The following is a 114,646-nucleotide window of genomic DNA, read 5'->3' as shown; positions in this document are numbered from 1 at the left end:
CGCCCGCGCCGGGGCTGTTGCAAGCGGTGCTGCGCACCGTGTAGCGGGCTTGGCCCGTGGCGCTGTCGACCGTACGCAGGCACACCACCGTCACCGTCATGCGCGCCAGGCCGCCGTCGCCCGGCAGCGCGAAGGTGCTGATGCTGGGCACGCCCGAGGCCGCCGTGGTGCAGGCGCCCTTGGCGCGCGTGACCTGGAACACACCCCACTCGGTGCCGGCGCGCGCGGCCAGGTAGGCGCGCGTGCCCTGCACATCGAGCATGGAACTGGTGTTGGCGGTGGTCGACAGGGTCACCATCGCCACGGCCAGGCCGGACAGTACCACCAGCAGGAAGATGGCGGTGATCAGGCTCACGCCTTGCACGTGGCGCAGGGGCGGCCTGGCGATCATGGATTATTGTCCACGTGAACTTGCTGGGTCATGCGGATCGCCCCGTCGCGCCCATCCGGGCGGCGCAGGGTCAGGGTCAGCCGCACCAGCGCCGCGCGCGTGTTGCCGATCAGGGTGTAGTTGAATTCGCAGGACTCGACATTGGTCGCCAGGATTGCCGGCGCGGCGCTCGGAACGCTGTTCTGGGCCGCATTGAAACCGTAGTTGGCATGGCGCGAGAGCACGCCGTTGGCGCAGCTGTAGGTGACCGGCTGGCCGGTCACCTGGAAGCGATGCATCGGATGGGCCATTGGCGGGTTTTGCTGGGCAAACGGATTGGCCTTGAGCGTGATCACCTTGGCGGCGGCATCGACCGCCGCCACTTCGGCGCGGTTGGTGGGCACGGCGGCGTACACGTTCAGGGCGTCGCCGCTGACCATCAGGTTGTTGACCACCACCATGTCGCCGGCGGCGATGCGCTGCGGACCGTCCTGCAGCGGCCCGAGCACGCGGAACGTGAGATCGGCCGGGTCGACGAAGTTCAGGTGGTCGCCCGCCGGATTGTTGGGCGGGGCGAGCGTATCTTCGGCCGCCAGGTAACGCCCGCCGGTCTTGGTGGGCACGAATTCGATCGCATTGCCCTGCACCCGCACCGTGTTCGGCAGGGCCAGGCGGATTTCGCGCACCATGCGCCGCACGGCGGTATCGGCGGCGTCGGCCAGCTCGGCGCGGCCGGCGCTGTCGACATAATTTTGCACCGGCAGGCGCAGGAAGGTGGCCACGATGGCGCCCAGGATGCCGGTAATGACGATCACCACGATCGCTTCGACCAGGGTAAAGCCGTGCTGGCGCGGCTGGCGGAGAGGACACGTCATCATGGCGGCGAATTCGGTGCGTAGCGCACGCGGTAGCCTTCCAGCACCACGCTTTCCACGTTGTTGAAGAAGACGGACACACGGATCGCCAGCGCTTCGGTCTGCGGCACTTGCCGCCCCGCCGGGCCGAGACCGCCGGTCGGGCTGATGCTCAGCATGACCGTGTAGCCCGGCAAGGCAATCTCCTGGCCGGCCGCGTCGCTCAGCTTGCCCGCGTTCAGGAAGGCCTGGGTCGGGGTGCTGTAGGCGGCCACGTAATCGTTGACGTTGTCGAAAGGCCGCGTGCCGCCCGCCTCGTTGCCGGCGTTTTCGACCAGGCTGGCACAATTGTCGCCGCCGAGCGCCGCCGCCTTGGCTTCCTCGACCCTGGAATCGGTGGCATCGCAAAAGGTGAAGCGGGCCAGCTGGACTTCTTCCATCAGGCCTTCGGCCAGCATCAGCGCCTGCTTGCGCACCAGCGGATCGGCGCTGGTGCGGGTGGTGAGGTTCATGGCGTTGAGGATGCCGGCCAGGCCAACCCCGATGATCACCATGAAGATGATCAGCTCGATAAAGCTGATGCCGCGCTGGCGCGCCAGCGGGGGGCGGCGCAGGCGCGCGCAGTCAGTGGACATAGCCGGTCTCGGCTTCGACGACCACGCTGGCGCTGTTGGCGCCAGCCTTGACGCTCAGGGTCAGTTTTGCAAACCCGGACCCGCTCACGCCGGGACGGCCCAGGGCGTCGAAAAAAAACATGCCGGTGGCGGGACTGGTGACGTAGCTCACGCCGTTGGGCGCGCCTTCGCAAGCCCAGCTGCCGGACTGGTCGCAACGGTTGAGGGTGGTTTTTTCGCCGCTGTTGCTGCCGGACGCCGCCAGCACGCGCTGGTCGGCCGGGCACGCGGTGTCGTTGCTGAAGCACAGCGCCACGCTGGCGCCGTCGAGGCGCACGAACACGGGGCGGTTCTGGGCCACGGCCATTTTCTGGCCATAACGGATCAGGGCGCTCGCCTGGTCGCCGAAGGAGGCGGCGTCGTACACGGCGCGGTCGAACCAGCGGGCGGCGGCGGCGGCGCCGAGGATGCCGACGATCACCATCACGGTAATCAGCTCGACCAGCGTAAAACCGTGCTGGCCGCTGCGCTGGAGCCGGACTGTGCTGTTCATGGGGGTATTGCAGGCCGGACTGGCGCGATGGGTGGCGGCCGTGGCCGCGTTACCCATGCTGCGCTGCGCCAGTCGGTCAGTCACGCTCGGTGGCTGCTTAGCAGGAAGTGACCACGGCGGTGATCTTCGGTGGGGTCGGCTCGGCGCCGGCGACGCCGGCGACAGCCGCCTTGTACAGCGCGTAGCAGTTCAGGCCCTTCACGGTGCCTTTGATGCTCGATGGAACAACCGCCACGTCGCCGGCCGACAGGGTCGGCGAGTTGGTGCCGCCGCCGGTGGCGGTGATGAGCTCATAATCGGTCGCGTTCAGGCCGGCCGCTTCCAGCAGCTTGGCGTCGCCCACAGGATAGCCGTTGGCCACGTTGACGACCACGCCTTCGAGCGAGACGGTGGTGGTCGGGTTGATCAGGAACTTGCCGTGCACCATGGCCGACACCGCCTCCATCGAGCCCTTGGCCGCCTTCATGGTAGCTCCGCGGGCGTCGCCGCCCAGGTCGGCAAATTTCGGCAAGGCGGTCGCCGCCAGGATGCCGAGGATGACGATGACGACGATCAGCTCGATCAGGGTGAAACCGGCTTGGGTGGCGTGACGGAACTTACCGAAGGATTGCATTTTCATGTGGATCTCCAAATTCGTTTTAAGCAGTGAACAATGAGGTGCGTAACAGAAACACGTGTACCGTATTCTTTAACGGCGGTTTATCTATTAACTTGAGTAAGGGCAACGGTCCGTGCATCTGGCGTACCACTCTGCTTGGCGGGGATTGTGGGCAAGCGAGATAATTCTACCTTGAAACTTATGCGCTTCGTGGTGCCTTGTGGAAATTTCTTTTCCTTGCTTATCAAGTACACCAGAGTTTTTGTCCGGAGGTCGAAATACCAGTTGCCCGGTTCCACCTGCCCGGGCGCCGGCGTGAAGTATTCACCGGCATAATTGCGCGGTTTTTCAGCCAGCAGGTCGATCGGATTGCGCCCTGCGAGCAAGGCGATTTCCGACTCCTTGCCACGGGCCTGCAACTGGCCGACCTTCAATACCAGCGCGGTGCGCAGCACGCCGGCGAGCTGTTCCACAGCGGCCAGTTCGGCCCGTTGGCGGTAGTCCAGCAAGCGTTGTAAAAGCACACCACTGAGTACCGCCACCACCACCGTACAAACTGCCAGTTCGAGCAGCGAAAAGCCTCGCGAATTCGACAACATTGACGGGGTGGCAATCTGTCTCATTTATGCAATGCGGCTTTGCCCAGGTCCCAGATCGGCAGGAAGATGCCCAGCGCCAGCACCAGCACCATCGCCCCCAGGAACACGATCATGATCGGCTCGATCTGGGCCGACAGGGTTTTCAGTTCGTAGTCGACCTCGCGCTCGTACATCTGGCCGATTTCATCCATCAGGTCGTCGAGCGAGCCGGTTTCTTCGCCCACGGCGATCATTTGCAGCACGATCGGCGTAAATACCCCGGCGGCCACGCCGGTGCGCAGGATGCTCTCGCCGCGCTCGACGCCATCGCGCATGCCTTCCACGCGCGAGGCCAGGTAGGCGTTATCGACCGTTTGCGAGACCACCGTGAGCGCCTGCACCATCGGCACCCCGCTCTTCATCGACAGCGCGAAACTGCGCGCAAAACGCGCCATGGTGCCTTTCAGGATGATTTTGCCGGCAATCGGCAGGCGCAGGCGCACCCGGTCCCACCACATGCGCCCGTCCACCGAATTGATGTACGCGCGCCAGCCGAAAAACGCCATCAGCGAGCCCACCAGCAGCGCCGGCCAGAAACGCACCATGAAATTCGAGCTGCCGATCAGGATGCGGGTCATCAAAGGCAGTTGCGAATTGAAGCTTTCGAACACCTTGACGAACTGGGGAATGACGAAAATGTTCACCACGATCATCGCCAGCAGCATCGCGATCATCACGAACATCGGGTAGCGCGTGGCGGTTTTCACGCGTTCGCGCATGTCGCGGTCGAATTCGAGGTGGTCGAACAGGCGCAGGAACACGTCTTCCAGGCGCCCGGTCATCTCGCCCACGCGCACCATGGACAGGTAAAAGTTGGAAAACACGGTCGGATGGCGGCGCATGGCGGCCGACAGTTCGCGCCCGGAGTCGAGCGACTCGCGCAAGTCCTTGATGACCTTGCCGAACGACTTGCTGATGGCCGATTCCTGCAGCCCGGCCAGCCCGCGCATGATCGGCACGCCTGATTTCAGCAGGGTGTACAGTTGACGGCTGAACAACTGGACGTCCATCGACGTGACTTTTTTCTCGAACAGGCGTTCGAAAAAGCCCTCCTCGCTGCCGCTGGTGACCGCGCGGCTGGTCTGGGTGATGTCGAGCGGCGTGACGCCGTTGCCGAACAACTGGTCGGCCACCGCCCCGCTGTCGGCGCCCTCCAGCACGCCTTGCATCAGCTCGCCCTTGGCATTGCGTCCCTTGTAGGCGAAAAACGGCACGGTTTAATCCTCGACCTGGTTACTGATGCGCATCGCTTCGGACACCGTGGTGCGGCCCTGCACGGCCAGCTGCACGGCGTGGCGGCGCAGGGTCTCGCCCTGCATCTCGGCGTGCGCGGCTTTTAAGAAGTGGGCCGGGTCCGGGTGGTTGGCGGCGTCGACCACGGCGCTGGTCATCTCCAGCAGCTCATACACGCCGGTACGGCCGCGGTAGCCCATGCCGTTGCAATGCGAGCATCCTTTGCCGTGGAAGAACTGGGTGGTCTCGGCCAGCTCGCGCAGCTCGGCGCGCAGCCATTCGCGTTCCGTCGGCGTGGTCTGGTAGCTGGTGCTGCAGCTTTCGCAGATCACCCGCACCAGGCGCTGGGCCAGCACCGCTTGCAGCGAGCTGCCCACCATGTAGCGCGGCACGCCCATGTCCATCAGGCGCAGCGGGGTGCTGGCGGCGTCGTTGGTGTGCAGGGTCGAGAGCACCAGGTGACCGGTCATGGCGGCGCGCAGGCCGATCTGGGCGGTTTCCTGGTCGCGCATCTCGCCCACCAGGACGATGTCGGGATCCTGGCGCAGGGCGGAACGCAGCACGCGCGCGAACGACAGTTCGATCTTGTCGTTGACCTGCACCTGGTTAATCCCGGGCAGGCGGTACTCGACCGGATCTTCCACCGTGATCAGTTTTTTCTCGACCGAGTTCAGTTCCGACAAAGCACTGTACAAGGTGGTGGTCTTGCCGCTCCCCGTGGGGCCGGTGACCAGCACCAGGCCGTTGGGGCGCTGCACGATGGCGCGGAATTTTTCCACCAGGCGCGCCGGCATGCCGATCGCGTCCAGCCGCAAGGTGGTGCCGCCCTGGTTCAACAGTCGCATGACCACCGATTCGCCGTACTGGGTCGGCATGGTCGAAATCCGCACGTCGATGCGTTGCTGCTTGACCTTGACGGCGAAGCGGCCGTCCTGCGGCAGGCGCTTTTCGGAAATGTCGAGATCGGACATGAGTTTCAGGCGCAGCGCCAGCGGCGTGGCGATCTTGATATCGGCCTCGGTTTGCAGGTGCAGCACGCCGTCGATGCGGAAACGGATCTGCAGCCGCGTTTCCTGCGGTTCGATGTGGATGTCCGAGGCGCGCACCTGGGTGGCGTCGTCGAACACCGATTGCAGCAGCTTGACGATGGGCGCCTCTTCCAGGCCCGGATTGGCGGCCAGGGTGCCGAAGTCGACGAAGGTGTCGCCCAGGTCTTGCTCGAGTTCGCGCGCGAAGTCGGTGATCTCGTCGGTGCGGCGATAGATGCGGTCGATCGCGGCCAGCACTTCGGTCTCGTTGACCACGGCCAGTTCGATATTGCGTTTGACCAGGCGCGCGATCTCGTCGTAGGCGAACAGGTCGGTCGGGTCCGACATGCCGATCAGCAGCGCGCCGCGGCGGTCTTCCAGCGCGATGGCGCGGAAACGGCGTGCCTGCGTTTCCGGCAACTGGCGCACGATGTCCGGATTGGTGTTGTAGAACTTGAGGTGAATGTATGGAATGTCGAGCTGCTTGGCGAGCGCGCCCGAGATCTGTTCCTCGGTGACGAAACCGTTTTCGATGAAGACGCGCCCGAGCTTGCGGCCGGTGCGCTTTTGGTCTTGCAACGCCGCACCCAGTTGATCTTCGGTTAACAGCTTTTGCTGGACGAGGATTTCGCCGAGGCGGACTTTTTCTGGCCGTGCCATGAAGACCCTTGTTGAATGCTTGTCGAGAGAATAAGACGGGTGCTGCGCACGTAAGACCGTCGAACTATTCTATTCCAGAAACACTAGTTTTTTACAATCGGAATGATTTTGTGTCGCAGGAACGTGCAACCATTGTGTAAGCGATACTGAATAGGCTACAGTCGCTGATGCCGCATTGACCAACATGCCGCAAAATCAATTGTTGCGGAACAAAGACCCGCAACTTCCGATCCGTCGCCCCCGCGCAGGCGGGGGTCCATAGCACCGATGCTCAGAGGTGCCATGGACCCCCGCCTGCGCGGGGGCGACGGTGGTAACCCAACACTGCCAACATGAGCATACCCGCGCTGCGCTTTCGCCAGTTAGTCAAACGCTACGCCGGCACGCCGGTGCTGGAAGGCATCGACCTCGACATCGCACCCGGCGAATGCGTGGGCCTGGTCGGCGTCAACGGCGCCGGCAAAACCAGCCTGCTCAAATGCCTGTTCGACTTTGTGCGCGTCGACGGCGGCAGCATCGAGATCTTCGGCCGCGCCCACCGCGAAGCGGCCGCACGCAGCCCGCTGGCCTTTTTGCCGGAACGCTTCATGCCGCCCTACTACCTGAGCGGCGCCGAATTCCTTGCCTACATGGCCAAACTGCACGGCAGGCGCCACGACCCCGACGCGGCCCGCGCCATGCTCGATGCGCTCGACCTCGACCACGCGGCCCTGTCCATGCCGGCGCGCAAGCAATCCAAAGGCATGACCCAAAAGCTCGGCCTCGCCGCCTGCTTCCTGTCAAACAAACAAGCCTACATACTGGACGAACCCATGAGCGGCCTCGACCCCAAGGCGCGCGCCCGCCTCAAGGAGCGCCTGCGACACGTGCGCGCACAAGGCGCCACCGTGTTTTTCAGCTCGCACGCGCTGGCCGATATCGAGGAACTGTGCGACCGCATGGCCATCCTGCACGACGGCCAGCTGCGCTTCACCGGCACCCCTGCCGCCTGCCGCGAGGCCTACGGCGCGGCCACGCTGGAACAGGCCTTTCTCACCTGCGTGAATTGAACAACATGTATCACAAGCATTTCGGCCTGCACCAGTCTCCCTTCGGCATCACGCCCAACCCGGCTTTCTTCTACGCGGGCAATACGCGCGGCGAGATCCTGGACGCCCTGCTCTATGCCGTCGAGCACGGCGAAGGCATCATCAAGGTGACCGGTGAAGTGGGCAGCGGCAAAACCATGCTGTGCCGCATGCTGGAAAATCAGCTACCCAAGCACATCGACGTCATCTACCTGGCCAACCCGACCCTGAAAAACACCGAAGTGGCCTACGCCATCGCCGGCGAACTCGAACTCGACGTGAGCGGCAAGCGCATCGATGAAGTCACGCGCATGCTGCAAGCGGACCTGATCGCCCGCCACAGCGCCGGCAAGCAGGTGGTGCTGCTGGTCGAGGAAGCCCAGGCCATGCCTCTGGAAACGCTGGAAGAAGTGCGCCTGTTCTCGAACCTGGAAACGGCGCGCCACAAGCTGCTGCAGATCGTGCTGTTCGGACAACCCGAGCTCGACGCGCACCTGAACCTGGCCAGCATGCGCCAGTTCAAGGAACGCATCACCCACAACTTCGTGGTGCCGGCCATGCCGCCCGACGTGATTCCCGACTTCCTGGCATTCCGCCTGCATGCGGCCGGCTACAACGGCCCGGCTGTGTTCAGCGCCGCCGCCACCAGGCAGATTGCGCGCGTGTCGCAAGGCATCGTCCGCCGCATCAACATTTTGGCGGACAAAGCCCTGATGGCGGCCTACATCGACGAGTCCGACCGGGTCGAAGCGCGCCACGCCAGGGCGGCAATTGCCGACTGCGCCTTTGCCAGCACAAATGGGCCCACCGTCAAGACACTGCTACTGGCAGTTGTCGGCATGACCACGCTATCGTTGCTTGCCTGGCTTGTTTCGCGCAGCATCTTCTTCCATTAGGCGTGTGGCAATTGCCCCACGCTTACTTTTCGGCCATTATTGTGTCTTGGCACTCAAGAGCGCACCAATGACCCTGAAAAAACCTGTTTCCTCGCTGAGCACCGCCGGCACCGCCATTGTCTGCGCCGTCTTGAGCGCGTGTGCCACGCCCACCATGACCGGTTCGCCCTCGCATGTGACGGAAACGCCGCGCGCCGCCGGCAGGATTCCCGATCCGGTGCTGCACAGCGCGCCGCTGCCGCCGCCCAAGGCCACGCCCAGGGTCGAGACCTACAGCGTGACCGTGCACAAGGTGCCGGTGCAGTCGCTGCTGTTTGCGCTGGCGCGCGATGCCCGCCTGAACGTGGACATTCATCCCGGCATCGAAGGCACGGTCACCCTGAACGCACTCGACCAGACCCTGCCGCAGTTGCTGACCCGCATCTCGCGCCAGGTCGACATGCGCTACGACATCGACGGCAGCACCCTGACCGTGCTGCCGGACACGCCGGTGTGGCGTAATTACAAGGTCGATTACGTGAACATGGCGCGCAGCACCAACAGCAGCGTCAACATCGCCACCCAGATTTCGACCGCCGGCGGCGGCTCGAGTTCGCCGACCCTGACCAACGCCAACGGCAGCACCAGCGGCGGCGCGGCCGGTGGCAATACCGGCTCGGGCAACAACAATTCCACCACCTCGGTCACCAACCGCTCGGAAAACAACTTCTGGGGCAGCCTGGAAAAGAATATCCGCGACATGCTGCGCGAGACCACCCTGAACGATGCGCCAACCACCATCTCGGCGGCGCCGCCAGCGGTGCAGGCGGCGCCGGGCGCGGCCCCGGTCGCGCCGGGTCAGGCTGCGCAGGCAAGCCAGAACGCGCCCGTGCCCGATAATGTGCTGGCCGCCTTCAACGCCTCCTCCGGCGACCGGCAGCGCAATGCGCCGTCGGTGATCGTCAACGCCGAAGCGGGTTTACTGGCGGTGCGCGCCACCGGGCGCCAGCACGAAAAAATCCAGCAATTCCTCGACATCGTGCTCGGCAGCGCCAAGCGCCAGGTATTGATCGAAGCGACCATCATCGAAGTGCGCCTGTCCGACCAGTATCAACAAGGCATCAACTGGAGCCGCATGCGCGATGGCGTCTCCGGCGGGCTGTCGCTGGCCCAGCGCCAGGTCGGCACCGCGCCGCTGTCGTCGAACGTGGTGGTGGGCGCGACGCCGGGCATCTTTGCCCTCAACTACGTCAATCCGACCTCGGCGCTGGGCAACATCACCGCCGCGATCCAGCTGCTCGAATCGTTCGGCAAGGTCAAAGTGCTGTCCAGCCCCAAGATCAGCGTGCTGAACAACCAGACCGCGATGCTCAAAGTGGTCGACAACAACGTCTTCTTCACCATCAAGGTCACGCCCGCCGTGATCGGCGTGAATGGCAACGTCACCACGCCCGCCACCTACGAATCGCGGCTCGAGACGGTGCCGGTCGGCTTTGTCATGAGCGTCACCCCGCAGATTGCCGACAACGACGAAGTCACGCTCAATGTGCGCCCCACCATCACCCGCATTGTCGATTACGTGCAGGATCCGAATCCGGCGCTGGCCGCCGAAAAGGTGACCAGCCGGGTGCCGGTGATCCAGGCGCGCGAGATCGAATCGATCCTGAAGGTCTACAGCGGCGATATTTCCGTGCTGGGCGGGCTGATGCAGGACTCGGTCGACAACGCCAAGGACGCCGTGCCGGGCGCGGGCCAGGTGCCGATCTTCGGCAACCTGTTCTCGTACCGTAACGAAAAAGTCAGCAAGACCGAACTGGTGATCTTCATCCGTCCGGTGGTGGTCAAGAACGCCAGCGTGAATGGCGACTACAAGGATTACCGCTACCTGCTGCCGGACACCAGCGGCGCAGTGTCGGTGCCATACGCCGAGCCGTATTCGGAACCCGTGCGCGTGAAGGTGAACTGATGAGGGTGACCTGAGATGAGCCTCCTGATGCAGGCGCTCAAAAAAGCCGAGCGCGCCAAGCAAAACCATGTGCCGGACGAGGAACTGGCCAAGCCGTCCGAAGCCTACGATGAGGTGCTGGAACTGTCGCCGCACGAGAATGCCAGGGCCGCCGAGCCGCTGAGCCTGTCGCCGCTGGAGGCCGCTCCGGCTGGCGCGCCGGCTTCCGCCCGCACTGAGCCCGTGATCGACTTCGCCCCCGAAGCGCCGCGCATGGCCACGCCCGATCCGCAGGCCGAAGCGCCGCGCCGTTCGCGCAACGCCCCGCCGCCACCGCTGCCACGGGTCAAGGCCCGGAAACGCGCCATGGCGGCGCGCATGGACGCGCGCACGATCCGCATCGCCGTGCTGGGCAGCATCGCCCTGCTGATTGCCGCCGTGTTCGGCTATATCTACTGGCACGCCGTGTACGGCCCCGGCTCCAGCCGAGGTTTACCGATGGTGCCGATGCCGGGCCAGAACCAGCCGCTGGCGAGCGCTCCCGGCGCCGTCGTGCCCGACATGCCGGGTGTGCCCGTGGTGGCATCCCAGCCCGGCGTGGACGTCGCGCCACCGGCAGCCCAGCCGGTCCAGGCCTACGCGCCGCCGCCCTCCTCGCGCGACCAGATGCCGCCGGATGAAGCGATGCGCCTGGCGCAGCTGCAACAGCAAGCGCCCCCGCAAGCGGCGCCGCCCGCACCGGTCGCCGCCACAGCGCGCGCCACGGTTGCGGCCGACGCCAGCACCATCCGCGTGGCGCGCGTCGCCAGGCCCGAGCAGGTCAACCCCTCGCTCCAGAGCGGCTTTACGGCCTACAACAACGGCGACCTGACGGCTGCGCGCCAGAGCTACCAGAGCGTGCTGCGGCAAGACCCGAACAACCGCGACGCCCTGCTCGGCATGGCGGCGCTGGCCGCCCGCGACAACCAGGCCGACCAGGCCGTCGCCATGTATGCGCGCCTGCTCGAGCTCGATCCGAACGACAACGACGCGCTGGCCGGCCTGTCCAGCGTGCGCCAGGGCGACCCAGGCCAGTCCGAAGGCCGCCTGCGCCGCATGGTCGAGCGCAATCCCGAGTCCGGCACGCTGCTGTTTGCCCTGGGCAACCTGTACGCGCGCCAGGGCCGCTGGCCGGAAGCCCAGCAGCACTACTTCCGCGCCTATTCGGCCAATCCCAACAACGCCGACTACGCCTTCAACCTCGCGATTGGCCTGGACCGCCTGAACCAGGGCAAGCTGGCGCTAACGTACTACCAGCGCGCGCTGGAACTGGCGCCGCGCGGCGCCGTCAATTTCGACCGCGACGCTGCCGCCACGCGCGCACGCGAACTGGGTGGTCCAGTGGGCAACCCATAAGCGCATGACGGAACACGCAAAATTCCCCCTCGGTAAACTGCTGATCCAGAAAGGGGTCATCAGCGAAGACCAGCTGCGCATCGCCCTGATCGAGCAAAAACGCTCGAGCGAGCCGCTCGGTAAACTGCTCATCACGCTCGGTTTCGTGACCGAAGCGACGGTGCGCGAAGCGCTGTCCGAAAACCTGAACCAGCAAAGCGCCGACCTCACCAGCCTGGTGGTCGACGCCATCGCCCTGAAACTGATCCCGAAAGACGTGGCCAAGCGCTACCGCGTGTTCCCGATCGTGTACGAGCGCGATACCGACAACCTGATCCTGGCCATGGCCGACACCAGCAACATCGTCGCGCTCGACCAGATCAGCGCCATGCTGGTCAAGGGCATCACCATCGAAGCGATGCTGGTCAACGAATCGGACATCGCGCGCGCCATCGACCAGTACTACGGCTTCGAACTGTCGATCGACGGCATCCTGCTGGAGATTGAAACCGGCGAAGTCAATTACGCCGCCATGGCCGCCACCACCGACGAATACAGCCAGCCGATGGTGCGCCTGATGGACGCGCTGCTGGCCGACGCGGTGCAGAACGGCGCCTCCGACATCCACTTCGAGCCGGAGCAGAGTTTCCTGCGCATCCGCTACCGCATCGACGGCATCCTGCGCCAGATCCGCAGCCTGCACAAATCGTACTGGCCGGCGATGGCGGTGCGCCTGAAGGTGATGAGCAATATGAACATCGCCGAATCGCGCGCGCCGCAGGACGGGCGCATCTCGATCAAGTTCTCGGGCCGCCAGATCGACTTTCGGGCCTCCGCCCAGCCGACCACGCACGGCGAAAATTTCGTGCTGCGCGTGCTCGATCGCCAGAAGGGCCTGGTGCCGCTGGACGGCCTGGGACTGGGCGACGACGAACTGCATCTGTTAAAACTGATGATCGCGCGCCCGCACGGCGTGATTTTGGTGACCGGGCCGACCGGCAGCGGCAAGACCACCACCCTGTACTCGATCCTGAACCACATCAACACCGAGAGCGTCAACATCATGACCCTGGAAGACCCGGTCGAGTACCCGATGAACATGATCCGCCAGACCTCGATCAACGAATCGGCCAAGATGGGCTTTGCCGACGGCATCCGCTCGATGATGCGCCAGGACCCGGACATCATCCTGGTCGGCGAAGTGCGCGACAGGGAAACCGCCGAGATGGCGTTTTCGGCCGCCATGACCGGGCACCAGGTGTACACCACCCTGCACACGAATTCGGCCATCGGTTCGGTCTCGCGCCTGCTCGACATCGGCATCCTGCCCGACATCATGGCCGGGAACATCATCGGCATCATCGCCCAGCGCCTGGTGCGGCGCCTGTGCCAGTCGTGCAAGACGCAGTCGATCGCGGACGCCACCGAACGGCGCCTGCTCGGTCTGAGCGAGGAAGATCCGCCGGCCACCATCTGCCACGCCACCGGCTGCGAAGCCTGCGGCCACCAGGGCTACAAGGGCCGCATGGCGATCATGGAACTGCTCAAGGTGAACGCCGACATCGACGAAGCCATCGCCCGCCGCGCCTCGCTGCGCGAACTGAAAGACAGCGCGCGCGCCGCCGGTTTCCGCTCGCTGGTGGACGACGGCATGCGCCGCGTGCTGGAGGGGACCACTTCGCTCGACGAAGTGGCGCGCGTGGTCGACCTGACCGACAGGCTGGCCTGATGCCGCTGTACGCCTACCGCGCGATGGACCTGGCCGGCCAGCTGGTGCCCGGCGCCATGGACGCGACCAACAGCGCCGACCTGGAACTGCGCCTGCGCCGCATGGAGCTCGACCTGATCGACTTCCGCGTGGCGGGCCAGAAGGCGGTCGCCTTTGGCAAGCGCGTGGTGCGGCGCACCGACCTGATCAACTTCTGCTTCCACATGGAGCAGCTGACCGCCGCCGGCGTGCCGATTTTAGAGGGCCTGGGCGACCTGCGCGACTCGCTCGACCACCCGCGCTTTCGCGAGATTGTCACCGACCTGATCGAGTCGATCGAAGGCGGCCTGACCTTGTCGCAAGCGCTGCGCCACCACGACGAAGTGTTCGACAACACCTTCACCAGCCTGATTACCGCGGGCGAATCGAGCGGCAAGCTGGCCGAAGTATTCCGCAACCTGTCGGAAAGCCTGAAATGGCAGGACGAACTGGCCGCGCAGACAAAGAAAATCATCACCTACCCGATCGTGGTCGCGGTGGTGGTGCTGGCCGTGACCTTCTTCCTGATGATCGTGCTGGTGCCGCAGCTGACCTCCTTCATTAAAAACATGGGCGGCGAACTGCCGTTCCACACCAGGGCGCTGATCGCGGTGTCGAATGTCTTCATCCATTACTGGTACGTGCTGCTGGCGCTGCCGCTGCTGGCCTGGTTCGGCGCCCGCGCCTGGCTGCGCCGCAGCGACGGCGCGCGCATGCTGGCCGACGGCCTCAAACTGCGCCTGCCGCTGATCGGCCCCGTGCTGCACAAGATCATCCTGGCGCGCTTCGCCACCTTTTTCGGGCTGATGTACGGCTCCGGCATCACCATCCTCGAATGCATCCGCCTGTCCGAAGGCATTGTCGCCAACCGCGTGGTGGCGGCCGGCCTGCAGCGCGCCGCGCAGTTGATATCGGACGGCCAGAGCGTCACGCTGGCGTTCCAGAACAGCGGCATCTTCCCGCCGCTGGTGCTGCGCATGCTGCGCGTGGGCGAGTCCACCGGCTCGCTCGACAACGCCCTGCGCAACGTCAGCTACTTCTATAATCGCGAAGTGAAGGAAATGATCGAGCGCGTGCAGTCGCTGATCGAACCGGCCATGACGGTCACGCTTGGCCTGCTGCTCGGATGGATCATGCTGTCCGTGCTGGGACCGATCTACGACACCATGAGCCAGTTGAAAACCTGAGGACGGGTGTGCTGCCTAAACAATTATTCTATGTGACGAACGACCGGCTGTGCGCCTTCGACTGGCGCGCCGGCGTGCTCACGCCCGGGCCCTGCTTTTGCGCCGACCGTGACGGCATGGACGCCTTTGCGCGCTTTGTCGATGGCGCGACCGGCGCGCGCGCCTATCTGGTGGCCGACCTGGTCGAAGAAGACTTCGCACGCTGCCTGCTGCCGCACGTGCGCGGACGCGCGGGCCGCAACCTGGTCGAGCGGCGCCTCTCGCACGCCTACCGCGACACCCCGCTGCGCCACGCCGACATCCAGGACCGCGACAGCGAAGGCCGGCACGACGACCACGTCCTGTTCTCGGCCCTGACCAACGCCGCCATGGTGCAGCCGTGGGTGGCACTGATGGAGCAGAACCAGGTTCCGCTGGCGGGGCTGTATTCGGCGGCGCACCTGTCGGCGCAACTGGTGCGGCGCATGGGCATCGCCCAGGACCACCTGCTGCTGATCGCGGAAGAAGGCGGCGGCCTGCGCCAGAGCTACTTCCAGGGCCCCTACCTCAAGTTTTCGCGCCTGACCGTGCTGGCCGCGCACGACGACGTGGTCGAAGCCACCGCGTCCGAGACGGCCAAGATGCAGCAGTTCCTCACCAGCACCCGCCTGCTGGGGCGCGGCGAGATGCTGCACGTGGTGGTGCTGTCCCCCGTGGAGCGCGTGCCGGCGCTGGAACAGCGCTGCGAGGACGACCCGGAACTGGCCTTTCATTTCATCGACATCGACAGCGCCTGCGCGCGCCTGAAACTGGCGGGCGACGTCGACACGGCCGAACAGCTGTTACTGGGCCTCCTGGGGCGCGACGCGCCGGACAGCCAGTACCCGCCTGGTGCGGCCGGCCGCTTTTACCAACTCTGGCGCGCGCGCCTGGCGCTCAACTGCGCCAGCGGCGCGATTGCCTTTGCCGGCGCACTGTGGCTGCTCGGCAGCGCCTGGGGCGGCGTGCGCGATGGCCAGGAGGCGACGCGCCTGTCCGCCGAGGCGGCGCAGCTCGATGCGCGCTACCGCGCCATCATGGCCAGCCTGCCGCCGACGCCTGCGCGCAGCGCCAACATGAAGGCCGCGGTGCAGCTCGACGCCCTGCTCGCCGCCACCGCGCCCGCTCCGGCGCCGCTGGTGGCGCTGGTGAGCCGCTCGCTCGAACGCGCGCCGGCGATCCGCCTGCTGGCGCTGGACTGGCAGGTGCAGCAGCCGTTGGTAGCGCAACCGGGGCAAGACGGCGGCCTGTTCAAACAAAGCGACGGCGCCATCGAGCCGATTCCCGCCAGCGTGGTCGGGCTGCCAGGCGCGCCGGTGCAGGTGCTGCGCATCGACGGCGAAGTCGCGTTCGGGCCGTCGGATTACCGCGCCATCCTCGACAGCGTGAACCAGTTCGCACTGGACATGGCCCGCAACCCCGGCGTGGCGGTGCACATCGTCGAAGCGCCGGTGGACGTGCGCCAGAACGTCAAGTTAAGCGGCAAGACCGACAGCGGCGACGCCGCATCGGCCAGGCCCCGCTTCGTCATCAACGTGACCTGGAAACCATGATGGCCAAACCGAACGCCCTGCGCGGCAAAGCGGCCGAGGCCATCGCCCCGACCTGGCGCGATGAACTGAACCTGATCGCCGCGCCGGCCAGGCTGTGCGCCGGCGTGCTGCTTGGCGCCGCACTGCTGGTGGGCGCCGCATCGTGGTACAGGGCGCAGCAGGCGGGCGAGCTGGCGCAGGCGGCCCAGGTGCGCGCTACGGCGGCGGGCCGCTTCCAGAACGTGGAATCGGAAAAACAGGATATCGCCATCTACCAGCCGCGTTTTATGGAACTGCAGGCCGACGGCTTGATCGGCGACGAAAACCGGCTGGCCTGGATCGAAACCATCAAGGCGATCCAGGGCAAGCGCAAGCTGGTCTCGGCCAGCTACGAAATCGAACCGCAGCAGGCGCTGGTATTTGCCGCCCCCATGGCGCTGGGCGACTACCGGCTGCGCGGCAGCCGCATGCGGGTCGAACTGGGACTGGTGCACGAACTGGACCTGTTCCACTTCATCGACGACCTGCGCGCGGCCGGGCGCTTTACGGTCCAGGACTGCAAGATGAAACGCACCGAGGCACCGGCCGAATCGGTCGGGGTGGCGCGCCTGACGGCCAACTGCACCCTGGTGTTCCTGACGCTGGCGAAAGGAACGCCATGAAACTGATTGTCTCCGCCTGCATTCTGCTCAGCGCAGCCATGAGTGCCCAAACCCAGGCCCAGGCCCAGATCGGGCGCCTGTTCACCACGCCGGCCGAACGCCAGCAGCTCGATATCGCCCGCGGCCTGGTCGCGCCGCCGCCAGCGCCGCCGGTGGTGCAAGCGCCGCCCGCGCCGCAGCCGATGACCGTCAACGGCTTCGTGCGGCGCAGCAGCGGCAAGTCCACAGTCTGGGTCAACAACGAGGCGCAGGACGGCGCGCGCAACCGCTTCAGCGGACCGGCGCAAGCCCCGCGCGTGAGCGTGACGCTGCCGTCGGGCCAGCACGTCAGCGTCAAGCCCGGACAGAGCGTCGACGCCAACGCCGGCACGGTCACCGAGCACAAGCCATGAAACGCGTCCAGGGAGGATTCAGCCTGGTCGAAATGGCCGTGGTGCTGGTCATCGCCGGCCTGATGATCGGCGGCTTGCTCACGCCGCTGGCGGTGCAGATGGAGCAGCGCAAGATCAGCGACACCCAGAAAACCATGGACGAAGCGCGCGAAGCGCTGATGGGATTCGCGCTGCGCAACGGCTACCTGCCCTGCCCCGCCGTCTCGCCGGTCAACGGCCTGGAAGACCGCAGCGGCGCCACCTGCCGCGACGGCAAGCGCCAGGGCGTGCTGCCGTGGGCCACGCTCGGCCTGCCCAAACTCGATAGCTGGGGGCGCGCCTTCCACTACAGCGTGGCGCCGGCGTACAGCAACAGCGGCACCATGTTCACCCTGCAAAGCCCGCGCGACATCACCGTCGGCACGCGCGACGCGCGTGGCAACCTGGTGGCGGCGACGGCGATTAACGATATTCCGGCGGTGATCGTCTCGCACGGGAAAAATGGCGCCGGCGGCTTTGGCGACAGCGGCATCCGCATGGCCGACACCAGCAGCACCAACCTCGACGAGCGCACTAACGCCGGCAGTACCGGCATCGCCTTCGTGACGCGCACCCCGAGCGACAGCCCCACCGCGCCCGGCGGCGAGTACGACGACCTGGTGATCTGGCTCTCGCCGAATGTGCTGTTCAACCGCATGGTCGCCGCCGGAACGCTGCCGCGCTAGGTCATGCTGGGATTCATTCGTACCATCGCCACCTACACCCTGCTCGAAGCGCTGCGTAATCGCTTGGCCTGGGTGCTGGGCGCTCTGGCCATCGGCGCGGTGGCGCTGGGCGGCTTTCTGGGCCAGCTGGCGCTGACCGAAAGCGCCGCGCTGCAAGCGGCCCTGCTGGCGGCGCTGCTGCGCGTGTGCTGCGTGCTGCTGGTGGCCGGTTTTGTGGCCACCAGCGTGGTACGCGAAGCGGGCGACAAGGGCCAGGAACTGCTGCTTGCGCTGGCGCTGCCGCGCGCGGCGTACGTGCTGGGCAAACTGGCCGGCTTCGGGCTGGTGGCACTGCTGCCCGCGCTGCTGTTCGGCGTGCTGGCGTTGACCCTGGCGCCGGCCGCATGGTGCGCAGCGTGGGCGCTGTCGCTGTGGTGCGAACTGTGGATTGTCGCCGCATTTGCCCTGCTGTGCGTCCTCACCTTCGGGCAGGTACTGGCGGCGCTGGCGGCCACGCTGGCCTTCTATGTGCTGGCGCGCGCCATCGCCAGCCTGCAAGCGATGGCGCAGGATGCGGCGGCGCTTGTGCGTACTGCCATCGACGCGCTGTCGGCTATGCTGCCGCATCTGGACCAGTTCACGCGCAGCGAATGGCTGGTGTACGGCGGTGCGCAGGTGGCGCCGCTGCTGGCGCAGACGGCGATCTACGTGGCGTTGCTGGGCGCCGCCGCGCTGTTCGACTTTTACCGCAAGGACCTGTGATGGCCGCGCGCGTGCCACTGCCCGTGACGCTGCTGCTTGGCGCCGCGCTGGCGCTTCAGGTGGGCTACCAGGCCGTGCGCGCACCGCCGCATCGGGTGGCGAGCAAGCTGGAAGATGCACCGCCGCTGGCCGTGCTGCGCCTGGCCAGCCTGGGCGAACCGGTGGCGCTGGCCAAGGCCATGACGCTGCACGCGCAAGGCCAGGACGCGGCCGACACGCCGCTCAACAGCATCGATTACGTGGCCTTGCGCAGCTGGTTCGAGCGCATCGTCGACCTCGATCCGCGCGGGCAGGCCCCGCTGCTGGCCGCGAGCCAGGTGTACGCCGCCAGTTCCGACCCGGCGCGCACCCGCATCATGCTCGATTTTGTGTACTGCCGATTTGGCGAAGACCCCGACCGGCGCTGGCCGTGGCTGGCGCATGCGGCGCTGGTGGCGCGCCACCGGCTGCACGATGCGGCGCTGGCGCGGCAATATGCCCGGGCCATCCGCACCCGTGTGACAAACGGCGTGCTGCCCGCGTGGGCGCGCCAGATGGAACTGTTCATCCTCGACGACATGGGCGAGGACGACAGTGCGAAGGCGCTGATCGGCGCCATGCTGGCCAGCGGCCAGGTCAGCGATCCGCGCGAACTGGCGTGGCTGGAACGGCGCCTGCACGACATTTCGGCGCGCCAGCGCCAGGCCCATCCTTGATAGGCTAGAATAATCGCAGGAACAGAACAGACCGGCCGTCACCAGAGAGAGAACCACATGCAACGACAACAAGGCTTTACCCTCGTCGAAATCGCCATCGTGCTGGTGATCATCGGCCTGCTGCTGGGTGGCGTGCTCAAGGGCCAGGGGCTGATCGACAGCGCCAAGGTCAAGAACATCATCCAGCAGTCGAACTCGCTGTCGGCGGCGGTGAACGCCTACCAGGACAAATTTCGCGCGCTGCCGGGCGACGACGTGCAGGCCACCACCCACGTGGCGGGCGCCACAGCCAACGGCAACGGCGACGGCCAGATCACCGAATATCTGGCGGCGCCGCAGCACCTGGCCTTGTCCGGCTTTATAACCGGGGCCTACAACGGCACCACCGACTTCATGACCAGCGCCCAGGGCGGCGCGGTGTACATCTACAACGACGCTGTGGGCGGGCGCAGCGGCAACGGTTTGCGCTTCGACAACCTGCCCGACTCCTTCGCCCAGCAGCTCGACAGCAAGCTCGACGACGGCAACGCCACCAGCGGCGCCGTGCGCGCGACCGCGCCGTACACCAACACCGGCAGCATCGTCACCCGCACCGCATTGTTTTTCTGAACCAACTGCAAGGACCCATGCTTCCTACCTCCCAGCGCCGGCGCGTGTTTTTGATGCGCCATGGCAGCGTTACCTACTTCGACGCCTCCGGCAAACCCTTCCTTCCCGAAACCGTCCCCCTCAACGAGCAAGGCTGCGCCCAGGCCAGCGCCGCCGGGCACGCCTTTGCCACCGAAGGCATTTATTTCGACCGCGTGATCGTCTCCGGCCTGCCGCGCACGGTCGAAACCGCCAAGCGCGTGCTGGCCGCGACCGGACAAGGGATAGACATCGAAATCTGGCCGGAGTTCGAAGAAATTCGCGGTGGGCGCCTGTCGACCATTGCCGATGCCGACCTGAAGGATGCCTTCACGGGTGCGTTCGAAGGCATGGTCGGTGAAGAAAAGCGCTTTTTGGGAGGCGAATCGGTGGGCGAGTTGATGGACCGGATCCACCCGGCGGTAACGCGCCTGCGCGGGCAGGACGACTGGGACACGCTGCTGCTGGTGCTCCATGGCGGCGTGAACTGCGCGATTCTGTCGCTGGCGCTCACCGGCCAGCGCATGTTCCTGGGCGGCCTGTCGCAAACGGCCGGCTGCATCAACGCGCTCGACGTGGGCGAGGCCGAGACCGATTGGGTGGTGCGCTTCGTCAACTACTCCCCACCGTCGCCGCTGCAAACCAGCACCCGCAGCACCACGATGGAACAGTTGTACGAGCAATACCGGCTCTCGCGCTAACCTTCCCTCCCACAACATTTCCTAACCGGGGTCAGAGCTCTGACTCGAAACATTTCTAATTAAAGCTCTGACCCTGGTTGTAGGAGTTGTAGAAGAAATCGTGGGAAATAGGCGAAGGAGTGCAGTAAGAATTCTCTTCAATCGACACGTGCGCGCATCGCCTGCCCTCTCAAACGAAGTCGATCGTTGACTAAAGAAACATCCTCACAGCAACACCGGGGTCAGAGCTTTAACGCGCAACATTTTAACGATTAATCTCGTTTTATCATGTCATGTGGAAATATTGCTGATTAAAGCTCTGACCCCGGTTGTAGGAAAAACAGAAATTAGTACGACCGTTCTATTCATGAGCTAGAATAGACTCAAACAACCAGCGGGAGACAAGATGTTCGAGGAAATGATGGGGACCAAGCCGGTCTCGGAGCGCCAGAAATTCGATGTCGATGCCCTCGACGCCTATTTGCGCGCGCATGTGGAGGGCTACCCCGGCGGCCCGCTGGACGTGGTGCAGTTCAAGGGCGGGCAGTCCAATCCCACCTTCAAGATCAGCGCCGGCGGCCAGCATTATGTGTTACGCACCAAGCCCGGGCCGGCTGCCAAGCTGTTGCCGTCCGCGCATGCCATCGAGCGCGAATTTCGCGTCATGGACGCTCTGCAAAAAGCCGGCTTCCCGGCCGCCCGCCAGTACGCGCTGTGCACCGACGAGGCGGTCATCGGGCGCGCCTTCTACGTCATGCAATTCGTCGACGGCCGCGTGCTGTGGGACCAGTCCCTGCCCGGCATGACGCCTGCCGAACGGGGCGCCATCTACGACGAACTGAACCGCGTCATCGCCAGCCTGCACACGGTCGACTACGCCGCCATCGGCCTGGCCGATTACGGCAAGCCCGGCAACTATTTCGCGCGCCAGATCGAACGCTGGACGCGCCAGTACCAGGCGTCGGTCACCGAACCCATCGAGGCCATGGACCAGCTCATCGCCTGGCTGCCGCACAACATTCCGCCGGGCGACGATACCGCCATCGTGCATGGCGACTTCCGCCTCGATAACATGATTTTCCACCCGACCGAGCCGCGCATCCTGGCCGTGCTCGACTGGGAACTGTCGACCCTGGGCCATCCGGCGGCGGATTTTTCCTACCATTGCATGAGTTGGCACATTCCTCCCGGCCAGTTCCGCGGCATTGCCGGGCTCGATCTGGACGCGCTCGGCATTCCCACCCAGGAAGCGTATATCGCGGCCTACGCCGCACGCACCGGCAAGACCATCCGCATCGAGGATTTCAATTTTTACCTGGCCTACAATATGTTCCGCCTGGCCGGCATCATGCAGGGCATCATGAAACGCTACGTCGACGGCACCGCCTCCAGCGCCCAGGCCCTCGAGAACGGCAAGGCCGCGCGGCCCATGGCCGAACTCGGTTGGCAGTACGCACAGCGCGCCATTTCTCTTTCCAAGGACAACTAATGAACTTCGATTACTCCGACCGCTGCAAAGAGTTGCAGGCGCGCCTGCTCGCCTTCATGGATCAGCACGTTTATCCGAACGAGAATGCCTTCAAGCAGGAAGTCGACAATAACGGCACGCAAAAGGGCAACCGCTGGATTCCGACCGAACTGATCGAACGGCTCAAGCCGCTGGCGCGCGAGCAGGGTCTGTGGAATCTGTTCCTGCCGAAATCGGTGCGCGCGCCGGAAGGCTTGTCCAACCTCGACTACGCGCCGCTGTGCGAAATCATGGGCCGGGTCGGCTGGGCGCCGGAAGTGTTCAACTGCGCCGCGCCGGACACCGGCAACATGGAAACCATCGAGCGCTACGGCAGCGAAGAGCACAAGCACACCTGGCTCGAACCCTTGCTGCGCGGCGAGATCCGCTCGGCCTTCGCCATGACCGAGCCGGCCGTGGCTTCGTCCGATGCGACCAATATCGAAACCCGCATCGAGCGTGACGGCGGCGACTATGTGATCAACGGGCGCAAGTGGTGGATTTCGGGCGCGGGCGATCCGCGCTGCAAGATTTTCATCGTCATGGGCAAGACCGACCCACAAGCGGCGCGCCATGCTCAGCAATCGATGATCCTGGTACCGGCCGACACGCCCGGCATCACCATCGTCCGTCCGCTGCCGGTGTTCGGCTACGACGACGCTCCGCACGGCCACTGCGAAATCCTGTTCGAGAACGTGCGCGTGCCGGCCTCCAGCCTGCTGCTGGGCGAGGGACGCGGCTTCGAGATCGCCCAGGGCCGCCTGGGACCGGGCCGCATCCACCATTGCATGCGCGCCATCGGCGTGGCCGAACGCGCGCTGGAACTGATGTGCCTGCGCCTGAACAGCCGCGTAGCTTTCGGCAAGAAAATTTCGGACCAGGGCGTGTGGCGCGAGCGCATCGCCGAATCGCGCATCCAGATCGACACGGCGCGCCTGCTGACGCTCAAGACCGCGGCGTTGATGGATACCGTGGGCAACAAGCACGCCCAGGCCGAGATCGCCATGATCAAGGTATTGGCGCCGAACGTGGCCCAGCAGGTGCTGGACTGGGCAATCCAGGCGCACGGGGCGGCGGGCGTGTCGGACGAGTTCCCGCTGGCCTACCAGTGGGCCGGCAACCGCACCCTGCGCCTGGCCGACGGCCCGGACGAAGTGCACCGCAACGCCATCGCCAAGATCGAACTGGCCAAGCACATCAAGCTGGACGAAGACCTGGCGCTGCCGATCACCCGCTCCTGATCCGCACCAATCCAGCCGGCAATGTTTTTAAACCGGGGTCTGTCCCCGGTTTAAAAACATGTTGATGCGGCAACAAGCGCACGGCTGGCGTAAAGTGCTTTCAAGAAGAGGCCCGCTCGGCTACCATCGTCCTCACAGCGGTGCGTGGCGCCGCGTTTGATGCGGCGAAAGGTTCGGGCAGTGTCGTTTTCATCACGTTCCACCCTCCCCTCGATCCGCTCGAAGACCGCCAAGCTGGTCCTGGCCTGCGCCGTGCCGACCCTGATCGGCTTTGCCGCCCTGTCTTACGATTCCTTCCAGCGCGAACACGCCAACCTGCTGCGCGATGCCGAGCGGCTGGCGCAACATGTGCTCATGGCGGTCGAACGCGATCTCGATGCCGGCGAAACGGCCGCGCGCGCCCTGGCCAGTTCGCCCAGCCTGACCAGCGCCGACCTGGCCGATTTTCATTACCAGGCGCGCTCGATCCTCGGCCCGGAATTCCCCGGCTTTGCCTTCGTGCTGAGCGACCTCGATGGCCAGCCCCTGCTCAACACGCGCGTCGCCCACGGCCTGCCGCTGCCGCCCAACGGCAACGCCGAGAACATTCGCCAGGTGGCGCGCAGCGGCCTGGCCGCCACCTCGGACCTGTACCGCGCCGGCCCCGCTGCTGCCTATACCGTCTCGGTCGAGGTGCCGGTACGGCGCCATGGCGAAGTGGTGTACGTGCTGTCGGCCCAGCTGCGTCCCGAGCGCTTCAACCAGCTGCTGGCCGAACAGCGCCTGCCGCCGCGCTGGAACGCGCAGGTGCTCGACCGCCGCGACGTTATTGTGGCGCGCTCAATCGCGCCCGACAAATTCATCGGCGCGCTGGCACGTCCCGAGATGGCCAGCCTGGCGCGGCGCGCCAACGCCGGCACCGCCGAACTGATCTCGCGCGAGGGCGTGCGCGTCATCTCCAGCCTGCAGCGCTCCCCCAAGCGTGGCTGGTACGCCACGGTGGCCCTGCCGCGCGACGCCGCCTACGACGCCCTGCGCGAGGCCCTCGCCAGCGTGTTCCTGAGCGTGGCGGCGCTGCTGGTGGTCGGTTTTGCGGCCGCCTGGACCATCGGCGGCGTGATCGGACGCTCGGTGCGTTCGCTGTGCGCGCCGGCGGCGGCGCTCGGGCGCGGCGAGCCGCTCGACCTGCCGCCCATGCAGATCCGCGAAGTGGCCGAGGTGGCCGGCGCCCTGCAGCACATGGAGGGCGAACTGCAACGCTACCGCAACAACCTCGAAACCCTGGTGGCCGAACGCACCGGCGAACTGCAACGCGCCAACGCCCTGCTCGAAACCGTGTACGCCACCGCGCCGGTCGGCCTGGCCCTGCTCGACGCCGACCTGCGCATCGTCATGGTCAACGACTACCTGGCCGCCGTCAACGCGATTCCCGTGGCCGAGCACCTGGGGCGCACCCTGCCCGAACTGCTCGGCCCCCTCGGCGTGGAGTACGAGCAGGCCTATCGCCAGGTGCGCGATACCGGCCTGCCGATCATGTCGGCCCACGAATCGCGCCCGGTCCCGGGCTCGCCCGATGTGGAAAGCCACTGGGTAGTCAGCTACCACCCGGTGTTCGGGGCCGACCATGCGCTGGTCGGCATCAGCGCCGTGGTACTCGACGTGAGCGAACGCAAGCTGCTGTCGGAGCGCCTGCGCGACGTCAACGAGCAGTTCCGCGCGCTGTACGAAATGTCGGGCGACGCCCACATGCTGATCGCCCAGGGGGCCGGCTTCATCGGCGGCAACCAGGCGGCGGTGCGTATCTACGGCTGCGCCGGCATCGACGAATTCCTGACCCTGTCGCCGGCCACCACCTCGCCCGAATTCCAGCCCGACGGCCGCCGTTCGGCCGAGAAGGCCGAACAGTTCATCCGCTACGCGATCGACAATGGCAGCCACCATTTCGAGTGGCTGCACATGCGCCGCGACGGCACCCTGTTCCACGCCGACGTGCTGCTCACCAGCGTCAATATCGGCGGCAAGGGCATCTTGCAGTCGACCGTGCGCGATATCAGCGAGCGCGTGGCCGCCGAAAAGGCCCTGCGCGCCACCAGCGAACGGCTCGAGCAGAGCGAACGCTTCATCCGCACCGTGACCGACAACGTGCCCGGCATGGTGGCCTACTGGGACGCCGAACTGCGCTGCCAGTTCGCCAACCGCCTGTACCTGGAGCTGTGCGGGCGCAGCGCCGTCGAGATGACCGGCGCACGCATGGACGACGTGCTCGGCCCCGACACCATGGCCGACATCGCCCCGCACCTGCGCGAGGTCCTGGCCGGCAAGTCCGCCCACTTCGCGCGCGAGCTCAATTTAGCGTCCGGCGAAGTGCGCCACACCTGGGCCAACTACATTCCCGACTTCGACGAAGACGGCGCGGTGCGCGGTTTTTATGTGCTGATCTCGGACGTGTCGGAACTCAAGCGCACCGAGTTGCGCCTGCAGTCGCTCAACGAGCAGTTGATCGGCGCGCTGGAACGGGCCGAATCGGCCAGCAGCGCGAAAAGCGCGTTCCTGGCCAATATGAGCCACGAAATCCGCACGCCCATGAACGCCATCATGGGCCTGGCGCGCCTGCTGGAAGAAGGTGCGCTGGAGCGGCGCGAGCGCAGTTATGTCGCCAAGATCAAGATGTCGACCCGCTCGCTGATGGGCATCCTCTCCGACGTGCTCGATTTTTCCAAGATCGAGGCGGGCCAGCTGGTGCTCGAAGCGTCGCCCTTCAGGCTGTGCCAGGTCCTCGACAGCATGTCGGTGCTGTTGTCGGCCAACGCCTGGGGCAAGGGGGTGGAGCTGGTGTACGCGGTGGCGCCGGACGTGCCGCTGTTCGTGGTGGGCGACGCGCTGCGGCTCGAACAGGTGCTCCTGAACCTGATCGGCAATGCGATCAAGTTCACCGAACAGGGCGAGGTGGTGTTGTCGGTCACCCGCCGCAGCGAGATCGGCGGCGTGCTGGTGCTCGATTTTTCGGTGCGCGACAGCGGCATCGGCATCGCCATGGAACAGCAGGAGCACATGTTCGACGCCTTTTCGCAGGGCGACAGCTCGACCAGCCGCAAATACGGCGGGACCGGCCTGGGACTGGCGATCTGCCGCCGCCTGGTGGGCCTGATGGGCGGTACCCTGGGCGTGCGCAGCGAACTCGGTGCGGGCGCGGAATTCTTTTTCGATGCGGCCTTCGGCTTGGCCGCGGGGGACGACCCGGCCAATCTGCCCGCGCTGCCCGATGGCGCGCCGCGCTCGGTGCTGGTGGTCGATGACAACGCCAGCGCGCGCAAGGCCATTGCGCACATGTGCGCCGGCGTCGGCTGGCGCGTCGAGACCGCCGCCAGTGGCGCCGAGGCGCTCGAACGCCTGCGCACTTCCACCCGCGCCGGCGCTCCCTACGACCTGATGTTCCTCGATACCGCGATGGCGGAACTGGACGGCATCGCGGTATTGACGTTCGCCCGCGCCGATCCGGCCATCGCCATGCCGCGCTGCGCGCTGATGGTGGCCGAGAGCGCGCGCGAGCAGTTGATCGGCCTGCAGGATGACCTGAAACTCGACGCCATCCTGAGCAAACCGGTGACGCGGCTGGCGCTGATGGCGGCGGCGCTTGAACTCCATACCGGGAAGGCGGCCCCCGAGGTCTCGGCCGGCATGCCGCTGGCCGGCCGCCTCAAGGGCATGTACGTCCTGCTGGTGGAGGACAATCCGATCAACCAGGAGGTGGCCAGGTACATCCTGCTGCACGCCGGCGCCGCGGTCGACATCGCGGCCAACGGGCGCATTGCGGTCAGCATGCTGGCCGACGCCCCGAGCCGCTACGATGCGGTGCTGATGGATATCCAGATGCCGGTGATGAACGGTTACGAGGCGGCCGAGGCGATCCGGCGCATGGGCGTCGATACACTGCCGATCATCGCCATGACCGCCAACGCGATGGAGGAAGACCGGCGCTGCGCGATCGCGGCCGGCATGAACGCGCATGTGGCCAAGCCGATCGATGTGGACGACATGGTCAATACCCTGATCCGGGTGTGCGCGCGCGAAGATATGCGCAACGGGGTGCGCCAGCCGGGGGCATCGGCCAGCACCGCCATCATCGCACCGGCGCTGCCCGATAACACGCCGCGCGTGGACATTCCCGGCATCGACCTGGCCTCGACCTTGCCGCGTTTCGGCGGCCACTTGGATAACTTCGTGACCTTGTTCAAGCGTTTCGAGAGTTCGCAGGGCCAGACCCTGGACGAGGTGCGCGCGCTGCTGCGCGGCGAGCAGCGCCAGGAAGCGATCCAGCTGGTGCACCGCTTGCGCGGGGTGGCCGCCAACCTGGGGGCGAGCGAGCTGGCGGCGCTGGCCTTCGATTTTGAACAAGCCTTGCGCAGCGCCGGCAGCGCCGAGCTGACGGTGCGCCTGGGCGCCCTCGACAAGGCGCTGCAGGCGGTGTTCGAGACCGCGCGCGCCCTGCCTGCCCCGGCCGCCGCCGGCGTGCGCCCGGGGACACAAGACCCCGCACAACTCGACGCGGCGCTGGCGGAACTGCTTGCTTTGCTTCAGAATAACAACCTGAAGGCGATGTCGGCTTTCGATGCCCTGCGTCCGGCCCTGGACGCGGCCCTGGCCCCGGCCGTGGCGGGCGCGCTGGGCGACGCCGTCGCCACGCTCGGTTTTGCCAACGCCGCGCTGCAGGTGCAAGCGATTTTGAAACGAAGGGACCGTGCATGAGTTGGACCGATATGGCAAGGAACGGACGAATCCTGATCGTCGACGACGCGATGGAGAACATCCAGATCCTGCACCAGGCCTTGCAGGACGAGCACGAGGTGGTGTTCGCGATGAACGGCGCCAAGGCGCTGCATATCGCCCAGACCCAGCGTCCCGACCTGATCCTGCTTGATGCGATGATGCCCGACATGGACGGCTACGCTGTGTGCCGCGCCTTGCGCGAGTCGGGGGCCACGCGCGACATCCCGATCATTTTCGTCACGGCCCTCAAGACGCCGGAAGATGAAACGCGCGCGCTTGAAGCCGGCGCGGCCGATTTCATCACCAAGCCGGTCAACGCGGCGGTGGTGCGGGCGCGCGTGCGCACGCAGCTGACCGTCAAGCGCCAGAGCGACGCGCTGCGCGAACTGACCCTGACTGACGGCCTGACCGGGGTGGCCAACCGGCGCGGCTTCGACGAGGCCATGGACACCGAATGGCGCCGCTGCGCGCGCGCCAAAACACCGCTGGCGCTGATCATCGCCGACATCGACCATTTCAAGGCCTATAACGACGCCTACGGACACCAGGCCGGCGACGATTCCCTGGTGCGGGTGGGCGCGGCCATGCGGCGCGCGGCGGCGCGCCCGCAGGACCTGGTGGCGCGCTACGGTGGCGAGGAATTCGTGATCTTGCTGCCGCAGGAAGACAAGCGCGGTGCCGAGGTGGTGGCCAGAAAGCTGCTCGACGAGATTGCGCAGTTGGCCATCCCGCACGAAAAATCCGGCGCCTCGCCGTGGCTGACCCTGAGCATGGGCGTGGCCAGCCTGATGCCGGGCGACGGCCTCACCACCGGTGGCCTGATCAAGACCGCCGACGCGCTGCTATACGAGGCCAAGGCCGGTGGGCGCAACCGGTATTGTTTACAGGTCGATTAAGACGGTTTAATCCGATTCCGGCACTCCTTACGTCGTTCAGCGCACTCGCCCCTTCTTGTTTGCCGCCACCAACCCGTTGCCTTCCACCTCGCGGGCCGGCAGCCCGACGGCGCCGAACGAGGCGACGTACGCCGCGCGTTCCACCTTGATCTGCGCCAGCAGGTCGCGGCCTTCGGCGCCGCCGGCCAGTTTGTCGAGCAGCGCGATGGCGCCGCTGATGTCCTTCTTGTTCGCCTCGATCTTCCCGCGCACCCTGGCGCTGTAGGCGGCGTCGGGCGCGATGAACAGTTCGAGCGTAGTGCGCGCGTTGGCGCGGGTGGTGACGTTGATGACGTTGGCCGCATCGGCCTGCACCAGGTCGCGCTCGATCAAGGTGGTGCTCATGGCGCTGATGTTGGCCAGCAGCGTGAGCGCGGTGGCGATCAGGGCTGCCATGATCAAGAGGATGATGCCGAACGCGCCACCCAGGCGCGTCCCGATCCTTAAGTTTGCAATGTTCATGCTGCTAACCGGCTGCCAGTCTCTGATATTTCCATCCAGCAATGGTAGGATGCCCGGGCGGGCCTCGTCAACCAACGCAGATCAAGGAAAACCAGCTTCGCGCCGGCAGCCGTCTCAGAACTGTTCCCAGTCATCCGGGCCGGCAGCGGCCACTTCGCGCTGGCGTCGAACGGCGCGGGCGACCGGCCGCTCGATGTGCGCCGGCGCGCTCCGTATCCCCGGCGTCGCCGGCGCCGGCCGCGCACCGCTGTGCGCGGCCGGCAGCTTGAACACGCTGACCACGCCCGCCAGGGTTCCGGCCTGGTCCTGCAGCGCGCCGGCCGCCGCCGCCGCCTGCTCGACCAGCGCGGCGTTTTGCTGCGTCACCTCGTCCATCTGGGTGATGGCCTGGTTGATCTGCTCGATGCCGGCGGTCTGCTCCACGCTGGCCGCCGTGATCTCGCCCATCATGTCGGCCACGCTCTTGATGCTGGTGACGATCGCCTGCATGGTGGTGCCGGCGCGGTTGACCAGTTCACTGCCCTTGGCCACCTTGTCCACCGAATCGTCGATCAGCATCTTGATTTCCTTGGCCGCCGCCGCCGAGCGCTGCGCCAGGTTGCGCACTTCGCTGGCCACCACCGCAAAGCCGCGCCCCTGCTCGCCGGCGCGCGCCGCCTCCACTGCGGCGTTCAATGCCAGGATATTGGTCTGGAATGCGATCCCTTCGATCACGCTGATGATCTCGACGATCTTGCGCGACGATTCGTTGATCGATCCCATGGTGTCGACCACCTGCGCCACCACCGTCCCGCCCTGCACTGCCACGTGCGAGGCCGAAATGGCCAGCTGGTTGGCCTGGCGCGCATTGTCGGCATTCTGCTTGACGGTCGATGTCAGTTCTTCCATCGACGACGCGGTCTCTTCGAGCGAACTGGCTTGCTGCTCGGTGCGGGCGGACAAATCCATATTCCCGCTGGCGATCTGGCTCGACGCGGTGGCGATCGCATCGGTCCCATGGCGCACCTGGTCGACGATATTGCGCAGCCCCGCGTTCATGTCGCCGAGGGCGGCCAGCAGTTGCCCGGTCTCGCTGGACGAGCCGGGCCCGATCTGGGCGCTCAGGTCGCCCGCCGCCACCGTCCTGGCCACCCGTACAGCATCGTTGATCGGCAGCGTGATCGAGCGCGTGATCCACCATCCGGCCAGCACGCCGATGACCAGCGCCGCCGCGCCCTGCCACAACATGAGGATGCGGGCGCTGGCGATGCGGGCGCCGACATCGGCACTGGCCGTGCCGACCAGGCGTTTCTGGAACTCGGCCAGGGCGCTGATCGAGGCTTGCAAACCGTCCAGCGCCGGCAGCGTTTCGGTGCGCATCAGGGTTGCCGCTTCATCGCGCTTGCCCTCGGCGATCAGTTTGTCGACGTGCGAGTACGAGGCCACATACGCCACCCGCGCCGTGGTGATCCGGTTGAGCAGGTCGCGCCCTTCGCGGGTATCGACCAGTTTGTCGAGCGTGGCCAGCGCATCGACGATCAGTTTTTTGTTCGCTTCGATACGCGCGCGGATGTTGGCCAGTTGCGCCGGGTCGGTGACGATGAACAGTTCGAGCGTGCGGCGCGCGTTGGCGCGCGTGCCGACGTTGACTTCGTTGGCGGCATCGGCCTTGACCCACTCATGCAGGACCATGCGCCTGGTGCTCGCGCCGGCGCTGTTAAGCAGGGTGATGCCGGTGGCGATCAGGGTCCCCATCAACAGCAGGACGAGGCCGAAACCGGCCCCCAGACGAACACCGATCTTCAAGTTCGCAATTTTCATCCGGACTCCTGGCTGATGAGCGCACCACTGAACGACGATAAGTTACCCGTCAGTTCATACTAGTCGAATGATGGCCGGGAGCGGCCCATGCGTCTTGCTAGGTGCGATGCCGGTGGGATCGGTGTAGGCGGGAGCGGGCGGCCCCGCCGGGTGCATCAGCGCGAAATCAAGGGTAGCGCCGCACCAGCAGTTCGGCCACGCAGACCGGCCTGGCGCCGCCCTCGCGCTCGACGATGACGCTCCATTCAAGCTGCGCGCCGCCGTCCACCGGTTCGACCTGCTGCAAGGTCAGGCGCGCGCGCACGCGGCTGCCGACCGGCACCGGGGCCGGAAAGCGCACCTTGTTCAGGCCATAGTTGACCACCATCTTGGCGTCGACCATGCGCAGCGCCCTGGCGAACAGGCCGGAAATGAGCGACAAAGTCAGGAAGCCATGCGCCACCGGGCCGCCAAAGGGCGACTCGCGCGCGCAGCGTTCCAGGTCGAGGTGGATCCACTGATGGTCGTCGGTGGCGTCGGCAAAGATGTTGACGCGTTCCTGGGTGATCTCGACCCATTCCGACACCGCCAGCTCCTGCCCCACCAGCGCCTGCATCCCGGCCAGGCTGGAAAATTCACGCATCCTTGTTCTCCTGCGGGCGGCGCCCGAACATGCCCATGCCTTCGATGGTGCAGACTACCTCGCCGTGCTGGTTGGCGGCCTGCCAGGTCGACCACACCACGCCGCGATCGGGGCGCGAGGCCGAGGGCTTCACTTGCGTGGTGATGTAGGTGACCGTCAAGGTGTCGCCGGGGCGCACCGGTTGCAGCCAGCGTACCTTGTCCAGGCCCGGTGAGCCCATGCTCGACGAGCTGCCCAGCACACTGTCGACCACCATGCGCATCATCATGCTGCAGGTGTGCCAGCCGCTGGCGATCACGCTGCCGAAGATCGACGCTGCGGCCGCGTCATGGTCGACGTGGAAAGGCTGCGGGTCGAACTGGGTGGCGAAGGCGATGATTTCTTCTTCCGTCACCGTGCGGGTGCCGACCACGATCTCCTGGCCGACGTGAAAGTCTTCGAAAAACCATGTGCTCTGTTTCATGCGATGTCGCCTTGCGCGAAGCCCGGCTGCGCGATGAAGCGCTGCAGGTGGTGGTCGGAGTCGCCCAGCGACAGCTCGATCATGGTCAGGCGCTTGAAATGGTGCGCAGCCGGCAGTTCGTCGGTCACGCCCATGCCGCCGTGCAGCTGGACCGCCTGCTGGCCGACGAATTTCAGGGCCTGGCCGACGCGGAACTTGGCCGCCGAGACGGTGCGGCGGCGTTCTTCCACATCGGAGGACGCCAGGCGCACCGCGGCCAGCAGCGCCATCGAGCGCGCCTGTTCGAGGTGGATGTACATGTCGGCCATGCGGTGCTGGAGCGCCTGGAATTTGCCGATCGGCGCGCCGAACTGGGTGCGCGTCTTGAGGTAGTCGAGCGTGGCCGCAAAAATGGCTTCCATCGCGCCCAGGGCTTCGGCGCACAAAAGGCCCGCGCCGTAGTCGGCGCCGGCGTCGAGCAGGTCCCAGCCCTGGCCTTCGGGGCCGATCAGGTTTTCAAGCGCGACCTGGACATTGGCGAAGCTAATGTCGGCGGCGCGCTGGCCATCGAGGGTGCGGTAATCGCGCACGGTCACGCCGGGCGCATTGGCCGGCACCAGGAACAGCGACACGCCATCGACGCCGCGCTGGGCGCCGCCGCTGCGCGCCGAGACGATCAGGCTGCCGGCCTGGCCGCCGTGGACGACGACGCTCTTGCGGCCATTGAGGACATAGCCGCCGGCATTGGCGACGGCGGTGGTGGCAATGTCCGACAGGTCATGGCGCGCCTGCTGTTCGGCCAGTGCGCAGGCCAGTTTGAGTTCGCCGCCGGCCACTTGCGCCAGCAGCTCGGGATGCTTGCCGCCCAATGCCAGGAAATGCGCACCGAGCACGGTGGCGAAATACGGCTCGACCACCAGGCCGCGCCCGAGCTCCTGCATGACGACGAACATGTCGACCGCCGTGCCATTGAAGCCGCCCTGCTCTTCCGGCACCGGCAGCGCCAGCATGCCCAGTTCAGCCAGCGCGGCCCACGCCGCGCTTGACGTGCCGGCGTCCGAATGAACGATCTTCTTGCGCGCCTCGAAGCTGTAATCCTTGGTCACCCAGCGCTTGAGGGCGTCCGCGAAGGCCAGCTGTTCTTCCTTGAAGTTGAAATCCATGTTCAGTCCCTCACAGGCCCAGGATCATCTGGGTGATGATATTGCGTTGAATCTCGTTCGAGCCGCCATAGATGGAGGTCTTGCGAAAATTGAAATAGTGCGAGGCCAGCGGCGCGGCATCGTCATCGTCGAACACGCTGTGCGGCGTCTCCGATTCGAGGTAGGCCGGGTCGAACGGCAGCGCCATCGGGCCGACCGCTTCGACCATCAGTTCGGTGAGGGTCTGCTGGATTTCGGTGCCGCGCACCTTGAGCACCGACGCTTCCGGTCCGGGCGCCTTGTGCTCCTGCGCGAGCACGCGCATGACGGTCATCTCGAGCGCCATCAGTTCGATTTCCAGCGTGGCTACCTTGGCGGCGAACAGCGGGTCCTCGATCAGCGGCTTGCCGTTCTTGTTGCGCGAGGCGGCGATGCGCTTGAGCGTGGCCAGTTCGCGCTTGGAGCGGCCGACCGCAGCGATGCCCGTACGTTCGTGGCCGAGCAGGTATTTGGCGTAGGTCCAGCCCTTGTTCTCTTTGCCGACCAGGTTCTGCACCGGCACGCGCACGTTATCGAAGAACACTTCGTTCACTTCGTGGTCTTCGTCGAGCATGATGATCGGACGCACCGTCACGCCGGGGCTGTGCATGTCGATCAGCAGGAAAGAGATGCCTTCCTGCTTGCGCACGCCGCTGTCGGTACGCACCAGGCAGAAGATCATGTCGGCATGCTGGGCCAGCGTGGTCCAGGTTTTCTGGCCGTTGACGACATATACGTCGCCATCGCGCTCGGCGGTGGTCTTGAGCGAGGCGAGGTCGGAGCCGGCGCCCGGTTCCGAATAGCCCTGGCACCACCAGTCTTCGCACGAGAGGATGCGCGGCAGGAAGTGGGCTTTCTGTTCGTCGCTGCCGAAGGCCATGATGACCGGGGCCACCATGTTCACGCCGAAGGGCAGGATCGGCGGCGTGCCGGCGCGCGCGCATTCCTCGTCCCAGATGTGGCGCTGCACGGCGCTCCAGCCAGGGCCGCCGAATTCGGCCGGCCAGCCCGGCGCCACCCAGCCCTGCTGGGCGAGGATGCGGTGCCAGCGCACGTAATCGTCCTTCGACATGCGCAGGTGCTTGCGCACCTTTTGCTGGAGGTCGGCCGGCAGATTGGCGTCGAGGAAGGCGCGCGCCTGGTCGCGGAACGCCAGGTCCTCGCTCGTATAGTTCAGGTCCATACAGTCTCCTTTGTTATTATCGTCAAAAAATAGCACGACCGTTCACAATGATTGTACATCAAAAATTCGGGCGGGGAAGATGGCTTTTGCGGGGGTGAACCGGGGCGCACGGGGAGTCTCTAGAGGCGGTAAACTGTGGGTCCGGATACCCTTTTATCGCGACCTTCAATGAGAACAGACAGCCGCCTTTCCCGCGTGCTCCATGTGCTGCTGCACATGGCCAGGCACGACGGACCGATGACATCGGAACACATCGCTAACATGCTCGATACAAATCCGGTGGTGGTGCGGCGCACTTTGGCCGGCTTGCGCGAGGCCGGGTATGTGCGGTCGGGCGCGGGCAAGCATGGGGGCTGGACCATGGCCTGCGATTTGCGCGAAGTGACTTTGCTCGATATTCATCGCGCGGTTGGCGGGCCGCATTTGTTCGCCATTGGCGTCGATAACCAGCATCCCGACTGCGCGGTCGAAAAGGTGGTCAACCAGGCGCTCGGCGACGCGCTGCAACGGGCCGAGGCGATCCTGATTGAGAGCTTGGGGAATGTGGTGCTGGCCGACCTGGCGCAGCGGTTTGATCAGTTGTGCGTGGCGCGCGGGGTGGACCAGCAAGCGCAGAATTCGGACCTGTCATGACAGTAAATATAAGGGTAAGGACTTTTTCGCATGCTTTCAAATAGAAAAAAACGCAACTCTCCGGGGAGGCAGGCCGCTTCGTGCAGCAGTACGCAAGAAAGGCGCCTAAGAGAAAGGAGCCAAATGATCGTAAGCTTGAATGGCGTGCCGGATTTCGCCAATATCGCACCTACCAAATGCTCTGCAAAACGTTTCGCCGTCGCCTGAACTTTCGGCTCCATTATTTTTGCAAATGAAATACAAATTCGACTATCTTGACGCCACGTCAGACCGGTATACCGTTATGATCGACGAGCTTTTTCCAAGCGATGACGCGAACCTATGATCGGCCGGTGGTCGCCCGTCGTCTACTTTCAAGCAACACCAACATCAGCCCGGCTACATGCGCAGGCTTAAAGGAGAAGAATATGTTCAATCACATCATGGTCGGTTCAAACGACATCGAGCGCTCGAAGCGTTTCTACGACGCGCTGCTCGGCATGCTCGGGGCCGGCGAGCCGATCCGCAACGTGGCCGGTTCCGGTCACACCCGCCTGTTCTATCGGCATGAAGGAAACACGTTTTGCGTCACCGAACCGATCAATGGCGAACAGGCGACCTGCGCCAACGGCGCGACCATCGGCTTCAAATGCAACTCGCCGGAACAGGTAACGCAATTTCACGATGTTGCGGTGGCGCATGGCGGCGTATCGTGCGAAGGCCCGCCGGGCCTGCGTGAAAGCGACATGGGCTCCGTCTACTTGTCGTATGTACGCGATCCGGACGGCAATAAGCTCTGCGCACTGCACCGTCCCAAGTAAGCACCGGTTGTCTGCAAGATAAACTAAGCAAACGCGGATTGCGAAACGTCGAAAAATCAATATTATGCGGTAGCCGATATTTGCTAAACCGAGGCGTATAGCGTTTCTGGCTGTACGCCCCGCAAAATCTGTCGACATGGCATAGGCACTCGATTCCCCTTTTCTCGTCTGTCATGGCGATCCACGGAATTAGGCTTGGAACATTTCTAAATTTTCCCTGTTTGCACACTCGCCATCAAAGAAGGCAGACGTGAAGAAGTTCGTAATTCAGTATCGACTGGACATGCGCAATCCGCATACCCAAGTATATCAGGACGCTATTAATACACATATGTTTGAATACACATTGGAACCATGCCGTGAAGCCAGACATGAACATCTGTTAACCTTGTGTTACATCACAAACAAAGGTGGCTGCAAAGTTGCCGAATTATTTTCGCTCATCGGCGGACCAAAGCCGCTATATGCAGGGCCAATATAACTAAGCAAATTCTCATTGTTGAGACATAGAAACATCTTATTCTTCAACGCATATTTACACCAGATCACCGACGTGCTCATGTTTTCTCCTCCCACTGAGACGAGTTTTGATGAAAGAAACTGAATGACCATTAACTACAATGCAGTGAAGGCAGCGGTAGATAATGCCTCAGAGCGTTACGCTTCAATGGATATATTGCGCGCCGGAGCTCAGCTTATTCCATTTGTTGGCGGAGCAATAGATACGATCCTTTCGGGCCGGGGGTCTCGACTCCAGCTCGCGCGACTCGATCGGTTCATCGGCCAACTGCACTCGCGACTACTTCTGGTTGAAACAATTCAAGTAGATTTAGGAAGTGACGAGTTCTTCGATTTTATGATCACCTGTTTGGATAAGGCTACAAGAGCACGGACAGCTGAAAAATCTCAACGATTCGCGGAGATCGTCGCGACCCAACTCTCAGCTGCTCGTCCTTGGGCTGACGCAGATATGGCAACGCGCCTATTGGGCGATCTTGAAGATATTCATTTGAGCATATTAAATGCAGGTTTGGCGGCACCCGTGGGTACTGAAGCATTTTCGGGGATGCGAGTTTTCGCGTTAAAGACTCATCCTGAACAATCATTGCTGGACGGTTTGGCTGCGCCGCTTATTAACGAGCTCGGAAGTCAATATTCAGTTGTTGCGCTGCGTATGGCATGTTCAGAGCTCACAGCTAGGGGATTGCTGCATGATGAGGGGGTAGGTCGATGGGGGTCGGTGGCCATGACCTATTTTGTGGCTACCGACCTCGCAAGCTGGTTCGCCGATTGGCTTCGGATATCTCGTGAGCGATCTAATCAGAATGCGAATTGATTTTCAAAGACATCTGTTTGACGTAAACGGCGTGGCGCCAACCACCCTCGGTGCTAAACAAACCACGTGCAGGTGCTTGCCATGGCGAGTTGAACAGCCACAGAAGGCTCTGCTTGAAAACTTAACCTGTCGCGGGAACATATTGCCACAATATGATGCAGCATGCCACTTACTGGAATACGCAGTCCGGCGCACAGTTGACTTTTGACGTGAACGGAAACGACAACGGGGCCCGCAAAGGCCCCGTTGTCGGTGATTACCGCGTTCCTGCTCAGTTACCCGCTTTGACCGCCGGCAGGTAAGGCATCAGGCGCGCCGCCATGCGCGTGTCGCCCTTGAGCATCTCGATTTCGTCTGAGAGGATGTGCGCCGCTTCCTGCAGCATCACGTCCTTGGCATCCTTGGCCGCTTTTTCGGCGGCCAGTTCGGATGCCAGATTGCGCTCGTCGGCCTGCAAGCCGTCGTCCTGGCGGTTCGGCTTGGACGTCGCCGCCTTGGCCGTCTTGGGCGGCGGCGCCAGCTTGCTGCGCGCATCCTTGGCGTCGGTCACGTCGGCCGGCTCGTCGGTCACGGCGGCGCGCAACGCTACCTGGCGTGCTTCGCGCTGCTTGGCCTTGGCTTCCAGCGCATCGCGTTCCTTGCGGCGCACCGCTTCGTTCAGCGAAATCACGTTATCTTTACGCAATTTACGCAGCTCGGCCATGTCTTCCTGCAAGTACTGGAAGTCCTTGTCCTTGGCGATGCGCGTTTCGTGGCGCTTTTGCAGCGGAGTAATCAGTTGCTTCAGATTGCCCGACGGCGTGTACGCCACGGGCTTGATCGCCACCCATGGCAGGGCATTGTCGTAGCTCGACTCACCGAAGCCTTCCGGATCGGAGGTAACCGGCATCTTGATGTCGGGCGTAACGCCGCGCAATTGCGTGGTTCCGCCGTTGATGCGGAAGAACTGTGCGATGGTCATCTTCAGCTCGCCGTAGCGGGCTTTTTCGCCAGGGTTGCCACGGTCGAGGTTGACCAGGGTCTGGACCGTGCCCTTGCCGAAGCTCGGCTCGCCCAAGACCAGGCCACGGCCGTAATCCTGGATCGCGGCGGCAAAAATCTCGGACGCCGAGGCCGAGCCACGGTTGATCAGCACGCCCATCGGGCCATCCCACGCCAGGCCGGCCTGGGTGTCGCTCTCGACCGCCACGCCGCCGTCGGCGCCGCGCTGCATCACGACCGGGCCCTTGTCGATGAACAGGCCGGTCAGCTCGACCGCCTCGCCCAGTGCGCCGCCGCCGTTGTTGCGCAGGTCGATCAGCACGTTGTCGACTTTTTCTTTCTTGAGCTCGCCGAGGATGCGGGCCACGTCGCGCGTGGCGCTCTTGTAATCCTTGTCGCCGCGGCGGCGCGCTTCGAAGTCGAGGTAGAAGGTCGGCAGCGAAATCACGCCGACCCGGCGCTTGACGCCGCCATCCTTGACTTCGATGATGGTTTTCTTGGCGGCCTGCTCTTCCATGTTGATTTTCTTGCGCACCAGCGCCACCGTGACGGTCTTGCCATCGGTGCCGGCGTCGACCGGCAGCACGTTCAGGCGCACCACCGATTCCTTGGGACCACGGATCAGCTGGACCACATCGTCGATGCGCCAGCCGAGCACGTCGGTGAAGCCGGGAGAATCGGCCTGGGCCACGCCGACGATGCGGTCGCCCACCTTCAGCTTGCCGGACATGCCGGCCGGGCTGCCGACCACGATTTCGCGGATCACGGTGTAGTCTTCGCGCTGCTGCAGCACGGCGCCGATGCCGTCGAGCGAGAGGCGCATGGCGATGGCGAAGTTGTCGGCCGAACGCGGGCCGAGGTAGTTGGTGTGCGGCTCGATCGAGGTGGCGTAGGCGTTCATGAAGGTCATGAACACGTCTTCGCTGTCGACCTTGCCCATGCGGCCGACGTAGTTTTCGTAGCGCTTGTCCAGCGTTTCGCGGATCGACTTGTCGTCTTTACCGGCCAATTTGAGGCGCAGCCAGTCGTTCTTGACGCGCTTGCGCCACAGGTCGCGCGCTTCGTCGATGTTCTTCGGCCAGGCGGCTTTTTCGCGGTCGATCTGGAAGGTTTCGTCGGCCGTGAAGTCGAATTTGCCTTTGAGCAGCTCACGCGAATACGCGAAACGCTCGTTGAAGCGCTGCTGGTACAGGCTGTACATGGTAAACGGCGTGGCCAGGTTCTCGGCCTTGATCGCGTCGTCGAGCCTGGTGCGGATCGGGTCGAACGCGTCGATATCGCTCTGCAGGAAATGCAGGCGGTCGCTGTCGAGCGATTTCAGGTAGCGGTCGAAAATCTTTTCCGACATCGCATCGTCGAGCGGGGTGACTTTGTAGTGGTGGCGTCCGAAGACCGTGGCGGCCCAGACGGCGGCCTGGGTTTGCGTGGCAACCGGCTTGAGCGGCGTGGCGCCGGCTTTGGCAGGCTGGGCGACCGCCTTGACGGGTTGCGGGACTGCCGCTTGTGTCGTCGCGGCAAATGCCAGTGCGAACATCAACATGTGCTTCTTCATTCGTTGTCTCTCCGAGCGGGAACTGGTGTTATCTGCGGGCGAAACCGTGCAGTGCAAGGGCGCCCAGCCGCTAAATCGGCTACTGCCGCTGATTCTAACAGGATAGTGGCGTGGGGCAGAGCCACCGACGCACCGGCGCCGAACCGAGCTTACGGGCTGGTGGCGCTACCGGTTCACGGATTTACAAATTGAAACAGCTGTGGCCGGAAGTGAAACAGCAGCCACAGCCCCGCGCCGATAATAAACAGATATGGCCAGGAGCGCAGCGCGATGCGCCAGTCGACCATGGACGGCCAGAACGACAGGAACTGGGGCGCCAGCGCCAGCGCGATGAGCAGGTCGCGCCCATCGAACTGCCAGGGGCCGCGCGTGCGCCACCAAGCCACGCAGAACGGCAGCAGCACGATCACCAGCGGCGCCAGCGCGGCCGGGGCGGCGTTGTACCAGCGCACGCGCGTCAATGTGACCGAGCCCAGTTCCCAGTGCTGCCCTACCCTGCGCGGAATGACGGTAAACGAGGCCGGGCGCGCGCCGGTCAAGAGGCCCGCCACGAAATGGGCCAGCTCGTGGCAGATGGTGCCGGTCACGGTGAACAGGAAAAAGAAGGGATGGGCCCCGGCCAGCACCCGGATCACCAGCGCCAGCCCGACCGAGGGCGCGAGGTAGAGGAGGATGTCTTTCATGCGGGGAATTGGCCGGCGTTCATTGCCGGATTTATACCATAGACCAGCCCGCCAGGACGCGGGCATGCTATCGTGCGCGGTCTAGTAAAACTGGCAATCCCAGCGCCACTGCCCATCCGGCGCGCGGAAGAAGTAGCCGATGCCATTGTCGCCCCACATCCAGCCCGCCTTTTCTTCCGAGCCGACCTGGAACGCGACATCGTGGCGCCCGGCGCCGTGCTGGACTTCGTACGGATAGCCGCCCACCTCGGTGCCCGTGTTGCGCGCAAAGTCGTCGAAAAAAGCGTCGGTCGCGGCCGCGTCGTCGTTGACCGCCGCCAGGCAGACGATTTCCCAGGCACCTTCCCAGCCCGGCGCATTGTCGTTGCGCAGGTGCTGGCGCAGTTGATCGAGCTGGGCGCGGGCGGCGTGGTTCATCCTGCGCTGTAGCGCTGTTCCAGGGCCAGCACCAGGCGCTGCACCTCGGCGGCGTAAAAGCCGGACGAATTGAGGGTATTGATTTCGACGATCTTCATGCCGTCGGCGCAATCGCAGGCGTCGATCACGAACGATTCGTGCGGCGACCAGTCATCGATGCGCGCCCTGACAAACTGCGTGAGGCGCTCATCGACATCGCCCGCATAGATCACCTGGCTGCCACGCTTGTACAGCGACTGCGTGACGATCTCGCCGCCCACCACCCAGAAACGGTATTCGGCGTAAATGGCGACCGGGCGCGATAACTGGATCAGGGTATCCGGTGCCAGGCTGGTCGTGTGGCTTGCCGCCGGATCGCAAACGGCGTGTTGCCAGGCGCGGAAGGCATCGGCATCGAATACCCGGCCTGAAAAATACTTGGAATCGTGCACCGGGCGCACGAACATGCACTCGCCGCTGAATGTTGCATCGCGCACGGTGCTGACCATGGCGCCGGCGTTGAGCATATGCCCGCCCCAGTGCGCGCGCTGCTGTTCGAAATCCTGCGCGTACAGGTCGAATACACCGGGAACCCAGGCGTGTCTGGCCGCCACGTGCCGCATCGAGTACGAGCCGATGCAGATCACATTGGCGTTCCCGATGACGGGCGCGGGCAGCAGCTCGCCGGTTTTCGGCATCACCGCGTGCACCGAATACGCAATAGCGAAGCGCTCGAGCGTGGCGATCAGGGCATCCCAGCCGTTCTCGGACAAAAAACCCTCTTGCAGAATCCAGTGCACCTTGTTCCCTTTGGACAAAATAATATCCCCGGCGACAAAGCCCAAATGTCAATACAGGGCAGTGTCGGCGGGGATGACGATGGATCGCAGGTGTACCGGCAGGGCCGCATCGCGACCCCGACGGCGTCAAAACGTTCTATGACTTATGGAACGCTTCGACCTTGCCTTTGAGTTTGATCAGCATCGGATGGCCCTTGCGGTCCAGTGCTTTGCCGGATGGAATCTTGATCCAGCCTTCGCTGATGCAGTATTCCTCGACGTTGGTATATTCTTTGTCGTTGAGCTTGATGACGACGTCGCGTTCGAACGCCGCTTCATTGTGAAAAGGGCTGCGCGGGTCGATCGACAGGCGGTCGGGCAATGGGGGGAGTGTAGTGGTATCGTTCATGGACGAATTATCTCCCAGATCGGCGGCGAGTACAACGCTCTTCGTCGCCGCCTTCTGCGTCAATGGCAAGTATGGCATCATGCGCCTTGCGGGCGACTTGCCCAACTTAAAAGGACACCATGACAGCTCTGACACGATTCGCCGATGCCGAAAACGCCATGTATGATGGCCGCCATGACGAGGCGCTGCAAGGCTTTACCTGGTTCTACCAGAACGCCCTGCAAGAAGATCCGGCGCTGGAAGAAATGCGCTACTACCTGGTCGGCATGTGGGCCGAACTCGGCCATGCCTACCCCAAGGCGCTCGAGGTGCTGCGCGCCATTCGTGAAGACAAGGCCAAGGCCCTGCTGGCCGGCGCCAACGAGCGCGAAGTATTCTGGGATATCGTCATCATCGACGCCGAACTGGGCGATACGGCAGCGACCTATCAGTTCTACAAGGCGCTGGCCGCAGCCCATCCGGTGTTTGCCGCCGAGTGCGCGCTGATTGCCATGCCGGCCATCGTGGAGGCGGAAGACTATGCCCTGGCGGCAAAACTGATGCCGCCTGCGGAGCCGTTCGTGCGCGAAATGGCGCGCGTGCTGGAACAGGATATTGCGGCAATCAAACAGCGGCCGTATTCACCGGCGCCCGAGCGCCGCGCCGAAATCGTCACCTACGTCAGCGAAGTACGGCGGGTGCTGACAGTTCTGGCTGGAAACGGCGAAGCTGATGAAGCGGCCAGCATCCGGGTCCTGGCAATCAATCTGATCAAAAGCCCGTCGGTACGCAGGGACGTCGCGGCCGGACTGGGCAAGCTGTAGGGACGTAGCTGGTTCACGCCGCCGCGTAAGCTTCCAGCAGCGCTTTCGCGTTGGCGGCATCTGCGATATGCAGCAACACGGTTTGCTTGAGTTCCACCACCGGATGCGCGGCATCGTATTTGCAAAAGCCGAACACCTCCTCGATCGGATCGTCCGCATGGCATGAGGTGGGAATGAAATGCTGGTCGGGGATATCGCCGAAGTCGAACGCCTCGATATTGGCCATATCGACCGCGTCGTCCCAGGAACTGCCGCCCGCGCCCCAGGCGATCATGTAGCGGCAGCCAGATTTGACGATCCACTCGCTTACCTGCGATTGCCATTCGGGCGCGCCGGCGGCATCGGCGATGAGCACCAGTTTGTATGGCGCCGGCTGCACCCGCCCGGTGGGCAGCTTGCCGGGCGTGAGATGAATATAGGTGACAGGATGGGACATGCAAACACCTCCTTACCTTGGGCCATGTCAGCCCGCGTAAAAACACCGGCCGCAAGCCTGGCGATACTGCTCGTTGCCGCCGATGGACACTTGCTCGCCTTCCCTGATCCGCTTGCCCTGCGCGTCCACGCGGATATTCATCGTGGCTTTTTTCCCGCAGGTGCAGATATTCTTCAATTCCTCGATATCGTCGGCCAGCGCCAGCAAATAGGCCGATCCGGGAAACGGCTCGCCCCGGAAATCGCTGCGCAAGCCATAGCAAATCACCGGCACGCCGCGCACCTGCGCCAGCTGGTGCAACTGCTGCACCTGCGCGGTCGATAAAAACTGCGCTTCGTCGACCAGCACGCAGGCCACTTTCGGCGCATCGGTCAGGAAATCGGTCGCACTATCGAACATATCGACCTCGCGCTGGGGACCGAGGCGGGATGTGACCTGCCCCACGCCATAGCGGCTGTCGATCGCGGCCGTGTACAGTTTGACCTGCTGGCCCTGCTCTTCGTAGTTATGCGCCACTTGCAGCAGTGCTGTCGACTTGCCGGCGTTCATCGCCGAATACCTGAAATAAAGTTTTGCCACTGCGTGTTCCCACCGATTGAAGCGCGTCATTATAGCAAGCACGGCGGGCGCTACTGTTGCATCTTGGTATCAGCGGGAGAAATCGACGACCACCTTGCCGGGCGCGTGGCCACAAGCGTGCATGCGACCGGCGCGGTTCAGGCCGCTTTGTCCAGGGTCGGGTAATCGGTGTAGCCGGCCGTGCCGGGCGAATAGAAGGTTGCGGAATCGGGCGTGTTGAGCGGCGCGTCCTGGCGCAAGCGCTGCACCAGGTCGGGGTTGGCCAGGTACAGGCCACCGAACACCGCAGCGTCGGCACGCTGCGCGCCGATGGCCGCGTCGGCGCTCTCCTTCGCCAGCCCGCCGCCTTGCAGGTAGGCGCCGGCGAACAGCGGGCGCAGCGCCGCATGGTAGTCGAACGCCGTCGTGAACTGGGCCACGTGCAGGTAAGCCAGCTTGAGGGGGGCGAGTTGCCGCACCAGATAGCCGTACGTCTCCCGCGGCGTGGCGTCGCTGATGTCGTTAAAGCCCATCTCCGGCGCGATCTTGATGCCGACCCGCGCGCCGCCCGCCTCGGCGACCATCGCGGCCAGCACATCGAGGATGAAACGGGCACGGTTTTCAAGCGAGCCGCCATATTCGTCGGTGCGCACGTTGGTGGACGACGACAGGAACTGCTCCGGCAAATAGCCCGACGCCGCATGCAGTTCGACCCCGTCGAAGCCGGCGGCGAGCGCGTTGCGGGTCGCCGAGCGGTACTCATCGATCACGCCTTGCACTTCGCCGGTGGTCAGTGCGCGCGGCTGCGTCAGTTCGAGCGGACCGGTGGCGGTATAGACCGTGCCGGCCGGCTTGACCGCCGATGGCGCCAGCGGCGCCGCGCCGTCCGGCAGCATGCCCGGATGCGACATGCGCCCGCAGTGCATCAGCTGCATGAAGATCCGTCCACCCTTGCGGTGCACGGCGTCGGTCACATCCTTCCAGGCGGCGATCTGCGCGTCCGTATGAATGCCGGGGGTGCGTACATAGCCCTTGCCCATCGGGCCGGGAAAGGTGCCTTCGGTGATCAAGAGGCCGGCGTCGGCGCGCTGCGCGTAATAGGTGGCGACGGCGGCGGACGGCACGCCGCTGGCATCGTCCGAGCGCGAGCGCGTCATCGGCGCCATCACGATGCGGTTGGGCAATGTCAGTTGGCCGAGTTCGAGCGGGGTGAATAAGGTGTTCATCTGTTTCCCTTCTGGCAGAGTGAAAAGCCATGGTACATTGCTGCACCAATGAGATAAACAGACAGAAACAGCATTCACTGCTGCAAAAATGGAGCAATTGAGATGCAACTACTGAACTACATGCAGCTGTATGTGGAAGTGGCGAAGACCAAAAACTTCCGCAAGGCGGCCGAGTCGCTCGGCATGTCCAGCTCCACACTCTCGCGCAATATCGCCGCGCTGGAAAAGGACATCGGCGTGCGCCTGCTGCACCGCTCCACGCGCCAGGTCGAGCTGACCGAGGCCGGGCAGGCGTACTTCAACCGCTGCCAGGGCATCGTCGAAGAAGCCAACGTGGCGCACGAAGCGCTGCGCGGCGACGCGGCCCGCCCCAGCGGCATCTTGCGCATCTCGATGCCGGTCGACCTGGGGATCAACTACCTGGCGCCGCTGCTGGCCGAATTCGCCGTGGCCTATCCGCTGATCGACTTCGAGTTGGAGGCGGCCTCGCGCCGGGTCGACCTGCTGGCCGACCCGTTCGACCTGGCGATCCGCATGGGGCCTGCGCCGACGGTGCCATCGACCCTGGTGGCGCGCCGCATCGCGCTGCTGGAGCGCCAGCTGTATGCGGCGCCGGCCTATCTTGATCGGGCGCCGCCGCTGGAGCATCCCGACGACCTGATTCACCACGCCTTGTGCGCCGCCCCGGGTATCGGCCAGGATGGTTGGACGCTGTTCAACGGCGCGGCCAGCCGCACGGTGCCGGTCAAGGCGCGCTTCCTGATGAACAGCGTGGGGTTGAGCGGCGCACTGGCCGCCGAGGGCGCGGGCATTGCGATCCTCGACAGCGTCATCGCGCGCGAGGACCTGGCGGCGGGACGGCTGCTGCGGGTGCTGCCGCAATGGCGCCTGGCGCCGGTTGCCGTGCATGCGATTACCGATACGCGCCTGCTGTCGGCGCGCACGCGCCTGTTCGTCGATTTTCTGAAGGCGCGCCTGGCGCCGCGCAATTTACCGGGGTAGCAAGCGCGCGGGGTTGCCCACTGCTGTGGCGCCGGCCGGCACGTCGCGCGTGACCACGCTGCCGGCGCCAATGACGGCATCGTCACCGATGCTCACGCCGGGCAGGATAATGGCGCCGCCGCCGATCCACACATTGCGCCCGATGCTGATCGGGCGCCCGAATTCCAGGCCCGCGCGGCGCTGGGCCGGGTCGCGCGGGTGGTCGGCCGTGTAGATCTGCACGGCCGGCCCGATCTGGGTGCCCTCGCCAATGGTCACGCTCACCACGTCGAGAATGACGCAGTTAAAGTTCAGGAATACGTCTTTGCCGAGGTGGATGTTGTAGCCGTAATCGCAGTGAAACGGCGGACGGATCACCGCGCCCTCGCCCACCGCGCCGAGCTGCGCGGCCAGCAGCACGCGGCGCGCCGATGCCGGCTCGCCCAGCGCGGCGTTGTAGCGCACCATCCACGCCTTGGCGGCCGACTGGTCGGCCTGGATTTCGCCGTCGCCGGGGCGGTACGCTTCGCCGGCCAGCATTTTCTGTTTTTCGCTCATGCTCATGTTGCGCTCCTATTCTATTGGCCCGGATGGTATTTGCGTTCGAGGTGCTTCTCGATATCGGCTTTGTAGAACAGCACATCCTTGAACTGCCCCTTGCTGTACATCTCGGCCTGGTCGCTGAAATGCGGCGAAGCCGGATTGCTGCTGTTGCCGCCCGCCAGAATGCTCCTGGCGCGCACGCGCGGCCCGAACTCCACGGCCGCCACGAAGCTGTTGCCACGGTCGCCGTAAATGCGTTTGGTTTTTTGCGGCGCCACCATGCCGAAGGCGGCCAGCGACCCCCAGTTGGCCGACGCGAACGCCACCGGAAAACTCGGTTTGGCGTCGTCGTACTGCTGTTTGATGTCGCCGCTGGCGCGCTGGAAGCGGTTGATCTCGCCCCATGGCGTTTGCCAGGTGCCGAAATCGGCCTCCAGCCTGGCCGTGGCGCGCACCAGCGCCTTCAGGCGCTCGGCTGGCGCCAGGCTGTCGCGAATGAAATCGACGGTCGGCACGCCGTTCGCCTTGGCGGCCGCCGACGCCTTTTCCACCATGTCCTGCCCCCAGTAGATGGCCAGCGAGGTCGGCACCGAGTCGACGCCGTAGCGCCGGTCCCACGCGCGCAGGGCCGCCATTTGCGGCGCCAGCTGCGCCTTGAGCGCATCGGCGGCGGGCAGTTGGTCGTAGGCGGCGGCGAGTGAGGCGATCAGCGGGTCGAAGGCGGTCAGGTGGCTGTCGTAGGCGGCCGCGATCAGGGTCTCGAGCGTGAAGTCCTTGCGTTTTTCGAGCACGGCGACGGCATGCAGGCCGCGCGCGTTTTCCGGCAGCGACCACATATAGAGAGGATAGTCCTGCTGGCGCGGGCTGTTCGCACCGGCCGCCGCAAACGGCCAGTTGTTGGTGTTCTGGATCCAGCCGCTGGCGGGATTGAACAGCGTGATGGTCTCGTCGATGGCGTGCAGGCCTTGCCACTCGGTGGCCGGATTGCTGCCGTCGACCGGCTTCTTCCAGTCGAAGGCGGTGTCGCGCTTCGGTACAAAATTGCCGTGAAAGTAGGCGATGCTGCCGTCGGCGTCGGCATACACGGTATTGTTCGACGAATTGGTGCGCAGCTCCATCGTCTTGCGGAACTGTTTGTAATTACGGGCCTTGGTGCGCATGTACGACTGCGTGAGCGCCTTGAGCGGCTCCTCCATCAGCTTCACCGCCACCCATTTGCCGCCCTCCTCGCGCACCACCGGGCCGTGGTGGCTGAACCAGGCGGTGACGGTCTTGCTGGCCATGCCGCCGGCGCTCTTGTAGGGCAAGGTCACCTTCACTTCGCGCAGGGCGCGCTGGCCGCTGCCGTATTGGTAGACGTACTTGCCGTCTTTTCCGGTCACCGTTTCGAGGTACTCGTCGATCACGTCGCCGCCGCCCGAGGTGTGCATCCAGCCGGCCTTGTCGTTGAAGCCCTGGTAGACGAAGAACTGGCCCCAGGTCACCGCGCCGTAGGCGTTCAGGCCTTCGTCGCTGACGACGTGGACTTCGGGGCGGAAGTAGAACGAGGTGTGCGGGTTGATCAGCAGGAGCGCGCGCCCGGACGCGCTCAGTTTGGGCGCGATCGCAAAACCGTTCGAGCCGCGCGGCTCAACGTCGAGGGCATTGGGCGCGTCGGCCAGGGCCAGGGCTGGCGCGGGTTTCTTGCCGTAGAACTGTTCCAGGGTCTTGAGGTCGATCGACTCGATATCGCCGCCGATGCTGCCTTCACTGAATGCGAGCGCCATCCACGGCTCGAAATGCGTGATCAGTCTGGGTTTGACCTCGGGATGGGTGTGCAGGTAAAAATTGAGGCCATCGGCAAAGGCGACCATCAATTTTTTCAGCCACGCCGGGCTGGCCGCGTACTTGGCCTGCATGTCCGCCGGCGTGATGAACATCTTCATGCGCAGGTCGCGCCAGATTTCGGCCTCGCCTTCAATTTCGGCCAGGCGCCCGAGCGCGTTGACGTAATTGAGTTCGACCCGGTTGAAATCGTCCTCCGCCTGCGCGTACAGCAAGCCGAAGACGGCGTCGGCGTCGGTCTTGCCGAAGACGTGGGGAATGCCCCACTTGTCGCGCATGATGGTCACGCGCTGCGCTGTCCTGTTCCAGCGCGCCTGTTTGGGCGTCACAGCGGGCGTCACAGCCGATGACACGCCGGCGCGCTGGTCCGGCGCGGCGCCAGCAGGCAGAGAAGTTGCGACGGTGGCGCAGCCAAGCAGTGTCGAAACGAGAAAGGGTCGAAACATCGATGCATCTCCTGACGATTTTCAAAAGCGGGGCACGCCCCCGCGCAGCTACGCGCCGGTTTCGCCCAGGGCCGCGAGGCGCGCCTTGAGGGCATCGTTCTCGGCACTGAGCGCGTCGACCTTCTCGCGCAGGGTGGCCACCTGGGCGCGCAGGTCGGCTTCGGCGTCGGCCGGCGGCTCTTTGGGCGGACGGCTCGACGCTTTCTGTTCGCGCACCTGGCGCGCCGCCTGCTGCAATTCCTTGCGCCCGCCGGCCACCGCCGCGATCTGCACCGATTCCGGCAGCGACGCTACGTTGGCGGCGGCGTTGATCGAGATGGTCCCCGAGCGCACCGCTTCAACCAGCTGCGGCGTGGCCGCCTTCTGGATGCGTTCGATCTGGCTGATGGTATTGCTCGACACGCGCGCGGCCTTGGCCACGTCTTCGCGCGTGTTCCAGGGCGGCGACTCAGGCACCCTGGCTGCCTCGGGCGCGGCAGCTTGCGCGCTTTCCGGTTCGGCGGCGCGCTGGGCCACGCGGGCGGCGACAATATCCTTTTTGCGCAGGGCGAGCACGCCGCGCTGGTAGTCCGACACGCTGCGGCGCGCCAGGTGGTTATCGATCATCCACAGCATGACGTCGTCGAGCGAGTCGAAGGTCGCGTTCTGCACGGTCTTGAAGGGGATGCTGTGCTTCTGGCAGATCTCGTAGCGATTGTGGCCGTCGATGAGCACATCGTTCCACAGCACCAGGGCGTCGCGGCAGCCCTCGGCCAGCAGGCTGCGTTCGAGCGCGGCGTATTCGTTGGCGGTGAGCGGGTCGATGAAGGAACGCAGTTCCTCGTTGATAGTGATGTTCAATTCGTGTCCTTGTAAGTACTGCGGCGGGCCGGACTGCGGCACGCCGCCACGAATGCTACACCATACCGCTTGCGAGGGGATGAAACGGGCATCGCGCCAATGGCGTATGCATCTCTCCATCCGTCGTATGCGGACGCAAAAAAAGCGCCCTCTGCATGGATGCAGAGATACGGCGCTCTTCGATTATTTCTAAAAGTATGCTGTGGTGCCCGGAACCGGAATCGAACCGGTACGCCCTTACGAGCACGAGATTTTAAGTCTCGGGTGTCTACCAGTTTCACCATCCGGGCAGCGGCGGGATTTTAGCACAGGATATGGTCGATACGGCCACTTTTCCGGCGATGGCCGCGGCTGCCCGCTTGCGCATGGGGCTCGGGGAGGCACCTCCGTCCGGGAACCAAAAGGCGTTTGGCTGGTCTGACAGACTACAACCGGTCACCCTGGCCGGCATTCACGCCATGCGAGAACCCGATGACCGACAACCCTTACGCCCCGCCGGAGGCAACCGGCGGCACCATGACGGGCGACACCAGGCTGAGCCCACCACTCTGGAATCCAAACGCGGCCGCTTTGTGGTGCCTTGTGTTCGGTATCATGTTCGGTTCCTGGATTCATATGAAGAACTGGCAAGCCATGGGCAAGCCCGACAAGGCTGCGGCATCGAAGCGCTGGCTTATCGGCAGTACGCTGCTTTTCATCGTGTCGTTCGCGCTGGCCTTCGCCAAGCCAGAGTCGTTGGCGGGGTCGTTTGGCAGATTCAACTTTTTCTTCAGCTTGGCCGCGCTGCTCGCCTGGTATTTCATCAGCGCGCGCGAGCAGATCCGTTTCGTCGCCACCACGTACGGCGCGAACTATCAGCACCGTAGCTGGGGCACGCCATTGCTCTACGGCTTGCTGGTTCTGATCGGCGTTGGCGTTGCAGGGGCCATCGTGGGGTTCATCATGACTGTTGCCAACCGGGCGGCGTGACTGTCCTCGTCCGAACGTAGTAACTTCCCGCGCGACATGGACACATCGGGATCACCGCCAGCGATTAAAGTTACAATTTGCATAAGTCATCTGATAACATACCATTTCCCGTTGTACAACATCAGAGGGATGGACATGACTCACCTTATTTGCAAGACATTGATCGCCAGCGCCAGCGCACTGCTGGCCTGCGGCGCGCTGGCGCCGGCGTTCGCCGCCGACTGGCCCAGCGGTTACACCAGGTGCGCCGCCGAGCAGGAAACCTGCGCCGTCGGCGCCACCAAGCGCAAAGTGTCGTATGGCGCTGCGAACAAGTGGGTCACCAAGACCTTGTCCGGCAACGTGGCATGCAACAATGGGACCTTCGGCGATCCGATCTCGGGCATACAAAAATATTGTGCGGTCGCACCGCTGACGCCAACCCCGACGCCGACGCCACCGCCGACGCCTACTCCGATACCGACACCAACGCCGGCGGTCGACCAGGGCAGCAGCACCACCGCCTGGGCCTCCGGCTGCGCCACCACCAAACCCGAGACCACGCCCGGCACCTGGGTCGCCGGCGGGCCCTCGCCCGACCGCGCCAACTACAAGCTGGTCAAGGAATCGGCGCACTTCGCCTTCTATTCGGACGAAAAAATCTCCGACGCCAACCTTACCCTGGCCGTCAACACGCTCGAAAACACGGTGTGGCATAACCTCTTCAACGCCAACCTGTTCATGCCAGAACCCTTCGTCAACACGCCGAACAAGATCAAGCCGTCGATCCACATCCACTCGACCGATGGCCTGACTGCCGGCGGTTGGGCGCGCGACCGCATCGGCATGTGGATCGGCCCCGGCGCCCTGCTCGACCACTGGGGCCTGACCCACGAATTCACGCACGCCTGGCAATCGTGGTGGATGTCGAACGGTGGCCTGAACTGCACCGACCCGAACAACTGCCGCGCCATCGCCGAAGGCCACGCCAACTACACCGCGCACCAGCTGCCCGAGTACAAGAACGAAGCCCATTGCAGCGAGATGCTGGCCAACGCGCCGCACCTGTACCTGGGATCGAGCCGCGACCAGTACTGCAACTGGCAGTACATGGAATACCTGAAAGACAAGCAGTGCCCGGCCGCGGTCAGCCAGATCTTCACCACCCCGGGCAGCGACACCTTCGCCAATATCCAGAAGTCGCGCGGGTGGAGCGTATCCCAGCTCAATGACTTCTTCGGCGACTGGGCCATGCACAATGTGGTGTGGGACTACAAGGCCACGCCGGCCGCCTTCCGCAACAGCTTCGGCAACATCACGCAGACCGACAAGTCCGAGTGCATGCACCGCCTGATGCCGCTCGAAGCGCTCGACACCGGCTGGGCCGCCAACCGCCGCTTCGTTTCGCCCTACTACGGCGCGCCGCAACGCTTCGGCTACAACGTGGTGCGCCTGTATCCTGCTGCGGGCGCCAGCACGGTGAGCGTCAAGTTCCGTGGCGTGAACCAGGCCGGTTCGAACGCCGACTACCGCTGGGGCCTGGTGGCGACCAATGCGCAATTCACCTCGGCGCGCTACAGCGCCATGCAGAAGGGCCTCGACGCCAACCTCACCTTCGCGGTCAAGGCCGGCGAGCCGCTGTTCATGGTGGTCACGGCCACGCCGTCGGTGCTACAGGTGATCAACGGCGAGCAGGATTACGCCGGCATCTGGCGCTATCCGTACATGATCGAAGTGGCCAATGCGTGGCCGCAGGGCTTCCAGAACGGCCAGCGCGATCCGTGCCCGGCCGGGACCGGGCGGCATGCCAACGGCGGCGGCTGCGCGCCGTCGACCACATCGGCCAGCGCCTACGTCGGACCGTATGCGACTGTCCTGCCGGGGAACTCGGTAACGGGCAATGCGCGCATCGAAGACCAGGCCATCGTCGCCAACGGCTCGGTATCGGGCGGTACGGTGGGCGGTTTGAGCATCATCGGCGAGCGTGGCAACAACGGCGACAATGCCTTCACCGTCGGCGGCGCGGCCCAGGTGCGCACCACGTTCTACCCGCTGGGATTCTTCGAGCGCGGCCAGGCCGCATCGGGTAGCCTGAATTTATACGGCGATGTGGAATACCGGGGTGAAGGCCTCAATCTGAGCGCCGGCAACCGCTCGGGCTTCGTCGATGCCGAATCGCGGGTGGGATCGGCGCTTGACATCAACACCAAGGTGCGTCCGCTGTGGCGGCCTTGACCAGGCCTGCGTAAGCTGGCCCGCCACCGCACGCGGCGGGGGCGGAGCCTGGCGAGGCGGCCGGCTACAGCTCGGCGCTGAAAATGACGACCAGGCCTTCGTCCAGCGCGTTTTCGACCACTTTGAGCACGCTGCGCAGGTAGGTAAACAGATAGTCGGCCGTGTCGCCCTCGTCGCCGTACACCTCGGTGTCGGCATACGGCCGGCCGCTGACGTAATCGCGCACCAGCGCGTTTTCGATATCGTCGTCGCACAGATGGCCAAAATTTTCGGCTTCGTAGGCGATCGTGGGATTGGCCTTGAGGGCGGCGAACAAGGCGTTCATCTGGACGATCACCGCGCGCTGTTTTTCCGCATCGAGCACCTCGACCAGGGTGGTGCCGTACTCGCCTTCGAACGCGTACTGCTGGCCACTGTCGGTCAGGAAGGTCAACGCCGGGAAATCGAATTGCGCCAGAAGCTCGGCGAAAAAGTAGATCGCATAGCCGCTGCGCGTGCTGCCGAAGACATGATGGAGCTTGTCGGTGCGCGCGCAGGCAAGCGCGCCCGGACCGTGCGCCAGGGCCTCGTAAGCCTCGACACTGGCAAGGCGAGGCGGAACACTGGCGGCAGGCGCCGTGAAAATGCGGGTTTCGGATGAGTGGGACATGGCAGGGTCTCGCAAGGATGGTCAATGGCGGCCGGCGCGGTGCCGCGGCGGACACCCTTGACTATACCGCGCAAGCGGCCTCAGTCGCCAGCACGCGCTTCTGGTTGTTCCTATTGCGCAACCAATCCGCCCGGCTTGTCATGCCAACATAGTTGTTGAACTTACTCAATTGTTGAGCTAGCATTGGCTTGCGGAATTTATGAAATTTTACTACGTGATTTCTCGACCGCACCCAGGCAGCCGGGGACCACACCCGCGCGCCCCCTATAACAAGAACGAGACAGTCCCATGCACACAGCCATGAACACGACGGAGATCTTCCTCCTCGCGATGCTCCTGATTTTCTCCATTCCCTACCTGATCTGGCGCGTTTTCAAGACCGACTACTACGCCCCGCTGGTGGTGGTGCAGATCATTACCGGCGTCCTGCTGGGACCGGGCGTGATGGGTGCCGCATATCCGGATTACTACAAATTCATCTTCAACCCGTCCGTCATGCTGGCCATGAACGGGATTGCCTGGTGGGCGGTGATGATCTTTGTCATGATCGCCGGCATCGAGCTCGACCTCAAGCAAGCCTGGGCGCACCGCCGCGAAACCACCATCACATCCAGCCTGGCGCTGGGCGTGCCGCTGGTGTTCGGCGCCGTGGTGGCGGCCGGCATGCTCGGCTACGCCGGCTGGATCGGGCCCAAAGCGATGACCTGGCAGTTCGTGGTGGGGGTCGGCATGGCTTGCGCGGTGACGGCGCTGCCGATCCTGATCCTGCTGATGGAAAAGCTCGACATCCTGCGCCAGCCGATCGGCCAGCGCATTTTGCGCTACGCCAGCCTGGACGACATCGCCATCTGGGGCGTGCTGGCCCTGATCCTGCTCGACTGGAACCGGGTCGGACGCCAGCTCGGCTTCCTGCTCGCCTTCGGCATTGCCACCGTCCTGTACCGCCGCCTGATGGTCTGGCTGCCCGAGCGCGACCGCTGGTATGTCGGCCTGATCTGGCTGGCGCTGTGCGGCTTCGGCGCCGACTGGGCCGGGCTGCACTTCATGGTCGGCGCCTTCCTGGCCGGCGCGGTGATGGACGCGCACTGGTTCGACCAGGCCAGGATGGACCTGATGCGCCACCACGTGCTGCTGGCGATCATGCCCGTGTACTTCCTCAGCACCGGGCTGCGCACCAACTGGGACGTGGGCAGCGCCGCCGTGTTCATCGCCGCCGGCGTGCTGCTGGTGGCCTCGGTCGGCGGCAAGCTGATCGGCGCGCACATCGCCGGCCGCATCCTCAACTGGAAAAAGGGGGAAGCGGGGATTATCGGCTGGCTGCTGCAGACCAAGGCGCTGATCATGATCATCTTCGTCAACATCCTGCTCGACAAGCAAATCATCACCAGCGAGACCTTCACCGCCCTGCTGCTGATGGCCATCGCCAGCACCATGCTGACCGTACCGGTGGTGTATCCGAGGCTGCAACGGATGAAAGAACTCATTTTCCGCAACACCTGACACCAAAACTCCTACAACCGTGGTCTGACCTTAATGCCGCTAACTTAAGCTCCGTCATTCCCGCGCAGGCGGGAATGACGGAGCTTAGTGCTGTGGCAAAAAGAGCTTAACTTAGCGGCATTAAGTTCAGACCCCGGTGTGGGATGTTTCGATTCGGAGCTCTGACCCCGGTTAGGAAACCTTGGGGGCTGGAAAGGCCGAGGTGGCCGATTTGCATTAAGATGCAGCCATTCCGTCTACCGGCCCCGTCGGGCCGTTGCTGCATCATGAAACTTTACGAGGCGCTTGCGCGCGATATTTCCGAGTCGATCCTGAGCGGGGCGTTGCAGCCGGGCGACCGCTTGCCGTCCGTGCGTAAAACCAGCGCCAGCCGCGGTGTCAGCCCGGCCACCGTGTTCGAGGCCTATTACACGCTCGAAGCCCAGGGCCTGGTGCAGGCGCGCGAGCGCTCCGGCTACTTCGTCAGCGTCAGCGCCGAACGCCTGCCGCCGGAACCCGATACCGCGTCGCGCCCGGCCGAGGATGCGCTGCCGCTGGCCATGAGCGAGCGCGTGTTCGACCTGCTCGAGACCACCATGCGGCGCGATGTGGTGCCGTTCGGCTCGGCCTTTCCCAGCCCGCTGCTGTTCCCGCTGGCGCGCCTGGCCCGGCTGATGAGCACCAGCGTGCAGCAGCTCGATCCGTGGGCCAGCGTCGACGATCTCACTCCCGGCAACGCGCGCTTGCGGCGCCAGCTCTCGCTGCGCTACCTGATCGACGGCATGACGGTGCACGCCGACGAGATCGTCGTCACCAACGGCGCGCTGGAAGCGCTCAACCTGTGCCTGATGGCGGTGGCGCGGCCCGGCGACGCGGTGCTGATCGAGTCGCCGGCGTTCTACGCTTCGCTGCAGGCGATCGAGCGCCAGGGCCTGGAGGCGATCGCGGTGCCGACCCACCCGCGCGACGGCATGGACCTGGCCGCAGCCGAGCGCGCGCTCGAACGGCATCGGCCCAAAGCCTGCTGGCTGATGACCAACTTCCAGAATCCGCTGGGCAGCCTGATGCCGGACGAGAAAAAACGCGACCTGGTGCGCCTGCTGGCGCGCTACCAGGTGCCGCTGATCGAGGATGATGTCTTCGGCGAGCTGTATTTCGGCGACAAGCGCCCGCTGCCGGCCAAGGCCTTCGATACCGAGGGCCTGGTGATGCACTGTTCGTCATTTTCGAAGTGCCTGGCGCCCGGCTACCGGGTCGGCTGGGTGGCGGCCGGCCGCTTCACGCGCCAGGTGGCGCGCCAGAAGCTGGCCAGCACCCTGACCACCTGCGCCCCGGCCCAGGGCGCGCTGGCGCTGTATCTGGAAAAAGGCGGCTACGACCGCCATCTGCGCCTGCTGCGCCACCAGCTGGCGGCGCAGCAGGCGGTGTTCATGGACGCCGTGCGGCGCCACTTCCCCGAAGGCACGCGTGTGACGCGCCCCAAGGGCGGCTACCTGTTATGGCTGGAGCTGCCCGGCGCGGCCGACGCGCTGGCGCTGCACGCGGCCGCGCTGGCCGAGGGCATCAGCGTGGCGCCGGGGCCGATCTTTTCGCCGCAGCCGGGGTTCGAGAACTGCCTGCGCCTGAATTACGGCCACCTGTGGGATGCGCGCGCGGAGCAAGCGCTGGCCACGCTCGGGCGCATCGTCCACGCACAGATCAAGCCTTAGTCGCGCTCGTCGCGGGTCTGCTGCAGGGTAAACCCGATCAGGCGCGACACCACCGCCGCCAGGTAGATCAGGCCGACGAACATCTCGACGCTGGCCAGCGCGCGCGCGTGTGCGGTCAGCGGAATCACGTCGCCGATGCCGGTGCTCGATAGCAGCGCGAAGCTGAGGTAATTGAGTTCGGTCCAGGTGCGCGCGTCGGCGGCGTTGACGGCGGCCGCGTAGGTGCCGGGATGCATGGCCTGCACCAGTACGAACAGGTGCGTGAAGCCCCAGGCGATCAGGGTGAAGGTGGCGCCGGCCGCAAACAGTTCGTCGGTGGTGGCGCGGTGGTCTTCCATCATGTAGGCGATCAGGCTGGCGGCGGCGTAAAAGTAGAACAGCGCTTCCAGCGCGGAGGACCAGGGCAGCAGCGTCTCGCGCCCGAGGATCATTTGCAGCACCAGCAGCACGATGATCGGCAGCGCGATGCCGGCGCTGATCCAGGCGTGGCCGGGCGTGCGCCGCACCATGCGGGTGGTAAACCCGAGCACGATGATGCCGAAGGCGTTGAACACGACCAGCCCGCTCGGGGTCGATTCGATGAAGGGGTACAGCAGCATCCCGAGCAGTTGCACCATCAGCAGAATGGCGGAGGGGTGGCGGTGGGTGCTGCGCATCAGCTTGAAAGCGTTCATGGTCGACCAGGTTCATACGGACAAGCCCGCATTGTAAACGAGTCAATACGGCAACTGTGGGGCGTCAGCCAGAAAAACGCGCCGCATCGGGTCCGCCAGCTCAGGAAGCGAGCGCCATTTCTTCCTGGTCGCTCTGCGAGGTGGCCGGCACCGGTTTGAGCAGCAGCAGCTGCCCTTCCAGCACCCGGAATACCAGCGGCGCGTCCAGATGCGTCACTTCGCCGTCGATCGCGACTTTCATGCGGCGCCGTCCCACCAGCCCGCGCTGCTTGACGGTCATGCGGGTCAGGCCGAAGGCATGCAGGTTGGGGGCGTCGCTCAGGCGCCCGAGCGCGCCACGCGCCAGCAAGGCCAGCATGCCGAACTTGCCCACCGGCTGGGGCGCCAGCGCGGCCAGCTTGCCGTCTTCGATGCGCTCGGCCAGCGGTTCGAAGCCGACCTGTTCCATCTGCAAGCGGTTGTTGCCGACGAACAGGGTGGGTGTGCGGATGGTGCGTGTCTTGCCATCGAGCTCGACGTTGATATGCAGGTGCCGGTACGATCCCAGCACCGTCTTCAGGGCCGAGAGCATGGCCACCAGCCGGCTGCGACCGTATTGCTTCTTGTCGATCTCGCGTTCTTCGAGCAGCCTGGGATACAGGCCGATGCTGGCATTGACCAAAAACACCCGCTCGTTGACCAGCCCCACCTGCACCGGCTCGACCCGCGCCGTCAGCAGCGCCTGCACCGCCTCGCCCAGGTCTTCCGGAATGCTGTGGGTGCGCCCGAAATAGTTAAAGGTGCCCTGCGGCAGCACGCCGAACTGGCAGCCGCTCTCGACCGCCTGGCGCGCCACGGTGTTGATGGTGCCGTCGCCGCCGGCGGCCACCAGCACGCCACCGCTCTGGCACGCGCGCCCGGCCATGTGGCGCGCGATGTCGCCAAGCTCGTCCGCCTGGTCCACCACGGCGAGTTCGAATTCGCGACCGGCGGCGGTCAGCAGGTCTTCGATGGTCGTGCGCTGGAGTTCGGTTTCGGCGTGGCCGGAACCGGCGTTGAGAATGATAAAAAGCGGGGCGGGCATGGGGAGGGCTGACGTGGAGTTCAATGATGCTAAACTCTATCATCTGCGCGAAATATTGCGTTTTCAATACGACAGCGCGCACGCGCCCCGAGGCGAACCCATTCTGGCATTTCAAGGCAACCCCATCATCCCCGTCCGCGCGCAAACAGATTATCTTGATGCGCCACGGCAAGCCATTGCTGCCCGCATGCGGGGACGGTGCTGCTGGTAGCGCATGGCATCATCAACAGCATGCTTGCCCGCGAGCGGCGCCGCAGCGGCTGGACCCCGCACCAGCACCCCCAGCATGCCTGCTGGAGCATGAACAGCTTTACTCTTGCCGCCACTTGAAACGTCGTCAGGGCCGCTCATGACGGAGGCGATCGGGCGGGCAGGCTTCACTCAGCCTTGACGCCATGGCGATGCCGTCGAAACGCCATGCACGCCGCCGGCGTCAGCCCTCGATGCGCTCGGCAAGCTGCGCACTCTGCCTGGTGCGCGGCACCGGCTTGATGCGGGACAGCACGCCGATCAGCTCGGCCGTATTGGCCGGCTTGACGAAATAATGGTCGAAGCCGGCCTGCACCGCGCTGGCCTTGTCGTACTTGTTGCCGTAACCGGTGACCGCGATCAAGGTAGCAGCGCGCGCATGCGTGCTGGCCCGGAGCCGGCGCGCCAGTTCATTGCCGTCCATGCCGGGCAGGCCGATGTCGAGCAGGCAGGCGTCCGGCGCGAAGCTGCCCACGCTGTCGAGCGCGTGCAGCGGATCGTGCTCGACCATCACCACGTGGCCGGCCGATTCCAGCACCATGGCCATGGCATTGGCGGCATCCTTGTTGTCGTCGACCAGCATCAGTCGCAAGCCCTCGCCCGCATGGCTGCCCGGTCCGCGGCTGGCCGCGCCGGCGGCGCCCGCCAGCGCGTGCTTTTGCAGGTAGACCGAAAAAGTCGCGCCCTCCCCCGGCCCCGGACTGGCCGCCGTCACATGCCCGCCGTGCAGCAGCACCAGGCTGCGCACCAGCGCCAGCCCCAGGCCGAGCCCGCCTTGCGAGCGGTCGGACGAGCGCTTTTCTTGCGTGAACAAGTCAAAAATATGCGGCATCAGCACGGCTTCGACACCAATGCCGTTGTCGCGTACGTGCAACTCGACCGTGTCGGCATGATGGCTGACCTCGAGCGCGATGCGCCCACCGCGCGGCGTGTACTTGGCCGCGTTGTGCAGCAGGTTGGTCAGCACCTGCACCAGCCGCTTGCGGTCGCCCAGCACCGCCACCGCGCCTTCGGCCGGCACGTCCAGGCACAGCTCATGGCCGCGCTCGCTGATAAGCGGCTGAGTCTGCTCCACCGATTCCAGCACCACCTGGTGCAGGTCGATCACCTCCTTGTCGAGCACCACCAGTCCGGTGTTGACCCGCGACACATCGAGCAGGTCGTTGATCAGGCTGGTCATATGGTTGACCTGCCGTTCGATGATGACACTCGACATTTTTACGCGCGAAATATTGTCCGGCGCCATGCCCAGCAAATGCGCCGCGGAACGAATCGGCGCCAGCGGATTGCGCAGTTCGTGCGACAGCATCGCCAAAAATTCATCTTTGTGGCGCGCCGCCTCGCGCAAGGATTCTTCCGCGCGCTTGCGGGCGCTGACATCAATCGACACGCCGCGGATGCATCTGGCATTGCCGGCCTGGTCCGCCACCACGGTGCCGTACACCTGCAGCCAGACCACCTGGCCGTTGTCTGGCCGGCGCAGGCGCACCACGTCGCCATAGCTTCCATGAGATTGGAGTGCCTCGCGCCGCGCAAGTTCAATTCTCTTTAAATCGTCGGGGTCGAAACAGTGCCATACCTGGCGCATATTGGTCCAGGCGGCGCCGAACAGCTCTGGTGCGTTGTCCGAAAAGACCACCTCGTTGCTGTCCAGGTCCCAGTCCCACACCACCATGCGCGCCACTTTCAGCCCTTCTTTCAGGCGCAGCTCGCTGCGCTGCAGGGCCTGCCTGGCCATGGTGCGGTCGGTGACGTCGAATCCCTGCACGAAAATCCCGCTCACCATGCCGTTTTCCCGGATCGGCTGGTACACGAAGTCAACGTAGGCATGGGTCGGGGCGCTGTCCGGCGCGTGGCGCAGTTCGATGCGCTGGTCGCCCGCCTTGTACGGCACGCCGCCGCCATACACGCCATCGAGCAAATCGACGAAGCCCTGCCCCACCACGTCCGGCAGCGCTTCGCGCACGCTCTTGCCGATCAGCGCACGCTGGCCCACCAGGCGCAGGTAGGCCGAATTGGCGAACTCAAACACATGCTGCGGCCCGCGCAGGATGCAGATGAAGCCGTGCGCCTGCTCGAACAGCTGGCGCAGGCGCATGGTGTCGGCTTCGCGCTGCTCGCGCAGGGCTTGTTCGGCGCGCAGGCGCTGCGAGGTCTGGATCGCTTCATGCCGCTGCGCATGTTCACGCTGGGTAATCTGTTCGGTCAGGGCCAGGTTCATGCGCTCGAGCGCGGCCTTGGCCTTGTGCTGGGCGGTCACATCGTTGCACACCACCAGCACGCCGTGCACGCCTTGGTGGTCCTCGATCGGGCTGTAGCCGTAGGTCCACCAGACATCCTCGCGCTTGCCATGGCGCGTGACCGGCACCAGCTGGTCTTCGTGCCAGGTACTGCCGCCACCGCTCATGACCAGGTCGATCTGCGGGCCGATGATCGGCCAGATTTCTTCCCAGCACACACGCCCGCAATCGCCCAGCGCGCTCGGGTGGCGCTCCGGACCCATGGTGTGGCGGTAGGCGTCGTTGTAGAACTGCACCAGGTCCTTGCCCCACCACAGGAACATCGGGTGGCTGGACGTAAGGATCAGCCTGATCGTGCTCTTGAGCAGAGTGGGCCATTGTTCGGGTGGACCGAGCGGGGTCGCGCTCCAGTCCTTGGCGCGCATCAGGGCGCCCAGTTCTCCGCCGTTGGAGAGAAAGTCAAATGTCAAACGCATCCAGTGCCCGGTTTGTTGTCGCCGATAATAATGGGTAGCATGCGCGCCGTCTGGCGCAGGCTTGATCGTATCATTATTGTGGGAGCACGCGCCGAACGTTTTGTCCAACACAGGCAGGCAACGCCGGAGGCCGCTCAGCCCGGCGATTCGCCCAGGGAAGACATGGCCGGGGCTGCGGCCCCTGGGGCGCCGGCGTCGAAATAGCTGGCCAGCGCATGGCGCGACCAGCCGCCGGCCGGACGGCGCACCGGACGCGCGCGCAAGGTGGGCACGTTGGGACGCTTGCCAAAGACCGGCTCGCGCGGGGGCGGCTGCAAGTCCGGAAAATGGTGCGCCATGCCGCGCGCGCCCGGCAGGAAGCCGAGCACGCGGTTTTCGACATCGTACAGCACGCCGTCTTCGAACCAGCCGATATGCTCGCCCTTGATCGAAAACGCGCTCAGCCCGAACACATAGCCGGCCGGCTCGCCGTCGACCGTGCGCAGGCAGAATTCATCCAGGATGGCGGACGCCCTGCCCGCCTCATCGTATAACCAAGTTACCAAAACCATCCCCCGTTGCACCTCGTCGTTTCTGTCACCAATTTTAACTTGTAACATTCACAACTCGGCGCACCGTTGAAACCGTGTCAGGTCCAGCCGGCGTCGACCACGAATTCCTGGGCCGTGATCATGCGGCTGTCATGGGCACCGAGAAACAGCGCCATGCTGGCCACGTCGGCGCCGACAATACGCCCTGGCAAGCACTGGTTCTCATCCATGGCGCGCTCGCCGTCCGGGTCCACCCATTTATCGAGCTGGCGCGGGGTCATTACCCAGCCCGGCGTGAGCGTGTTGACGCGGATGCCGCTCTTGCCGTATTCGCGCGCCAGGCTGCGCGTGAGGCCGTTGACGGCCGACTTGGCGGTGGCGTACACCGGGTAGCCGGCCACCTTGTTCTTCCAGCCGGTCGAACCGAGGTTGATGATGGCCCCGCCGCCGCGCCGGCGCATGCCTTCCACCACCGCCTGGGCCGCGAAGAACGCGACCTTCAGGTTGATCGCGATCTTGGCGTCGAAGTATTCGGACGTGACCTGCAGGAAGTCGTGGCGCTCGTCGTTGGCGGCGTTGTTGACCAGCACATCGAAGTCACCCAGCTTCTCGCCGGCCGCCATGACGCTGGCGCGCAGCGCATCCATGTCGGACAGGTCGCAGCCGATGAAGTACGGGGTGTGCGCGACCGTGCCGGCCAGGCCGTCGACCAGTTCGGTGGACGCGGCGATGTCGCGGTCGGCAAACGCCACGCGCGCGCCCTGGCGCGCAAACGCGGCCACGATATCGGCGCCGATGCCCGAACCGCCGCCGGTCACAAAAACAGCCTTGCCGGCCAGGCTCGGGTAGTTCGCAAATTCCATGAGGTTTCCTGGGTTGGATTGTTGTTCTGGCTGTTGTTGGGGCGACACTAACTTGTTTGCGTGGCGTTCCAGGCCGCGACGAAGGCCTGCGCGCGCGACCTGAGGATTTCCGGCGTGGTGCCGGGCGAGTACAAGGCCCCGCCGATGCCAAAACCGGTGGCCCCGGCCGCGACCCACTCGGCCATGGTGTCCGGCGCGACGCCGCCCACCGGCCACAGGGGCGTACCCGGCGGCAGCACGGTCTTGAAGGCTTTCAGGCCGGCGTAGCCGACCATTTCGGCCGGGAAGATCTTGAGCGCGTCGGCGCCGGCGCCGAGCGCGGCGAACGCTTCGCTCGGGGTGGCCACGCCGGGCGCGCACAGCATGCCGAGGGCGGCGCCGCGCGCGATCACTTGCGTGTTGCAGTTCGGCGCGACCAGCATGCGTCCGCCGGCCGCGTGCACCGCGTCCACGTCGGCCACGCTGAGCATGGTGCCGCCGCCGACGATGGCGCCGGGTGGCGCCATGCGCGCCAGCAGCGCGATCGATGCCAGCGCGCCGGGGCGGTTGAGCGGCACTTCCAGCAGGCGAAAGCCGGCCCCGAACAGGGCCGCGCCGGCCGCTTCGGCCTCGGCCGGTTGCAGGCCGCGCAGGATGGCGACCAGGGGGGGAGTCAATTGTGTCGTATCCATCATCGTCTTATCCATCACTAAACGCTTTCGAAAAAGTAGGCCAGCGCGGCCAGGTAAACGTCGTCGGGGTCGTGCGCGCGCGCCGGCATGCCGAAGTGGGCGGCCGCGCTGCGGTAGCGCGCACTCAGCGCCGGCGAGCCGATGATGTCGACGGCGCCGTCGGCGTGGCCCTGCGCCGCCACGAATTCGGTGCCGATCAGCAGGCCGCTGACAAAGCTGCGCGACTGCGCCGCCGCCATCGTTTTCGACACCACCCGCGCGCGCACCCCGAACAGCGCATTCGAGAGCGGCCGCGCGCGCCGCGCCTCTTGCAGGCCGGCGCCAAAGGCGCTGTCGTCGTCGGGCGCGCCGGCCATCAGCGCGGCCAGGGTGCCGCCGGCGGCCAGCATCGAGAACAGTTCGCCGGTCATGTAGGTCACCAGCTGGTCGACTTTGCCGGCGCGCAGGTAGACCCATTTGCTGTGGGTGCCTGGCAGCACCACCCAGCCATCGAGCAGGCCGCGCCCGACCGCGCCGAGCAGCTGCGTCTCCTCGCCGCGCATCACATCCACCGCGCCGTCGCGGGCGCAGTAGCCGGGCACGATGTAGCAGCCGGCCTGGCCTTTTACGGGCGCCAGATGGGCCGGCAGGTCGGTCAGCGCGACGTTGGTGTCGAGATACGGCACTTCCTGCCAGCCGCCGGCCGAACCGACCATGCCCGACATGACGACCGGCACGCCGTCAGCGACCTCCATGCGCGCGCGCAGGGCCGCCAGCGAGCCGGCGAAGTCGCCGCCCACGGCCAGCATGCCCTGCTCGTCCGCATGGCGCGCGACGCACTTGCCGTCGCGCCCGACCAGGTAGGCGCGGCGGTTGCTGGTTCCCCAGTCGATTCCAAGTAATTGCGTGTGCATGCTGCCTCTTTCGAAAATGAACGGCCGGCGCGAAAATGCCTGCGGCCCGCGGCTTGTCTTTTGGACAGCATAACGCGGCCGGAGTTCCGGCGTCATGGTCAGAATGCTACGTTTTCTCGGGATATGATTCCAATCGCTTATTTGGAAATAAGCATACGCAAATCATATACCTCAGTTTTCAGCTCCAGCGGCGGGCGGATAGCGCAGCGCCGCCACTTCGCGCATGGTGGCCAGCATGCTCTCGGCGCCGGGCGAGAGCTGGTGATGGCGGCGCGTGATGATGCCGTACATGTCCATGCGGATGCCCAGGTCGAACGGCAGCACGGTCAAGAGGCCCGTTTGCAGGTAGGGCTGCACCAGTTCCAGCGGCAGCGCCACCACCATGTCGCTGCCGGTGAGCAGGTGGGCGATGACCGGCAGGGCCAGCGTTTCGACCGTTTCGGCCGGTGGTTCAAGGCCGCGCGCGAGGAACAAGGCGGTCAGGCGGTCGCGCAGGATGCTGCCGTTGGGCGGCAGGATCCAGCCCTGGCGCGCCAGTTCGTCGAGCGTGAGGTCGCTGCGCCCGGCCAGCGGATGGCCGGCGCGCGCGATCAGGCTGTGCGGTTCGTCGGTGACCGGCTCGAAGCGCAGCTCGGCGGCGGCGCCGGTGTCGAGGATGCGCCCGACCACCAGATCGAGTTCGCCGGCGCGCAGGCGCTGCACCAGGATCTTGCTGGTGTCGACGCTGATCGACACATGCACGCGCGCGTGGCGTGCCTTGAGCAGGTTGACCGCTTCCGGCACCAGGCTGGTGGACGGCGTGAGCACGGTGCCCACGTCGACCCGTCCGCGCAGGCCGGAGAGCAGTTCCATGACTTCCTGGTGGGCCGCGTCCATCTCGGCCAGGGCGGCGCCGGCGCGGCGGATCAGCACCTGGCCGTACCAGGTCGGGGCCACCCCGCGCGGCAGGCGCTCGAACAGCTGCACGCCGAGCGCGTGTTCGAGTTCGCCGAGCAGTTTGGAGGCGGCCGGCTGGGTCAGGTTCGCCGCTTGCGCCGCATGCATGATGGAGCCGTGCCGGCCAAGTTCGACCAGCAGCACCAGGTGGCGGGTCTTGAGGTGCGAACGGACGAAGCGGTCGGAGCGTGGATCGGGCATGGGTGGCTGTCGGGGTCGGGGATGCCGATGATATATGCCTGATGGCTAAATCGTCAACATGTATGACCTCCGACATGAGACCAGTGGTGATCCCCGCCTTACGTGCGGCGTTCCCCGCGCGCCTTCAACTGATCGAGCAGCACCGCCGCCAGCAGGATCGAACCGCGCACCAGATACTGGTAGAACGAATCGACGTTCAGCAGATTCATCACGTTTTCCACGGTCCCCATGATCAGCACCCCGATCAGCACCCCGAAAATGCGCGCCTTGCCGCCCTGCAGCGACACGCCCCCGAGCACGCAAGCCGAAATCACATCGAGTTCAAAGCCCTGCGCCGCATTCGGCTGGCCGCTGGTGATGCGCGAGGCCAGGATCAGGCCGGCCAGCGCGGTGACCAGCCCTTGCAGCAGGAAGATCCAGACGCGCAGCTTCTCGACCTTGACGCCGGCCAGGCGCGCCGCTTCCGGATTGCCGCCGATGGCCAGGGTATTGCGGCCGAACACCGTATGATTGAGCAGCACCCCGAACACCAGGAAACAGGCGCCCGCCACCAGCACCGGCAGCGGCAGGCCGAACACCTGGGTGTCGCCGAAGGCGATGAAGGCATTGGAATTGATCCCGACCGCCTGCCCTTGCGAGGCGATGAACGCCAGCCCGCGCACCATCAGCATGGTGGCCAGGGTGGCGATCAGTGCATTGACGCGCAGGTAGGCGATCAGCACGCCGTTGCCGGCGCCGATCAGGGCCCCGGCGCCGAGGCCCGCGCCGACCGCCAGGGTGACGCTGCCGGTGCGTTCCAGGACCATGGCCCCGAGCACGCCGGCAAAGGCGATGGTGGAGCCGACCGACAGGTCGAAGTCGCGCGAGGCCAGGCACAGCATCATGGTGCAGGCGACCATGCCGATCTGGGCGACCGAGAGCATCAGGCCGACCACGTTGGCGACCGAGAAGAAGTTATCGACCGTGGCCGCGAGCACGGCGAACAACACCGCGTACGCCAGCGGCATGCTGTATTCGATCAGGAGCGCGCGCTGGCGGTTGGCCAGCGCCGGGGCGCCGCCGTGGGTGACTGGGATGGTGCTCATGCGATTCTCCGGGAGGTGTTATCGGCGTTGGCGCCGTTGTTATCGTTGCTGGTGTCGGCCAGCGTGTCCGGCAGCGCCAGGCTCAGCACCGCTTTTTCATCGGCATCGGCGCGCGCCAGTTGGCCCACGATGCGGCCGTCGCGCATCACCGCCACGCGGTCGGCGATGCCTAGCACTTCGGGCAGTTCGCTGGAAATGACGATCACGCAGCAGCCGCGCGCGGCCACGTCGTGGATGATGCGGTAAATGTCGTTCTTGGCGCCCACGTCGATGCCGCGCGTCGGTTCGTCCAGCACCAGCACCTTCAGGTCCGGTTCGGCCAGCCAGCGCGCCAGGATGACTTTCTGCTGGTTGCCGCCCGAGAGCAGGCGGATTTCCTGCTCGCGGCTGGGGGTCTTGATGCGCAGGCGCGCGATGAATTCGTCGGCCAGCGCGGCCTCGCGCGCATGGCGCAGGAAAATCCCGCCCAAGAGCGCATGGCGGCGGCAGCTGATGTTGATGTTCTCGGCCACCGAGGACTGGGCCAGGATGCCCTGCTCCTTGCGGTCCTCCGGGCACAGCACGATGCCGGCGGCAATCGCCGCCGACGGGCCACCCATCGGAACCGGCACGCCGTCGAGCACCACGGTGCCCGGTGCGCGCTTGTCGGCGCCGTACATCTGGCGCATCAATTCGCTGCGCCCGGCGCCCACCAGGCCGAAAAAGCCCAGCACTTCGCCGGCGCGCACCGAAAAGTCGCAGCCATCAAGCATGCCGCGCACCACCAGGCGCTCGGCGCCCGGTTCGCGTTCGCGGTAATCGTAGATGTCGCTCAGCTCACGCCCGACCATGTCGCTGATCAGGCGTTCGCGCGGCACGTCGGCCATGACCGGGTGCGTGGCGACCTTGCGCCCGTCGCGGAAGATGGTGCAGGCGTCGCACAGCGCGTACAGTTCTTCCAGCCGGTGCGAAATGTAGATCAGGGTGCGCCCTTCGGCGCGCAGGTCGCGCACCAGGCGGAACAAAATCTCGGTTTCGCGGTGCGACAGGCTGCTGGTCGGCTCGTCGAAGGCGATCACCTGGGCGTCCTGCATCACGGCCTTGCAGATCTCGACCATCTGGCGCTGCGCGATCGACAGGTCGGCCAAGCGCGCGTTCGGATCGAGGTCGACCCCGATTTTGGCCAGGCGTTCGGACACCAGCTTGTTGGCGGCGCCCTTGTCGAGAAAGCCCATGCGGGTCGGCATGCGGCCCAGCAGGACGTTCTCGGCCACCGTCAGCTCCGGAACGTACTGCAGTTCCTGGTGGATGATCGACACGCCCGCGGCGATGGCGTCGCTGGCCGAACCGAAGCGCACTTCGCGCCCGTCGAGCAGCAGGCGCCCGCCGTCCGGGCGGTACTGCCCGCCCAGGATCTTGAGCAGGGTCGACTTGCCGGCGCCGTTTTCGCCCAGCAGGCCGTGCACGGTGCCGGCATGGGCCTCGAAGCTCACGCCCCCGAGCGCGATCACGCCGGGGAAGTGTTTCGAGACCTGGTCAAACTCGAGATAAGCGGACATCGTCGCTCACTGCCCCATCTCGGCGCGCACCTTGTCGGCATTAGCGCGCGTCATCAAGACACCGGCCGTGAGCGTTTCCGCAGCCGGGACCTTGTTGGTGGCGATCCAGTCGTACAGGTTGGCGGCGGTTTCGTAACCGTGGCGTTTCGGGCTGATCATCACGGTGCCGAAGAAACCGGTCGGCTGCGGCTTGGCGAATTCATTCTGCGCCGTCTTGCTGCCGCCGATGCCGATGCCGATCATGGCGTCGGCGCGCATGCCGCGACCTTCGGCGGCGCGCACCGCACCCATCACCGATTCATCGTTCAGGGCCACCGCCACCCACTTCTTGAATTTCTGCTGCTTGGTGTAGGCGATATTGGCGGCGTTGAAGGCCGATTCGGTATCGGTCTTCGATTGCGGCGCGTCGATCACGTTGGCCGCCGGGATGCCGGCCGCTTTCAACGTATCGACCGCGCCCATGGTACGCTCCTTGGCAGTCGGCAGCTGGTCGTAGGCGATGCGCAGGATGCCCACGTCGGCCGGGTTCCAGCCGCGCGCCTTGATTTCGGCGGCCAGGCCCGCGCCCACCTGCTTGCCGATTTCATAGCCCGAAATACCCATGTGCGGCACCGACGCCAGCGGCTTGCCGGCGCCGTCGAGCAGGCGGTCGTCGACCGAAATGACTTTCATGTTGTTGCGCTTGGCGGCGCGTTCGACCGCCTTGCCCAGCTTGACGTCGGGCGCGCAGATGACGAAGCCCTGGGCTTTTTGCGCGGCCAGGTTATCGATCGCGGCGATCATCTTTTCGCCGTTCGGAATGCCGATCTTGATCAGCGTGAAACCCTTGTCCTTGGCGGCCTGCTCGGCGAAACGCCATTCATCCTGGAACCACGGTTCCTCGGCCTGCTTGACCAGGAAGCCGATCTTGACCGGATCGGCCGCGTGGGCGGCGCCGAAAGCGCATGTCACCAGGGCTGCGGCGGCGATTTTTGCGAAGGTACGTAATTTCATGGTGGTCTCCTGTTAGTTATGAATTTATTGTGGTGGATGATCGTCGAACGGACTGTCTGCCTGCCCCGCGACGCCGGGAACAGGGACTGCATACAAGCCGCCCGCGCCAACGGCGGCGAGCTGCGTCAGGCCGGCGCCGCCAAAGGCGACGCTGGTGCAATCGTGCGCAATGCGCTGTACTACTTCGCCATCGGGTGCGTAGCGCAGCAGCTGGCCGGCCTGGGCGCTCCACAGGCAGCCATCGAGGTCGAGCGCCGCGCCGCGCGGACCGGCGCCCGGATCGAGCTGCGCGAACACCCTTGGTGCGCCCACGCTGCCGGCGTCGGCATCGTAGTCGCAGGCCATGATGCGGCTGGCGCGGGCGTCGGCGAAGAACATGCGAGCGCCGTCGGCGGAAAAGCAGATGGCGCTCGCTTCGGCCACCACCGGCAAAGCCAGGCGGCGCAGGCCGTGCTGGCGCGAATACTGGTAAAAACTGCCGATCGGGCGGCCATCGTCGGCCACGTTGCGGGTGCCGAACACCAGGAAACCGCGGCGGTCGGTGCAGCCGTCGCTGATCGCGGTGCGCGGTTCGGCGGCGTCCACCGCCACCAGCGGCTGCACGCGCAGCTGGCGCGCGCCGGTCTCCCGGCCCGGCTGCGCCATGCCGAGGCGCTTGCTCAGGCCGACCAGCACGCGCCCGGACTGGCAGTGCGCCAGCAGGCCGGCGGCGTCGGGCAGGCGGCAGGCCAGCGGCGCCGCGTCCTGCATGGCGTACGCGTGCACCGCGTGGGCTGCGCTACCGGTCCACCACCAGCGGCGGCTGTGCGCATCCCAGCGCAGGCAGCGCCCGGGATGGGATGACAGGCGCGATGGCGCAGTGGACAAGGACGCGGCTACCACTCGGCGACGCTGCCGTCCTCGTGGCGCCACAGGGGGTTGCGCCAGTCGGGCGCATTCTTGCTCGCTTCGATCACGCGTTCTTCGTCGACCTCGACTCCCAGGCCGGGGCGGGTCAAGGCGGCGATGTAGCCGCCCTCCATGCGGAAGTCGTCCTTGTTGATGACGTAGTCGAGCAGTTCGGCGCCCTGGTTGTAATGGATGCCCATGCTCTGCTCCTGCAGCACCGCGTTGTGCGATACGAAATCGAGGTGCAGGCAGGCCGCCAGCGCCACCGGGCCGAGCGGGCAATGCGGCGCCACGGCGACATCGTAGGCTTCGGCCATGGCCGCGATCTTGACGCACTCGGTAATGCCGCCGGCGTGCGACAGGTCGGGCTGCAGGATCGCCAGGCCGCCCTGCTCCAAGACGCGCTTGAATTCGAAGCGCGAGTACATGCGCTCGCCGGCCGCCAGCGGAATCGAGGTCGATTCGGCCAGGCGCGGATAGTACTCGGCCTGTTCGGCCAGCACCGGCTCTTCGACGAACAGGGGGCGGTAGGGCTCGAGCGCGCGCAGCAGCACCTTGGCCATGGGCGCGGCCACACGGCCGTGGAAGTCGATGCCGAATTCGATGTCGTTGCCGAACGCTTCGCGGATTTCGGCGATGCGCCCGACCGCCTGGTCGACCGCGCGCGCGCTGTCCAACATGCGCAGTTCCTCGGTGCCGTTCATCTTGAAAGTGTCGATGCCCACTGCGCGCAGCTTGCGGATGCCGGCGATGACATCAAGCGGACGGTCGCCGCCGACCCAGCTGTACATCTTCATCTTGTCGCGCACCCGCCCGCCCAGCAGATCGTAGACCGGCACGCCGAGGGCCTTGCCCTTGATGTCCCACAGGGCCTGGTCGATGCCGGCGATGGCGCTCATTAAAATCGCGCCGCCGCGATAAAAGCCGCCGCGGTACATGGCTTGCCACAGGTCGTTGATGCGGCCCGGATCCTGGCCAATCAGGAATGGCGTCATCTCGTGGACGGCCGCTTCGACCGTGCGCGCACGCCCTTCGATCACCGGTTCGCCCCAGCCGACGATGCCTTCGTCGGTCTCGATCTTGAGCAGCATCCAGCGCGGCGGAACCCGGTACGTCGTCAGTTTGATGATTTTCATTGCTTACCCATTGGTCAAGAATTGGTCAGGAGTGACAGGCAGTCTAAGCCTGCGAGCCACCCCCGAAATATGAATATTTGTAAAAAAGCTATACGCAAATCGCATAGCTATTCATCACCTGATCCCCAGCCTAGGATGGGCCATCCGATCGACGGCGTGGACCACCGTTTCAAGAGGAGCTCATGCGCATGAAGTTACTCCGTTCATTGCTTGCCTGCACTGCCGCCATCGCCGGACTGGCCATGCCGGGAGCGGCGCGCGCCATTCCCATCGCCAGCAGCGGGACCGAAGGCCGGGCCGTGCTGGCGACAGGCCCGGGCCCGGCGGTGGCGACCTACCTGGGCAGTTCCGCCGACTATGCGAACGATTTGTACCTGTTCACCGATGACGGGGTCGACAACAACGACCTGTTCATCTTCGACAATCGCAGCACGCCCGTGGGCACGAAACTTGACCTGGGCCGGTTTGCATCCGGCAGCGAACTGGTGTTTCGGCTGCATGTTAACAATACCGGTCGCGATTTCTACTCGGGCAAGGCGAGCCGCAACGCCGACCGCCGCCACCACGCGCGCGCCCAGGCAAACTGGATGCCGGATGTCACGCTCATCAGCTTCGAAGACTTGCGCGGCGGGCCATACGAATTCAACGACTTGAGTTTTTCCCTGGGCCAGGCGGAGATCACCGTCCCGCCGGTCGAGGTGCCCGAGCCGGCCTCACTCATGCTGGTCGGGCTCGGCATTGCCGGCATGCTGGCAATGCGGCGGCGCCAACCCGCGCTGTGGCATTTTTTGGCAGCACGCTATCGCCCATGCGGAAGGGATTGGTATTTTTATTTCCGCATCCGAATACGGCAGCCCCATCCTTGCATCCCCGTCAAAAGTTCCCAGTGGAAATAACAAGATAATTTCACCAGGCCTGCGTACGCACTCCGTGGTTACGGAGCCGGGCAGGAAGTCGATCAACCAACCGGAAGGAAGACAGCATGAAATCGATGCAATCGGAAAATACGGAAAATTCGGACAGCATGAGCAGCGGCGCGATGCACGGCCCCGGCGGCAGCGGCAGTAGCGGCAATAGCGCCGGCGCCGCCGCGCAAGGCGCGCGCGGCATGCCGGTCGCGGGCATGATGAGCCAGCCTGCGGCCGGGGCCGCCCAGGACAATACCCCGGACGCCCAGGCACTCACGGCGCAAGCCGGCCCGCGCAAGCCCAGCTCGGGCCCGGTGGTGGCGTGGGGTCCGAACCGGCTCGACGTGTTCACGCTCGGCACCAATCGCGGCATGTACCATAAGTGGTGGAACGGCGCGAGCTGGAATCCGTCCGTGACCGGCTACGAATTCATGGGCGGGGTCGGCACCAGCGTGCCGCAGGCCATCTCGACCCAGGTCAACCGCCTCGACCTGTTTGTCACAGGCACCGACAGCGCCCTGTATCACAAGAACTTCAACGGCAGCGCCTGGGTGCCGTCGCTGACCGGCTACACCAACCTGGGCGGCATATGCATCGGCGACCCGCGCGCCATCTCGTGGGGTCCCAACCGGCTCGACGTGTTCGTCATCGGCACCGACCGCGCGTTGTATCACAAGTGGCGCAGCGGGACGACCTGGGGCCCGTCGCTGACCGGCTACGAAAACATGGGCGGCATCATCATGGAGCAGCCCGAAGTAGTCTCGTGGGGCCCGAACCGGCTCGACGTGTTCGTCATCGGCACCGACCGCGCGCTGTATCACAAGTGGTGGGACGGCAGCAACTGGGGGCCATCGCTGACCGGCTACGAAAAACTGGGCGGCGTGTGCACCTCGGCACCGCGCGCAGTCGCCTGGGGCAACAACCGCCTCGATGTGTTTGTTACCGGCACCGATGGCGCGCTGTATCACAAGTGGTGGAACGGCAACCAGTGGCTGCCCGCCGGGAATAACCTGGAACGGCTCGGCGGCGTCTGCATCGGCAACCCCGAAGCGGTGTCGTGGGGACCGAACCGCATCGACGTGTTCGTGGTCGGCACCGACAGCGCGCTGTACCACAAATGGTGGGACGGCAGCAACTGGGGTCCGTCCCTGCTGGGGTTCGAAGCCATGGGCGGGATCCTGTCCTCGCAACCACGGGTGGTGTCGTGGGCGCCCAACCGTCTGGATGTGTTCGCCACCGGATCGGACAGCGCGCTGTACCACAAATGGTGGGATGGCAGCAGTTGGGGGCCGTCGCTCACCGGTTACGAGTTCATGGGCGGCATCATCCAGAACTTCGGCCAGACGCCGGTGGGCGCGGCCGACGCCGCGTCCGGCGGACGCGATTCGTCGGGACAGCCGGCGCAGTTGAGCGACGACATGAATAGCTGATCCTGCCCACAGCGGCGCCGGCAACACCGGCGTCGACGTCCCTTCAAGCCCACGCCTGCGTGGGCTTTTTATTGAGCGTGGCGCGCGCTTACTGCGGCACGATGCGCAGCAGCTGGCCGTTGTCTTCGTCGGTAATGACGTACAGATGCCCGTCAGGCCCCTGGCGCACGTCGCGCACGCGCTTGCCGATCAGCAGGCGTTCCTGCGACACCACATTGGCGTCTTTGTCGAGCACAATGCGGCGCACGTCGGTGCTGGCCAGGCCGCCGCTGAACAGACTGCCGCGCCATTGCGGGAAGGCGCTGCCGCTGTACTGCACCAGGCCGGACGCGCCCGGCGACGGCACCCATGCAATCTTCGGCTGCGTCATGCCCGGCACCACCGGCTGGCCGACCGCCTCGCCCGTGCGGTAATCGCGGCCGTAGCTTTGCAGCGGCCATCCATAGTTTTGACCCGCTTCGACCAGGTTCAGTTCATCGCCGCCGCGCGGTCCGTGTTCGCTGGCCCACACGCGGCCGCTGGCGTCGAGCGCCATGCCCTGGATGTTACGGTGGCCGTAACTCCAGATTTCCGGCAGCGCACCCGGGCGCGAGGCCAGCGGATTGCCGGGTGCGGCCTTGCCGGCATCGGTCAGGCGCAGGATCGAGCCGTTGTGGCTGCCCAGGTTCTGGGCCTGGTCGCGCGCCAGCATGCCGCCCACCTGCTGCGGTGGATTGCCGCCGTCGCCGATGCTCATCAGCAAAGTGCCGTCCTTGTGCCACAGCAGGCGCGAGCCGAAGTGCTGGCCGCCGCTCTTGTCGGGCTGGGCCTTGAAAAGGGTCTTGATGCCGCTCACGGCCTTGCCGTCGAACACGCCCTGCACCAGGGTGGTCCGGTTGGCCTGGTCGGTGCCGGTGGACATGGTCATGTACACGCGCGGATTGAGCTTGTCGCCGGGATGGATGGCGATGTCGAGCAGGCCGCCCTGGCCGTTGGTGAAGACCGGCGGCAAGCCTTCCATCGGCACTTCCTCGAAGCGCTTGCCCTTGAGCAGATACAGTTTGCCGTTCTTGGTGCTCACCAGCATGCGTCCGTCCGGCAGCCAGTTCATGGCCCAGGGATGCGACAAGCCTTCGCTCACCATTTCCGCGCGCCAGCCTTTGGCGGCGGGCGGCGCATCACTGGTGGGCAACTGCGCATGCGCGGCGGGCAGCGCCAGCGCGGCCAGGGCGGCGCCGATGCAACGGGACAAGGGGGTTGGCAACATCAGGTATCTCCTTCAACGAGTGGGTTTCTCCCTTCATCGTACCGGATGGCTGCCGAATGCGCACGCCCGGTGGTGGAACCAGGCGTGCGGTATTGACGATGCGCCAGCCGTCGCCGGCTGCCGCATCGGGGGAATTGACGCTGCTTTACGGACGATCAGTGCTGATAGGCGCCGATGTCGAAACCTGTCGTCGTGTTACGTGGGCGTTCGAGGAAGTCGTAGTCGAGCGCTTCGGTCGGGGTGCCGCGTCCGATGGCAGGCGAGCTGCTCGACAGGCGCAGGTCCGGCGTGCCGCTGCGGGCGTAGGCAACGAACAGTGGCTCGGAGCTGACCGTGCCGGTGTGGGTCAGGCCGTTCTTGAGCTGCCAGTTGTAGGTCGCGTTCTTGAATACCAGGTTGTTGCGGTAGGTATTGTTCTTGCCCGTCTTGCCCTGCTCCGACACGCCCATCTTGTTGTCGTACACGATGTTGCTGTAGACGGCGATGTAATCGGCCGGACCCTTGGTGTGATAGAAGTCGCCGCCGCCGACAATGATGCCGGTGTTCGAGGTCGTCACCGTATTGTTGGTGATGATCACGCGGTTGGCGTCGTGCCACAGGTGGATCGCGCCTTCGGCCACACGGTACACCACGTTGTTCTTCACGCTGCCCGAGGTACTGACGTAGATGCCCTGCACGAAACGGCAGCCGGCCGGGCCGATATCGTGCACGAGGTTGCCGACCACATCGGACATGACGCCCTTGTAGTAGCTATCCACGCCGATGGCCGAACCGCCGCCGCTGGTGCAGCCGACGCCTTTGGCGATGTCGTGCACATAGTTGGCGCGGATCATGTCGTAGGAGCCGCCGTTATAGATGCCGCCGGTCCACTTGCTGCCCTTGCCGTTGACTTCAAAGCCGACGATGTCGACGTAGTTGCCGCGGTTATCCCAGCCGGTCTTGCCGCTGGAACCGGAAGCGACGATCTTGGCGCCCCATTTGGTGGTCGAGACGAAATAGATGCGTGCCGACGCGGAGCCGCTGACGGTGGTCTTGATGCCGCCGGTGTAGGTGCCGGGCGCGACGAACACGGTGGTGCTGCCCCTGGTTGCGCGGGCGGCGCGGGCGATGGTCTTGAACGGCGCGGCGGCGCTGCCGGCGCTGCTGTCGTTGCCATTCGGCGCCACGTAGAACTTGTAGGTGGTCGCGGGAATGACCGGTACCGCCTGCGCCGATACCGTCACGTCCGAGCCGTTGGGCGCGGCGGCGGCCATGGCGGCCGCGTCGGTGGCGCCGTAGGCGGTGGCGCTGTGCGGCATGGCGTCGCCGGCACCGTAGCCGATCAGGGCAAAATCTTTCTCGCTGTAAGTGGAGGGAGCGGCGTCGGCAGCCTGGTCCGCGTCTTCCCCGGCTGGAGCCGCAGCCGTATCGGCCTGTTCGCCGTCGGTGCGGGAAGCCGCCAGCGCATCGACCGGCGCGGTGTCGGCGCTGGAGGCGGCGCTGCTGACCATGTAAGCGGCCGTCTGCGTTTGTTGCTTGGCCTGGGACAGGTCCTGTTCGCCGCTACCGCCGCCGCAAGCGGCCAGCAAGACGGTCATGCTGCTGCACAGCAAAGCGTGAACGCGGATTTCCGAAGCAAAGGTGACAAATTTATTCATTACAGGTTCCTTACTTTTTTACGTGAATGAGCAAGGTTTGAGCGGGATCAAATAAATAGGTTCAATGAATTGACAGGAAAATTTATGTCAAGTATGAGAACCACACTGGAAGTATCCCGATGGAAATCAAACGATTAGCTGCAACTCGCGGACCCAAAGCCGCTCTAAGAAGTTAAATTCACTTTGACGGAGAACCCATGCGCGACTACACCAACGTCCGGCACACCCTGCCGGCCGGGCAGCACTACGCCGGCCTCATACTCGGAAAAAACAATTGTTGCGACCATCATCTGGTGCTGTTGCCGGATGAAGTGGCGGAGGTCCCGTGGGGAATCGCCCGCGACTGGGCGCTGGCTTGCGGAGGGGAATTGCCGACGCGGCGCGAGCTGGCGTTGCTCTACGCCAATCTGCATGAACATTTCCAGCGCATGTGGTACTGGTCGTGCGAAACGCAGGAGCCGCGCGCGCATCTGGTGTGGGGGCAGAATTTTACGAGCGGCATCCAGACCATGTATGGCCGGCCGTTTCGGGGCCGCGCGCGCGCCGTGCGCCGGGTGCCGGTCGACTGACCCGCCGCTTATGTGCCCTACCGAACGGATCGACAGATGCTTTTCCGATATCGTCCGTTCTGTCTACTCCGACGCACTACTTATATATAACAACAGCCGTATTGGAAAACAAACATGAATATCCTCATCAGTCTCATCATCTATTTGGTCATCTTCGGATTGATCTGGTGGCTCGTCAGCATGCTGCCGCTGCCAGCGCCCGTGGCGCAGATCGTCCGCGTTCTGTTCATCATCCTGCTGATCCTGATCGTCCTGTCGGTCTTCGGCATCATTCCTGGCGGCTACCTGCCACGTCTGAACCTGTAGTCGCTTCCCCGCTCAAACGGCCCGGCCAGTTCCGAATGGAACCGCCGGGCTTTTTTACGCCTGATGGAAACGCCTGCCGGGCATATAATCTGGCCATGACGCAAGCACAAATCCAGGCCTTTTTCGACGACAGCACCGCCACCGTCACCTACGTGGTCCACGCGGGCTTCGGCACGCCATGCGCAATCATCGATCCGGTGCTCGATTTCGATCCCGCATCCGGGCGCACCGCCACCACATCGGCCGAACGGGTCATCGACTTTGTGCGCACGAATGCGCTTACGGTGGCGTGGCTGCTCGAAACCCACGCCCACGCCGACCACCTGTCCGGCGCGCCCTTCCTGGCTGTGCAACTGGGCGGGCGCACCGCCATCGGCGCCGGCATCCGCACCGTGCAGCGCGCCTTTTCGGCGCTGTTTGCCGATACCGGCGACGCCACCCGCTTCAACCACCTGTTCGCGCCCGGCGAAGACTTCGCCATCGGCGAACTGCAAGCGCGCGCGCTGCACGTGCCCGGCCACACGCCGGCCGACATGGCCTACCAGATAGGTGACGCCGTGTTTGTCGGCGATACGCTGTTCATGCCCGACGTCGGCACGGCGCGCTGCGACTTCCCCGGCGGCAGCGCGGCAATGCTGTACCGGTCGGTGCGGCGCATCCTGGCGCTGCCTGGGGCCACGCGCCTGTTCATGTGCCACGACTATCCGCCTGGCGCCCGCGCGCCCGCCTGGGAAACCACCGTCGCCGACCAGCGCGCCCACAACATCCATGTGCACGACGGCGTGAGCAAAGCCGACTTCGTGGCCATGCGCACGCAGCGCGACGCCACTCTGGGCATGCCGGCCCTGATTTTGCCGGCCATTCAGGTCAACCTGAATGCCGGCCAACTACCGGCGCCCGAGGAGAACGGCGTGCGCTACCTGAAGATTCCGCTCGACGCGTTCTGAGGCGCCTCCGGCCTACCGAAACAGGCGCTTACTCTTTGGCGGCGTCGAACCAGCGCGCCAGCGGCTGGTCGGTATTGGCCAGGAACCAGGTGGTGGCAGCCATCACGGCCACGTGGCGGCGCAGGTTCTCGGGATCGACCTTGTCGAGCGTATCGGCCGCCGAATGGTGGTAGTGGAAGTAGCTGGCGGTGTCGAGCAGTGGCGAAAAGCTCGGCACGCCGGCCTGTTCGAGTTCGTGCAGATCGCCCGTGCTGAGCGCATCGGCGCGCTGGAAGGCGCCCGCGCCCATCGGTTCGAGCGCGGCCTGCAAGGGCGCGAACTGCGCCACGTCGCGCGCGCGCACGCTGGCGCGCAGGCCGAACGGGCGGCCCGCGCCGCTGTCGCTCTCGATCGCGGCAATCTGCTTGCCCACCGCCGCCTTGTGCGCCTCGTAATAGGCCTGCGCCCCGCGCCCGCCGTTTTCTTCGTTGGCCCAGGCGATCACGCGGATCGTGCGGCGCGGCCGGTAGTCGAGCTTTTTCAGCGTCTCGATCACCGCCATCGCGCTGGCCACGCCGGTGCCGTCGTCGTGGGCGCCGGTGGCCAGGTCCCACGAATCGAGGTGGCCCGAGACGATCACGATTTCGTCGGCCTTGTCGGTGCCGGGCAAGTCGGCAATGACATTGAAACTGTCGGCGTCGGGCAGGATTTGGGGCGTGAGTGTGAGGCGCATGGCCAAGGGGCCGCGCGCGGCCAGGCGCGTCATCAGCATGGCGTCTTCGGCGCTCACGGCGGCCGCCGGAATGCGGGCGCCGTCGCGCATGCCACTGCTGCCGGTGTGCGGCAGGCGGAAGTCGGCCCCGCCGACCGAGCGCACCAGCACCGCCGCCGCGCCCATCTCGGCCGCCATGCGCGGCCCCCCGACGCGGTATTTCGAGCCCTGGCGGTAGGCTTGCGAGGCCTGGCCGCGATCGGCCATGCCCTGGTCGAAGGCCACGTCGAACAGCACGATGCGTCCCTTCACCTCGGCGCCGCGCGCCTTGAGTTCATCGAAGCTGCGCACCACGATCAGCGGCGCCACCAGGCCGGCGGCCGGGGTGGCCGACGAGCCGCCCAGCGCGGTGAGCACCACGCGCTGGGTCACGCCGGCCGGGCGCCCGCGATAGTCCACCAGCTCACCCTTCTCTTCGCCGCGCACCCAGTGCGGCACCTTGACCGGCTGCAGCGTGACGGTCGCGCCCAGCTTGCGCATGGCATCGGCCACCTGGGTGACGGCGGCGGCGGCGCCGGCCGATCCGGACAGGCGCGGGCCGATCAGGTCTGTCATGTCGGCCAGGCGCTCGTAGGCCCAGTCGCTCTTGAGGGCGGCGTCGCGGATGTTCGCCAGCGCGGCGGGGTCGTTACCGGGAGCGGCGGCAAAGGCGTTGGCGCTAATCATGCTGGCGGCGAGAAGGGACAACACAGGCTGATGGTACGTGCGTGACATGCGGTCAATCCTTGAAGATGGCGGAGGGGTTCCAACGATAGCGCATTTGCGCCATCCGTGCCGGAGGACGCCATGGTCAAGATTCAGGCGGACACCAGGCGCACCCGCGTGATTTCGGACGGCGCCCCGAAGCGCTTGGGCGGTCCCCAGTAGCCAGTGCCGCGGCTGGTGTAGACCCACAGGTCGCGCATGCGGTTCAGGCCTGCCGTAAACGGCTGCTGCAATGGCACGAACAGGTTCCACGGGAAGAACTGGCCGCCGTGCGTGTGGCCGGACAGTTGCAGGTGAAAGCCGGCGTCCGCCGCCGCCGGCGCGCTGCGCGGCTGGTGCGCCAGCAGGATGCGCACTGTCACGTGAGCGGGGGCGCCGGCCGCCGCCGCGCGCGGGTTGCTGCGGTGCGATTCGTTGAAGTGGTGGGCGGTGAAGTCGGTCACGCCGGCGATCATCAGGGCCGCGTCGCCGCGTTCGCACACCACGTGCTGGTTCATCAGCACGGTCAGGCCGAGGCGGCGCATCTCGGCAATCCATTCATCGGCGCCGGAATAGTATTCGTGGTTGCCGGTGACGAAAAACGCGCCGTCGCGGGCCGCCAGGCGCGCGAGTGGTTCGGTGTGCAGGCGCAGGCGAAGCACGCTGCCGTCGACCGTGTCGCCGGTAATGGCGATGGCGTCGGGTTCAAGCGCATTGACCCTGGTGACGATGGCGTTCAGGTAGCCGCGCTTGATGGTCGGCCCCACATGCAGGTCGGAGATCTGGACGATCGAGTAGCCGTGCAGCGCGGCGGGCAGGCCGGCGATCGGCACCTCCACCTCGACCACGCGCGCGACCCTGCGGGCGTTGACCAGTCCAACCAGGGTGACGGCCAGCGCCACCAGCGGCACCGCAATAGCCGTGCCGCGCACCACCGCCGCGCCGACGGCGCCGAACACGGTCAGAACCAGCAGCGCCACGTCGCGCAGTACGGTGAGCACCAGCAGCGACGAGAAAAACCCCATGGTCAGCATGCCGGCCCACGCCAGCTGGTCGGACCAGCGCCAGCGCTTGAAGCGCACCGACAGCAGCCCGGCCGGCATCAGCAAGGTCGATGCGGCCAGCAGCGCGACTGCCACGGCCACACCAAGCCGCCCGGGGTCGATCGCCGGGACCAGCCGCATGCCTATATAGAGATGCAACATTGACAGAAGTGCCATGACGATGAAGACGGCGCGCGCAGGCATGGGCAAGTCCGGAAAAAGAGGGTAACCGGTCCCAGATGGGGCAGCGCCGCCCTTACGCAAGGGGAAAGATGGCACCGCCATATGGGCACTGCTGTGGTCTGATTTGTCCGGACACCTCAATAGGTGGAAAATACACCACCTGAGGAGTACGATGCGCCCGGGTCCACAGCCGTGCTGTCTTGCTAAACCCCGTTAAGTTCAGGGCGAGATGGCGTCCGCCTGCATCAGCCAACCGCGCCCGTTGCTCCAGCGTGTCCAAGCTTGCGGCGACGGCGCACCGCTGCGCCAAGCACCGCCGCGCCGGCGCCGAACATTGCCCACTCGGCCGGTTCAGGCACGGCAGGCGCGACAACCACGAGCGTGGTCGCCGGCGTCCATACATAGTTCACTTCGGATTGAATCGAGCCGGTGGACGTATAGCGGGAGCCAAAAGTGTTCCCGACGTGAAACCAGGCCTCGGAGTAGGTGTACTCGGTTGACCAGAACTGCTTGAGATGGATGTCGAGAATGTTGTTGGGCCCAAATTCGAATTCGCCCTTGCACTCCGACGTGCCGAGACAGGCCAGCGCGTTCCATGCGCCATTGCCCGTATTGATGCTCAAGCGGCTTAACTCGGGCAATTCGAGCATCCCGTTACCGTTCAAGTCCGAGCCGGTAAACTCGGTACTGAGGGTTTTATTGGGATTCCAGACAGCGGGCGCTTTTCCCCACCAACCGCCGTCGATCTGGTCGAAGCCGGTCCAAGTGAGTTTCCAGGTTTGTTCGGCGGCATGAGCGCCGCCCATGGCCGCGCCCAGCAGTAGTGCACATGCAATCGCTTTTTTCAACATTGTCGCTCCTTGGATTAACCGCGTGAACACTGCATTGTCAAGCCTCACGCGGCATGAAATAGGCGCCAATGATGCCATAAATTCAATCTTTTAAGGCGGCTGTTTGATTTACGTCAACGTGACACTTGTGTGCTCGTTACACTTTAAACTTATGCCATGCTTAAGGTTGTCATTTAGAATAGGTTTCTGCCCCACGCGGGTCTACTGGAAGAGAATATTTATGCCGCCTCTCGTTACTAAGCGCAATGCGCTGCTGGCCCTTGCGCTGGCGTTGTCGACTACGGTTGCTGCGCATGCGCAGAACGCCTCGGCCAGTGCATCTCTGGGCAAGCTGCGCATCGAGCTGATCGATCTCGACCCTGCTGACGGCGTGGCGCCCAAGCTGACCCTGGCCCCGCCTGAGAAGGTCTCCAACGGTTCCAGCGCCTTTGTTTATTCCCCGCGGTCGAATCTGAGCGACTATGATCTCCAAGCGGGGGCGGCGAGCGCGGCGATCAATTCCCCTCAAGGACAGGCCGCGGCCAGCGCTACGGGTATGCAACTGGAGGCAGCCGCTAACTATGCCAACCCGCTGGGCGGCGCGACCTACGTGTCGAGCGAGGCCACCGGCTACGTGGGGTTCAAGCTCACCCGTGCTACCCGCATGATCGTCACTGTCGACGCCAGTGTCAGCGGCGACGGTGACGGACGCCGCAACAAAACCAAGGCCTCGGCTGGGCTCAGCGGACAGTTTGACGATGAACGCGGCATCTGGATCAGCGATAGCCTGGCCTGGACGCAGGGCCGGGAGGAGGATGAGTTGAGTATTTCCATGGAAACCCTGTACGGTTCACTGTATGGCTGGCTGTGGATCACTGCGAACACCGAGCTGACGTTCAACGAATCAGCGCTCCCGGTACCCGAACCAGCCGCCCCGGCCATGCTGCTGGCCGGCCTGGCCGTGCTGGCTGGGTATGCGCGCAAGAAGGCCAGGCAGCCTGCCTGAGCGATATGAGGACGCTTGCCTGCCTTGTTACACTGTCCCCGTATTTGTAAGTTTATGTATAAAGAATGGAGTTCCCATCAAGCCGGGATATAGTGACGTCATGCCCCAGCGCTTGCGTGATCATCCCGATCTCGGTTGAGGCCAAAGGAAACGCTATGTTGAATACAAAATTTGCTGGTGCGGTGATTCTGGCCGCAGCGGCCATCTCCTCCACCGCAATGGCTAGCGACCGGGGCGTCAATACGGCCATCGGCGCGGTCGCCGGCGCAGCCATTGGCCACAGCACGGGATCGCGCAACGGCGCCCTGGTGGGCGGTGTGCTCGGTGCGGTGGTCGGCAATTCGGTCAGCACCCGTGACCGCGACAACAACCGCGGCTACTACGACAATCGCTACGAAACCCGCTACGAAGATCGCCGTTACGAGCGCCCGTACCGTGAACCGGCACCCGTGTATGTTGAATCGCGCAGCTATTACCAGCCAGCTCCGGTGTATTACGCACCGCCGCCACGCTACTACGGCCCGCCGGCGGTCGTGTATGTTGAACGCGGCCGCGGCTACCGCCATCACGGCTACGGGCATGGGCGCGGCCACGGACGTGGTCATGGATACGGATACGGCCGCTAATCACGGTCAGCTTACCTGCTTTGCCTTGGCACGAGACTTTCGTGCCTTTTTTTCGTCTGCACCCCTGCTTTTCCCACCTCCCTCCGCTATGGCTTGTTGACGGCACGTGCCGGCGCCTCTTGGGGGAAGCATGGAAACAGCGGACGCGATCATCGCACTTGGCGCGGGCCGGTACCGCCTGTGCGGCCAGTTGGGCGGCTCCGCCTACGGCGTGGTGTGGCGCGCCATGGGGCCCGGCGGCGAGGTGGCGCTCAAGCTGGTCAACCGCGACCAGATGGCGCGCGCCCATCCCCTGCAGCAGGAGCGCTGGATCGCCAGCGCCCGCAACGAAATCGCCTTTTTGCAGTCGCTCGCGCCCTGGGACGAGCGCCACGTGGTGCGCCTGCTCGACAGCGGCGAACACGATGGCCTGCCCGTCATGGCGCTCGAACTGCTCGACACCGACCTTGGCCGGCACATCGCCATCGAACGCGATGCCGGCCGAGCGCTCGCCAGCACGCAGCTGCTCGACTGGCTCGGGCAGATCAACCAGGCGCTGGCCAAGGTGCACCAGTATGGCTGGTCGTACCTGGACCTGAAGCCGGCCAACGTGCTGCTCTCGCGCCGGCAAGGCAGCGTCAAGCTGGCCGACTTCGGCACCAGCCGCCTGCTGGCCGACGGCCAGGCCAGCACCTACGCCGGCACCGCCAGCTGGCAGGCGCCGGAACAGTTTTTCCCGGACGCCGCCGGCGGCTACGCCACCGACACCCGCACCGATTACTTTGCACTCGGCGCGCTGTTCTACTATCTGGTCACCGGTGGCTTGCCGCTGCGCTTTTGCAGCGACTGCGGCCAGGCCTACCGCGAACACCGTGGCGACGGCGCGGCCATGCTGCTGGCGCGCCACGGTAATCGCCCGCCGCCCACCCTGCACGACGATGAAGCGGCGCATTTCGCGCGTGCCTTCGGCAATCAGGCACACGCCGGCACCTGGACGCCGGACGCCATCTCGCACGGCGACGGCGCGGCCGAAGCGCTGCTCCTGCTGCGCGCCCTGCTCCATGCCGACCGCGCCCGGCGTCCGTGCCACGCCATGCAGATCAGCCGCATGATCGGCGCCATCCGCGCCGCCTTGCCTGCGAGCGCGCGGCCATGAAGCGCTTTTCCGACCAGTCGCCCGGTTTCATCCTGACCGCCGCCCTGCTGGCATTCCTGTGCCTGTTGCAGCTGGTCTGCCTGTGGCGCGCTCCGCCGGCATGGTCGCCCGAGCGCATCTCGGTGACGCTTCGCCCGGGCGAGTCGATCACGCTGGGCGACGCCGAACTGGCGGCGCCGCAAGCGGACAACGCCCATCTGGCCCTGCGCCGCGCCGCCGACGGCAGTTGGTGGGCCGGCAACGCCAGCGCCGCCAAGCAGGTGCTGCTGCAAAGGGACGGCGTCGACCGCCGCATGGGCTCCAGCTCCCTGCGTGCCGGCCAGTCATTCCGCATTGGCGCGGCGCGCTTCGATGTCGGCACCGCCAATGCGCGCCAGATCGCCTTTGCCGGCCCCGGCGCGCAGTGGCGCTACGATGGCGCCACCCTGGACCGCGACGACAGCGCGCAGCCGGCATGCCCCGACGCGGGTGTCGCCGCGCGCGCCATCGCCCTGTGGAACCGCGCCATGCCGCAGGCGCTGACGGTGGCGCGTCCGCTCACCTTTGGCGGCAATCTGTACTGCGGCAACCGGCTCGGCATCGCGTATGTGGAAGGCGCCAGCGCCACCATCGCGCGCACCAAAGATGGCCTGCTGCTCTCGGGCGCCGCCGGACGCGCGCCGCTCATGATGTCGTCAAGCGCGGGCCAGGTCGACCTGGCGCGCCGCGCGGAAGCGCTGGCCGGGGTGCAGACGCTGGTTGCCGGCCGCACCCGGCTGGGCGTGCGGATCGACGACGGCGTGCTGCACCTGCTGCCGCTGCGCCACGTGGCGCTGTACGCCGAAGCCGAAGCGCTGCTGCCGGCGCAGGTGGCGTGGCAGTGGAAAAAACGCGGCATCTGGACGCTGCCGGCCGGCCGCCCGTGGTCGGTGGCGCTGGGCCTGTGCGCCTTGCTGGCCGTGGCGGCAGGCGCGAACTGGCAGCGCGGCGCCTGGCCTTTTACACGCGATACATCCCGGCCAGTACGCATGGCGGCAGGCGCCAGCGCGCTGCTGGTCATCGCCGGCGTGGCCGCGCTGCTGTTCCAGCGCTCGGGCAGCGCGCCCGGCGTCGGCTGGTCGATGCTGCTGGCCTGGGCCGCGCTGTGGGGCTGCCTGCTGGTGCCGGCGCGCCTGACCCTGGCCACCGCCGCCGGCGTGCTGCTGCTGGCGGTGGGCTTGCTGGCGCAGCTCGAACTGGGTTTCGGCGGCGCCGAATCGGCCGCGCTGCGCCACTTCCAGAAATCGGTGGCGCTGCTGGCGATCGGCCTTGGCATCGGCGCGCACCTGCGCCTGCGCCTGCATGCGTGCGCCGCCGCGCCGGCCCTGCCGCAGACCACCCTCGAATGGGTGCTCGCCCTGTTTGCACTGGCCGCGCTGGGCGCGCTCCTGATGCAGGTCGTCTTCGGCGACGAAACCGGCGTGTTCGACTTGCAGCCGGTCGAATTTGCCAAGCTGGCCCTGACCGCGCTCACCGCGCATTGCCTCGCCATCGGCCTTGGCTGGCACGCGCACATGCCTGAACAATCGCGTCCCGCGCGGCGCTGGCTGCGCCTGGCAGCGCCGGTGCTGCTGTTCGCCGCGCTGCTCGCTCTGGCCCTGGTGCAGGTGGACGATTATTCGCCGCTGATCCTGTTGCTGGTGTGGTGCATGGCGATGGCCCTGGCCTGGGCGCTCGCCACCCGCACGCACGTTGCCACCGCCGCCCTGTTCGGCGTGGCTTGCGTGGCCGCCGGCAGCGTCGCCTGGCTGCGCAGCGCCGGCGTAGCCGAGGTGGCGCAGTGGGGCTTTTATGCCGACCGCTTCCTGGTGTGGCTCGACCCGGCCCAGCATCCGCATACCGGCCAGCAGTTGCTGCTGGCCGCGCGCGCCATCGCCGAAGGCGCGTGGTGGGGTGCCGACAGCCGGCTTGGCCTGGACGTTATGGGCCAGATCGGCGGCAGCGCCCTGCATATTCCGGCAGTGCAGGACGACTTTGCGCCTTCCTTCTTTTTGAACCGCCATGGTTTACTGGGCGCACTGGCGCTGTGGGCGCTGCAAGCGCTGTTTTTGGTCGGCCTGTTGCAAACGGCGGCGCGCTGTTTCGGGGCCAGCGAGCAGACGCGCGACTTTCGCCAGGGCTGGCTGTGGCGCTTCCGCTGCTTCGCCCTGTGCGGCGGCGCGGCCTTCGTGCTGGGCCACTTCTTGCTGTCGTGGGGGACCAACCTGGCGATCTTCCCGATCATGGGCCAGCCCATGAGTTTTCTGTCGGCCGGCGGCAGCCATCTGCTGTTTTTCATCTGCCCCCTGCTAGCGTTCAGTGCAATCAGTGCGCAATCATTCGAGGAGAATCAACCATGCCGGTCTACGTCCAACATGAAGTCCTGGGCAAGGTGAACGATGTGTTCAACGCCGAAACCCTGTGGCAGGCGCCCGGCCTGGCGCTGTTCTCGCGCCGCCCGCTGCTGCGCGACCTGCTGGAACGCTCCCCGCGCGAGCATCGCGGGCGCGCTCCCACGCGCTGCTTCTCGCACATCACCCTGATGCTGGCGCAGGACGAAGTCGACGACGACCGCCACCTGACGCGCGGCGCCCGCGTGCGCGACCTGGCGCAGTCGCTCACTGCCCTGCACCAGAAGGACTTTGGCGACCTGCTCGGCAGCGACGACGTGCGCTACGACGTGATCGGCACCGATGCGCTGGAACCGGGCCAGGTGGAGGTCAAGTTCGGCCACGCGGTCTACCTTCCGGCCGCCGGCGAGCAGCCGTTGTATACAGTGGAAACCTCGCGCGACAGCGCCATCTGGCAGCCGGTGTGCCCGATCTACCCGCAACAGCGCCTGGCGCTGATCGGCCACGACGCCGACGTTGCCAGCCACGCGGTACCAAGCTGGCCGTTCGGCACCGCCGGCGCCATTTTGCTCATTAACGATGGTCCCGACACACCCATCGAGGTGCAGGTGCGGCCCAAGGGGGCGTTCGACTGCGCGTTCGACGCGCTCAGCGGCCAGTATGTCGTCACCGCCAAGGGTGACCCGGCCGCGCGCCTGCTGATGCGCGTGCGCCGTGCCGGCTCCGCCCCGATCCCCGCGCCTGTCGCCAAGCCGGCCGCCGTGTGGAAGCCGCGCGCGCCCGCCAACGTCGACAGCGGCGACACCGCCGTGCCTTTCAGCCACCGCCCGGCCGCAGCACCCATGGAAAGCGACGCCACCTACGCGCCGCTGGCGCAGCAGCGGGTCAGTCTGGTCGGCCTGGCGCTGCCCTGCCTCTCGCGCTACCGCGACACCGGCGCGGTGTCGATGGAAATCGCCCTGGCGCCGTCCCTGATGCTGGCCGCCGACGGCGAAGCGGCTGCGCTGACCTTTGGCGTGAATGCGGATGACCAGCTGTATGCCCTGTCCAGCGCCGGGCGCCAGCCAATTGCAGCCCCCGCCACCTTCACGCCGGTCGACGCGCGCACGGTCGACCTGCTGGCGGTCGCCCCGGCCATGGCCGACCGCTACTGCGCCGTGCTGCGGCTGCCGCACCCGGTTGCGGCGCCGGTCGCCAGCGGTGCGCGCTTTGCCTTCGGGCGCAGCGCGCCGATGCTGGCCGCGCTGCGCGTGCTCGATTCGCCGCGCTTCCTGCGCCTTGTGAGCGGCGCCGACAGCGCCAGCGCCGACCGCATTGGCCTCTCGCGCAGCGCCTTCAGCTTCGAGGCGGGAGCGGGCGGATACCTGATCGGGCGCCTGTCGGCCACCCAGGCGCTGTATCACCTCGACGACAAACTGGGCTTCGTGGCCAGCATCGGCGAAGCAAGCGCCGAGCAACCGTACCTGCTCCCCGCCGGTCACCATCTGGTGGCCGGCCACTACGTGCTGCGTTTCGACGCGTGAGGAGCGTGCCATGCCAAGCCCGAACTACCTCACCGACTACCTCACCGTACTGGCCTACGCGGCCGGCCTGATCGCCACCCTGGTGCTGGCGGCCTGGCTGACGCCCGCGCGCTGGTGGCGCCGCCCCAACCTGCGCGCGGCCGGCATCCTGGTGGCCGGCACCTGGGGCCTGGGCGCGCTGCTGCTGTCGCTGCTGCCGGCCGCCGCTCCGGTCATGGCCGCAACGGCGCTGGCGCCGCATGCGGGCGTGAGCTACACCGTCTTCGACGACCTGAACCTGCGTGCCGACAAAGGCATCGGCGCGCCGCGCATCGCGGTGGCGCCGGCGGGAACGGTGGTGACCACCACCGGACTGCGCGACGGCGATTGGTGGCAGGTCAGCGCGCGCATCGACGGCAAGGAGGTACGCGGCTGGTCGAGCAGCCTGTGGCTGCGGCGCGCCGAGGAAGCGCGGCGCTGACCGTTCTCAGGCCGGGCGCTTCATCGGATTGAAATACAGGCCGTTCACGCACTGCATCGGCGCGGTGCGCTCGAAGCCCATGGCCTCATAGACCGGCAGCGCATAGTTGGAGGCGTTGACGGTAAAGCTGCCGTCGCCGCCGGCCACGATCGCCTCGCGCCGCGCCACGTCCCACAAGGCGCGCGCAATGCCGCGTCCATGGAATTTTTTGGCCACGAACATGTGATACAGATGCTGGCGCTCGCGCACGGCGATGAAACCGGCCAGTTCGCCATCCATCTCGGCGACGTGATAGGCGTGCCCCAGGCGCAAGAAGCCCATGAATCCCTCTTCATCATTGTCGCGCAGGAAGGTGGCGGCCGCTTCCGGCGGCGATTCGTGAACGATGAACTCGATGGCCAGTGCGCGGAACATGGCGGCCACGGCGGGGACATCGCTGTGCTCGATAGGACGGATGTGCATTGTCAGTACGGAGAGGTTGCCAGAACGCCTATTGTGCACGTTTGGACGAGAATGTGCAGGTCATTTGCGCCTGCATGTTGACGCCCGGCATGAACGCGCTTTAGACTGAAACGATCATGCCTAAACCGAGCCTGTCCCTACCGTTGCCGGCGCCGTCGCTGCGGCCCAAGGTGCCCTTGTCCAAGCCGCTGCGCCACGCGCGCTACCGGCAACTGTGGACCGCCAACCTGATATCGAACCTCGGTACCTGGACCCAGACCTTCGCCTCGGCCTGGCTGATTACCCTTGTGGCAAGTTCGGCGTCCACCGCCAGCCTGGTGCAGACCGCCAGCTATATCCCCATCTTTTTGTTCGCCCTGTTCGCCGGCGTGATTGCAGACGCCGTCGACCGCCCCAAATTTTTGTTCTTCTGCAATCTGTTCATGGCCCTGTGCGCGTGCGTAATGGCCGCGCTGGCGATTAGCGGCCGCATCTCGACCGCGCCGGTGCTGGCCCTGACTTTCTGCATGGGCACCGGTGCGGCATTCATGTGGCCAGCCTGGCAAGCCTCGATGTCGGGCCTGGTCGAGCCGGACGAGGTGGAAGCGGCCGCCACCCTGAACAACCTGAGCTATAACGTCGCGGCCATCCTCGGGCCGGCGCTGGGCGGGCTGCTGTTCAACTGGGTCGGGGCCGGCGCGCTGTTCCTGGTCAATGCGCTCTCCTTTGTCGGTTTGCTGACCGTGTACTGGTCGTGGTGGCGCGACGGCGTGCCCGAGCCGCGCCCGAAGGTCGATTTTGCCAGCAGCCTCAAGCTCGGCATGCGCACTGCGTTCGGCTGCGCGCGCTACCGCCGCATCCTGCTCAATGTGTGCACGGTGTTTTTTTCGACCATCGCATTCGCGGCCTTGCTGCCGGTGTTCGTCAAGCAAGTGCTGCACATGGATTCGAGCGTGTTCGGCATCCTGATGGGCAGCCTGGGCGCGGGCGCGGTATGCGGCGCCTTCCTGCTGCCGTCGCTGCGTTGCCGCATCGGCAAGACGCGATTGCTGAGCGCGTCGCTGCTGGTGTACGGCGCCATGCTGTGCCTGCTGCCCTTCATCCGCTCGCTGGCCGTGCTGGTGCCGCTCATCGTGGCGGCCGGCATGGCCTGGTCGGCCACGGTGTCGACCCTGAACGCGGCGGCGCAACTGGCTTTTCCGGCAAGCATACGCGCGCGCACCCTGTCGATCTATCTGTTCGTGATGGCCGGCGGCTACACGGTGGGCAGCATGGTCTGGGGCGCGCTGGCCGACAAGCTCGGCGTTCAGGCGGCGCTGGCCGCCGCCGGTGCCTGCGTGATCGTCAACGCCATTGCACTTGCGACAGGAAAGCGGGAAACATCCATCTGATCATCGTTATGGCGCGGCATCTTTTCCGATACCCTGTCAGGATTGCCCAATATTACGGCCCCGCCCGATGACAACAGCCGCTCCCAGCCTCGATTTTGGCCCCTATCTCGATGTGTCGGTGCATTCCAGCGCCGGCGCCGACGCGCTCCAGCGCCTGGAGAACCAGGATAATTACCTGGTCATCGACAGCAGCGGCAGCGCGGTGTTTCTTTACGAGCAGGCCGGGCAGTGCCAGCAGGTGGCCGGCTGGCCGCACGGCCACATGCGCGTGGCGGTGCTCGACGGCATGGGCGGCCACGGACGCGGGCGCGAGGCGGCCGAAGCGGTCGTGGGCGGCTTGCTGGACATGCCAGCATGCAACACGCTAGGCGAGCTGTCGGCCCGGCTCGACCTGTTGCACGCGCAGTTGCAGGACTATTTCGGCTGCGACCCGGTAACCGGCAAACGTCCCGGCACCACCCTCACCATGCTCGAACTGCGCCCCGGCAAGCCGGCGCTGCTGTACCACGTGGGCGATTCGCGCCTGTACGAAATTGTCGATGCCCAAGTTACCCCGATGACCATCGACCACGTTCCGGCCACCGCCTTTGCCATGGGCGGCTTGCTGGGCGAGCACGAGTGGTGGCAGCAGGTGCACGGCGAGCATCGCTGCCAGATCTCGCAAGCCTTCATCCTGGGCAATGCGTTTGCCAATCCGGCCGAGCTGGCCGACGATTTGTACGAACTGTCGCCGCGCAACTTGCCGTCGTACCTGTACCACTTGCCGGACCGGCGCGCGCTGGAGCTCGATCCGCGCGCGGTCTACCTGCTGGCCAGCGACGGTTTCTGGGCGTGCGCCGACCCGGCCGCGTGGCTGGCGCGCTGGCCGGGGCTGTTCAAGTCGCAGCCGAGCGCAAGCGCCATGACCGAGGCTTTGTTTGCTGAAATGACAAGCAACCCGCCGCCCGAACTGCATATCGATAACCTGACCGCCATCGTCCTGCGGCCGCTGGTCCACGATGAAACGGCGGCGCCGATAGCAAGCCAACAAGTTTACGGCGGAGAGCCTTGATGACTCGACAACATGTTGTTTCAAAACACAAATATTGTTGTTAGGCACAGTCATTTGGCGTGCCACACTTCAAGAAAAGCGCGTAAGCTTTGACACTCACGAACGGCGAATATTGCTATGAAAAAATGCAACAACCCCTTGCATCCGCATTGCACCTTCTGGGTCATGCCAGGGGAAGTTGCATGCGCGAATGGCCACGCGCAGTCCGCCGTACCCGCTGCGGCCGTGCCCGTGACCGCGCCCGCCAATTCCAGCTATGAACTGATCAGCGCCCTGCGCAGTGCGCGCCCGAGCGCCAAGCCGGACAGCGCGCCGTTCAGCTACCCGGACGAAGCGCCGCCGGCGCTGCAGCGCCCGCATCTGCACATCAGCGGCTTCGACCCGCGCGCCGCCGGCGGACGCCAGGCCATCAAGGTCGAGCTGCGCGGCATGCCGCCCGACAGCGCGCCGCTGGTCACCATGCAATTGCAGTCGGCATTGATCCCGCAGGGCAACGCGCGCCATTCCTTCGTGCGCACCCTGCGCGGCGACTGGCGCCCGCTGTTCATCGAATTTTCATCGCGTGGCAAGGAACATGGGCAATACCGCATCGAGGTCGAGCTGTTCAACCTGCAAGATGGACGGATTCGCCATAAATGGGTGTGCACCCTGGTCATTCTGGTGCCGCGTCCCGATGCCACCCTGACCGAAATCCACCAGACTTTCCTGTCGACCCACAAAAACGTGCGCGTCATGGCCGACGACGCGTCCATCGCCCGGGTGAACGCCCAGTCCGGCGGCGGACGGCTCGATATCGACGTACACGCGCGCAACGCCTCAATCGCCCATTTGAATCTGGACGCCAAGCCGGGCAAGGTCGACATGGGCTTTTCGACCATTGCCTGGGACGAAGACCTGATCGAAATCGACGTGCCCTCGCATGCCGAGCCGCATCCCCACCCCACCGCCTGCGCCTGCCTGGTCAACGCGGCGCCCGAGCCTGGCTCGCAGCGCCAGGTGCGCTTGTTTGCAATGCCGGAGTGCGTGCTGGGCCGCTTTGAACTGTACGACCCGGACGCCGACGTGCTGCTGACCCACTTTGGCGACGACGGCCAGGACCGCGACGGCCTCACGCGCCGTCTGTCCGGGCGCCACGCGGTGATCCGGCGCGGCATGAACGGCTTCGAGATCGAAGATGTGTCGCGTTACGGCATCCTGCTCGATGGCGTGTGGCCGGGCAAGAACAAGCCGGTGCCGCTGCGGCTGGGCATGCGCATTGAGCTCTCCGCCAGCATCAAGGGGATTGTGGTGCTGAGTGTGACGGCGGTGATGCCGCATGGCGTCATCGTGCACCGCATCGACCAGGGCGCGCATGCGGAGTGTTTTTACTTTTTGGAGCCCGGAAAGCATCCGGGCTTCCCGCTGGCGCCGTTCGGCGCCGCGCCGAGAGCAGCGGTGATGCCGGTTCTGTATCACCAGAATGGCGGTTTCTGGCATCTGGATCCGGCGACCGGCAAGGAAACGGCGCTCAGTCCCGGTGCGCCGCTGGACCGGCTGGTGCAGTTTCCACGGCATACGCGCTTTGCCAGCGAGTCGTATCCGGAATGCTGGATCGTGCGCACGGCGTTGAAATCGACGCATGCGGCAGCGGAGATGCATACGGCTTGATCCAGACTTCTGGCATTTCCGGTCGTCGCCCCGGCGTGACAAAACATATTACTTGCCTTATTGGCAATATCCTCATAAACTGAGCCAGCCGACTTCCAGTGTCCGCCGGACGCACACTTACGCTCAACCACAAAAGTCATCAATGACGAACTCCGAAAAAGCAGTTGAACTTGCTGCGTCAAGTGCCTTGCCTGTTCCTCAGCTTGGGCTAACTGAGCCGGCACCGCTGTTTACTGCAATAGATAAGTACTTTGTCGCAATGTGTTCGGGAGAATTCCCGTCGATAGCAGATGCAATAAGTGAAGCGCGTCTGCCGCCTGGGACCAAGGCAATGGGCGAGTGGCCGGCACTGCCGGGATCATCGAAAATTTTAGCGTTCAAAGCGCCGCCGCGAACAATCGATGATGCAAATGACATCGCCATCCTGATCATCGAGCCACTCGCTAACGGGAACGTGATTTCGTGGTTAGGTGGTACCGATCTGGCACGCGAGCAGCGCGAGGACGCGGAAGACGACGTCGACAATTTTCTTGAAATTACCGGCGGTGAATACAAAATCTTCGAAAGGGTGTGATCAGCCCGCTGGGTCCACAACCTGGCCTCGTTCTTGTATGCGCCGTAACTGCGCCGCCTGGTAAGCCCCGAACACATCGTTAAACAGGCAGCGGATCAGCGGGTCATCCACCAGTTCCGCATCGAGCAGATCGGCCTCGGTCTGTTGGTCGAACACCGCGTCGTTCATGCGCATATACATTGAGGTCAGCGCCTCACCCAGTTCCAGCGCCGCATACAGCCTCGCAAACGGCACTTCGGTCGTCCACGACAAGGTGTCTGGCACGCCGGCAATCAGCGCGATTTGATCACCCTCGATCCGGTAATGAAAATGCGTCCCCTCCCCCGCATGATCGAATACCGATAAGCGCCATACGCGCGGTTTTTCGAAAAAACTCTCTTCCGGCAGCTCCATGCCGCGATATTTTTCCAGCAGGCCCGTTGCGCAGTAATCCATCACGCGCGCATGCCGGGCCGCCGTCAGCGGCGGGAAATGGCGCGCAATATCGGCCGTGCGCGGCGGCGTGGCATGGCCGTGATACTGGTAATCGACATCCTGTTCGCCCACCGGCACTACCCAGCTCAATGGCGGCGCGGCCACCAGCGAGTCGCGGTCCAGCACAAATGATACCGATGGATTCATGCGCACGACCTGCGCATCCGGCAGGGCCGCTCCCACTTCATCCTGGAACTGGCGGTAGGTAATAGGGAAAAACGCATGGTTATACCAGGACCACGGCTCCTGCACGAACTGGCAGGAACTGGGCACCACATAGCGCGGCTTGAGCGCGGCCAGCTGCGCGATCCATTCTTCCGGCAGCTGCGGCGGCGCGGGCGCGGCGCGCGAGGGCGACAAGACTTCGATTTCGCGCATGGTCTGGAACGGCCACAGCACCATATCCCACGGGGCAAAGCGCGCCAGCGCTGGCAGCATGTCCGGGTCGATCCACGAATCGACGACATTGAGCACATTCAGGCCGGCCGCCAGCACGTGGAACATCGAGTCCACATCCGCATCCATTGCCTCGCGCGGAATCACCGTGATCGCGCCGACCTGCACCGGTGCATCGATGCGCAGCTGGTGCACATCGGTGAACCCCAGCTCGCGCACCATCTCGAACAGTTCTTCGAACAGGCAGTAGATGTACATCGGCGTGGCGCGGTCGAGCAAGTCGAGGCTGTCGAACGAACAGTGGTCGTCGTGGAAGTGCGAAATGAACACCGCGTCGAACCGTACGTCGCGGAACTGTGCATGGTCGAAGCGCACGTCGGGAAAGGCGTGGCAATTGCGGCTGAACGGGTTTTCGACCACCGGATCGAATGCGATGCGCGTGCCTTCGCATTCGAACACGTAGCCGGCGTGGAGAATCCTGGAGATTTTGAGCGTCATGGCGGTCATTATCTCACGCCATATGCCATCCTAAAATGCTTGGCGAGACTGTGGATCGCCTATCATGGCGGTACAGACCGGGCATCCCGGTGGCACAATTTCTGCAAGTGGACAAACAATGACGATCATCGAACTCCCGTTTCGGGCGACAACCGAACAATCCTGCGCCTGGATGGAACAGCAAACCGGCACCCCGTGGACCCTGGCGCGGCTGATTGAAAACGCGCTCACGCCGTATGTGTGGCTCGATTACGACGCCAGTCACGCCGATCTGTTTGGCGACGCCAATGGCGGTTATGCCGCGCCGATCTTCCTGGAAGCCGACACCGCGCGCCTCGCCGCCGGCAGCGAGGATGTGCTGATCACGGTCACCAAGGACGTCTACAAAATCGTGGCCCAGCTGCCGGCGCCAGGATTCCGGCGCGAGCTGCACGAGCTGCGCTTTCTCAAAAAGGAACTCGAACGCCTGGTCACCAAACTCAAACGCGATGCGGAACCGAAGCCGGAAGTAGCCGAAACGGCGACCGAAGCGCGCGTCGGCATCAGCAAGGATGAAGTGATGGCCGCATTCGGGACCATGCTGCGGATCGATATGAACAAGGCGCTCGACGACGCCGGCGGCATATTTGGCGATGAAGGTGCGCGCATCAAGGGCAGCGCCCGCAAATCGAAAAAGCAGGCCATGTGGAACCCGGTGACGCTGGCGCTGGGAATGAACGATGCGTACCGCGTGCCGATTTCGCAACTCAAGCGTGCATTCCAGGCTCACGATTTCCTCTATCCGTGGCGCGGGCAGTGGAATGAGTCGCTTGCCCTGCTCGGCAAGTAAGTTAAACTACGCCCCTTACACTCCAGTTCCGAATATATGACCACCAAAAAACAGCCTCCGGCTAAACGCGCGCCCGAGGAACCAGCCGGCCGTCCTGAAAACCCGTTCATCAGCACCGAGTTTTTCTCGCGCATGCGCGATTACACCGAGCGCGATGCGGCCTTTTCCAAGGAAATCAAGGCAATCGGCGACCGGGGCGCCGGCAAGCTGTCGACCGATGCGCGCACGGCGCCGTCGCTCGAACCGCTGCGCGGCGTGATCAAAAAAGGCTTGCCGCTCAAGGATATGTTCGGCCGCATCGTGCAGGGCGTGGAATCGGGCCTGTGGGAGCCGTGGATGGCCGCTTTCGGCTTCGAACTGCGCGGCGTCAATTACGCCAAGACGGGTCCGCGCAATGCGCGCCTGGCGCTCGATATCAGCCTGGCGTCGAAAGCGACGACGGTGTTTGCCAATGCCGGCATTCCCAACTGGCGCAGCCTGGTGGCGGAAGATTGCGCCCAGGTCCAGATTGAAAAGCCGACCGAAAAGACCCCGGCCAAGGCCTACGCCATTTTCTGGCTCGACGGCGCCGAATGATCGTTCTGATGAAAACCCTGCAACAGCACCACGCCTGCGCCCCGCGCAAGCCGGCACGCATTCTCGTTGCGGCGTTGCTGGGCCTGTTGGCGGCGATCGGGCCAACGAGCGCACTGGCCGATCAACATACCGCCAGGACCAATTTTTTCGCGAACATGCAAAAGGCGGGTGTAACGTTCACCGACGTGACCCCGGCCACCGCCGACATCGTGCCGACGCACGTGAAAGGCATGTATGCGATTTTCACGCCAGCCGGAAAAATGGTTTCCCTGACCAACGATGCGGGTACCCTTACCACCAAGGGCGGCGGCTTGAGCAGTGTCGGGCTGCAAGCAGGCAAACCAATCCGCTTGACGCCCCGGCAAGTGAACGAAGTGCGCGCCGAAGTCATGGCCAATCTCGATTACGACAAAATGATCAAGATTAGCTACGGCAACGGCGGCGGGCGCAAGATCCTGATGTTGTCGGCGATCGATTGTCCGGGCTGCCGCATGCTTGAAAAGGACCTGGCCAAGGCCGCATCGCGCCTGAACACGACCTTTTACCTGGTGCCCTCCTCCTTATGGGGAAGCGACCCCGCAGCCGTGCCGGCGCTGGAAAAGGTGGCCAAGATCCGCTGCGACGCCAATCCGGCCCTGGCATGGCAGACGTTCTGGGTAAAGCGCACGGTGCCGGCACCGACAACCTGCGGTCTCACGACACAACAGGTGGAGCGCGATTTTTCCTTGCTGTTTTACATCATGGACACTGTCAAAGCGATCAAACCCGTTGTGCCGATGCTGGTGACGGAGGACGGTAATTGGATTCGCCTGTTCCGCGACATGAGTCCAACGGCGCTTGCGGCGGCCTTCGGCGCAGAGCGCAAGCCGGTCGTGGCGCCGCCGGCCACACAATGGCTGGCGATAGCGCCAGCCGGCGCCAAGCCGGCCTTGCCGGCACAGCCAGCCAAGGCCAAATAAGGACGGCGAGACGGCCACGATGATGGCAACCGCCCCGCCCCTTGCCGCTTACTTCATCGTGAACGTTTGCTGCGCCGTATCGACAGCATAGTTCTTCGCCACGTCCCAGTAGGTGAAACTGTACTTGACCACGTCGCCTGCTTTCAGGCCGCCGGCGGCGTAGGTATTGTTGCCGGCATCCTGGCGCAGGCGAACGTTTTGCTGGCCGCCGGAATTGACCGTGTAATGCACGTCGGCCCAGCCCGATGAGCGCACGGCGAACTGCAGCGTGGTCGGGCCGGTCTGGGTGGCGCTGACCGAAACTGGCGTCGGGGTTGGCGTCGGCGTTGGCGTCGGCGTCGGCGTTGGCGTTGGCGTTGGTGTTGGTGTTGGTGTTGGTGTTGGCGTCGGCGTTGGCGTTGGCGTTGGCGTTGGTGTCCCCGACTCCCACACAATATCGTCAATCGCCATCTGGAACGGCGCCGTCGGCAATTGAGTCGCTTCGCTCGAAAACTGGAACAGGTCCAGCATCGACTGCAATGCCACTTTCGGCCCGACCAGGGTCGATACCGGAATCGTCGCCGTGGCCCATTCACCATTACGCACCAGGCCATAGGTGGTCGCATTGGCCGGGAACTTGACCGCGTTCTGGTTGGTGTAGGTATCCTGGATACTCACATTGAACGCCACATTGGCCGGAATCTTGATGCGGAATTTCAGGTTACCGTTCCTGAAGTTACTCATGTCGTGCGCCTGGCGCGATTGCACGCTGCCGCCGAACCACTGGTTTGGCGCGGTGTAGTTCAGGGCCATGACATTGCTGCCCTCGAACGGCGCGATATTCCCGGCTGATGTCGACGCGTTATTCCACACGAAGACATCGGAACTGGTGCCGGCCACCTGCTTGTTATTGACCGCGGTGTTATCGGTGAAGACGCCGAATTTGCCCACTTCCGGCGTGGTCTGGTTGCCCAGCTTGACCGATCCCTTGCCGTCAAGCTGATACACGCGCACATAGTCGACATACATGGTGCCCGGCAGCGGCGCGGTCACTTGTGCGGGCGAGGCGGCATCGGTAAAGTTACCGCCCACGGCCATGTTCAGCAGCAGGTAAAACGGCGCTTGCAGCGCGCTCGAATTAACCGGCAGCGGGTTGTCGTACAAATTGTGCTCGACGCCGTTATCGACGACCGTAAAGCGCATCTGCGATTCGGTCCAGTAAAAACGATAGGTGACGAAGCGGTTCGCCATCGAGGTCGGCGCGATATACCAGTTCTTGGTTTGCCATGCAGTCGAGGCGGCGCAGCTTTCGTTGCCCGGCACGCAGGCCGCCTGCTGCCAGGTGATGACGTTCGAGCCGATGAAGTTGTCGATGCCGGCGCCGCCGGGCCGGTAAGTCGCGCGGTGGCCCATCTCGAGAATGTCGATCTCGCCGTTGCGCGGCCAGGTTTGCGGGCTGGAACCGAGCAGCCAGCCGGCCGGCCACAAGCCGGTGCCGAGCGGCGGCGTGCTCACGCGCATTTCGATCATGCCGTACTGCACTTGCACCTTGCCGGCGGAAGTTATTTTGCCGGAAGTAAAGGAGTTGCTGCCGACCGTCTGGCGCTGGGCCTTGATCGCCAGCGCGCGCGAGCTGGACTCGAACGGGACATTGACGATCGACAGGTTGTTGGGGCTGTAGTACTGCAATTCCTGGTTGCCGTAGCCGCACAGGTTGATCTGGCAACCGTTGCCATCGTCCGGCGTCCAGAACGAGGTGTTGAGGCTGGGGCCGTTGAATTCTTCCGACCACAGCAGCTGGCCGATGACGGGATTGGTCACGCTGGCGTGCGCGCCGGCGCCGTAGATGGCGAGAATGCCGCCGGCAATTGCCGACAACACGAATTTGCGCTTTGCCTGGATGTTATTTTGATTTTTCACAATGTCTCCTGATAACTACTCTTCATAAACGCGGCGCCCGGGCCAAAACACTGTGGAAAGCTTTCCAGCCTCGGCGCACCGCACTGTGCCTGATTGCGCATGCTGCGTGAAGCCTGTTGAACTATTGGAGCAAGGAAACAACCCGTTCCCACGACTATGGAAACGCTTCCAACTCAGGCAGGTGGAATATATGCTGCTTGAATTTTGATGTCAAGATAAAAAGAATTGGCCTGTTGCGCGGGTCGGACGCCGACCTGCCCGCGTCACCAGCGCGACGCGTGATCCTCGGTCACGCCCGCCAGCCGGCTCACCGCGCGGCGCGGTGCGTCCACGCGCGCCCGCACCCACCCCGAAAACGTGCCGATCGGCTGCACGTAGCGGCTCGCCGCCACCAGCAGGTTCTTGTCTTCGCGGCGGTACCCTTCCGGCGTGAAATACAGGTCGAGCAAGCCGTCGTCCGTGAACACATGCCATGGCGCCATCGGATCGTTGGCGTTGAAGTCAAAGGTGGCCGCGCCGAGGCCGATCAACTGCCCGTCCAGCCACAAGGCGTTCTCGTGCGCACCGAAGTAGCCCGCCTGCAAGTTAAAGCCCAGCGCCAGGCTGTGCGCGGAGGCCCAGCGCCACGCCGTCTCACGCGCCAGCAAGCCGTTGGAATAGTCGAAGCTGGCCACCCCGCCGTCGAGCGCGTACGTCTGCGTGCCGATGCGCACGCTGCCGCTCAGCGCCAGGCCTGATGATTTCTGCGTCGCATGCACCGCCCCGCCCCGCACCGGCCCGACGGCCAGCAACAGCGGCGCGTTCGGTGCGCCAAGGTCGGCATCGATCTCCAGGCCTTTGCAGCGCAGCGACAGCGCGCTGGCCGACATGGCGATGCGGCGCTCGCCGAAGCGGAAACTACTGGCACCGCCCGCATGAGCGGCCAGGCGCGCCGTCAGTCCCGGCACGCCATCGCGCGAGAAGCCGGCCACCACCGCGCGCCGCGTCCTGTCGAACACGTAGGCAAAGGCGGTGTTGGTCCAGCCGACATCGACAATGGCGATGCCGCAGAATAGTTGCTCGGTGGCGAGCGCGCTGTAATGCCAGCGCTTGTGGCGAAAACGCCGCCACCAGCGGCTGCGCGCATACGGCGCGGCCAGAACAGACCAGTCGATACGCGTGGCCGCGCCGGCAAAGCGGCCGAAGGAGGGATTGCCGTCCGGTCCGGGAACGGTGGAAGGCGCGGCGGGAAGTGGCGTCATCGCAATGGCAAAGTGAGCGGCGGGCACCCAGCCTAGCAGATGCGGTCGTACAACGGCAAACTAAAAACGACAAAGCCCTCCAACCGGGCTGGAGGGGCTGCGTACTGCGCGTTGCCGCGCTGCTTACTGCACCGTGAGAATGACCTTGACACTATCGTCCACGGCCGACTTGTCGATGTAGCCGATCGCGCTCACATCGGCCGCGACCGCTTTCTTCACCTCGGCTGCCGAGTGATATTCCTTGGGCGCGGTGCCCTTGCCGGTGAACACCAGCTTGGACCAGATCGCCTTCACCTGGGCCGGTTCCTTCTGCAGCACCTTGCTGTAGAACTCGTTGCGGATGGGCGCGCCCTCATTGAATTCGATCGGTGTAAACAAGCTCGATTTACCGATGAAAAACTGGCTCGCCTGCTCGCTGAACATGCGCGTGGCCGGGTTCTTGGGGTTGACGATCACCACGATTTCCGCCAAGGCGGGTACGCTCGCCGCGAACATGCCTGCCGCCAGCAGCATTTTGCCGATTGTTGTCTTCATGCTGCTCTCCTTAGAATACGAAATCGATGCCGGCGGCATACACGTTGACGGTGTCGCTGAAACCCGGCTTGGCGCGCAGGAAGGTACCGGCGCCATCGCGCGGCTTGATGCGGTCGACCTGCACCTTCAAGGCGGCGGACTTGGCGAAGTCCCAGCGCACCCCGATCGCATTGGTCGACTGCTGGGCCGCCTTGACCACCCCGTTCACGCCGGCTGTCAGCGGCGCCAGCGGGCCAGTGGTGGGCAAACCGGCGTAGGTGCGGGCATTGTCCTGCTTGGTGTCGCCATAAAAGTAGTAAGGGGTAATCTTGCCGAAGCGATAGCCAAACATCGCGTAATACGAATTGGTATCCGGAACAATGCGCGAGTCGGTCCTGCGGATCGCATATTCTGTCTGCACCAGGAAATTCTTGTAGTCCATGGTGAACCCGGCCGAGGTAAACGACCCGTCCACATCGGTGATGCTAAGGTCGTTCGCAACCTGGGACAGGCCGACCCGGCGCAAGGTTGCCAGCAAGCCTTCGAGCTGTTCGCTGTCCTCGATCGTCACCTTGGCGTCGGCACGGCCGACGCGGAAGGTGAAGGGGCCATTTTCGGCGACGATATGGACCATCGTGGCCGGTTTGTACTTGACCCGGTTGTCGTCGGTGATCTTGGCCGACACATTGCCGATACCGGCCTGCGCGGTCACCGTGGTGTCGCCGAAACTGTGCTGATAGACCAGGTCGACGCCGTCGAATGAGTCACCGTTGACCTGGCGATACACTTCCGTGGGCGGACGGATCATCGTGTTCGCGTAGCCTACCTGGCGGAAGTCCGAAATCATATAGACCGGCATGCCCATGCGGCCGACGCGCACCGACAATTCGTCATTGACCTTGAACTTGGCAAAGGCCCACGCCAGTTCCGCGCCCCAGGCATCGCGCGCATTCTTGCGTGCCAGTCCCTGCACCGTGAAGGAAAGCCAATCGTTCATCTTGGCCATGCCCTGGATGCCCAGATTGGAATCGACCCCTGGCCGCGGGCTCTTGCCCACGCCGGCTTGCTGATTCGGCCGGGCGAATTCGATGTCGTCGGTATCGGTCGCGGTCAGGGCCGCGGTGCCGAAACCGCTGATGGTAAACGTTGGCCCATCGGCCGCATGCGACGACATGCAAAAAGCTGCCAGGATGGCTGAGACCATGGCAAGACGCAGTGGTTTATTCATATTTTCTCCTCGATAGTTCGCAAGTGCTGAGACCCTAGTGTGGGCCAGGAGTAACTCTTTGTGTATCGCGAACTGCGCTTAATTCACGAAAGCGTTGTATCGAAGGAACATAGACAGGCATTGGCGCGCTTTAATATGGCCGAACAAATAACCTTCTTCACAAACCGTATTTTTATGGCATGCCAAAAGAGAAAACGTCCAAGCGTGACGAAGCGCAAGCGTGAATTACTCGTGGCAATCAAAGGCGAGCCGAGGGGAAAAAGATAATGACTGCGGGGATGCTGCTAGAGCAGATTGCGCCGGCCGCGATGGCCGGCGCAAGGGAGTTGGCTGAGCAACTGCATGCCGCGCCGAAGCGCCGCACGCCATCGATTTACTGCACCGTCAGGATGACCTTGACGCTGTCGTCCACGGCCGACTTGTCGATGTAGCCGATGGCGCTGACATCGGCCGCAACTGCCTTCTTGACCTCGGCTGCCGTATGGTATTCCTTGGGCGCCGTGCCCTTGCCGGTGAACACCAGCTTGGACCAGATGGCCTTGACCTGCGCCGGTTCCTTCTGCAGCACCTTGCTGTAGAACTCGCTGCGGATGGCCGCGCCTTCATTGAACTCGACCGGTGTGAACAGGGCCGACTTGCCGATGAAGAACTGGCCGGCCTGCTCGCTGAACATGCGCGTGGCCGGATTCTTCGGGTTAACGATCACGACGATCTCCGCCAGGGCGGGCACGCTGGCCGTGAACAAGCCCGACACAAGCACGAGCTTGCCGATAGTTGTTGTCATGCTGCTCTCCTTAGAATACGAAGTCGACGCCGGCGGCGTAGACGGTGACCGCATCGCGGAAGCCCGGCTTGGCGTTCAGGAAGGTGCCCGAACCATCGCGCGGCTTGATGCGGTCGACCTGCACCTTCAGCGCGGCCGATTTATGGAAGTCCCAGCGCACGCCGACCGCATTGGTCGACTGCAGGCCGGCCTTCATCGCCGTGTTCACGCCGGCCGACAGTGGCGCCAGCGGACCGGTCGATGGCAAGCCGGCGTACGAGCGGTCGCTGTCCTGCTTGACGTTGCCATAATAGTAGTACGGCGTGATCTTGCTGAAGCGGTAGCCGAGCATGGCGTAGTACGAAGTGGTGTCGTGGATCACCAGCGAGTCGGTCTTGCGTACCGCGTATTCGGTCTGCACCAGGATGTTCTTGTAATCCATGGTCATGCCGAGCGAGGTGAACGAGCCGTCGACGTCGGTGACCGACAGGTCGCTGGCGACCTTGCCCATGCCAACGCGGCGCAGGGTGGCCAGCAGGCCGTCGAGCGTTTCGCTGCCTTCCAGGCTGACCTTGGCGTCGGCACGGCCGAAGCGCACGGTGAACGGACCGTTTTCAGCGACGACATGAATCGTGGTCGCCGGCTTGTACTCAATGCGGTTGTCGCCGGTAATCTTGGTCGACATCTTGCCGATGCCGACCTGCGCGGTCACGGTGGTATCGCCAAAATTGTGCTGGTACATCGCATCGATGCCGTCGTACGAATCGCCGTAGATCTGGCCGTACACTTCCTGCGACGGACGGATCATGGTGTTGGCGTAGCCCACCTGGCGGAAGTCCGAAATCATGTAGACCGGCATGCCGATGCGGCCGACGCGGATCGAGATTTCGTCATTGATCTTGAATTTGGCAAACGCCCAGCTCAGTTCGGCGCCATAGGAATCGCGTGCATTCTTGCGGGCCAGGCCCTGTGCCGTAAACGACAGCCAGTTATTGATCTTGGCAGTGCCCTGAATGCCGAAATTGGAGTCCACGCCGGTGCGCGGGCTGTTGCCCACGCCAGCGGCCTGGTTGAAACGCGCGTACTCGACATCGTCCGTATCGGTGGCCGTCAGGGCGGCAGTGCCGAATCCGCTGATGGTGACGGTAGGGGCATCATCGGCGGCGTGCGATGAAACACTGAAGGCTGCCAGGATCGCTGTGACCAGGGCCAGGCGCAGTGGTTGATTCATTCTTTTTCCTCAAAGGTTTAATTGTTTCAGGGAACGGATTGTGGACTATGAGAAACTATTTGAATACCGAGGAAGGCTTCAAATTAGCGAATCCGTTGTATTGAGGAAACACAAGCGGGCATTGGGGCGCTTCTCTATGGCCGAACAAATAATCTTCCGCGCGCGGGGTGATTTTCTTGCATGCAAAATTGGATATGCATTCTCGCAAGGCCCGTCGCGCGTGTTCACCGGCGCGGCAATGTGGCGATGATGGGGAAGGAAAAAGCGGGAAATAAAGGAGCAATAAAAGCCGGCAGCGCGGCGCTGCCGGCCCGCCAACTGGTCAGTAGGGCAACAATACCAGGAACACCATGGCCACGCCGGCCAGCAGCGCCGCCTGCAAGGCAAAAACGACAGCGGGAATTTGCAGCTCGTCAGGAATCTTCATGATCGCCTCCACACATTGTTTGCGTGAATGCTTGGATTCCTGGCGCGCTGAAAAGTTCCCGCTGAAATCAAATTAACGTTTCGGCAAAGGAATGAACTCGGTTTCGCCGGGCACCTTGTCGAAGCGCTGCTGTTCCCAGTCGTCCGCGGCGCGCGCGATGCGCTCCTTGCTTGACGAGACGAAATTCCAAACCATGTGCCGGTGGCCGTCGAGCGGCGCGCCGCCGATCACCACAAACTGCGCGCCGGCAGCGGCATACACGCTCGCGCCGCTGCCGGGTTCCAGATACGCCATCGTGTTCGGCGCCAGCAGTTCGCCATCGATGGCGATCTCGCCCGACACCGGATAGATCGCCGCTTCCTGCGGCAGATCGTCCAGTTCGATGCTGCGGCCCGCATCGAGCGTGATGTCGAGATACAGCGTTTCGCTGAAGGTGGCCACCGGCGAGGTGTGGCCGAAGGCGCTGCCGATCAGCACCCGCACCAGCGCGCCGTCGAGCCGGGCCAGGGGAATCGCGCTCGCCGGCGTGTGCGCGAAGCTCGGCGCGTCTTCCTCATGCGCGCGCGGCAGCGCGGCCCACAGCTGCAAGCCATGCGAGCGGCGCGGCTTGCCCTTCATGTCGGCCGGGGTCCGTTCGGAATGGACGATGCCGCTGCCGGCCGTCATCCAGTTGATCGCACCCGGTTCGATGCGCTGCACCGAGCCGACGCTGTCGCGGTGCTCCATGGCGCCTTCGTACAGATAGGTGACCGTGGCCAGGCCGATGTGCGGATGCGGGCGCACGTCGTGGTTGGCCTCGGCCGGCGCATCGATGGGACCGAAGTGGTCAAAAAAGATGAATGGCCCGACCGCCTGTTTGGCGGCGGCCGGCAGCACGCGGCGCACGCGAAAGCCGCCGCCGATATCCTTTTCGTGCGGCTTGAAGAAGTGGGCCACGCTCATGGCGCAACCTGTGTGGTGGTGATCTCGGTAGTCACGCCGGTCATCAGTTTCTGGATCGGGCATTTTTCGGCGGCGGCCAGCAGGTCGGCGCGCTGCGCACCGGTCAGGTCGCCACCGAACTGCAGCGCGGCCGACAGGCGGTACACGCCCTTGCGCTCGTCGCTGGCGTCGCGCTCGATGGTCACTTCGATGTCCTCTACCGGAATGCCCTTGCGCTTGGCGTACCAGACCACGGTGAGGGCCTTGCAGGCGCCCAGGGCGGCGTCGTACAGGTCGTGCGGCGACGGTCCGGCATCGGCCCCGCCCTCCTCGACCGAGCCATCGGCGGCGATGAGGTGGTTGCGCACGTGGACGATATGGCGCATCGGTTGCGACAGATCGCGCTTGACGGTAATGGACATGGGTTTCCTTCTGGATCAGGGTGGGTGTTGGCGGAATTTACACCCTTTCGCACGATTGCGCATCACACGGAATGGGGGGATGGCAACGCGCGATCCGCCGCGCCGCGCATCTGGCGGGAATGCGAATACGGCACTGATATTCGCCAGATTATTAGCAATAAGACTTTGTTTACTTAAAGTCTACAAAATAGCGTATCGTAAGTATTGCATTTAATGCAATAAACGAAATAAGCTACGCATCCGATCGGCGCAAGCTTGCAGACACCAGGATGTCATCCCCGTCACCCCATCATCAACCAGGAACCAGACCGTCATGTTCAAACTTACGCCCGCAACGCGCGCACTCAGTACCCTTTTTGTTGGACTGATTGCGGCCAACTCCAGCTTTGCAGCCGCCATCGAGACCATCCATTACCCAGACCCGTATTTCCCTCAGCCAGGCGATGGCGGCGGTGCAGGCGCATACACGTTCACCCTGGGCAGCAACGGGGACCAATGGGCAGAAAAGATCGACTCCTGGGTGACTCAGGATGTGGTCTTGCCAAGCGACGCAGCAACGCTGACGCAATTGCGCGTCGGCCAAATATTTTACGGCCAGACCTACGTCGTTGTGAACGGACATGAGGAGCCGATGTCCAGCCGCTACACCTATGCCGACTTCTCGTGGGCCATCTACGACCTGAAAGACATCGCTGTCGGCAATAACGTACATATTGAAGTACGGGCCGTGAAAGATGATCCCTTCGGAGGCGCCAACCTCCTCACCGGGCCTGCCTCGTCCGGCTTCTCGAACGCCATTCAGTACGAATCGCATGCGCTATTTGGCAACCCCGCCAATATCACGATAGACAAGCTGGCTGTTCCGCTGATGTTCAGCCTCGAGTATCAAGCGATGCCGGTGCCTGAACCTTCACGGTGGGGCATGTTCGCCATCGGCCTGGCGGCCTTGGCTGGCTATACGTGGAGGCAGCGCCGCCCGGCATCGGGCAAGCGAGGCACTTAGTTTACCCTCCACGGTCCTCGGCCAGGCGAACACTCAGGGTAAGGTCGTATTACCGGGGTGAGAACGGCAGTAGCCTGGCGCAGAAGCGATGGGACGTCGATGGCCAATGCCGGCGAGACGCCCGCCTTACGGCACGTACACCATATGGAGATAAAAAACGACATCGTCGCCAGTATCGTGTACTTCCAGCGCCAGTACCAGGTCGCTGCAACCTTCTTGGGCAGTCCACAAGTCGATCATGACATCCCAATGATGGCCGGTCCAGATGCAGACCGACGTTTCCCAGGTCTCATCCGGCAGCGGCACCACGGTTTCCCCGTAGCGTTCGATGTAGCCCTGGATTTGCATGCCGGTGTTTGCGCTCACGGGCGCCACGCCGGGAATGCCGCCAGCGAGTTGATAGTCGTGATGCGCCAACGCGTCGACGATGTGCCGGATAACGGAACGCCATGCCGAGGGAATCGGACCTTGCTCTTCGTTCTTTACTACCGCAATCACAACATCCTTGTCATTGATCTGCATTCTTTGCCCGGCTCCAAATTGTGTCATCGATGACGATATTATCCGGCAACCGCCCGCTCCAGTCACGGCATGGCGATATTGCGCGCGACCCGGAATCCGACAATATCATTACTGAGCTGCGCCGAAAACCCGTTGCGCAGCGCCGAGCGCAGGTAGCGCGGGTTGTACAGCCACGAGCCGCCGCGCAGGATGCGCCGGCTCTGGTCCCCCCCCTGCTCCCAGGCGTCGCCGGTGTTCGGCGCGCCCTGGTAATTGTCGTGCACCGTGTCCTGCACCCACTCCCACACATTGCCGTGCATGTCGTACAGCCCCCATGGATTGGGCGCGAACAGGCCGCCGCGCGTGGTGCCCTGGCGGTACTCGCCCTTGGGACTGCCGTTGTAGGTGTAGTTGCCGTCGTAATTGGCCAGGCTGGGATCGATCTCGTCGCCGAAGCTGAACGCGGTCCTGGTGCCGGCGCGGCAGGCGTATTCCCATTCCGCTTCGCTGGGCAGGCGGTACACCTGCCCGGTTTTCTCGGTCAGCCAGCGCACGTACAGCTGCGCGTCGTGCCAGGTCACGCCGACCACCGGATGATCGTCGGCCTGGGCGAACCCCGGCTCGGCCCAATTGACGTCGCCCTGCGGCTGCCAGCCGCTGGCGCGCACGAACTGGCGCCACTCGCCCACCGTGACCGGAAAACGCCCCATCGCCAGCGGCTGCTCGATGCCGACCCAGTGCTGCGGCGTTTCGCGTTCCACCCACGATTGCTGCGAGCCGGCCCGCATGGCGATCTTGCGCTCGTGCTCCGGGGACCCCATCTGGAAGCGCCCGGTCGGCAGCAGCACCAGCTCCGGCCCCTTGCCCGTCCCGTCCAGGAAGCGGTCGCGCAGCACGCCGTCGGTGTCGGCCACCGGGCTGCCCGGCTCCGAGACGGGCGCCGAAGGTTCGACCGCCGATGCGGCCACGCTGCGTTCGGCCATCTCTTCGCGCGCGCGCTGCTGCTCGGCGCGATACGCCGCCACCGCCTTGAGCTGCATCGCCTTGCGCTGCTGTTCTTCGCGCGCCTTGCGCTCTTTTTCGGCGTCGGCCTCGCGCCGCTCGCGCAGCTGGCGGCTCAAGGCTTCCTTGCGTTCGCGCTTGGCCGCATCGGCTTCGGCGCGTTCGATCGCTTCCTGCTCCTTGCGCTGCTTTTCCTTGAGCAGATGCGCCGCGGCGGCAGCTTCGGCGTCGGCCTTGCGCTGCACCGCCAGCTGCCTGGCGCGCACTTCGTCCTGCGCGCGCTGGGCGGCCTGCTGCGCGGCATGCGCAAGCTGTTCCTGCGCCTGCTGCGCGGCATGCTGGTCCGCCAGCTCCTGCGGCGACGGCCCCACCGCGCCGCGCAAGGCGGCCAGCAGGTCCGGCACCGTGAGCGGGCGCTGGTCCGGATCGAAGGCAAAGCCGCTGCGCAGCGCCTCCCATTCGCGCGCGGACAAGGCCTCGGGGCGCGGCGGCTCGTGGCTGGCGCTGCGCGGGCCGTCGAACGGCATGCGCCCTTCGACCATCTGGTAAATCATCACCGCCACCGCATACACGTCGAGCGCACGGCTCGGCTGGCGTTGCAGGGTGCCCGCCTCGGGTGCGCGGTAGCCGGCCGTGCCCGAATTGCCCGGCGCTTCAAGACCAATGCTGCTCGCGCTGCTGCGCGCCCGCGCAGCGATACCGAAGTCGAGCAGCTTGATCTCGCCCTTTTTGGTCACGAATACGTTGCCCGGCTTGATGTCGCGGTGAACCAGCTTGTGTTTGTCCCACGCATACTGCAAGGCGTCGCCGATCGGCGCGAGCAGTTCCTGCACGCGCTCCAGGCTCAAAGGCCCTTCGCGCGCCAGCAGGCTGTCGAGATCCTCGCCTTCCAGGCATTCCATGATGATGAAGTAGCTCGACGTGGCCGGGTCCTGCGCCCACTCGTAGACCCGCACGATGTGTTCGTGCGCCAGGCGGCGCGCCTGGGTCGCTTCTTCGATCAGCAGCTTGGCGTGGGTGGCGCTTTGCGTGAATTGCGGCGGCAGGATCTTGAGCGCGACCATGGCGCTGTGACCGAGTTCGGCGTGCGTAGCCAGGTCCATCGCCTGCCACACCTGGCCCATGCCGCCCTGCGCGATCAGCTGTTCGAGGCGGTAGCGGCGGTTTTGCGGACCGATCTCCTGGCCCACCATCAGCCCGATCTCGGTGCCCTGGCGGATGTGGATCGCCGGCGCCATGGGCGTGCCGCTGCCGCCGGGCGGCGCGTACTCCGCGTCCAGGATGGCGTTTTTGCGGCTGTCGAATTCCTGCTGGCTTAACAGGCCGTCTTCGTGCAGGCTGCGCAGTTCGCGGATCTTGTCTCTTGCCGTTTGCATCTGTCCTGTCAAGGTTGGATCGCCGCGCCGCATTCGGCGCAGAATTTGTCGTTGGGACCGGCCCGGTGCCCGTTGACGCACATGCGCACTTGCGGGCGCGGGGCCTGATCATAGCCTACCCGCGCCCCGCCCTGCGCCACGCCGATGCCCAGGCCCGACTGCGAGGCCAGCGCCGCCTTGTTCACATCGTTCTGCATGCCCAGCAGGTCGAGCTGGTGGCGCCGGTCCTTGTCCACTTCGGCGTCGCGCAGGGCGCGTTCGCGCTCGACCCGCTCCTGCGCGCCGCGCGCCGCTTCCGCCGGCGTCACGCTGTAGGTGGCCGCCACCACCGACGCCAGCGCCGCCAGCTGGTGCGGCGTCATGCTGGCGTGGACCTGGGTTTTCATCACGTCGGCCAGCGCCAGCGCGTTGGGGCCGGCCGCCAGCGCCACCTTGCCGCTGTCGCTCAGGTTACCGATGGTCGAGACGCGGCTGATCTCGATGCGCGCCAGTTCCGCTTCGTGGGCCTGCTGCGCGAACTGGGTTTCGCGCTCGTGCGCGAGGCGCTTGAGCTCCTGCTGCCAGGCCGCTTCCTGCTCCTGCTGGCGCAGCGCGTGGCGCTTTTCTTCGGCTTCCAGTTCAATCTGCTGCGACTGGCGCGCATGGCGGCCGTCGGCGTCGATGGTGCGCAGCAGCTTTTCGTGCTGGGCGATCGAGTCCTGCTGCGCGCCGCCGCGGCGCAGCGTTTCGATCTTCTGGTTGATTTGTTCGGCGTCGGCCCTGGCGCCCGTGTCCTTGAGCATATCGGCGCGCAGCAGGTCGCGCTTGCGGTCCAGCGCCAGTTCTTCTTCCCATTCGGCGATGCGCTCGGTCTCACGCTTGTAGGCCGCGTTGGCCAGCGCCAGCGACTGCCACTGGGCGGTGTGCTGCTCCGCTTCCATCGCCACCTGGCGTTCGCTGGCCGCTTGCTGCGCCTTTTGCAGGCGCGCCAGTTCGGCGCGTTTGCGCGCTTCGTCTTCGATCCCCAGCGCCTGCGTGATCTTGTTCTGGATTTGCTGTTGCAGCAGCTGGTGCGAGAAACGCTGCTGCGCCAGCTGGCGCATCTCCTGCGCACCCTGCTGCGCCACTTCGAGTTCGGTGCGCATGCGGATCTGGGCCAGGTGGCGCAGGTGCGCCCAGCCGGTCGATTCGTCCTCGCGCGCCGCGCCCTTCTTGGCCAGTTCGTGTTCCAGTTCGGTGACAATGTCGCCGGCGCCACGCTCCAATGCCTGCTTGCGGCTCTTGGAATCGACAATGCGGCCATACAGGTCGATCTCGCGCGCGCGCAGCGCTTGCAGGCGCTCGGCGTTCTGCAAGGTCAGTTCGGCCTTTTCGATGCTGTCGTCCTGGCGCAGTTCCTGGCGGCGGTAGCGCAGGCGGTTTGCCTGCTCTTCGACGCGGATACGCTGCCATTCTTCGTCGTTATATAACTGGTCGAGCTGTTTCGCGTGTTCGAGCTTGACGTGGCGCTCGTCGGCCACCAGCCACAGGGTGCCGATGCGCGCCTGATGCGCGTCGAATTTATCGTGGCGCAGGGCCAGCGTATCGACCTGCGCCACCGCCAGCCCGTACTGGGCCAGGCGCAGCTTGAGCGCACCTTGCAGGCGCTCGTCGAGCTGCGCTCGCAGGTCGCGGTTGCCCGACATGTCGCGGATCGACTGGCCGGCGATGAATTCGGCCGCCAGCTGGCGCACCGATGGTTCGAGCAGCTCGCGCAGGTCGGTTGAGGTGACCGCGCCGGGCATGGTCATGAAGTGCTGGGCAAAGGCGCTGACCTGTTCGATCTTCACGCTCACCGTGAACTGCGCGCCGATGGCCAGGTGTTCGGAGGTGTGCAGGCCGTCGAGCGAGAACTCGACCGGCATGGCGGCCGTGCGCGTGATGAGGATTTCGGCGTGCTGGTTGCGCAGCAGGTGATTGAGGCGCGTGAAAAAGCCCTCGATCTCGTACTCGCCCTGCGGCACCTCGGTCGCCTTGCCCGCCTGGAGGATGTAGGCGCGCGTGGTGGCCGGCACCCGCAATGTCTTTACAAACAGGCCCGATAACTGCTCGACGCCGAAAAACACGGCCAGTTCGCCGGGGCCGGGAATCCAGCGGTTCTCGCGGAACACCGGTTCGTTGCGCGGCGCGCCCAAGGTCAGCCCGCACTTGGCGCAATAGCCCGAATCGCCGGCATTGTGATGCTCGCAACGCGGACAGGTCACGCCGCCAAAACCAAACATCTGGAACATATCGACTCCTGGTTGTTCAACTTGCACCACTTTTCAACGAACCCATTCGGCCAGCACGATTTTAGCAGGGCACGGCGGGGATAGCGGGCGCGCACGCCCGCACGTTGAACGCTTGTTCAGATAATCCCGATCCGCTCGACCAGCGCAACGCTGGCGCCGCGCTCGCGCAGCGCCTCGGCAAAGCCCGGCGCCAGCGCGCCTTCCCACGCCTTGGGCAGCAAAATGCGGTCGCCGGCCACGCTTTGCTGCAAGATCAGCGCGCATTTCGGCGCGCAGCCTTCGACCGTATCGACCCGGCCCGCATGCCAGGCGCCCGAGCAGCCGCTCGCGATGACCCGGCCGCGCGCCACGAATTCACGTCCGCGCGCCATGCGGTCGGCCATCACCAGCGCCAGTTCGAACGAATTGCCCTGGAAGCGCGCCTGGCCGAAACGCACCACCGTGCGCCAGCGCCCCAGCGCGCGGCCGTCGAAATGGCGCGCCCCGGCCAGCGCCTCGCGCACCGCCAGCAGCTGGACCGGGTCGAGCCCGGGCGCGGCGATGGTCTCTTCTTCGTCCATGCCCGCAGCGGCCAGCGGATACACACTCACCTCGACCCAGCACAAACTGTCGTTGATGCCGCCGCTGTGCAGCGGGAACCAGGCGCGTGCCGAGGCCACGCTGGGCGCGCTGTCGGGCTGCCCGGTCAGCGCGCCCAGCCAGCCCAGGCCACCGGGTCCGCCCAGCAGCGCGTGCGCCGGGGCGTTGACCACGTCATGGCCGCCGATGCGCCCCAGTTGCCACTCCTCGGACCAGCCGTTGGCCACGACCGGGCCGGCCGGCTGCCACACGCCGCGCACCATGCGGTCGGCCAGCACCACGGCCAGTTCCCAGTCGCGTTCATGGGGCCCGGGCGCGCGGTCGATGCTGATGACCACCTGGTCGCGGCTGTCGAAACAGCCTTCGGTCAGGCGCGCCAGGCGCACCACCTGCTGCATGCGCTCGACCAGGGCGGCGTCGCCGGCGCCGCTGCATTTGACGTCGGCGCGGCCCGCGCGCGGGCGCACGGTGGCGCTGACGGTCAGCAGCGCGCCGCCGGCCAGCACGCTGCGGCACTCGGCCCCATGGCGTTTGTTGTTGGCAATGCTCATGCCGGCTCGCTTTCGGGATGGATAATCGCCACGCGGCGGGCGGCGCATTCGTGTTCGAGGTTGGCGACGATGCGGTCGGCGTCATCGAACAGCGCCCCCAGATCGTTATGCGTGGCCAGGCCGAGGCGCGCCAGCAGGGCCCAGGCTTCGTCCAGCGCGGCACTGGCGCGCAGGCTGTGGCGCGTGCGGGCAAGCTGGCGCTCGGCCGCCAGCATTTCGCCCGGCGCGGCCAGCTCCAAAGCCGGCATGGTGTTCACCGACAGGCTGACATGGTCTAAGCGCTGCAGCAGCGCCACATGCTGCTGGAACAGCGCCTGGCCCGGCGGCAGCACCGCCATGCGCAGGCCGTGCATGACGCAAGGCAGTTCGAGGAACAACCGGCGCAGCGCCCTGGCGTCGCTCCCATGCGCGTCGAACGGCGCGGCGATGGAAACTGGCTGGGACGGCGCCGCCGGCACTTCCGGCACGCTCACCGCGCGCGCGAGCAGCAGTTGCGCGTAGTCGATGCGGTCGCCCAGGTCCACCGGCACGCAATCGTCGACGCTGATGCCGAAACGTGTATATAACAGTTGATTCAGGCCGCCGCGAAAGGCATTCCATTCGTCCAGGGTGGTGCACGGCGGCAGCGCCAGGTGGCCCAGCGCCAGTTCCTGGCGCAGCGCGGCCTCGATCGACGC

At 64.9% G+C, this 114,646-nt stretch carries 106 protein-coding genes and 1 tRNA gene (2 of these 107 only partly in view); 47 read left to right on the top strand and 60 right to left on the bottom strand.

The genetic code is table 11. From position 1 onward, the window contains the following. The 8 genes from F1609_RS05555 to F1609_RS05520 all read right to left on the bottom strand — a co-directional run. Window positions 1–391 carry the 5' portion of an agglutinin biogenesis protein MshP gene (locus F1609_RS05555; RefSeq protein ID WP_167075477.1) on the bottom strand. The gene continues 83 nt to the left of window position 1, outside the view, so the window shows 391 of its 474 coding nt (coding positions 1–391); its start codon is at window positions 389–391; its stop codon lies off the left edge, out of view. Continuing rightward, a complete protein-coding gene (locus tag F1609_RS05550; protein WP_206752949.1) occupies window positions 388–1,248 on the bottom strand; it encodes a type II secretion system protein in 861 nt (286 codons plus the stop codon). The genes F1609_RS05555 and F1609_RS05550 overlap by 4 nt, the downstream gene beginning before the upstream one ends. Next, window positions 1,245–1,859, bottom strand: coding sequence for a type IV pilus modification PilV family protein (locus F1609_RS05545; RefSeq protein ID WP_167075473.1), 615 nt, complete (start codon window positions 1,857–1,859; stop codon window positions 1,245–1,247). Before F1609_RS05545 ends, F1609_RS05550 begins: the two co-directional genes overlap by 4 nt. Next, window positions 1,849–2,475, bottom strand: coding sequence for a pilus assembly FimT family protein (locus F1609_RS05540; protein WP_370661596.1), 627 nt, complete (start codon window positions 2,473–2,475; stop codon window positions 1,849–1,851). Before F1609_RS05540 ends, F1609_RS05545 begins: the two co-directional genes overlap by 11 nt. Window positions 2,476–2,488: 13 nt before the next feature. Next, window positions 2,489–3,010 (bottom strand): type II secretion system protein, encoded by a 522-nt coding sequence (locus F1609_RS35190; protein ID WP_167075471.1) that lies wholly within the window; start codon window positions 3,008–3,010, stop codon window positions 2,489–2,491. An 80-nt stretch (window positions 3,011–3,090) separates the two neighbouring features. Next, on the bottom strand, window positions 3,091–3,612 hold the full coding sequence (locus F1609_RS05530; RefSeq protein ID WP_167075469.1) for a type II secretion system protein: 522 nt from the start codon (window positions 3,610–3,612) through the stop codon (window positions 3,091–3,093). Beyond that, a complete protein-coding gene (locus F1609_RS05525; RefSeq protein WP_167075467.1) occupies window positions 3,609–4,841 on the bottom strand; it encodes a type II secretion system F family protein in 1,233 nt (410 codons plus the stop codon). Before F1609_RS05525 ends, F1609_RS05530 begins: the two co-directional genes overlap by 4 nt. Window positions 4,842–4,844: 3 nt before the next feature. Further along, complete coding sequence (locus F1609_RS05520) at window positions 4,845–6,548, bottom strand: GspE/PulE family protein (protein ID WP_167075465.1); 1,704 nt, start codon at window positions 6,546–6,548, stop codon at window positions 4,845–4,847. A gap of 332 nt (window positions 6,549–6,880) precedes the next feature. Here F1609_RS05520 and F1609_RS05515 point away from each other — a divergent pair, with 332 nt between their 5' ends. From F1609_RS05515 to F1609_RS05430, 18 genes are all read left to right on the top strand, one after another. Further along, on the top strand, window positions 6,881–7,597 hold the full coding sequence (locus tag F1609_RS05515) for an ABC transporter ATP-binding protein (protein WP_167075464.1): 717 nt from the start codon (window positions 6,881–6,883) through the stop codon (window positions 7,595–7,597). A gap of 5 nt (window positions 7,598–7,602) precedes the next feature. Beyond that, window positions 7,603–8,511, top strand: coding sequence for an ExeA family protein (locus F1609_RS05510; protein WP_167075462.1), 909 nt, complete (start codon window positions 7,603–7,605; stop codon window positions 8,509–8,511). A 67-nt stretch (window positions 8,512–8,578) separates the two neighbouring features. Continuing rightward, window positions 8,579–10,456: a pilus (MSHA type) biogenesis protein MshL gene (gene mshL / locus F1609_RS05505; RefSeq protein WP_167075460.1), complete on the top strand. Its 1,878-nt coding sequence runs from the start codon at window positions 8,579–8,581 to the stop codon at window positions 10,454–10,456. 15 nt (window positions 10,457–10,471) lie between these two features. Beyond that, the gene (locus F1609_RS05500; RefSeq protein WP_167075458.1) at window positions 10,472–11,830 is read left to right on the top strand and encodes a tetratricopeptide repeat protein; all 1,359 of its coding nucleotides are present in this window, start codon (window positions 10,472–10,474) and stop codon (window positions 11,828–11,830) included. 4 nt (window positions 11,831–11,834) lie between these two features. Next, window positions 11,835–13,538, top strand: coding sequence for a GspE/PulE family protein (locus tag F1609_RS05495; protein WP_167075456.1), 1,704 nt, complete (start codon window positions 11,835–11,837; stop codon window positions 13,536–13,538). Then, window positions 13,538–14,743 carry a type II secretion system F family protein gene (locus F1609_RS05490; protein ID WP_167075454.1) on the top strand — a complete coding sequence of 402 codons (1,206 nt, stop codon included), beginning with the start codon at window positions 13,538–13,540 and terminating at the stop codon, window positions 14,741–14,743. The genes F1609_RS05495 and F1609_RS05490 overlap by 1 nt, the downstream gene beginning before the upstream one ends. Window positions 14,744–14,775: 32 nt before the next feature. After that, on the top strand, window positions 14,776–16,314 hold the full coding sequence (locus F1609_RS05485; RefSeq protein WP_167075452.1) for a hypothetical protein: 1,539 nt from the start codon (window positions 14,776–14,778) through the stop codon (window positions 16,312–16,314). After that, the gene (locus F1609_RS05480) at window positions 16,311–16,955 is read left to right on the top strand and encodes a hypothetical protein (protein WP_167075450.1); all 645 of its coding nucleotides are present in this window, start codon (window positions 16,311–16,313) and stop codon (window positions 16,953–16,955) included. Before F1609_RS05485 ends, F1609_RS05480 begins: the two co-directional genes overlap by 4 nt. Then, complete coding sequence (locus F1609_RS05475) at window positions 16,952–17,347, top strand: hypothetical protein (protein ID WP_167075448.1); 396 nt, start codon at window positions 16,952–16,954, stop codon at window positions 17,345–17,347. The genes F1609_RS05480 and F1609_RS05475 overlap by 4 nt, the downstream gene beginning before the upstream one ends. Then, window positions 17,344–18,051, top strand: coding sequence for a prepilin-type N-terminal cleavage/methylation domain-containing protein (locus F1609_RS05470; RefSeq protein WP_167075446.1), 708 nt, complete (start codon window positions 17,344–17,346; stop codon window positions 18,049–18,051). Before F1609_RS05475 ends, F1609_RS05470 begins: the two co-directional genes overlap by 4 nt. Window positions 18,052–18,054: 3 nt before the next feature. Beyond that, window positions 18,055–18,792: an ABC transporter permease gene (locus F1609_RS05465; RefSeq protein ID WP_167075444.1), complete on the top strand. Its 738-nt coding sequence runs from the start codon at window positions 18,055–18,057 to the stop codon at window positions 18,790–18,792. After that, window positions 18,792–19,487 carry a hypothetical protein gene (locus tag F1609_RS05460; RefSeq protein WP_167075442.1) on the top strand — a complete coding sequence of 232 codons (696 nt, stop codon included), beginning with the start codon at window positions 18,792–18,794 and terminating at the stop codon, window positions 19,485–19,487. Before F1609_RS05465 ends, F1609_RS05460 begins: the two co-directional genes overlap by 1 nt. A 57-nt stretch (window positions 19,488–19,544) precedes the next feature. After that, on the top strand, window positions 19,545–20,096 hold the full coding sequence (locus F1609_RS05455; RefSeq protein WP_167075440.1) for a prepilin-type N-terminal cleavage/methylation domain-containing protein: 552 nt from the start codon (window positions 19,545–19,547) through the stop codon (window positions 20,094–20,096). Between the two features lie 17 nt (window positions 20,097–20,113). Beyond that, entirely contained in the window at window positions 20,114–20,815 is a 702-nt protein-coding gene (locus F1609_RS05450) for a histidine phosphatase family protein (protein WP_167075438.1), read from the top strand. Between the two features lie 385 nt (window positions 20,816–21,200). Further along, window positions 21,201–22,283 carry a phosphotransferase gene (locus tag F1609_RS05445; protein WP_167075436.1) on the top strand — a complete coding sequence of 361 codons (1,083 nt, stop codon included), beginning with the start codon at window positions 21,201–21,203 and terminating at the stop codon, window positions 22,281–22,283. Then, window positions 22,283–23,542 carry an acyl-CoA dehydrogenase family protein gene (locus F1609_RS05440; RefSeq protein ID WP_167075435.1) on the top strand — a complete coding sequence of 420 codons (1,260 nt, stop codon included), beginning with the start codon at window positions 22,283–22,285 and terminating at the stop codon, window positions 23,540–23,542. The genes F1609_RS05445 and F1609_RS05440 overlap by 1 nt, the downstream gene beginning before the upstream one ends. A gap of 180 nt (window positions 23,543–23,722) precedes the next feature. After that, on the top strand, window positions 23,723–28,267 hold the full coding sequence (locus F1609_RS05435) for a response regulator (protein WP_167075433.1): 4,545 nt from the start codon (window positions 23,723–23,725) through the stop codon (window positions 28,265–28,267). Continuing rightward, a complete protein-coding gene (locus F1609_RS05430; protein WP_167075431.1) occupies window positions 28,264–29,184 on the top strand; it encodes a diguanylate cyclase in 921 nt (306 codons plus the stop codon). The genes F1609_RS05435 and F1609_RS05430 overlap by 4 nt, the downstream gene beginning before the upstream one ends. Before the next feature lie 36 nt (window positions 29,185–29,220). On the opposite strand, the gene F1609_RS05425 is transcribed toward F1609_RS05430, so the two are convergent. The 6 genes from F1609_RS05425 to F1609_RS05400 form a co-directional block, all read right to left on the bottom strand. Then, window positions 29,221–29,685, bottom strand: coding sequence for an MCP four helix bundle domain-containing protein (locus tag F1609_RS05425; protein WP_167075429.1), 465 nt, complete (start codon window positions 29,683–29,685; stop codon window positions 29,221–29,223). Between the two features lie 114 nt (window positions 29,686–29,799). Then, entirely contained in the window at window positions 29,800–31,485 is a 1,686-nt protein-coding gene (locus F1609_RS05420; protein ID WP_167075427.1) for a methyl-accepting chemotaxis protein, read from the bottom strand. Between the two features lie 166 nt (window positions 31,486–31,651). Next, entirely contained in the window at window positions 31,652–32,107 is a 456-nt protein-coding gene (locus tag F1609_RS05415) for a MaoC family dehydratase (protein ID WP_167075425.1), read from the bottom strand. Continuing rightward, window positions 32,100–32,570, bottom strand: a complete 471-nt coding sequence (locus tag F1609_RS05410; protein WP_167075423.1) for a MaoC family dehydratase — start codon at window positions 32,568–32,570, stop codon at window positions 32,100–32,102. The genes F1609_RS05415 and F1609_RS05410 overlap by 8 nt, the downstream gene beginning before the upstream one ends. Beyond that, window positions 32,567–33,712: an acyl-CoA dehydrogenase family protein gene (locus F1609_RS05405; protein ID WP_167075421.1), complete on the bottom strand. Its 1,146-nt coding sequence runs from the start codon at window positions 33,710–33,712 to the stop codon at window positions 32,567–32,569. The genes F1609_RS05410 and F1609_RS05405 overlap by 4 nt, the downstream gene beginning before the upstream one ends. 10 nt (window positions 33,713–33,722) lie before the next feature. After that, entirely contained in the window at window positions 33,723–34,913 is a 1,191-nt protein-coding gene (locus F1609_RS05400; protein ID WP_167075419.1) for an acyl-CoA dehydrogenase family protein, read from the bottom strand. Window positions 34,914–35,081: 168 nt separating this feature from the next. On the opposite strand from F1609_RS05400, the gene F1609_RS05395 reads away from it, so the two are divergent. From F1609_RS05395 to F1609_RS05385, 3 genes are all read left to right on the top strand, one after another. Next, window positions 35,082–35,546 carry an Rrf2 family transcriptional regulator gene (locus tag F1609_RS05395; RefSeq protein ID WP_167075417.1) on the top strand — a complete coding sequence of 155 codons (465 nt, stop codon included), beginning with the start codon at window positions 35,082–35,084 and terminating at the stop codon, window positions 35,544–35,546. A 407-nt stretch (window positions 35,547–35,953) separates the two neighbouring features. Beyond that, window positions 35,954–36,346, top strand: coding sequence for a VOC family protein (locus F1609_RS05390; protein WP_167075415.1), 393 nt, complete (start codon window positions 35,954–35,956; stop codon window positions 36,344–36,346). A gap of 604 nt (window positions 36,347–36,950) precedes the next feature. Continuing rightward, the gene (locus tag F1609_RS05385) at window positions 36,951–37,682 is read left to right on the top strand and encodes a hypothetical protein (protein ID WP_167075413.1); all 732 of its coding nucleotides are present in this window, start codon (window positions 36,951–36,953) and stop codon (window positions 37,680–37,682) included. Window positions 37,683–37,953: 271 nt separating this feature from the next. Here F1609_RS05385 and F1609_RS05380 read toward each other — a convergent pair whose 3' ends face one another. The 5 genes from F1609_RS05380 to F1609_RS05360 all read right to left on the bottom strand — a co-directional run bounded on the left by F1609_RS05380 (window position 37,954) and on the right by F1609_RS05360 (window position 42,482). Next, the gene (locus tag F1609_RS05380) at window positions 37,954–40,215 is read right to left on the bottom strand and encodes a carboxy terminal-processing peptidase (RefSeq protein WP_167075411.1); all 2,262 of its coding nucleotides are present in this window, start codon (window positions 40,213–40,215) and stop codon (window positions 37,954–37,956) included. 173 nt (window positions 40,216–40,388) lie between these two features. Next, entirely contained in the window at window positions 40,389–40,898 is a 510-nt protein-coding gene (locus tag F1609_RS05375; protein ID WP_167075409.1) for a hypothetical protein, read from the bottom strand. A gap of 81 nt (window positions 40,899–40,979) precedes the next feature. Then, complete coding sequence (locus F1609_RS05370) at window positions 40,980–41,315, bottom strand: DUF1963 domain-containing protein (protein ID WP_167075407.1); 336 nt, start codon at window positions 41,313–41,315, stop codon at window positions 40,980–40,982. Continuing rightward, window positions 41,312–42,094: an ATP-grasp domain-containing protein gene (locus tag F1609_RS05365; protein ID WP_167075405.1), complete on the bottom strand. Its 783-nt coding sequence runs from the start codon at window positions 42,092–42,094 to the stop codon at window positions 41,312–41,314. Before F1609_RS05365 ends, F1609_RS05370 begins: the two co-directional genes overlap by 4 nt. A 136-nt stretch (window positions 42,095–42,230) precedes the next feature. Continuing rightward, entirely contained in the window at window positions 42,231–42,482 is a 252-nt protein-coding gene (locus F1609_RS05360) for a DUF3297 family protein (RefSeq protein WP_167075404.1), read from the bottom strand. A 119-nt stretch (window positions 42,483–42,601) separates the two neighbouring features. Between F1609_RS05360 and F1609_RS05355 the strand changes: the two genes are divergently transcribed. After that, entirely contained in the window at window positions 42,602–43,285 is a 684-nt protein-coding gene (locus F1609_RS05355; RefSeq protein ID WP_167075402.1) for a hypothetical protein, read from the top strand. 13 nt (window positions 43,286–43,298) lie between these two features. On the opposite strand, the gene F1609_RS05350 is transcribed toward F1609_RS05355, so the two are convergent. The 3 genes from F1609_RS05350 to F1609_RS05340 all read right to left on the bottom strand — a co-directional run bounded on the left by F1609_RS05350 (window position 43,299) and on the right by F1609_RS05340 (window position 45,505). Continuing rightward, window positions 43,299–43,721, bottom strand: coding sequence for a DUF7684 family protein (locus tag F1609_RS05350; protein ID WP_167075400.1), 423 nt, complete (start codon window positions 43,719–43,721; stop codon window positions 43,299–43,301). Between the two features lie 27 nt (window positions 43,722–43,748). Then, window positions 43,749–44,300, bottom strand: coding sequence for a thymidine kinase (locus F1609_RS05345; protein ID WP_166869742.1), 552 nt, complete (start codon window positions 44,298–44,300; stop codon window positions 43,749–43,751). A 137-nt stretch (window positions 44,301–44,437) separates the two neighbouring features. After that, entirely contained in the window at window positions 44,438–45,505 is a 1,068-nt protein-coding gene (locus F1609_RS05340) for an alkene reductase (RefSeq protein ID WP_167075398.1), read from the bottom strand. 102 nt (window positions 45,506–45,607) lie between these two features. Between F1609_RS05340 and F1609_RS05335 the strand changes: the two genes are divergently transcribed. Next, entirely contained in the window at window positions 45,608–46,507 is a 900-nt protein-coding gene (locus tag F1609_RS05335; RefSeq protein ID WP_167075396.1) for a LysR family transcriptional regulator, read from the top strand. Here the strand turns inward: F1609_RS05335 and F1609_RS05330 are convergent. The 4 genes from F1609_RS05330 to F1609_RS05315 form a co-directional block, all read right to left on the bottom strand. Next, window positions 46,496–47,050: a sugar O-acetyltransferase gene (locus tag F1609_RS05330; RefSeq protein ID WP_167075394.1), complete on the bottom strand. Its 555-nt coding sequence runs from the start codon at window positions 47,048–47,050 to the stop codon at window positions 46,496–46,498. The genes F1609_RS05335 and F1609_RS05330 overlap by 12 nt on opposite strands. Window positions 47,051–47,064: 14 nt before the next feature. After that, the gene (locus F1609_RS05325) at window positions 47,065–49,299 is read right to left on the bottom strand and encodes an acylase (protein WP_167075392.1); all 2,235 of its coding nucleotides are present in this window, start codon (window positions 49,297–49,299) and stop codon (window positions 47,065–47,067) included. Window positions 49,300–49,347: 48 nt separating this feature from the next. After that, a complete protein-coding gene (locus F1609_RS05320) occupies window positions 49,348–50,139 on the bottom strand; it encodes a hypothetical protein (RefSeq protein ID WP_167075390.1) in 792 nt (263 codons plus the stop codon). A gap of 203 nt (window positions 50,140–50,342) precedes the next feature. Further along, window positions 50,343–50,429, bottom strand: a tRNA-Leu gene (locus F1609_RS05315). Between the two features lie 181 nt (window positions 50,430–50,610). Here F1609_RS05315 and F1609_RS05310 point away from each other — a divergent pair. After that, window positions 50,611–51,108 carry a hypothetical protein gene (locus F1609_RS05310; protein WP_167075388.1) on the top strand — a complete coding sequence of 166 codons (498 nt, stop codon included), beginning with the start codon at window positions 50,611–50,613 and terminating at the stop codon, window positions 51,106–51,108. A 135-nt stretch (window positions 51,109–51,243) separates the two neighbouring features. After that, window positions 51,244–53,322, top strand: a complete 2,079-nt coding sequence (locus F1609_RS05305) for a DUF6055 domain-containing protein (protein ID WP_187362940.1) — start codon at window positions 51,244–51,246, stop codon at window positions 53,320–53,322. Between the two features lie 64 nt (window positions 53,323–53,386). Here F1609_RS05305 and F1609_RS05300 read toward each other — a convergent pair whose 3' ends face one another. Beyond that, entirely contained in the window at window positions 53,387–53,971 is a 585-nt protein-coding gene (locus F1609_RS05300; RefSeq protein WP_167075386.1) for a hypothetical protein, read from the bottom strand. A gap of 288 nt (window positions 53,972–54,259) precedes the next feature. On the opposite strand from F1609_RS05300, the gene F1609_RS05295 reads away from it, so the two are divergent. Together F1609_RS05295 and F1609_RS05290 are read left to right on the top strand one after the other, a co-directional pair. Beyond that, a complete protein-coding gene (locus F1609_RS05295; RefSeq protein WP_167075384.1) occupies window positions 54,260–55,471 on the top strand; it encodes a cation:proton antiporter in 1,212 nt (403 codons plus the stop codon). 266 nt (window positions 55,472–55,737) lie between these two features. Beyond that, the gene (locus F1609_RS05290) at window positions 55,738–57,159 is read left to right on the top strand and encodes an aminotransferase-like domain-containing protein (protein ID WP_167075382.1); all 1,422 of its coding nucleotides are present in this window, start codon (window positions 55,738–55,740) and stop codon (window positions 57,157–57,159) included. On the opposite strand, the gene F1609_RS05285 is transcribed toward F1609_RS05290, so the two are convergent. The 13 genes from F1609_RS05285 to dgoD all read right to left on the bottom strand — a co-directional run bounded on the left by F1609_RS05285 (window position 57,156) and on the right by dgoD (window position 71,595). Further along, window positions 57,156–57,833: an ion channel gene (locus tag F1609_RS05285; protein WP_167075380.1), complete on the bottom strand. Its 678-nt coding sequence runs from the start codon at window positions 57,831–57,833 to the stop codon at window positions 57,156–57,158. The genes F1609_RS05290 and F1609_RS05285 overlap by 4 nt on opposite strands. Before the next feature lie 100 nt (window positions 57,834–57,933). Then, on the bottom strand, window positions 57,934–58,896 hold the full coding sequence (locus F1609_RS05280; RefSeq protein ID WP_167075378.1) for a diacylglycerol/lipid kinase family protein: 963 nt from the start codon (window positions 58,894–58,896) through the stop codon (window positions 57,934–57,936). Window positions 58,897–59,329: 433 nt separating this feature from the next. After that, window positions 59,330–61,855, bottom strand: coding sequence for a hybrid sensor histidine kinase/response regulator (locus F1609_RS05275; RefSeq protein ID WP_167075376.1), 2,526 nt, complete (start codon window positions 61,853–61,855; stop codon window positions 59,330–59,332). Between the two features lie 140 nt (window positions 61,856–61,995). Next, the gene (locus F1609_RS05270; protein WP_167075374.1) at window positions 61,996–62,412 is read right to left on the bottom strand and encodes a 4-fold beta flower protein; all 417 of its coding nucleotides are present in this window, start codon (window positions 62,410–62,412) and stop codon (window positions 61,996–61,998) included. A 77-nt stretch (window positions 62,413–62,489) separates the two neighbouring features. Continuing rightward, on the bottom strand, window positions 62,490–63,254 hold the full coding sequence (locus F1609_RS05265) for an SDR family NAD(P)-dependent oxidoreductase (protein ID WP_167075372.1): 765 nt from the start codon (window positions 63,252–63,254) through the stop codon (window positions 62,490–62,492). Window positions 63,255–63,301: 47 nt separating this feature from the next. Next, window positions 63,302–63,925 carry a 2-dehydro-3-deoxy-6-phosphogalactonate aldolase gene (locus tag F1609_RS05260; RefSeq protein ID WP_167075587.1) on the bottom strand — a complete coding sequence of 208 codons (624 nt, stop codon included), beginning with the start codon at window positions 63,923–63,925 and terminating at the stop codon, window positions 63,302–63,304. 17 nt (window positions 63,926–63,942) lie between these two features. Beyond that, window positions 63,943–64,818 (bottom strand): 2-dehydro-3-deoxygalactonokinase, encoded by an 876-nt coding sequence (locus tag F1609_RS05255; protein ID WP_167075370.1) that lies wholly within the window; start codon window positions 64,816–64,818, stop codon window positions 63,943–63,945. 171 nt (window positions 64,819–64,989) lie between these two features. After that, window positions 64,990–65,955 (bottom strand): LysR substrate-binding domain-containing protein, encoded by a 966-nt coding sequence (locus F1609_RS05250; RefSeq protein ID WP_167075369.1) that lies wholly within the window; start codon window positions 65,953–65,955, stop codon window positions 64,990–64,992. A 98-nt stretch (window positions 65,956–66,053) separates the two neighbouring features. Continuing rightward, on the bottom strand, window positions 66,054–67,040 hold the full coding sequence (gene araH / locus F1609_RS05245; protein ID WP_167075366.1) for an L-arabinose ABC transporter permease AraH: 987 nt from the start codon (window positions 67,038–67,040) through the stop codon (window positions 66,054–66,056). Continuing rightward, window positions 67,037–68,578 carry an L-arabinose ABC transporter ATP-binding protein AraG gene (araG, locus tag F1609_RS05240; RefSeq protein WP_167075364.1) on the bottom strand — a complete coding sequence of 514 codons (1,542 nt, stop codon included), beginning with the start codon at window positions 68,576–68,578 and terminating at the stop codon, window positions 67,037–67,039. Before araG ends, araH begins: the two co-directional genes overlap by 4 nt. 6 nt (window positions 68,579–68,584) lie before the next feature. Continuing rightward, entirely contained in the window at window positions 68,585–69,571 is a 987-nt protein-coding gene (locus tag F1609_RS05235) for an arabinose ABC transporter substrate-binding protein (protein WP_167075362.1), read from the bottom strand. 24 nt (window positions 69,572–69,595) lie between these two features. Next, entirely contained in the window at window positions 69,596–70,438 is an 843-nt protein-coding gene (locus F1609_RS05230) for an SMP-30/gluconolactonase/LRE family protein (RefSeq protein WP_167075360.1), read from the bottom strand. Between the two features lie 8 nt (window positions 70,439–70,446). Next, window positions 70,447–71,595: a galactonate dehydratase gene (gene dgoD / locus F1609_RS05225; RefSeq protein ID WP_167075358.1), complete on the bottom strand. Its 1,149-nt coding sequence runs from the start codon at window positions 71,593–71,595 to the stop codon at window positions 70,447–70,449. Window positions 71,596–71,783: 188 nt separating this feature from the next. On the opposite strand from dgoD, the gene F1609_RS05220 reads away from it, so the two are divergent. Together F1609_RS05220 and F1609_RS05215 are read left to right on the top strand one after the other, a co-directional pair. Next, window positions 71,784–72,491: a PEP-CTERM sorting domain-containing protein gene (locus F1609_RS05220; RefSeq protein WP_167075356.1), complete on the top strand. Its 708-nt coding sequence runs from the start codon at window positions 71,784–71,786 to the stop codon at window positions 72,489–72,491. An 86-nt stretch (window positions 72,492–72,577) separates the two neighbouring features. Next, the gene (locus F1609_RS05215) at window positions 72,578–73,933 is read left to right on the top strand and encodes a PLL family lectin (protein ID WP_167075354.1); all 1,356 of its coding nucleotides are present in this window, start codon (window positions 72,578–72,580) and stop codon (window positions 73,931–73,933) included. 88 nt (window positions 73,934–74,021) lie between these two features. Here F1609_RS05215 and F1609_RS05210 read toward each other — a convergent pair whose 3' ends face one another. Next, a complete protein-coding gene (locus F1609_RS05210; RefSeq protein ID WP_167075352.1) occupies window positions 74,022–75,179 on the bottom strand; it encodes a PQQ-dependent sugar dehydrogenase in 1,158 nt (385 codons plus the stop codon). 155 nt (window positions 75,180–75,334) lie between these two features. Next, window positions 75,335–76,816 (bottom strand): choice-of-anchor Q domain-containing protein, encoded by a 1,482-nt coding sequence (locus tag F1609_RS05205; RefSeq protein WP_167075350.1) that lies wholly within the window; start codon window positions 76,814–76,816, stop codon window positions 75,335–75,337. A gap of 197 nt (window positions 76,817–77,013) precedes the next feature. Here F1609_RS05205 and F1609_RS05200 point away from each other — a divergent pair, with 197 nt between their 5' ends. The 3 genes from F1609_RS05200 (at window position 77,014) to F1609_RS05190 (ending at window position 78,638) form a co-directional block, all read left to right on the top strand. Then, on the top strand, window positions 77,014–77,385 hold the full coding sequence (locus tag F1609_RS05200) for a DUF1566 domain-containing protein (protein WP_167075349.1): 372 nt from the start codon (window positions 77,014–77,016) through the stop codon (window positions 77,383–77,385). Window positions 77,386–77,499: 114 nt separating this feature from the next. Beyond that, window positions 77,500–77,691: a Thivi_2564 family membrane protein gene (locus F1609_RS05195; RefSeq protein ID WP_126073335.1), complete on the top strand. Its 192-nt coding sequence runs from the start codon at window positions 77,500–77,502 to the stop codon at window positions 77,689–77,691. Window positions 77,692–77,786: 95 nt separating this feature from the next. Further along, on the top strand, window positions 77,787–78,638 hold the full coding sequence (locus F1609_RS05190) for an MBL fold metallo-hydrolase (RefSeq protein ID WP_167075347.1): 852 nt from the start codon (window positions 77,787–77,789) through the stop codon (window positions 78,636–78,638). Between the two features lie 28 nt (window positions 78,639–78,666). On the opposite strand, the gene F1609_RS05185 is transcribed toward F1609_RS05190, so the two are convergent. The 3 genes from F1609_RS05185 to F1609_RS05175 all read right to left on the bottom strand — a co-directional run bounded on the left by F1609_RS05185 (window position 78,667) and on the right by F1609_RS05175 (window position 82,150). Further along, complete coding sequence (locus tag F1609_RS05185) at window positions 78,667–80,103, bottom strand: M20/M25/M40 family metallo-hydrolase (RefSeq protein ID WP_167075345.1); 1,437 nt, start codon at window positions 80,101–80,103, stop codon at window positions 78,667–78,669. 83 nt (window positions 80,104–80,186) lie between these two features. Next, window positions 80,187–81,320, bottom strand: coding sequence for a metallophosphoesterase (locus F1609_RS05180; RefSeq protein WP_167075343.1), 1,134 nt, complete (start codon window positions 81,318–81,320; stop codon window positions 80,187–80,189). Window positions 81,321–81,544: 224 nt separating this feature from the next. Next, window positions 81,545–82,150, bottom strand: a complete 606-nt coding sequence (locus tag F1609_RS05175) for a PEP-CTERM sorting domain-containing protein (RefSeq protein ID WP_196785397.1) — start codon at window positions 82,148–82,150, stop codon at window positions 81,545–81,547. A 220-nt stretch (window positions 82,151–82,370) separates the two neighbouring features. Here F1609_RS05175 and F1609_RS05170 point away from each other — a divergent pair, with 220 nt between their 5' ends. From F1609_RS05170 to F1609_RS05145, 6 genes are all read left to right on the top strand, one after another. Further along, window positions 82,371–83,135: a PEP-CTERM sorting domain-containing protein gene (locus tag F1609_RS05170; protein ID WP_167075339.1), complete on the top strand. Its 765-nt coding sequence runs from the start codon at window positions 82,371–82,373 to the stop codon at window positions 83,133–83,135. Between the two features lie 155 nt (window positions 83,136–83,290). Continuing rightward, entirely contained in the window at window positions 83,291–83,761 is a 471-nt protein-coding gene (locus F1609_RS05165) for a YMGG-like glycine zipper-containing protein (RefSeq protein ID WP_167075337.1), read from the top strand. Window positions 83,762–83,891: 130 nt separating this feature from the next. Continuing rightward, on the top strand, window positions 83,892–84,896 hold the full coding sequence (locus F1609_RS05160; protein WP_167075335.1) for a serine/threonine-protein kinase: 1,005 nt from the start codon (window positions 83,892–83,894) through the stop codon (window positions 84,894–84,896). Beyond that, window positions 84,893–87,289 (top strand): FtsW/RodA/SpoVE family cell cycle protein, encoded by a 2,397-nt coding sequence (locus F1609_RS05155; protein WP_167075333.1) that lies wholly within the window; start codon window positions 84,893–84,895, stop codon window positions 87,287–87,289. Before F1609_RS05160 ends, F1609_RS05155 begins: the two co-directional genes overlap by 4 nt. Further along, window positions 87,250–88,767, top strand: coding sequence for a hypothetical protein (locus F1609_RS05150; protein ID WP_167075331.1), 1,518 nt, complete (start codon window positions 87,250–87,252; stop codon window positions 88,765–88,767). Before F1609_RS05155 ends, F1609_RS05150 begins: the two co-directional genes overlap by 40 nt. A gap of 10 nt (window positions 88,768–88,777) precedes the next feature. Further along, window positions 88,778–89,227 carry an SH3 domain-containing protein gene (locus F1609_RS05145; protein ID WP_167075329.1) on the top strand — a complete coding sequence of 150 codons (450 nt, stop codon included), beginning with the start codon at window positions 88,778–88,780 and terminating at the stop codon, window positions 89,225–89,227. 6 nt (window positions 89,228–89,233) lie between these two features. Here the strand turns inward: F1609_RS05145 and F1609_RS05140 are convergent, their stop codons facing one another. Next, entirely contained in the window at window positions 89,234–89,689 is a 456-nt protein-coding gene (locus F1609_RS05140; RefSeq protein WP_167075327.1) for a GNAT family N-acetyltransferase, read from the bottom strand. A gap of 116 nt (window positions 89,690–89,805) precedes the next feature. Between F1609_RS05140 and F1609_RS05135 the strand changes: the two genes are divergently transcribed. The 4 genes from F1609_RS05135 (at window position 89,806) to F1609_RS05120 (ending at window position 94,331) form a co-directional block, all read left to right on the top strand. Further along, window positions 89,806–91,059 (top strand): MFS transporter, encoded by a 1,254-nt coding sequence (locus F1609_RS05135; protein ID WP_167075325.1) that lies wholly within the window; start codon window positions 89,806–89,808, stop codon window positions 91,057–91,059. 67 nt (window positions 91,060–91,126) lie between these two features. Continuing rightward, window positions 91,127–92,110, top strand: a complete 984-nt coding sequence (locus F1609_RS05130) for a PP2C family protein-serine/threonine phosphatase (protein ID WP_167075323.1) — start codon at window positions 91,127–91,129, stop codon at window positions 92,108–92,110. Between the two features lie 165 nt (window positions 92,111–92,275). After that, complete coding sequence (locus F1609_RS05125; protein WP_167075586.1) at window positions 92,276–93,757, top strand: FHA domain-containing protein; 1,482 nt, start codon at window positions 92,276–92,278, stop codon at window positions 93,755–93,757. A 142-nt stretch (window positions 93,758–93,899) separates the two neighbouring features. Next, window positions 93,900–94,331, top strand: a complete 432-nt coding sequence (locus tag F1609_RS05120; RefSeq protein WP_167075321.1) for a hypothetical protein — start codon at window positions 93,900–93,902, stop codon at window positions 94,329–94,331. Here F1609_RS05120 and F1609_RS05115 read toward each other — a convergent pair whose 3' ends face one another. Further along, window positions 94,332–95,699 carry an MBL fold metallo-hydrolase gene (locus F1609_RS05115; protein ID WP_167075319.1) on the bottom strand — a complete coding sequence of 456 codons (1,368 nt, stop codon included), beginning with the start codon at window positions 95,697–95,699 and terminating at the stop codon, window positions 94,332–94,334. Window positions 95,700–95,817: 118 nt separating this feature from the next. Between F1609_RS05115 and F1609_RS05110 the strand changes: the two genes are divergently transcribed. Genes F1609_RS05110 through F1609_RS05100 form a run of 3 tightly spaced genes read left to right on the top strand, consistent with a single transcriptional unit; the run spans window position 95,818 to window position 98,063 of the window. Continuing rightward, window positions 95,818–96,528 (top strand): hypothetical protein, encoded by a 711-nt coding sequence (locus tag F1609_RS05110; RefSeq protein ID WP_167075317.1) that lies wholly within the window; start codon window positions 95,818–95,820, stop codon window positions 96,526–96,528. Window positions 96,529–96,564: 36 nt separating this feature from the next. After that, entirely contained in the window at window positions 96,565–97,104 is a 540-nt protein-coding gene (locus tag F1609_RS05105; RefSeq protein WP_167075315.1) for a hypothetical protein, read from the top strand. 8 nt (window positions 97,105–97,112) lie between these two features. Further along, window positions 97,113–98,063, top strand: a complete 951-nt coding sequence (locus tag F1609_RS05100; RefSeq protein WP_167075313.1) for a thioredoxin domain-containing protein — start codon at window positions 97,113–97,115, stop codon at window positions 98,061–98,063. A 48-nt stretch (window positions 98,064–98,111) separates the two neighbouring features. On the opposite strand, the gene F1609_RS05095 is transcribed toward F1609_RS05100, so the two are convergent. From F1609_RS05095 to F1609_RS05080, 4 genes are all read right to left on the bottom strand, one after another. Beyond that, window positions 98,112–99,962 carry a glycoside hydrolase family 16 protein gene (locus F1609_RS05095; protein ID WP_370661595.1) on the bottom strand — a complete coding sequence of 617 codons (1,851 nt, stop codon included), beginning with the start codon at window positions 99,960–99,962 and terminating at the stop codon, window positions 98,112–98,114. Window positions 99,963–100,225: 263 nt separating this feature from the next. Beyond that, complete coding sequence (locus tag F1609_RS05090) at window positions 100,226–101,203, bottom strand: DUF2804 domain-containing protein (protein ID WP_167075311.1); 978 nt, start codon at window positions 101,201–101,203, stop codon at window positions 100,226–100,228. 123 nt (window positions 101,204–101,326) lie between these two features. Next, the gene (locus F1609_RS05085) at window positions 101,327–101,737 is read right to left on the bottom strand and encodes a hypothetical protein (RefSeq protein ID WP_167075309.1); all 411 of its coding nucleotides are present in this window, start codon (window positions 101,735–101,737) and stop codon (window positions 101,327–101,329) included. Between the two features lie 10 nt (window positions 101,738–101,747). Next, window positions 101,748–102,944 carry a porin gene (locus F1609_RS05080; protein WP_167075307.1) on the bottom strand — a complete coding sequence of 399 codons (1,197 nt, stop codon included), beginning with the start codon at window positions 102,942–102,944 and terminating at the stop codon, window positions 101,748–101,750. Between the two features lie 60 nt (window positions 102,945–103,004). On the opposite strand from F1609_RS05080, the gene F1609_RS05075 reads away from it, so the two are divergent. Next, entirely contained in the window at window positions 103,005–103,211 is a 207-nt protein-coding gene (locus tag F1609_RS05075; protein WP_167075305.1) for a hypothetical protein, read from the top strand. Window positions 103,212–103,317: 106 nt separating this feature from the next. Here the strand turns inward: F1609_RS05075 and F1609_RS05070 are convergent, their stop codons facing one another. From F1609_RS05070 to F1609_RS05055, 4 genes are all read right to left on the bottom strand, one after another. Next, window positions 103,318–103,728, bottom strand: coding sequence for a hypothetical protein (locus F1609_RS05070; protein ID WP_167075303.1), 411 nt, complete (start codon window positions 103,726–103,728; stop codon window positions 103,318–103,320). 10 nt (window positions 103,729–103,738) lie between these two features. Continuing rightward, the gene (locus tag F1609_RS05065; protein ID WP_167075301.1) at window positions 103,739–104,938 is read right to left on the bottom strand and encodes a porin; all 1,200 of its coding nucleotides are present in this window, start codon (window positions 104,936–104,938) and stop codon (window positions 103,739–103,741) included. A gap of 499 nt (window positions 104,939–105,437) precedes the next feature. Further along, entirely contained in the window at window positions 105,438–106,307 is an 870-nt protein-coding gene (locus tag F1609_RS05060; RefSeq protein WP_167075299.1) for a pirin family protein, read from the bottom strand. Next, window positions 106,304–106,708: an OsmC family protein gene (locus tag F1609_RS05055; RefSeq protein ID WP_167075297.1), complete on the bottom strand. Its 405-nt coding sequence runs from the start codon at window positions 106,706–106,708 to the stop codon at window positions 106,304–106,306. The genes F1609_RS05060 and F1609_RS05055 overlap by 4 nt, the downstream gene beginning before the upstream one ends. A 313-nt stretch (window positions 106,709–107,021) precedes the next feature. On the opposite strand from F1609_RS05055, the gene F1609_RS05050 reads away from it, so the two are divergent. After that, window positions 107,022–107,711, top strand: coding sequence for a PEP-CTERM sorting domain-containing protein (locus F1609_RS05050; protein ID WP_167075295.1), 690 nt, complete (start codon window positions 107,022–107,024; stop codon window positions 107,709–107,711). A gap of 126 nt (window positions 107,712–107,837) precedes the next feature. Here F1609_RS05050 and F1609_RS05045 read toward each other — a convergent pair whose 3' ends face one another. The 5 genes from F1609_RS05045 to F1609_RS05025 form a co-directional block, all read right to left on the bottom strand. Continuing rightward, entirely contained in the window at window positions 107,838–108,233 is a 396-nt protein-coding gene (locus F1609_RS05045; RefSeq protein ID WP_167075293.1) for a DUF7668 domain-containing protein, read from the bottom strand. Window positions 108,234–108,295: 62 nt separating this feature from the next. After that, entirely contained in the window at window positions 108,296–110,590 is a 2,295-nt protein-coding gene (locus F1609_RS05040; protein ID WP_167075290.1) for a bifunctional serine/threonine-protein kinase/formylglycine-generating enzyme family protein, read from the bottom strand. Between the two features lie 8 nt (window positions 110,591–110,598). After that, window positions 110,599–112,839 (bottom strand): SPFH domain-containing protein, encoded by a 2,241-nt coding sequence (locus F1609_RS05035; protein ID WP_167075282.1) that lies wholly within the window; start codon window positions 112,837–112,839, stop codon window positions 110,599–110,601. Between the two features lie 116 nt (window positions 112,840–112,955). Then, the gene (locus tag F1609_RS05030) at window positions 112,956–113,969 is read right to left on the bottom strand and encodes a hypothetical protein (RefSeq protein WP_167075280.1); all 1,014 of its coding nucleotides are present in this window, start codon (window positions 113,967–113,969) and stop codon (window positions 112,956–112,958) included. After that, on the bottom strand, window positions 113,966–114,646 hold the 3' portion of the coding sequence (locus tag F1609_RS05025) for a hypothetical protein (protein WP_370661594.1). It continues 387 nt past the right edge of the window; only the last 681 of its 1,068 coding nucleotides appear in the window; the start codon falls outside the window, past its right edge — the gene reads right to left on this strand; the stop codon is at window positions 113,966–113,968. Before F1609_RS05025 ends, F1609_RS05030 begins: the two co-directional genes overlap by 4 nt.

Origin of the sequence: Massilia aquatica (genome assembly GCF_011682045.1) — a bacterium.
Classification (GTDB): domain Bacteria; phylum Pseudomonadota; class Gammaproteobacteria; order Burkholderiales; family Burkholderiaceae_D; genus Telluria_A; species Telluria_A aquatica.
Note: the sequence above shows the minus strand (reverse complement) of the source record. Positions and strands in the feature narration are given on the sequence as shown.

Bases quoted from the DNA above. Each gene is read 5' to 3' on its own strand.
- F1609_RS05530 (WP_167075469.1), bottom strand. From the start codon at position 3,612: ATGAGACAGATTGCCACCCCGTCAATGTTGTCGAATTCGCGAGGCTTT.
- F1609_RS05250 (WP_167075369.1), bottom strand. From the start codon at position 65,955: ATGCCCGATCCACGCTCCGACCGCTTCGTCCGTTCGCACCTCAAGACC.
- F1609_RS05080 (WP_167075307.1), bottom strand. From the start codon at position 102,944: ATGAATAAACCACTGCGTCTTGCCATGGTCTCAGCCATCCTGGCAGCT.
- F1609_RS05290 (WP_167075382.1), top strand. From the start codon at position 55,738: ATGAAACTTTACGAGGCGCTTGCGCGCGATATTTCCGAGTCGATCCTG.
- F1609_RS05340 (WP_167075398.1), bottom strand. From the start codon at position 45,505: ATGAACACCTTATTCACCCCGCTCGAACTCGGCCAACTGACATTGCCC.
- F1609_RS05060 (WP_167075299.1), bottom strand. From the start codon at position 106,307: ATGAGCGTGGCCCACTTCTTCAAGCCGCACGAAAAGGATATCGGCGGC.
- F1609_RS05220 (WP_167075356.1), top strand. From the start codon at position 71,784: ATGAAGTTACTCCGTTCATTGCTTGCCTGCACTGCCGCCATCGCCGGA.
- F1609_RS05040 (WP_167075290.1), bottom strand. From the start codon at position 110,590: ATGCAAACGGCAAGAGACAAGATCCGCGAACTGCGCAGCCTGCACGAA.
- F1609_RS05100 (WP_167075313.1), top strand. From the start codon at position 97,113: ATGAAAACCCTGCAACAGCACCACGCCTGCGCCCCGCGCAAGCCGGCA.
- F1609_RS05125 (WP_167075586.1), top strand. From the start codon at position 92,276: ATGCCAGGGGAAGTTGCATGCGCGAATGGCCACGCGCAGTCCGCCGTA.
- F1609_RS05105 (WP_167075315.1), top strand. From the start codon at position 96,565: ATGACCACCAAAAAACAGCCTCCGGCTAAACGCGCGCCCGAGGAACCA.
- F1609_RS05395 (WP_167075417.1), top strand. From the start codon at position 35,082: ATGAGAACAGACAGCCGCCTTTCCCGCGTGCTCCATGTGCTGCTGCAC.
- F1609_RS05135 (WP_167075325.1), top strand. From the start codon at position 89,806: ATGCCTAAACCGAGCCTGTCCCTACCGTTGCCGGCGCCGTCGCTGCGG.
- F1609_RS05310 (WP_167075388.1), top strand. From the start codon at position 50,611: ATGACCGACAACCCTTACGCCCCGCCGGAGGCAACCGGCGGCACCATG.
- F1609_RS05475 (WP_167075448.1), top strand. From the start codon at position 16,952: ATGAAACTGATTGTCTCCGCCTGCATTCTGCTCAGCGCAGCCATGAGT.
- F1609_RS05510 (WP_167075462.1), top strand. From the start codon at position 7,603: ATGTATCACAAGCATTTCGGCCTGCACCAGTCTCCCTTCGGCATCACG.
- F1609_RS05180 (WP_167075343.1), bottom strand. From the start codon at position 81,320: ATGCCTGCGCGCGCCGTCTTCATCGTCATGGCACTTCTGTCAATGTTG.
- F1609_RS05430 (WP_167075431.1), top strand. From the start codon at position 28,264: ATGAGTTGGACCGATATGGCAAGGAACGGACGAATCCTGATCGTCGAC.
- F1609_RS05140 (WP_167075327.1), bottom strand. From the start codon at position 89,689: ATGCACATCCGTCCTATCGAGCACAGCGATGTCCCCGCCGTGGCCGCC.
- F1609_RS05055 (WP_167075297.1), bottom strand. From the start codon at position 106,708: ATGTCCATTACCGTCAAGCGCGATCTGTCGCAACCGATGCGCCATATC.
- F1609_RS05385 (WP_167075413.1), top strand. From the start codon at position 36,951: ATGACCATTAACTACAATGCAGTGAAGGCAGCGGTAGATAATGCCTCA.
- F1609_RS05175 (WP_196785397.1), bottom strand. From the start codon at position 82,150: ATGTTGAAAAAAGCGATTGCATGTGCACTACTGCTGGGCGCGGCCATG.
- F1609_RS05160 (WP_167075335.1), top strand. From the start codon at position 83,892: ATGGAAACAGCGGACGCGATCATCGCACTTGGCGCGGGCCGGTACCGC.
- F1609_RS05085 (WP_167075309.1), bottom strand. From the start codon at position 101,737: ATGAAGACAACAATCGGCAAAATGCTGCTGGCGGCAGGCATGTTCGCG.
- F1609_RS05305 (WP_187362940.1), top strand. From the start codon at position 51,244: ATGACTCACCTTATTTGCAAGACATTGATCGCCAGCGCCAGCGCACTG.
- F1609_RS05405 (WP_167075421.1), bottom strand. From the start codon at position 33,712: ATGGATTTCAACTTCAAGGAAGAACAGCTGGCCTTCGCGGACGCCCTC.
- F1609_RS05270 (WP_167075374.1), bottom strand. From the start codon at position 62,412: ATGGTTTTGGTAACTTGGTTATACGATGAGGCGGGCAGGGCGTCCGCC.
- F1609_RS05470 (WP_167075446.1), top strand. From the start codon at position 17,344: ATGAAACGCGTCCAGGGAGGATTCAGCCTGGTCGAAATGGCCGTGGTG.
- F1609_RS05375 (WP_167075409.1), bottom strand. From the start codon at position 40,898: ATGAAAGACATCCTCCTCTACCTCGCGCCCTCGGTCGGGCTGGCGCTG.
- F1609_RS05070 (WP_167075303.1), bottom strand. From the start codon at position 103,728: ATGACAACAACTATCGGCAAGCTCGTGCTTGTGTCGGGCTTGTTCACG.
- F1609_RS05200 (WP_167075349.1), top strand. From the start codon at position 77,014: ATGCGCGACTACACCAACGTCCGGCACACCCTGCCGGCCGGGCAGCAC.
- F1609_RS05495 (WP_167075456.1), top strand. From the start codon at position 11,835: ATGACGGAACACGCAAAATTCCCCCTCGGTAAACTGCTGATCCAGAAA.
- F1609_RS05325 (WP_167075392.1), bottom strand. From the start codon at position 49,299: ATGTTTCGACCCTTTCTCGTTTCGACACTGCTTGGCTGCGCCACCGTC.
- F1609_RS05450 (WP_167075438.1), top strand. From the start codon at position 20,114: ATGCTTCCTACCTCCCAGCGCCGGCGCGTGTTTTTGATGCGCCATGGC.
- F1609_RS05400 (WP_167075419.1), bottom strand. From the start codon at position 34,913: ATGGACCTGAACTATACGAGCGAGGACCTGGCGTTCCGCGACCAGGCG.
- F1609_RS05440 (WP_167075435.1), top strand. From the start codon at position 22,283: ATGAACTTCGATTACTCCGACCGCTGCAAAGAGTTGCAGGCGCGCCTG.
- F1609_RS05115 (WP_167075319.1), bottom strand. From the start codon at position 95,699: ATGACGCTCAAAATCTCCAGGATTCTCCACGCCGGCTACGTGTTCGAA.
- araH (WP_167075366.1), bottom strand. From the start codon at position 67,040: ATGAGCACCATCCCAGTCACCCACGGCGGCGCCCCGGCGCTGGCCAAC.
- F1609_RS05545 (WP_167075473.1), bottom strand. From the start codon at position 1,859: ATGTCCACTGACTGCGCGCGCCTGCGCCGCCCCCCGCTGGCGCGCCAG.
- F1609_RS05260 (WP_167075587.1), bottom strand. From the start codon at position 63,925: ATGGATACGACACAATTGACTCCCCCCCTGGTCGCCATCCTGCGCGGC.
- F1609_RS05425 (WP_167075429.1), bottom strand. From the start codon at position 29,685: ATGAACATTGCAAACTTAAGGATCGGGACGCGCCTGGGTGGCGCGTTC.
- F1609_RS05490 (WP_167075454.1), top strand. From the start codon at position 13,538: ATGCCGCTGTACGCCTACCGCGCGATGGACCTGGCCGGCCAGCTGGTG.
- F1609_RS05190 (WP_167075347.1), top strand. From the start codon at position 77,787: ATGACGCAAGCACAAATCCAGGCCTTTTTCGACGACAGCACCGCCACC.
- F1609_RS05205 (WP_167075350.1), bottom strand. From the start codon at position 76,816: ATGAATAAATTTGTCACCTTTGCTTCGGAAATCCGCGTTCACGCTTTG.
- F1609_RS05170 (WP_167075339.1), top strand. From the start codon at position 82,371: ATGCCGCCTCTCGTTACTAAGCGCAATGCGCTGCTGGCCCTTGCGCTG.
- F1609_RS05045 (WP_167075293.1), bottom strand. From the start codon at position 108,233: ATGCAGATCAATGACAAGGATGTTGTGATTGCGGTAGTAAAGAACGAA.
- F1609_RS05090 (WP_167075311.1), bottom strand. From the start codon at position 101,203: ATGACGCCACTTCCCGCCGCGCCTTCCACCGTTCCCGGACCGGACGGC.
- mshL (WP_167075460.1), top strand. From the start codon at position 8,579: ATGACCCTGAAAAAACCTGTTTCCTCGCTGAGCACCGCCGGCACCGCC.
- F1609_RS05390 (WP_167075415.1), top strand. From the start codon at position 35,954: ATGTTCAATCACATCATGGTCGGTTCAAACGACATCGAGCGCTCGAAG.
- F1609_RS05130 (WP_167075323.1), top strand. From the start codon at position 91,127: ATGACAACAGCCGCTCCCAGCCTCGATTTTGGCCCCTATCTCGATGTG.
- F1609_RS05030 (WP_167075280.1), bottom strand. From the start codon at position 113,969: ATGAGCATTGCCAACAACAAACGCCATGGGGCCGAGTGCCGCAGCGTG.
- F1609_RS05350 (WP_167075400.1), bottom strand. From the start codon at position 43,721: ATGTCCCATCCTGTCACCTATATTCATCTCACGCCCGGCAAGCTGCCC.
- F1609_RS05420 (WP_167075427.1), bottom strand. From the start codon at position 31,485: ATGAAAATTGCGAACTTGAAGATCGGTGTTCGTCTGGGGGCCGGTTTC.
- F1609_RS05065 (WP_167075301.1), bottom strand. From the start codon at position 104,938: ATGAATCAACCACTGCGCCTGGCCCTGGTCACAGCGATCCTGGCAGCC.
- F1609_RS05360 (WP_167075404.1), bottom strand. From the start codon at position 42,482: ATGAACGATACCACTACACTCCCCCCATTGCCCGACCGCCTGTCGATC.
- F1609_RS05150 (WP_167075331.1), top strand. From the start codon at position 87,250: ATGCCGGTCTACGTCCAACATGAAGTCCTGGGCAAGGTGAACGATGTG.
- F1609_RS05210 (WP_167075352.1), bottom strand. From the start codon at position 75,179: ATGTTGCCAACCCCCTTGTCCCGTTGCATCGGCGCCGCCCTGGCCGCG.
- F1609_RS05520 (WP_167075465.1), bottom strand. From the start codon at position 6,548: ATGGCACGGCCAGAAAAAGTCCGCCTCGGCGAAATCCTCGTCCAGCAA.
- F1609_RS05285 (WP_167075380.1), bottom strand. From the start codon at position 57,833: ATGAACGCTTTCAAGCTGATGCGCAGCACCCACCGCCACCCCTCCGCC.
- F1609_RS05110 (WP_167075317.1), top strand. From the start codon at position 95,818: ATGACGATCATCGAACTCCCGTTTCGGGCGACAACCGAACAATCCTGC.
- F1609_RS05265 (WP_167075372.1), bottom strand. From the start codon at position 63,254: ATGGAATTTGCGAACTACCCGAGCCTGGCCGGCAAGGCTGTTTTTGTG.
- F1609_RS05280 (WP_167075378.1), bottom strand. From the start codon at position 58,896: ATGCCCGCCCCGCTTTTTATCATTCTCAACGCCGGTTCCGGCCACGCC.
- F1609_RS05480 (WP_167075450.1), top strand. From the start codon at position 16,311: ATGATGGCCAAACCGAACGCCCTGCGCGGCAAAGCGGCCGAGGCCATC.
- F1609_RS05370 (WP_167075407.1), bottom strand. From the start codon at position 41,315: ATGAACCACGCCGCCCGCGCCCAGCTCGATCAACTGCGCCAGCACCTG.
- F1609_RS05050 (WP_167075295.1), top strand. From the start codon at position 107,022: ATGTTCAAACTTACGCCCGCAACGCGCGCACTCAGTACCCTTTTTGTT.
- F1609_RS05335 (WP_167075396.1), top strand. From the start codon at position 45,608: ATGCAACTACTGAACTACATGCAGCTGTATGTGGAAGTGGCGAAGACC.
- F1609_RS05155 (WP_167075333.1), top strand. From the start codon at position 84,893: ATGAAGCGCTTTTCCGACCAGTCGCCCGGTTTCATCCTGACCGCCGCC.
- araG (WP_167075364.1), bottom strand. From the start codon at position 68,578: ATGTCCGCTTATCTCGAGTTTGACCAGGTCTCGAAACACTTCCCCGGC.
- F1609_RS05500 (WP_167075458.1), top strand. From the start codon at position 10,472: ATGAGCCTCCTGATGCAGGCGCTCAAAAAAGCCGAGCGCGCCAAGCAA.
- F1609_RS05515 (WP_167075464.1), top strand. From the start codon at position 6,881: ATGAGCATACCCGCGCTGCGCTTTCGCCAGTTAGTCAAACGCTACGCC.
- F1609_RS05185 (WP_167075345.1), bottom strand. From the start codon at position 80,103: ATGTCACGCACGTACCATCAGCCTGTGTTGTCCCTTCTCGCCGCCAGC.
- F1609_RS05410 (WP_167075423.1), bottom strand. From the start codon at position 32,570: ATGAAACAGAGCACATGGTTTTTCGAAGACTTTCACGTCGGCCAGGAG.
- F1609_RS05255 (WP_167075370.1), bottom strand. From the start codon at position 64,818: ATGCACACGCAATTACTTGGAATCGACTGGGGAACCAGCAACCGCCGC.
- F1609_RS05550 (WP_206752949.1), bottom strand. From the start codon at position 1,248: ATGATGACGTGTCCTCTCCGCCAGCCGCGCCAGCACGGCTTTACCCTG.
- F1609_RS05445 (WP_167075436.1), top strand. From the start codon at position 21,201: ATGTTCGAGGAAATGATGGGGACCAAGCCGGTCTCGGAGCGCCAGAAA.
- F1609_RS05415 (WP_167075425.1), bottom strand. From the start codon at position 32,107: ATGCGTGAATTTTCCAGCCTGGCCGGGATGCAGGCGCTGGTGGGGCAG.
- F1609_RS05330 (WP_167075394.1), bottom strand. From the start codon at position 47,050: ATGAGCATGAGCGAAAAACAGAAAATGCTGGCCGGCGAAGCGTACCGC.
- F1609_RS05465 (WP_167075444.1), top strand. From the start codon at position 18,055: ATGCTGGGATTCATTCGTACCATCGCCACCTACACCCTGCTCGAAGCG.
- F1609_RS05035 (WP_167075282.1), bottom strand. From the start codon at position 112,839: ATGTTCCAGATGTTTGGTTTTGGCGGCGTGACCTGTCCGCGTTGCGAG.
- F1609_RS05215 (WP_167075354.1), top strand. From the start codon at position 72,578: ATGAAATCGATGCAATCGGAAAATACGGAAAATTCGGACAGCATGAGC.
- F1609_RS05235 (WP_167075362.1), bottom strand. From the start codon at position 69,571: ATGAAATTACGTACCTTCGCAAAAATCGCCGCCGCAGCCCTGGTGACA.
- F1609_RS05165 (WP_167075337.1), top strand. From the start codon at position 83,291: ATGTTGAATACAAAATTTGCTGGTGCGGTGATTCTGGCCGCAGCGGCC.
- F1609_RS05295 (WP_167075384.1), top strand. From the start codon at position 54,260: ATGCACACAGCCATGAACACGACGGAGATCTTCCTCCTCGCGATGCTC.
- F1609_RS05460 (WP_167075442.1), top strand. From the start codon at position 18,792: ATGGCCGCGCGCGTGCCACTGCCCGTGACGCTGCTGCTTGGCGCCGCG.
- F1609_RS05120 (WP_167075321.1), top strand. From the start codon at position 93,900: ATGACGAACTCCGAAAAAGCAGTTGAACTTGCTGCGTCAAGTGCCTTG.
- dgoD (WP_167075358.1), bottom strand. From the start codon at position 71,595: ATGAAAATCATCAAACTGACGACGTACCGGGTTCCGCCGCGCTGGATG.
- F1609_RS35190 (WP_167075471.1), bottom strand. From the start codon at position 3,010: ATGAAAATGCAATCCTTCGGTAAGTTCCGTCACGCCACCCAAGCCGGT.
- F1609_RS05300 (WP_167075386.1), bottom strand. From the start codon at position 53,971: ATGTCCCACTCATCCGAAACCCGCATTTTCACGGCGCCTGCCGCCAGT.
- F1609_RS05195 (WP_126073335.1), top strand. From the start codon at position 77,500: ATGAATATCCTCATCAGTCTCATCATCTATTTGGTCATCTTCGGATTG.
- F1609_RS05380 (WP_167075411.1), bottom strand. From the start codon at position 40,215: ATGAAGAAGCACATGTTGATGTTCGCACTGGCATTTGCCGCGACGACA.
- F1609_RS05145 (WP_167075329.1), top strand. From the start codon at position 88,778: ATGCCAAGCCCGAACTACCTCACCGACTACCTCACCGTACTGGCCTAC.
- F1609_RS05355 (WP_167075402.1), top strand. From the start codon at position 42,602: ATGACAGCTCTGACACGATTCGCCGATGCCGAAAACGCCATGTATGAT.
- F1609_RS05455 (WP_167075440.1), top strand. From the start codon at position 19,545: ATGCAACGACAACAAGGCTTTACCCTCGTCGAAATCGCCATCGTGCTG.